This window comes from Hymenobacter saemangeumensis (genome assembly GCF_039541835.1).
GTDB classification, from domain to species: Bacteria; Bacteroidota; Bacteroidia; order Cytophagales; family Hymenobacteraceae; genus Hymenobacter; species Hymenobacter saemangeumensis.
The window spans coordinates 1-106,592 of the sequence record NZ_BAABGZ010000075.1 but is presented as its reverse complement, the minus strand read 5'-3'; the positions used below and the strand labels follow the sequence as shown (position 1 = coordinate 106,592).

Sequence of the window (106,592 nt, the reverse complement as noted above, 5' to 3'; positions counted from 1 at the left end):
CTGGCACCTGCACCGTTTCAAGCCCTGGGGCAAGGAGTACGGGATTCCCTATGCCGGCGGCAGCTATTTCGCCGACGATGCCCTTTTGCAGGAAGACCTTGAACCCTACTGCCCCACACTTCTTGATGCTCTCCCACAGTTGGCCTCGGTTAAAAGTTTGGTACAAATGTTACATGGCTTATGCCACGCCGTTAGCAGTATTTCAGTCCTTCACAGAGATTCTAAGAGCGTGTTTGGGAATTGGATAGCCAAAAAGAAAACGAGTCAGTAAGGGGTTGATAGCCGTCAACCATGGTGCGAACCGGAGCCTAGGAACTCCCGACGCAACTTACTGGCTCGTTTCTTATTGCCCAACCTAATTCCCAAACACGTTCTCAGAGTGAGGTTGTGGTTATCGATGACAATTTTAATTCGGGCGGAGTGCATGGCCATGGACTTACTAAAGGAGCAGGTTTTGCGCACGAGCACGGCACAGCGTTGGCCTAAGGAGCAGTTGAGGGCCTCCACGATGCAGGTGTGGCCCTCGCCCTTGGGACACGGCCGGTGCGGGCCGCGGGGCAGCGCCTCGGCATAGGCCGGAAACAAGTCGGTGAAGTACCAGCAGTGCCGCCGGTAGCGTTTCGGTAGGGCCTGCCACAGGCGCCGGGCCGTGGCCGCGTCGCGGCGGCCCAGCACCCAGGGCACCACGCGCCGGCTGGCGCGCTCGACGGCCAGCCAGAGCCAGACCTTGCGCCGTTTGCAGCCCACAAACGTCCACATTTTGTCCAGTTCAAGCGCCTCCCACTGCCGGCGTTGCGCCTTTTTCGGGCGCAGCCGGGGCAACGGCGGGCTCGCCTGCTGCGCTTTTTTTTGCCAGCTTGGCCACGGTCATGCGCGAGACGCCCGTCAGGCGCACGATGCTGCGCTGCGAGTTGCGCTCGGCCAGGAGCTTTTCCACCTGCGCATACCGCGCCGCCCGCGCCGGGCCGGCCGGGTAGCGGGTGCCTTGGAAGCCGCATGCTTTGCACTGGTACTTGGCCCGCCCGCCGGTGCTGCCGTTCTTGCGCACCTGCTCGCTGCCGCAGCGTGCGCATAGTTGAGTCGTTACTATCATCAGCCCTATACGGCAATCACTCGCCTATAGACCACCGCCAACGCTTTAGGCTACCTCTTAGACCAGCTTAACAAGCTCTTATTAATAAAAGTCATGATAGCCTTTGGATTCAACAGTATAAGTTACCTAGGTTTGGTGCTATCAAACACTTAAATGATTTACTACATGAAAACACACAATCCAAAAGCAAGGCTAATACCATTGTTGCTTGTGAGTCTGCTCACTATGCACAGCGCTTTTTCTCAAGCGCCAAATAAAATTAACTCAAACACAGACGCTTACAAACCAGAAAGGACAGGAATGCCACTCTACTTTGGTAAGACAATTACTATCGTGAAGTTGGACCCTTTGGCTGGCATCCCCATTGGAGACATCCCATTCGACCGCAACTTTTATATTAGAATGTACTATGAAGGCGCTGCTCCAACAAGAGTGTATCTGGTGGAAGGGAGCCTCGATCCAGGTGATGTTAACCAAATACAATTAGGTTTTGCCGAGATTAACAAGGATCTGTATCCCGATGACACCTTCCTGAAAGGCTCTTTTAAAGCGATTGATATTTTAATTCCCCCATTAAAACCAAATGCGAAGGTGATTTTGGTGACGAGTACAAGCTTTCTCGACACCCCTCAAGGAGCTCTCCTTTTGAATGACTACCTGAAGCTGTTTGAAGCCATCCATGAAGGAGACAAGCAAAAAATAGATGATGCTTTTCTTATAACTGATGACAAACGAAAAGCTTTAAACGATTTATCGAGGCCTATCTTAGCGGACTGGGTCACGTATTATCAAGACAATCTCAAGAAGCTATACGATAATAACAATAGCTCCAAAGTTCAGGAAACCATTACGAGGGTACCATTTATTATTGAGGAGGTTATTGAGGGAGGTAAAAAGGCAAAAAAGCGAAAAATGCTTTTTAACTTTATTAATGCTTCAAACGCTATTCAGCAACAAGTAATCGGCTTAACCACCAGCGCACCTCTTAATTTAGTTGCCGATGCGGGGGTAGTAGTTGCTGGTATGCAAAAGGACTTCACGGTCGTTGTGCCCTATGTGGGCTTGACGTATTCAGTACGCGCTTTGGATCCCGATATCCCCTTTAAATTGCTCACAGGACGCGTCAAGTGCTATGAGCGTTTGTCCATCAACGCGGGCTTAACCCTCTCTTCCTTTGCTAAATCGCCTTATCGTGCAGATTTATTTGGGGGCAGGAATGTATTAGTAGGACTGGGTTATAAATTTAGCCATGCTGTGAGCCTGAATTCGGGCATAGCGTTCTATCAACAACTCGACCCCAATCCGTTAACTGATGAACAGTCAGTTGGCGTAGCTCCTTATGCTGGCATTTCCATAAATCTCAAGCTTGAAGCCATACTTGGACAAGTCGGAAAAATATTCCAAATCAAATAGACGAGTTAAGCTCATGAATCTACCTGCAAAAACCCGGATACTTTTCTTACTGCCATTGGCCTTGGCAGCCTGCACTTATTCTGAAAACGATGTTTCTCCTGATGCAGTCATTATAGGGCTAACGGCTGCACCTGCCAAGGTTCTAGCAGATGGCAGCAGCAAATCGTTGATTGCTGTCGAGTTGCCAAAATCAACAGAAGATGGGAAACGTAGTGTAATGCTTTCGACTGACAATGGCGTGTTCGAGGGTGAAAAAAAACCAACTGTGACGGTAACAGCACAGAATGTCTTTCAGAATCAAGAAAACAAAATAATTGCCTACGCGAACCTCATTAGCCCACTTTCAAGTGGCAATGCTACTATTACGGCAAGAACAAGCAATTTTACCAAGCCCGTTACTGTCACTTTCGAACGAGCCCATCCAGAACGCATTAGGGTTTTGCTTAATAAGCTGTATTACAAACCGGAGCCTGCGGGGGAAGTCACGATTACGGTTCAATTGGCTAGGTCTACGGGGAAACCTTCTCTTGGCCATTCTATCAATTTAAGTGTCGTTGACTCGGTCAACCGGCCAAGGGGTAACTTTCGAAATTTTGCCACCCAAAGTGATTCCAATGGCCAAATCGTGAATTATTACTCCATCTTGACAGGATTCAAAGGAACCTTGAAGGTAAGAGCATCCACCCAGACAGCGAGCGGCGCAGTTATAGCAGATTCTGCAATTTTTTACGTAAAACCATAACACACCATGGCAAAGAAGAAAAATAAACCGCGCCGGTATTTCAAAGGAGCTGGACACAGTCTCTCATCCGCAAATGCAGCAGAATTTGTTTCTGATTTAAGGACTTTGCTCGAAAAGTATGACCCAGCAGCAAGTGATAAAAAGATCACCTTGTCAACCTCTAATTTGAAAGTGGTTATTGAAGGGGGCGTGAGGGGCTGCAATCCTGGTTGTGAGCGAACTATAGAGTACTGCGATATCAACGGTTTGAACTGCGTCCTGAGAACTGTGTGTGTGTGCTAAAACACAACTCTTCAAAAGAAAAAGGCCATCCTGATACAGGAGGCCTTTTTCTGGCGGTGGTCCAAGCTCTGGTGATGCCACGACTTTAAGTCGTGGTACCACTAGTTGTTAGAACGGTGACGTTCGACAAGTAGTGGTGTCAGGATGCCCTGCGGGCAACGAGCTACGCTGACCACCTGCGGTTCGTGGCACCACCACGAAATAGACCATCGCCCGAAACTGACTACCTGGAATGGCTGGAAGGGCTGCCAGCCCGGCCACAAGGGGTTCTTCTTCCAACAGGATACTGTTGGCGAATTGGTTTTAAGCCATTGCTGGCGGAGTCAATCGGTTGAAGGCGGCCTGACGGGTCTGGGCTAACGGCACGTCGTTTAACCAGTTCACGATACGCGACAGGTTCATCGCCGCAGCGATAAAGACGTGCTGCAAATGGGTTTTGGCCAGGCCCACATAGCGCGAACGGCGCATGCCAAAGCCGCGAACCCCTTGCGAGAGCGTGCCTTCAATGCCCGCTCGCTGATTATAGAGCAGGGGCCAGTCTGCCTGGCTGTCGCGTGCTCGGGCAGCTTGCAAGGCGTGATACGGGGCATCGGCGCGCAGCTTAATGGCCCGGCGTTTCATGCGCGTACACTGCGCACGAACGGGACAGGGCCCGCAGTGCTTCCGGGAGAATTTGATAAACACGCGGGGCTGGCCTTTTTCCAGGGTTTTAATCCAGGATTGCGACGGATGCCCCTGGGGACACGTGGCTTGCTGGGCGTCCCAATCCACGTGGAAATCCGCTGCCGCATACCCTCGTCCTGCTAGCGCCTGCCGTTTCTGGTCTTTCCGCGCGGGCCCTACTAAGTCCACCTGATGGCGTTGCTGACTCTGGACGAGCAGCTCGGCGCTCACGTAAGCGGTGTCGACCAACTGCTACGATGGTAGCAACGACTGGTCTGCCAATCCCTGCTGAATTTGCGGCAAGGTAGCCAAATCCGCCTCGGTGCTGACGGTGGTCGCTACCTGCGTAATCAGATGCGGTTGGTCGTCTTCGCAGGTTGGCCTTCTTATAGCAGCGGGGGATAAAATTACTCTAAGCGCCCAACGGGGCTGCTTCCGATGGGTTTCGCAGGCTGCGCAGCCCGTTGGGTTGTACTTCCACCTGGCGGGAAGGTGTACTTGCCCAGGCGGTTGATGTGCTCGTAGCGGGCGGGCGAGAGCCGGGCCAGGTCTTCGTCGCGTACCGCCACGCCTTCAGCTCGGAGCGTTTGCACCACCTGCTGCAGGTAGACCGTGTTCCAGAGCACCACCAGATTGGTGAATAGGTTCAGGGCGCCGACGACTTCCTGCTGGGCTTCTTCCTGCTTGCGGCGGATGAGCCCGTCGCCGCCAAACCAGAGGAACACGCGCAGCGCGTGCAGCCGCTCGCCCTTGTTGAGCTGGACGTGAATCTTGCGTCGCAAGGGTTTGCTGAGCAGGTAGCGCAGGATTGTAAGCTCCCCCATTTGGTGGGCCAGTGAAAAGTAGAGGTCAGGCGGCTTGACGGAATTCGGTTGGGGTCACGAAGTTGAGCGCCTGGTGGGGGCGCAAGTGGTTGTAGTCGTACTGCCACAAACGGCAGTGTTCGCGCACCTGCTGCAAGGTAGCGAAGAGGAAACCGTTGAGCAGTTCGCGGCGAAACGAGCCGTTGAAGCGTTCGACGTACGCATTTTGGGTGGGGCTGGCGGGCTGAATCCACTGCAGGACCACGTCCTGGCTGCTGCACCAGTCCTGCAGGGCCTGGCTGATGAGCTCCGGGCCGTTGTCCACGCGCAGGCGCTGCGGCGTGCCGTGGCGCTCGACCAGTTGTGTGAGCAAGCGCACGACGCGGGCGGCGGGCAGCGAGAAGTCGACCTCGATGCCGAGCAGCTCGCGGTTCCAGTCTTCCACCACGTTCAAGGTGCGGAAGCGCCGCCCGTCGGTCAAGGCGTCGCTCATGAAGTCCAGCGACCAGCACTGGTTGGGCCCGGCAGGAACGGCCAGCGGCTGCTGAACACGCGCGGGCAAGCGGCGTTTGTTGCGCCGCTTGCCCACTTGCAGGTGCTGGGCCTGGTACAGGCGCCACAAGCGCTTGTGGTTGACCACCACGCCGTCCTTGCTCAAGCGGTAGTAGTACTTCCAAAAGCCCTAGCCGGGGTGGCGCTCGACCAGCGCCCGCAGCCCCGCCAGCACCGGCGCGTCGGCGGCCGGGCGCCGGCTGGCAGGACGGGCCGTGTAGCAGCGGCGGGCGAGCCCGACCAGTGCGCAGGCCCGGCGCTGGCTCAGCCCCGCGGCCACGGCCTGCTCGGCCACGGCGCGCCGCTCGGCTGGGGCGACTACTTTTTTCGCAGCACCTCCTTGACCACGTGGTTCTCCAGGCTCAGGTCGGCCACCAACTGCTTGAGGCGGCGGTTTTCCTCCTCCAGGTGCTTGAGGCGCTGCAACTCGGTGAGCTCCAGCCCACCGTAATTGCTTTTCCACTGGTAAAACGTAGGTTCGCTGATGCCGTGCTCACGGCATAGCTGGGCGACGGTCTGGCCCTGGCCTTGCTGGCGCAGGATGCCAATAATTTGGGCTTCGCTGAAACGGCTCTTTTTCATGGGCAGTAGGGAAGAAATGAAAAGATACCACCTTCCTCTACTTTTCACTGGCTCACCTAACGGGGAAGCCTACAGCCCATCAGGAGATAAGCTACATTGAGTTTAGTCCATAAGTGGCCTTGGTTAAAAGTTTGGTACAAAGGTTAAACGAGCGGGGCAACTGGGGGCTCCCACTGGAAGGCAAAAAGCGCCTCTACATCGAAACGGAGCGAGTCTTTTAGGGCTTCGTCGGAAAAGTCAAACTCGCCGTGCAGGTTGAGGTGCTGCCAGCTCACGGGCGAACTGGCGGCGATGGCATCGGCCACGGCCTGGCGCTCGGCCGCCGGGGCCTGGAGTAAGTACTGGTTCAGGTATAGGCAATTCCAGCACACAATCACGTTTTGGACCAGCCGTTTGCAGGCATCGGCCAGCTGCTGCTCTTCCTTGCCGGCGTAAGGAATCTGCCCGTTTTGGCCGTAAAAGACAGCCCGAGCGAACGAATGGGTGCTTTCGAGCTTGTCGAGTTGGTCGTCGATGCGCTTGCGCAGGTCCTGGTCGTCCATGTAACGGAGCAGAAACTCGGTGCGCACAGCCCGGCCCAGCTCGCGCAGGGCCAAGTACACGGGGTGGTGCTGGGAGTAGGAATTGAGGCGCCGCAGCACGGTGGAGGCTGTCACGTGCTTTTGTTTGAGGCTCACGATGAGCCGCAGAATGGTTTCCACTGTGCCTCGATGAGGCCCCGGTCCACGCGCTTGACCGGGGCCAGGGCGTACGCCGTCAGGTCCGGCACGTCCATGCCGGCAAAGGCGTAGAGTTGCTGGTCCTGAAACGACTGGATGCGCGGAGCAAAGGCCACTTGAATCAGGTAGGTGACGGCAAAGTTGACTTCCGTAAAGCCGTGGGTGTCGGTAGAATGAATGGTCGACTCGACCACGTCGTTATGCAACAGGCCGTCCACCAGGTAGGCTGCCTCGCGCTCCGAGGCGCTGATGGTAACCGAATGGAACAGCCGGTGCCGGTCATCGAGGAAGCCGTAGGACACAATCCCTTTTTCCTGCCCGAAATACTTGTAGGAGTACGTGGCATGAATCGAATCGACGGCCACGTAGTACTTCTGGCCATCCGACGAGGTATGGGTCTGGTTGGGGTCGCGCTGGAACAAGCGGCTGACGGGCAGCTTGCCGGTGAGGGCCACCACCGCGTCGTTGGCCCGGCGCAGGTTCTCGAGCGAGAAGTACCAGTTGACCGTGTTTTCCAGCGCGGACTGGGCCACGTGCTTGGTGGCGTGGGCCATGCGCGTCAGGCCCAGGTTGCAGCCGTAGGCCATGATGCCGGCAAAGAACACCCGCTCGGCCGGCCGAGGCGGGCGGTTACGGGGGCTCCAGTGCTGCAGGCACTCCGTGAAGCGGCACGCCTGGTTGACCGTGTGCAGCGCCTCGTGCAGCGAAATCAGCCCCGGTCCAGGAAACAGGGGGCGCGGCGGCGGGGCCTCTTCGTCCACGGGCTGGGCCGGGGTGAGGAAGCGGGGCCGGCCATCGGCCCGCGTCTTCACCCCGGGGTTGGTGCCGGCCGCCAGGCGGTCGAAGGTGCGGGCAAACGCGGCCGCCAGCTTGGTGTGCAAGGCGTCGAGAAAGGAGCCCGGTTCTCGCCAGTCCGTCAGGTTCGTTTGCAGCAGCAGTTGCTCCCGCTGCGTGGCCCAGGTGGTGGCATCCAGCAAGTAGGTATCAAAAGGGCGGTAGCGCAGTGAGTGCGCCAGGTTGAGTTTGCCCGCTTTCAGGTGGTCGGCCACGTGACCCGCCAACAGGGCTTTGTAGAGCGACACGGGGCTGGCCGCTTCGGCCAACGCGGTCCGTTCGGCCGGTTTCAAAAAGCATGTCGGCGGGTGGCTGCCCACTTGTCCGTCGCGCGCCCGGTACTGGGCCAGCGCCAGGGCCAGGGGACTATCGGCCGCGCCCTCGTAGGCCACGCGGCGCAGAATCTCGCCCAAGCGGCGCTGCAGGGTGCGGGAACGCTCTTCCACTACTTGGTAGTATGGGCCGGTAGGGCTACCGCCCCCGCCTTTGCGTAGTTGCTGGGCCGTCTGGCGCAGCTGCGCAAAAGCTGCCACGTCCGGGGTTTGGAGCCAGGCCAGCAGGGCGGCCACTTTCTCCTCGTTGGTACGGGCAAAGGAAAAGGCCACGTCTTCCAGCTGCGCCAGGGCCGCGCCGTGGCTCACCACCCCGTCAAGCAGCTCCCGCAGCTGAGCGGCCGTGTCCTGCTGCTGGCGGTAAACGCGCTCCTGGGTTTCGCGCTGGGCCGCGTTGCGGTGCGTCTGCACGGCCTGTAGCAGCGTTTCCGTCAACAGGTCGCCGACCTGGTAGTACTGGTAGACGACGAAGCAGAGCACCATCAGGTATTTCTTGTCGGCTTGTTGCCGCACCTGAAAGACCTGCGCCCGCTCCACGTAGCGGGCGTAGTAGCGCACCACCTCTTCCGACAAGTCCAGGGCCTGCACGACGGGGTGGACCTGGGCAAACAGGGCCTGCAGCACCGTGTAGTCCTGCACGTTGGCGCGGATGGCCGCCGGCCGCATCAGCTCCAGGCTGCGCTTGAGCGTGGTGAGCCGGTACGGCCGGTGGGCGTGCGCGGGCTCGTCGGCTTCCGTGGTGAATAGGGCATCGAGTTGCTGGCGCACGGCCGGCGTCAGGTGCAGCGCCAACTGGGTGGTGAGGCGCTCCTCGACAGTACGGAAGGCCTCGGTCACGACGCCGGCCAGGCCCGCGTAGGTCGGCAGTTCCCAGCGGCGGGCCCGCAGGTAATCGGCCGCCGAATGAAACACGGCCACGGGATTCATCTGCTGGCGGGCAAAATGGGTCACCTGGGCGCGCACGACGGTTTCGACCTGCTCGAAGGGGGCCACGCCGAACTGCTGCAGAATCAGCTGGCGGTGGTGGAAGCGGGTGGCCTTGTCGTAGCGCGCCCACTCGACCTCGCCCAAGCGGTAGCGCTGCTGCACGTACGCGCCGTCGGCGGCCCGAAACCGGTCGGTGGAGAAGAAACGCCCCGTCGGCTGGAAGTAGCCCACCTGCAGCACGAAGCCGCCCCGGCTGTGGGGCGTCACCAAGCTGTTGAGCACCTGGGTGGCCCAGTCCGGTAAGCTGCAGTAGAGCTTGCGCTGGGCCGCGGTCCACTTGGGTGGGTGGTCGAAGGCCCGCCGCTGGGCGTCGTCGAGCAGGGGCAGGTAGCGGGCCACGGGCTTACGGTGCCAGCTGGCGCCGGTAGCGCTTGACGCTCGACTCGCTGACGCCCGTGGCGGCCACGGTCTGGTGCACCGACATGCCGGCGGCCAGACAGGCCTGCACCTTGGCCAGCTTCGCGGCGTCCACCCCCGCACGGCGGCCGAGGTGCTTGCCCTGGGCTTTAGCCAGGGCGATGCCCGCCGTGGCCCGTTCGCGGATGCTCTCGCGGTCGTACTCGGCCAGCGCGGCGAAGATGCCCAGCACCAGCCGGCCAGCCGGGGTGGCGGTGTCGATGCCCAGGTCCAGGGCGACGAAGCGCACCTGGCGGGCGTGCAGGTCGGCCACCACCTGCATAATGTGGGCGCTGTTGCGGCCCAGCCGGTTGAGCCGTGCCACGGTCACCGTGTCGCCGGTGCGCAAGGTGGCAAGCAACTCCGTGAGCACCGGCCGCTGGGTGGTGGCACCGCTGATTTTTTCCTGAAACAGGCGGTCGACGCCGGCGGCCTTGAGCTGTTCGAGTTGGGTGTCGAGGTGTTGGTCTTTGGCCGAGACGCGGGCGTAACCGAAATGCATAGAAAAGAAGCTTAATTGGACTTAGAAGAGGTGAGGAGGGAATTCCTCATCGGCTTCTTCGGGAGGGAGTTCAAAGGCAATAAGGCCATACTCCGTGTTAAACTCCGCTTTCAATCGCTGCAACATGTGCTCGGCTTCCGCATCGTTCGATGCCCCTTCCGGAGTGGATGCTTCCACCGAGAGGCCTAGCAGCAGTCGCCCGTGCGGACTGAAGTAAAGCATCGGCCGGTAGTTCGGGGGCTGGCCGTGAAAGTAGAGGGTAAAGGCACGGTCTGCTTGGGCCAGCCCGTACGCTAACGTAGTGGCCAGCGTGCCGGAGATAAACCCCTCTGGTGAGCCGGTGGGCCGCACTTCAAAATCGTCCCGCACGGCGTCCTCGGTAAGATCGGCGTAGGCCGACAAGAAGCGGTGGATACAAGTCAGGGTGCGCTCGCGGGTAGCGATGTAAATGTCCAAGCAGGGCGGCATGACGTCGAGGATGAGAGTACGGTCCTCCTTGCTCACGCAAACGGTCAACAAGGTGGGGCCACCAAGGTACGGCTTTGGCCCCACTTTCTGGCCCCTATTTCACCTATACCAACACGTCCTGTTAGATGGGGCCGGTAAGGTGCACCTTTCTGGCCCCGCCACTGGGGCAACACTAGCTGGCGGTTCGCCCACCGAGTGGCCGCTCGTTTAACTTTTGTACCAAACTTTTAACCAAGGCCAGCATTCGGTTCAAAAATTACTTGGGAGCGAATAACTACAGACTCTCGCAAAACCATAATGCCTGCTCTCCTTGCGCCCTCTGATTTCTACAAAACGTTTGGCCAGCGCACCTCTCACCTGCCTGCCGATACGGATTATTATCTGCGTGTGTACCAATCAACGGCGGTCTTTAAGCAGGACTTGCCCTCCTATTTAGACCCCTATGGATTTCGACTGAAAACGCACGACGCAAGGCTGACGACGTGGTTGCAGCAACGCGCTCGTCAAAAACACACCGCGTCGACTTTCGCGGCCGAGCTAAACGCCGCGCTGCGCTGGAACAAGCTAATCGCGATACTAGACTCTTAGGCAAGCCCCAGCCTAGCGGCGAGGGGGGATTTTTACTTCGTGCGCAAGCTTCTTATAAGGGTTAGCTCGCGTTTGAACGCACCCTTCCGTTATAGAATCAACCTGCGAATGCAGGTCGGTGCCAGCACTGCGGATACCAAGGGCGAAATAGATTATTTCCTGAGCCTTATTGCGTACGGCCTGCTCCTGGTCGGCGTAGTTGTTATGCTTCGGCTTACTACCGGGGAGCTTTTGCTGTAAACGAGCTAATTCATTGTACAGCTCGTTCAGCTCAATTACCTGATTGTAGGTGGCGTCGTCTGCAGCGTGGGGCATGGTATCACGTTAGAAGAGGTTACAAAGTAAGCGGACCGCAACTCGTGAAAAGCCGCGTGGTGGATGCGGGGCCTCTTTACTCTTAAGTTACTCCTGTTGTGCGGTATTCTTTCGGGCCCGCTGCTGAAATTTATAGTACGTGTTAATAAGGTTCAGCAACCCATAAAATACATACTCAAACTGTTCAGGAAATTCAAGGCGCTTGGTTTGCTCCTTGTTGTGCCGGATTTCGAATTGGTTGACAAGGCCAAAAAACGCTTCGACGTCTTTTGAAAACTGCGGGAAGGGCACCTGCTTGGCATCCGTCCGCAGGGGTTCCAGCACGTTGCAAAGCGTCACACAGGCCGAGCGCATTTCCTCCAGCGTGGCGTTCTCTTTAAAGAAAAGCACCTTGGCGTGTTGAATCTTCACGCTGACTTGTACGTCGAAGGAAGGGGGCACTTGGCGCACCAACTCCGGCAACACCGTCTGTTGACCGCGCTGCTCAATCCGGCGCCGTCCCAACGCGGTCGGCAGTACCCCAAAATAGCGGGTTCGGATGCCGTCAATCCACTCGTTGGGCTGGTCGTCGGGTTTATCGAACGTAAGCAGGCCATCGCTCACCAACCGTTCCAACAACCGTTGGAACTCCGCGTGGCCTGGCGCGTAGGCCAGCGGAAAATCGCGGTGAATTTCAAGGTCCCGTGGTTTATGTTCCCGGCCCCCGGCGTCGTAGAGCACCTGCAACAAGCGGTCCGCTCGTTCCTCAAATGTGTAGGGCAGGTCGGTTGGCGGTTGGCGCAGCAGGTCCGCGGTCAGTGTGGGCGCCGCCTGGCCACGCTCAGCCGCTTCCCGGCACAGACCGGCCAACGCGAAATGCGGCTTGCCATTCCCGTGTAGTACGCCGTCGGTTAATCCAACCCACGTGGGCAGACTAATGTGTGCTTCCCCAATGGGCGCAAACCGGTATTGGATGAGCAATGGGTTACTGGGCAAGTGGTCCACAAAACAGTCCCCATAGCCTGCATTGTACGAAAGGTGAGTAAGAGGGCAGATTCGGGGAATCGTGATGAATGACATACGGACGAGCGGTTGAGAGTAGTGGTAGGTCTGATAGCTGAACTTCTTTCATGCTTTCCTGGGGAGCCGGATGCATCCCTCGAAGGTAACGCTATGGATTCGTGCGACTTTTTGGACCCTAATTTTTCATCCCGCAGGGCCCCGAATAGTTTTGTTTACTCATTCTGCTCCACCTCATGTCAACGCTCTTTACTCCTCTGCGGGACCTACGCCGCCGGGCGCGCAAATCGCAAGCTCAGCTCGCCGCAGGGCTTTGCATCACGCGGTCCGCCTACAGCAAGTTGGAGCGGGAACAAACCGAGCTCACAGTCAAGCGGGCGGCTCAGATTGCGCAAATTCTTAAAATTTCCATCACCGAATTATTGCCCATGCCGACCCCTAATCCCGAGCAGATTGGCACACCAGCGGCGGAATTGCTGTACCTGCGGGCAGCGGCGGAAGGCAGCGTGCTGGATGCCTACATCCGGGCCAACATGAACTATCAGGAGCCCATCCCTTTCGATGAACTGGATGAACACTGCTGGGAATACCTGAACATTTGCGAAATTAAGACCCGCGAGGAATACGAGGCCGCCGGCGTCCTCATTACCCGGACGGCGCCGGGTGGTGACCAAGCGGCCTTCGAGCGAATCCTGCGCGACCCTGGCATTTACTCGCTTTTTCAGCACGGCACCATCAGCAACGAGTTTCTACTGGGCTTCTGGCGGGCGTTTCAAGCCAAAGGTACCCCCTACTTCGAGTACGAAGACAAACCATTTGGCACGTTAACCAAGCGGCTCCTGTCCAGCGAGCACGAAGCTCCCGAGCCCGCCGCCATGCTTAGCTCCTGGCCCGAGCCCCTGCTTTTTGATGCCGAAGAGGGACCGGAAGCAGTGGAGGTTCCGAGCCGCCCGGTGTACCAGCCCGGGGATTCCCTGGAAGAATACATGGAAGAGCTTCGGGCCTATAACAGCGCCGCTCGCGCAGAATTCGATGCGCAACACACCCCGGAGGAAATCCAGGAATACATCAACAAGCTTCCCTCCGTCAATTGGACAGACGTTGTTCAGACCTCAGAGGCCCGGGATATCGCGTGGGAATTAGAGCAGGTGGTGTTTCACGAGCCAGACCCGGCGTTTGCTCATCTGCGGGAGGACCCCGCCGAATATGCCCGCACCTTGACCCGGCTGGTTGGTCTGGCCTGGGTACTGGATAGCCTAACCGAGGAGCAAAGCAGCTTCGATGTGTTGCGGGAAGAAGCCGCCCGGCTGAATGGCCAGGAATACTCCCGGGAGTTTCAGGCAGCTTGTGAGCAGTTCGTGGCTAAACAACGCGAAGCATTCCAGTAGAAGCATGTGAAACCTAGCCTTTGCCGGCTACCCGCTGGAGGCCTTCAGCGGTGCGCCAGGCTTTCGGAGCGCCGTAATCATCTCTATCAAATCAGCCGCTCCACTAAATAGCGCAAGGTGCAGCAGCGTCGGGGCAGGGCCATAAAGCTCCTGCATTTCCTTGAGCAACTTGGCCGCTTTCCGGGGCGTGGCCTTCATCTGCTGGGCCACATCATGCACCGTTGCGGCTTGGCTGGCAAGGATGAGTTGCATGGCTTCGCTGAACTGCGTTGGCTCGGCGGGGACCAATGGCGTAGCTGATGCCGGCTTCGTGGCCGTCTGGGGGGATGGCTGCGCTGGCGCGGCCGCGGTGTGGGCCTCGCTCATGGGGTGGTGCCCATGGTGGGCCTCGGCGTTGAAATAGTGCCACACCGTTTTGCCGTAGTTTCTACGGTCTTTGTACAAGGCAATGCCGCTCACGGAATTTGGCGCGTGCCCGTTGTAAAACGTCACCAGCTGACCGATGGCAAACAGGGGCGCAGCTCGCTCCTGGCGGGTGCTCACATAGGCTAGCTGGCCGACGATGCTGCCCACCGCTTCCCCGCGCCAACGCAGTTCGTTTACCGGGCCTGCGGCGGCACGCTGCGTCAGGTAATCAACCCATTGCTGCGGATTCTTTAGCCCGATGGCGGCAGCAAGCAGGGCAACGGCTTGGTGGGCATCATCGGCAAAATAGATGCGGTCGCCCTCACCGGGCAACAGGACCTCAAAGGTGCCGCTGGTGACCCGCTGGCTGAACGGGTTGACGAAGTTAAAACCTTGGGGGGTGGGCGGGGAAAGCAACTCGTAATGAGCCGCATCGTCGCTGTGGCGGTTGTCGACCTGAATAGCGTAAAAGTAACCAGCCCACACAATGGCGGTTACAAGGCCTTGCACGGGGTAGCGCGTGCTCTTCACTTTGGCTCCGAGGGCTATGCGACCGGCGCGGGTTTCAATGGCTGCGAGGTTGGGCAACATGGGATATTGGCTAAAGGTGGATAAGGGAGCGGACTGGTCAGGCACCACCAGCAAGCTTAGTCCTCGAACTGACTCTGGTAGAGGTCGCCCAATGCTTCCCGCTCCTCGTCCTGCGGGTCGTCGCTAGGGTAATCGCGCTGCTCGTCCCCGGGATATTCCGGGTACTCCGCGCCGTCTTGGTTGTCCTCCGGATAATCCGGAATCCAGTCGTCGGCCTGTTGAAGGCCTGGGTCGTTGCCACAGGCCGCGTGCGCGTCGTCTGGCCGGTCCGACACGCGGGCCAACTCGCTCGGCGGCACCGCTAGAGCTGCGGTTACGGCCGCTGCTGCAGGGGCCGGCGTACGCTGGCGTGGCTCTAACTCGCGGCCAAAGAAGTGACCGAGCGTAACGCCTGGAGCTTGTTTCTGGTACCAATCCGGCATTTCATCCGGCTGGCAGATTACCCCCAGGTACCCGTCGGCATGGAAATAAGCCTTCACCTCGGCCGCGCCAAAGCCATTCATGTAGATATGAACGCGGGAGCCAATGGGCGGCACTGCCGTAGTACCCGACCACTCCAGGTCTATTGGCAAGCTCAAGTGGGTTGGGTAACCTACCCACTGCGGGCACGGAGTTAGGGAGTTGAGCCACTGGGAAGAGCAGATTTTAGGCTGCTCCGGGACGGGGACGGGAGAAATCATCATAGCGCAGGAATGAAGTGAGAATAACTGGGAGCTAAGCCGCTTGGACTAATTGGCTGCCGAACACGCAGCGGGCGCGGGGATGCATCTTGCGGGCCCGGCTACTGCCGGGATGGTACGGCTCGGTCACAAGGCCTAGAAAGCCGGCCGCGTGGCAATATCCTAGGACCTTCACCACGTCGCGCCGGCCACTCTGGTACACGTCCACTTGGGTTCCCACCGCTGGCACCGGCTGCTGGGCTGACCAATGCAACCCACCGGGAAGCATGGTCAGGCGGGGCGCTGCGGCAAATTCCTCAACCGGGGCAAGGGATTGCTGGTAGGCGTCTTCGCGGGCCTGGGCGATGGCGGCGGATTTGGCGCGCATCACGGCCAATCGGTCGGCGGGAATGCGGCGGGCAGGGCGGAAGGTCTTCATATAAGGGGGCTGTAGGGAGGAAATGAGGCTGCGAAAAGCTTGACTAAAACCAGGGGTTAACCTCCCACTCGGCCAAGTCGTCGGTTGCGGGCGCGGGGCTTGGCTGCTGGTCCTCATCAGCCGGGTCATACCGGTCAGCAGGAACTTCTCCCGGGGCGAGTTCAAAAGCGTCGTAGAACATGGCTGAGGGCTGTTTTACTGTTCGTTTCTTATACTTGCTAAACGCAGACGGCCCTGAAATAGTTGCATTATTTACAATTTTTAATTGCATAAAGCGCAATAAATTGTCCGCCATACGCCCTGCTCCAGAAGGCCTAGCGCCAGTCGAATGCGCCCCAAGTGCGTAGTTTTTCCCAACTGCCCCTTTTCAACTAGCCCAGCGGCCCACGTCCGAATGGGAGTTGCTCGGCCACAAGAGCCAAGGTGACCCCTTAGTAATATGATTCATTGATGCCCCTATCAGTGGAGGCACCTCACTTTTGCTAACTGAATAAGCAAGAACCTCATGTTCAAAGTGGCTCGTTGTCAAGCACTACCCTTATCACAGAGCTTTAGCAGTAAATTTATTCCAAAAGAAGCTGAACCATTTTTAGCAAAGTCGAATTGCTAAACAGACTCGCCGGATATTGCATTTTGAAAAGGAATTATTCGGTCTGTTCAGGGTAATGAATTTCTTCTTCGGCCCCCGCTTGGTGCGGCGGCCTTACTTACTGCTCATGGCATAACTACTACTTAAATGGAGGCAAGCGAAAAGACGTTTAAAGTCTTGTGCATTGACGGCGGCGGCATCAAAGGGCTCTATTCAGCCACCATCTTGCAGCACCTGGAAGAGCAATACAATTGCAAGATTTCTGACCACTTCGATATGCTATGTGGCACATCCACCGGTGGCATAATCGCATTAGCTTTATCGCTTAAAATCTCGGCGGCTGACATCTGCCGATTTTATCGCGAAGAAGGACCCAAAATCTTTCCACGAGCTGGATGGGGCAAAAGGAGCCACCGGTTAATCAGTGGCTTCAGGCAAATCCTCTGGGGTGGCAAGTTCAGTGATGAGCCATTGAAGCATGCTTTGAATCAGGTATTCGGAGACCAGGTGCTTGGCGAAAGTCATAATCTGCTGTGCATTCCTTCTTATACCGTCACCGAAGCTCGTCCTTACATATTCAAGTTTGACCACAAAGAAGGGCAGTTGAGCCGGGACAATAAAGCGAGGTATGTAGATGTAGCATTGGCTACCAGTGCAGCCCCGACCTACTTCCCTGTTGCCGAAAATGCCAACTACGATAATAAGCAATTTATAGATGGGGGCGTCTGGGCTAATAATCCAACATTGGTTGGCTTTGTAGAGGCCCTGAGATACTTCGTGGGTAACGGTAAGCAATTTCAAAAACTCAGCATTTTGTCCGTAAGCAGCCTCACTTTAACCGGTGGTGAGAAGGCTGGCAAAGACCGCTTCCGTTCGTTTTTCGGTTGGCGTGACTCACTCTTTGAAACCTCTATGACGGGCCAGAGCCTATTCACCGACTACTTCATGTCACGCATGAATGAGGTGAACGATGTAAATGTGAAATACCTACGCATCCCGTGCCCAGATGTATCGCATGAACAAGCCAGCCAAGTGCAGCTTGATGTAGCTACGCCCGCAGCGTTGAATTTACTGTCTGGTAAGGGAAATGACCAAGGCTACTTATTCCGGAATAATCCCGACGTCGCTCACTTCTTTACCTACCCCAAGCACTACAAAACCCACTGATTTATGGCCAACTGCGACTCCATTTTCAAAGTCTTTGATGAGGAAATTATCCTCCACGATTCCCGGCGCAAAAGCCTAAAAAAGTCCCGTAAAGCGCTGCGTCGGCGCATCAAGACATATTTCAAGGAAGAAAAGCCGGGCGAGATTAAGCCCAAGTTCCATGGGCAAGGCTCGTTCATGATGGGCATCGCCATCAATCCCATTCCCAAGGTTGTCATCGAGGACGAGGAAGAAGTGACGAAGTACAAGTACGACGTGGACGACGGCGTGTACTTCATTGGCAAGGAGTCCGACCGAAAATCGGTTCAGACGTACCACAACTGGATTTGGGATGCGGTGGACGGCCATACCGATACCCCGCCGGTGGACAAAAACACCTGCATTCGGGTGATTTACCACGATGGGCACAACATCGACTTGCCCATCTACTTTTTGGTGAAAGGCGACGAAGACGCCGTGCCACAGCTCGCCCACAAAGCCAAGAGCTGGCTCGACAGCGACCCGCGCGAATTCGTGACGTGGTTCACCGACCAAGCCGATGCCCACGAGCAGCTGCGCAGCTTGGTGCGGTACCTCAAAGCCTGGGCCGACTACCAAAACGACCAGTCTGGCACCCGCAAGATGCCCATCGGCATGGTAATGACTATCTGGGCCGCGGAAAATGCCCGCTACAACGAGCGCGACGACATTGCCTTGCGCGACACACTGCAAGCCATCCGCGACACGCTTACCATCGCCTTTGAATGCAAGCGGCCCACGGTGCCGGCGGGAGAAAACTTGCTCGATGACTACAAACACAAGGACTACTTCCTCGGGCGGCTCGACGCCTTTCTGGAAGCCGCCAAGCAGGCGGTGAACGAGACGAACCAGAAAACAGCCTGCGGAAAATGGCAAACCCACTTGGGCCCGCGTTTTCCCTGCCGCCTCGCCGAGGACAAAGACACCGGTGCCCGGGCCTTCGGCGCCCCGGCCATCATTACGGAGAATGCGAAAAGCGCCTAGATGATAGACTTTGCACAGGCCCGGCAGCAGGCGTTCACGCAGTTGCAGCAGTTCAGTTGCTGCCGGGTTCTGAGTCCAGGAGAAATCAGCTTACGCAAGCTTAAAGAGTTTGCGGAAGTCTGGGTGCTGGACTCAGAAGTATTCGGTCCCGACGGACAGGTGCGGCCGCTGCAATTGCTGGTGGGGCTGCCGGCGGACTTTCCGTTGGTGCTGCCCACCATCTATCTGGAACGGGCGTATTACGAGCGGCTGCGCTACTTGCCCCACGTGGACACTGCGGGTTTAGTATGCACCTACGACCCCGAAACCGTCAGCGTCAACCCGGCGGACCCGGGCGGCATCGTGCGCGCCTGCGTGGCCCAGGCCCGGCGCCTGATTGAGGAAGGCCTGGCGGGCACCAACGCGGCCGATTTCCAGCAGGAATTTATTGCCTATTGGGAAAACCGGTACTCGAAAAAGGACGAAGTCGCAAGCGGCCTTTCGTTAGCGGCCACGGCGTTGCCCCCCGGGCCCTGTTCGCTGCTGCAGTTAGCAAAGCCATTTGGCGGCTTTACACTGGTGTTGCCGGCCGCAGATGCGGCCACAACATTGTTTCAGGAAATGCTGCAGCGCCACGGCATTGCCACGGAACCCCGGCCGGCCTTTCATTTAGGCGAACTAGGAGACGTTGAGCCGCCGTTTGAACTGGGCAACGGCACGGCGTTGGCGCTGGTTCAGCAGCACTTTTCAAATCAATGTGCAGCCCTGCAGCAGTACTTGAAAGGGGCTACAACGGCACCCCTGGTCGTATTTCATAAACTGCTGGCGGGCCAGGTGCGCTACTTTGGCTGGCAGCACGCACTACCCCAATTGAACCGGAAGGGGTTCCGGTCCGGCACGCTTTCCGTGGTCGAGGTGCTGACCAGCTTCGACCGCCCCCGGCCGGTGCTGCGCCTCAGCTTCGATACGCTAACCACGCAGCGGCTTACCCAACGCACGGCTGGGGAGGCCCCAGCCAAGGAATACACCCTCCTGCTGGCGGGGCTGGGCAGTATCGGGTCCAACCTGCTGCACTACTTAGCATCTTTTCCGCTGCAGGAAATGCGGTTGGTGGACCCCGAAAGACTGGCTTTGGAAAACATTCCCCGCCACCTGCTCGGCATGGATTACGTGAATTCCGGCAAAGCGGCAGGGCTGCAGCGCTACCTGGAACTGCAACAGCCGTTGCGCCGCGTCACCATTCGCGAAGATTCCATCTCGCAAGTGGCCCATCAGGACCCGGCCTACCTCAACGAGTGTGACGCCATTATACTTGCCATTGGCCGTAGCGCCGTCGAGCAGCATCTGGTCGAGTTGCAGGCCCAAGGCATACTAACCCGGCCCATATTCATCTTGTGGGTTGAACCGTACCTGGCCGGCGGCCATTTTCTTTACTTTCCTCCCGGCCACACGGTCAATTACAGCGCATTATTCGAGGAAGGATATTACACTTATAACGTGGTGGCCACCAGCGAGTATCGCAAACCCAGTAACCGAATGCTGTTGAAAGAAGCCGGCTGCCAGACCAGCTACGTGCCTTACTCGCAGGAATATGTAACGCTGTTTCTAAGCCGTATTCTTCCAGAATTGTGGCGTTTATTACGGGCCCCTTCCTCGGACGCCTGGGCTTTCACCTGGTTGGGCAACGAGGAAGCCATGCTCCAGCAGGGCCTTACCAAGTCGGCTTTTGCTAGCGGCATGACCGAAGGTGATTTGTTCAAAACGAAACTTTAGCTCCGCCATGCGCTACCAAATTGGTAAGCACACCATTGCCTTTCATGTGGGAGCCCTGGGCATCCTGGACCGCTTCACCCAACGGGGCAAAAAACAGCCCGAGGCCGGTGGGGTAATTATGGGCAAACTTATTGGGGACGAAATCCAGATAATGCGGCTGTCAGTACCTACCCCACTCGACAAAGCATCCCGCTATAACTTCGAGCGACACGTCTATTCGGCCCAAATTGTCATAGACTACGAGTTTTACAACAGCGGCGGGGAAATGGTATACCTGGGCGAATGGCATACGCACCCGGAACCTCATCCTACTCCCTCGGGCACTGACCGAGAAATGATTCGGCGCCAGTATCAGAACAAGGGCCGCACTACCGACTTTCTACTATTGGTTATTCAAGGTACAGCGTCGCGCTACGTGGCTATTATGGAAAACGGGCAACTCACCGCCTATTCAGAACCCAATGCGAACAACCCGTCCTGAACTGAATAGGAAAGGCCGTGTTGGCTTGCAAGCGCATGATGCAGGATCACTCTTTTTTCTTACAGCCCTTAATCATTGAGTTAGCTTCAGTTTCCAACAGTCAGAAAGCGCCCACCACCTCACTTTTTCCCACGCTTCGGAACGGACGTGTTGGGAGAGGAATGCCTTTTTTCAGCCGGTTCAACTAGTGGCTCCGGCTTTTCTCCATCGGGCGGCGTGGGACGGCTGCGGTACTCGTCGCGGATAAGTTCAACAAGCTGTTGCTCTGGCACTCTCAGCAAGGCAGCCAAAGCCAGCAGTTCCTTGATGGTAAGGGTTTCCGGCTCCTTGATGCGGCGCTGCGCCGTGCGGTGGTTGATATCCAATCCATCCCTGAACTGCATAATCTTGGTGCCGGTTTGCTGCAGCAGTTCCGCGAGGGTACTAGCCGTAACCGTAGCTGCCTGAGCTTGAATAGAAATTTGATGGCGGGTCATGGGCAAGGTTAGTTTCTGCCGCAATGGGGAAGCACTGCATTCTCAATGGCACCCAATCCAAATCCTGGCAGTTTCGACGCAACGGCCCTGCGGTTAGCTGGGTGAGTTGCCAAAGCGCAGTTTGCCGGCTGCTCGCCGACGTCGACACAAGGAAACGACTGGGTTTGTTGTAGCCTGGGAATGCTAAGTAACGTTTCCAATAAAGCGGAAGGCATGAAGTGTGAAATCAGATTGAATGTGGCGTTTACGCACAGCGAGGAGAGTTAGTAGGGATAAGCTGGAAAAGCCGGCGGTCCGGACTGTGACTCTTCTTTGGCCAAGACGTCGTCTTCCCAACGCTCACTCTCCAACAGGGCCAGCATTACCCAACGGCAAACCTGCTGCCCGTCCGAAGCGGCAGTTAGCAGTTGCGCGGCCTTCTGCCGGCGCTCAGCCGAAAAAGCCGGATGCTTGAGCACCGCTGCCAGGGTGGCTTTGGCAGTTTCTAGCGCCGGCAGGTCAGCAGCAAAGGGGGCAGTAGGGAAGCAACCAGCCATGCCCATACGATGCACAATATACAAAATGGTGTTGCACTTACTACAAGCAGCAGTTGAAAAGACCCATTGCTAAACATCCCGGCCGGCCACTGGCCAACCGGGATGCTGCGGGTATTACCTCATCATGTCGGCCTTCATCAGTAGCACCGGGCCGGCAACTACGTCGACGGGCGAATAGTAGTCAAGCGGATAGGTTTCGTACCACAAAGCCGTCGCTAGGGGGTTTATGGGCCGCTCCTTGAATTTGCCTTCGTCGTCGAACACCAGAATCCAGTCCCGATACGCTCCGTGCTGGGGGCGATGCACGTCGATGTAGTCACAGCGAAGGGCCGCGTACATCTGCTGCAGTTGGAACGTCTTGCCTTTTGTGGGCCGAATTTCCTGAATGCTCCCGTCTACGCCTAGCAGCATGGCTGCTCCCTCAGTTGGAAACATGGCCTGGTGCTGGCTGGCAAAGTACTCACCAAGGGCGCTTACAGTAGGCAGTCGCTGCCCATTTTCCAACTGAAAAGGACCGTGCTCGTAGGCATGGGTAAGAAAACGCTTGCCCGTGGTCCCGCACAAGGCCACGATACAAGTCCGCTCGGATTGCCCAGGTTGTACCTGCACAAACAAACGCGGTGGCAGAGGCTTCCAAAAGGGTTGTCCCTGCTCGTCGCCGGCCAGTATCTGGCTACTGTGCAGACTAAATAAGAGCGGTTCAGCCGGAAGGGTAGCGGCAGCGGGTGAGATGGTATTTTTCATAATACTAAGCCTGTAGAGTGAGTTTCTGCTTCTTATTAGGAAACGATTGCCGGCTTTGCTTAGTTGCAATTTATACAACAAATATTCGCATAATATACAATAGTATAAACACTAAAAAGCCCCGCTTGGCATCACGGGGCTTTCTGAGCGTGTACTGCCTACAGCAAGCCAAGTTCCTGCAATATTCTGCGTAGCTCTGTTACTGGCACTGCCCGGTTATTTACCATAAAATTCCCTCCAAAATGGATTCCTGCCACATGTCCAGTCCGAATATCCAACAAAGGGGAGCCAGAGTTTCCCCCTGTTGTTGTGCAGTCGTGTTGGACCTGAGTGGAACTCACGGCCGTGGTATATCCTGGCTGTAGTCGTTTCACGCCTATTTGCCCTTGGAAAAAAGCTTGGAGCAGCTGAGGGTCTGGATTGCGGTCTGATATTTCGGCTGGATAACCTACAACAGCTATTGGCTGCTGTGCAGTGATTGGTGTAGTTGCCAAAGTAAGCGACCTAGGTAAGGAGGCACCTGTACCGCTGCGAGAATGCACGGTTAGAATTGCTAAGTCGGCCGCTGTCTCATCGGGCAGATAGACAGGTTCCTTCAACTCAAATCGTCTCGATTCACTTTCGCTGCTACCTGCCTCACCCCCAAAATCAATGTAGGCCTTGAGTGGAGCAATAACGGGGGTACCGTTGGTCTCGCGGCGGCCAGAATCTCGATATTTTGGCACATACTTACCCGCTCGAACCGGGCTAGGTTGAAAGAACTCCGCCGCCACATGCCGGTTGGTAATAATGTGGTTGTTATATACCCAACCCGTACCGATTGACCAGACATTATTTCCAACCTCCATCTCAATACGTCCAACTGAAGCAAAGCTGGGAATCAGTATGGGTGATACTGCTGCTAATTCTGGCCAAGAAGCGCTTGGCTGAAAGCTACCATTCTGAATGAGTAAGCCCGGCCGGCCGCTGCGCACAATTATAGCTTCAGTTAGCAGTTCAGCTTGCTGAAAGGTTAAAGTCCCTTCCAACAAGATGCCTTGAGAAGGCTGCGTCTCGTAGTGGTTTATATAGGCTTGCACATCGCCACGACCACCTAACAATGTAGTTAACTGGTCGGCTACAAGCTTTCTGTTCGCTTCGTCCATTTCTTGAGGCTCTAGTAAAAGTCTGGTTGATACGAGGATGGGGACTCGCTGAACTCATTAGCTCAGCCATTGCAAGGTATAAGCCAGGCTAATGGTTAGGGTATCCTCACGCGTGATAGGACTAGCTGCCTTGGCAATCAACTGGCTTAATTGCTTTGCTCCTGTCGCGTGGGTGGCGTCCAGTCCATCCACTTCCGTTCGGTTTGGCAGCGGGTGCAGTGCATCAGGAGTTCCGTTCCCACGGGGTAAACTTCCAGCACCTCCAAATGGGCGTGCAAGGTATCCTCCCCGCACGCCACGCAAGCTAGTAGCTCGGTGCCGGCCAGTTGCTCTTCGAGAAAGCGTAGTTCGTCGTCCTGCATAGCAGCAAGGTACGAGGCTTACCGTTCGATACCACCGCTGATGCGGCCGATACCGGAGCTGCCGCGCTCCTGAACCGGAGCAGTGGCCATCACCTGGGCTGCGCTACGCAGGTCCTCCAGATGCTTGCTGCTGCCAAGCCCCGGCACCTTTTCGGCCGCGTCGAGGGACCTGCGAAAACTCTCCGCGTTAGGCCCAAAAATCACCGGATTGCGCGCTACGTCTTTCGCCACCTCGCGCAGGCTGGCCCCGGCAGCGGCCTGGCCGTGGGCCTCTAGGACCTGGGCCACCTCCCGGGCGGCAGTGGCAAATACGGGCTGGGCCTCGGCGTGCGTGCTGAGGGCATGGGGAGCGGACTGGGCAAGGCCCGCTGCCACCGAAGACGCGGGCAGCCGCTGTACTCGCGGGGCCACCAGCTCCTTGCCTTCCGCCAGCTGCAGCACCTGCACCGAAGCGGCTTTCAGGCGCTGGGCGTCGGCCAGGTCGAGCGGAGTATCCTTCATGGCTGGGTGCTTCAGCACCTTGTCCGCCGCCTGCTGAAACTCCGTGATGCTTTTACCCTGAATGGCCTTGGGGTCTAGGTTCACGGCTTCCACCTGCAGCCCCAGCCGGATGCCTTGCTCCCGGTTACCGGGTCCGGGCATATTGGCTACCACGCTGGCCACGCGGTACCCGGTCACTTCCAGCTCCCGCCGGGCATCCATTGCCTTCATGGCCGGGCTTAGCTCCGGGGTGGGCGTTACCGCCTGGCGCGGGTCGCGCAGCCCCTCCCCTATCGCCCCGGCCGTGGGCGTAATGATTTGCTGAAACATCTCTTTCAGCGGCTGCAGGTTCTTCGCCGCCTCGGCGGGCGGGTACTGCCGCACAATGGCCAGGTCCCGGCTGCGGTTTAGAATCTCGGGGCTGGCCCGGTTAAAGTCCACATCGTAGCCGGCTTCCTTGCCCAGTTGGGTGAATGTGGCCTGGATGGTCCGGCCGTTGCCGTCCCGGAAGGCGTGGGCATGGTTGTACTGGTCGAGGTAGTAGGCCGCCCGTTCGGCAAATTGCTCGGCCGACAAGCCTTTCAGGTTGTTCTCGCGGTTGAGCTGGGCCCCGATAGCATCCAGCCGCTCAGGGATTTCTTTGTGGGGGGCGTACGTCATGGTTTCGCGGAAGCCCGTCACGCGGGTATCCTTGTGCCCCTGAAACCCCCGGTCGGCCCGGGTTTCACCGGCCCACTGGTACACGCCGCTGAACAGCCGCTCGTGCACCTGCTTCAGGTGCGCGTGGTCGTACTGCCCGCCTTGGATGCCGCCCTGATTGTTGAGCAGCTTTAAACGAGGTATGGAAGAGTCTGATTCAGCCTGCGCCAAGTCTTCCGGGTTCGTAATCCCAAGCTTGTTCAGCCGCACGCCGTGCTCGTCGCTGAACCCGTCGTTGAACACCGCCATTACTGCGCATCGCTGGTGGGCGTGCCGGCTCCCGATTTAGCCGCGTAGCGGGCCTTCAGCATCTCGTCGGTTAGCTCGATGACCTGCTCTATCGTCAGCTCACCGTCGACGTGGCGCTGCATTAGGGCCAGGGCCTCCGGGCTCGGCGCGGGGCCATTGCTCATCATCGTGGCAATGGCGTTGTTGCTGTCGTGCTCCCGCTGCTGGCGGGCGGCTAGCTCTTCGGCAGTAAGGCCAGCAGGAGCGGGCGCAAAGAAGGTCTTGTTCATGGCTTTTCAGAAATGAGAAGTGGTACTACTACAACACTAAATCGGCCTTATTTGTCGCTTCTGGGCGTTTTTAGGCCTCCGTTTTTGTCCCTGCGGCTAAGGTGTTTACATGCTTGGCCAAGGTTTCTTTTACTTCCTGGCGCACCCGCAGAAAGTTCTCCTGCACCGTGCGCGAGAGGGCGCTGGCCGGGTCCTCATCGGGGCCGCCGAAACTCACCATCTGGTGCAGCGGGAACCGCTCCGGTGTAGCGTCGGCCCGCGCAATGGTGCCCTGGAAAAAGGTGCTGCCGGTTTCCACGGTCTGGCCGATGAACTCGCCCTGCTGCAGGCCGATGGTGTCCTGCACCCGCACCAGGCTGCGCTCCTGGTAGCTGGTGCTCTGGTTGGTGGAATTGTTGCGGGTGCCGGTGCCACCCTGGCTCGTGCCCGTACTCGTGCTTACCATCTGCTTGTCCTCCCGGCCCACCAGCTCGGAAATGAACTTGGCCGTTTCCAGTGAGTTCACCTTGCCGAAAAACTGGTTGTTGAGGTTGCTCACCATCACCTGCATTTTCTCCTTGCCGTAGGCGTCCGTCATCTGGCTCAGGTCCTGGGTCATGTACACCATGGCCACTTTGTTACTGCGGGCCGTGGCCGGAATCACCTCCAGACCGGGCACGTAAAGGGTCGCGGCCTCATCGAGAAACACGTAGCTGCGGTGCTTATGCTGCTGGTTCATCAGCTTCAGGGCCACCGTAATCACGCAGCTGACGACCGGCGAAAAGGTATCCTTTAGCGTCGGGTCGTTGCCGATGCACAACAGCTTAGGGCTCTGTTTATCGTTCAGGTCCAACGAAAAGCCTTCCCCGTTTCCTTCGTCCGGAGTCAGCACCCACACCACCTCGGGGCTGTTTATCTTGGTCAGATTCACCTGCAGGGTGCCCAGTACCGCGCCTACCTGCTTGTCAGCCCGGGTCTGCACGGCCGAGATAAGGCTCCGAGCCTGGTCGCCGCACTCCAAATCGGTTTCCAGCATGCTCAGGACGTGGGTGTAGTCCTTGTACATGGCCGTGGCCACCACGTGGGGAATGGTGCAGTACTGTGGGTAGTGCTTTTTGTAAAACCAGATGATGCCGGTCAGGTAAGCCACCGAGCTGGTATCGAAGAACTCCATCTTGCGAATGCTCGACGGGTTGAGGTTGTTGATGATGGCCTTGCTGTACTCCTCGGCGAAGGCCACCACCGGCATATCGGCCGGCCGCAGCGGGTTCACTCGCTCGCTGCGCGTCAGGTCCCGGAAGTTGATGATGTGCAGCCGCACGGGCGGCTCCGCGGCCGGCTGGGGCTCGGGCTTGTTGAACAGGGCCGTTAGCCGGGCCTGCAGCTTACCCTGAAGGCTGGCCGCGTAGCTGGCGGCCTGGTGCTGCTCGCGCTCCTTGCGGCGCTCGGCCAGCACCAGGGCTTTCTGCATCGCCTCGGCCAGCACCGGAAACTTGAAGTCGTACACCAGCCCGGCGAAGTTCTTGTAGGCAAACTGCTCAATCAGCGGCTCGCCTATCGAGTAGGTTTTGCCCGCGCCCGCCCCGCCCAGCACCAGGGTGCCCCGGTAGGGATTGACGACGGTAATCCATCCCCCGTCCGCCGTGGGGAAATACACGGCATCCGGGCTTTCCACCTTCCGGCGCTCGGTGCTCAGGCCGAAGGCCGGCTTTTTAGTCATGGCCCACAGCAGGCCCACTACTCCCCCACAGCCCAGCACGGCAACGGCCGCTCCCGGATAGCCGAATTCAACAAAGCCCGGCGAGTAGTGGTGCATATTCAGCAGAACATAGCCAGCCACCAGAAACAAGGCCCCGCACAGGCCCGCCACGACGCGCAGAGCCTGCCGGTTGGTGCCACTGCGCCTGGCATTCCCAGGCCTCGGCTGAGGGGCTTTCTGCACGAATACGAGCAGCAGCCCGGCCAGCAGCAGGAGTGCCCGCAAATACATGCCGACAGTCCCGTAGAATCGGGCAGCCTTTGCCAGCAGCTTGCCCCCCATACCACTGCCGGCTTTTGCCAGCGCATCGGTTCCGGCATTGGTCTTGAAAAGCGCTTGGTCAGTAGAGTACGTCAGGGCCACCGCGCCGCTCGCCGCCTTCTCCCCTATCACCGGGCGGGCGGCAGCTTCGGCCTTAGCAATGCGTGCCCGGCGCTGCCGCTCGGCAATGCGCGCCGTGGTAGCCGCCAGCCGCTCCCGGGGTGTCAAGCTGTCCACGGGTATGCCCGCGGCTTGGATGAGTTGCGCCCGGCGGGCCTCGGCAATCTCGGGGCCGTGCAGGAGCACGTAGTAGTCGCCGCCGATAATGGCCAGCAGCAGCAGGACAAGGATGAGGCCCGCGCCTTGGGTACCGGCCGCCGGCCGGGGTACTTGACTGGTCATAGGTTAAAAGCGGATTAGTGGGGGTAAGATTATGGTGACTGCGGGAGCGGGCAGCTACATTTCAATGTCCAGCTCAGCGCTGTCGCGGCCTCTCTTCGCACGGAGGTGCTCGGTCTTTTCCTCGCGTCCCGTGTTCGAGCGCACGGCCTGCTGCACGGCGTGAAGCAAGGTGCTTGCCGCGTGTTGGGGCTCCGGCCGCTCGCGGCCCGTGCTCAACAGGTGGTAAGCGTTATCAATGGGCTGTCCCAACTGTGCCCGCCGCTCGACGGTGGCCAGGGAGCGGTAAAACGTTTTGTCGTACTCGCGGCCCTGGGCAATCTGCTGGACCCGCTGCGGGTCCAGCCGCTCTTCCTTCATCACGCGCAGGTTGAGGGTGGCCACCCGCTCCCCAATCCTGGCTACCCGGCCGGCATCATGGCTGACGTCGCGCTGCTTGGGCCGGAGCTTTTCATGGGCTTGGGCCGTGTAGCCAAACTGCTTTTCAAACTGGGCGCCCGCAGCTGCCTGCCACTTCATCAGGTCGAAGCGGTTGCGGCGTCCGCCGGGATTGAGTGTTATTTTCTGCTCCGCATCGCGGGCACTCACAATCACGTGAATGTGGGTCTGCAAGCCGGGTCGCTGCTCTCCTATCTTGGCCTGGCCGGTGCTCACTTCCGGGTCCGTGCCTCGGTAGCTGCGCTCCTGGTGAATGGTAGCTCCCCACACCAAGTCCTGGCTGCCGAGCTGCCGCCCGTCCTTCAGTTGAAAATTGGCGACGTACTGCTCCATCGCCTTCCGGGCGTAGTCCCTCAGCTTCACTTCATCATTGTCGATATGCCGCAGTTCTGACTCGCTTGGGCTTATCACCAGGGAGTAGAATTTGGCATCATCAGCCCGCAATCCTTTAACATTGGAATCAATTTCTTGCCGCAGTTCAGCAGCGCTGAGGCCGTCCCGTTCAGCACTAAAAAACGAGGCTTCCTCACCATCCCGACCAGCTTCCTGCTTCAAATAATTGAGGGTTTGTGCGCTGCTTCCGCTGTTATTGTAGGCAGCTTTTCCGTGGGTAGCAGGATTAATTAGTTTGACGTACATGAGCGTTTAATGGCTGAGAGTTGCGGCAGATGTATCCGATTTCTCTTCGGCATTTAGCTTCCCTGGGTCTTGCTTTTGGACAGTAGCTACGGCTTCGTTTACTTGCCGCTCTATCATGTCTTCGTTCTGCGCCCGGAGCTTTTTAAGCCCTTCCCGCTGCTCATCTAGCTGGCCTTCGCTCAGGCTGCTGAGCTGTTGCGTCAGGTTGTTTACCAGGATTTCATTCATGCGAAGCACCCGCTCCAAGGTCACGCGGCTGCGCAGCATTTCCGCTAGCATTGGCAGCAGTAAGCTCCGCTCCTCCTCCTGCAAGTAGCCGAACACGCGGTCTCCAAGCTTTTTTACCTGCTGCATTATCAGTTGCCCCTCACGGGCTACATCATCTACCGGGTGCAGTCCTCGCTCGGCGAAGTAGCGCACGGCGGCACCCGTGTAATCAGCTTGGCTTATCTGTAGCCGTTTAGCCTCTTTGCTTAGCAAGTGGTGGGTATCGGCAGGGAGGTTGACACTCTTCGTTCCGGGGTTGGTGGGCATCGGCTGGATATCAAGCTTTGGCCAGTCCTTGTAGGTTATTCTATCATTGCTAATCAGAGAGTTAGAGAGTAAAACCTACAAGATTCAGCTATGCTGAATCATAAGTTGCACGAATACAATGGCTTAGCCGAGTATTTGTGCTACTCTTCTTGCTAAGCAAATTACATGCACTCTTTAAGAAGCATTTTAGAATCTTTTCAGAACTGTTTCAGAACCCTAGGTACGTAGGGACTGGGCGGTTTGGTTAGATTATATATTCGGCCTCGCTTCATACTGGGCTCTTTTGCTACTACCCAGCATGTCGACTAACTATCCTCCTCGCTTCATTCCCCGAATGGACTCCCTGCTATTTCCTGTAAAAAGCGTTATCTCAGACCTAATAACGGTCTTAGTTTAGCATCCCTACAACTTTACTACATTACGACTTTACGACATCAACACCTCTACCAAGCCTGACTCAAGTAGAGTAACCCGTTCATTAGACAGCTTACTACTTTACATCATTACTACTTTACGACTTTACTACTGTTATTGATTAAACGGAGTCAAAGCCTGCATTAAACTTGCTACTTTACGACAATACGACTTTACTACTTATCTGAGCAGGCAGCCATTTTTAGAGATTTTATAATTTTACAACTTTGCAACTTTGCAACTTTGCGACATTAATACTTGTGCACAAGTAATATTTACTACTTGTTGCGTTTAACACATTACAACTTTACGCTCTTGCAACTTATTAACTTTACGACAAGGCTACTTTACGACATTCCACCTACATTTGCTTTGGCTCCAGCCTTAGCTGCTGAAGTAACCGCACCAACACTCCTAAAACAGTTACCCTATGTCGAAAGTCATCAGCTTCGCCACCCAGAAGGGCGGCTCCGGCAAGTCTACTCTGGCGCTTGTCCTTGCGGCTCCTTTGGCCACCGAGTACGGATTGAAAATCGCAATCCTGGATTGTGACTACCAGCAAAGCATCGTGAAGACCCGTAAGCAGCTGGACGAGCCTAGCCTAGCCATCCTGCAGGAAACTGACCCGGATGCTACTTATCCTTACGACGTGTTCCCCATGGCGCTGAAGAGCATCTTCGACTTCATCGACAACCCAGAGAATGATTACGACCTCATCATTATCGACATTCCAGGCCGAGCCGACGGAGAAGACGTTTTCAATGCGCTCACGGGATGCGACGCGGTGATAGTGCCGCTGGTATCGGATTACCTGGACCGGGCCTCTACGGCTGAATTCATGGGTATCCTGGAGGCATTGAAAAAAGCCGCTGATAAGGCGGATGTGGATTTCCAATACTTCGGCCTGGCAACGAAGCGGATTGCCGGGCGGCGAGAGGAAAAAGAGATGGACGACTACATTGACGAGTTGGGCTTATCGCGCTTTCAATCATATTTGAGCCACCGCCTGGCCTATACCCGGGCTTCGACGCTGCATAGCCTCCTGACCCCAGCCTTCCGCAACTTTGCCGGCGGCACCAAGGACAGCTCAGAGGAAATCCGGCGGGTGTGCGATGAATTGATAGAAAAGCTGGACCTGCCCAGGCGCAAAGCCGATGAGGTAGCGGCCGAACTGGAAGAATCAAGCGACACCATCACCTCAAGCGACACCATCACCTCAAGCGAAACCAAGTAATGGCAAAGTCCCCATTTGTCAAGCCGAAAATCGAAGGTCCCCGTAAGCGCATCCCGGTTGATGAGACATTGCGCGCCGAAGCGCGGGCCGGGATGGGAGGGGAGCAAACCCGGCTGGAGGCAGAAGAGAAAGCTAGTGCAGCTCCTGCGCCCACTCCACCTGAGGCCGTAACCGCACCCGCTGCGGTCGTAGCTCCTGAACCCTCGCCTCTTCCCGAGCCTGCGCCTGCGGTTCACGTGACGCCAGAGCCAACGCCACCCACTCCCCTTGAACAGCCCGCCGCGGCGACAACGCCGACGGCTCCCGCTGCTTCGCAGGCGGCGCCAGCCCCGGTCGAGCGCCGTCCTCGCGGCCGCAAGCCGGCCGCGGCAGACGCAGAGCCCTCTGGAGAGCTGAAAGGGGTAAGAATTTCCGAAGCAGTTTGGTCCGAGATTCGCAAGATTATCGTGCAGCTTCCCAAAGGACCGGACATGCCGACCAACATCATCGGCTACATCCACGCCGCGCACCGACACTACGAGGCGCACCTTCGCAAGCAGGGCAAGTTACCCGGGGCCAACTAACTGAGTTTATAAGCTGGTCCGAAGAAGGATGTTGAGTTTTAATGAACAAACAAGGGCAGTCCTGATATGGGCTGCCCTTGGTGTTTGGGGCAGTAGGGAAAAAGTAAAGCAGGTTATAAGCAGCAATGGAATAGGGGGCTCACAATCCGTAAATTTCCCCATTGCCATTCCTTAGCGCGTTCATAATATCCCTTTCGGTATCAGTAGCATCCATTTCAGCTCTATTTTCTCTAGCGCGCTGCTTTCGGTCAACAAGGACTTGAATCTCTTTATGCAAATCCTGTAAAATGGGCGCACTGTGACCAGAACGGATAGGTTCAAAATAGAAGTACTCTACATCATCAGGAAAGGCTCTTAAAGAACTCAGGTACTTCATTTTAGCTAAGGGAATATTCAAAATGAATTTCAGAGCCCCGCTATTCCATCCATTGCTTTCACGGGTACGCTTTACGTCTAGAACAAACTTGAGAACTCCAGCTTGGAAGAAATAGTCTCCCGTAACATGGCCATATGCAACAACATCCAGCAGGCCCTCATCACGCTTAATGACCATCAGGTTATCTAGGTCATCAATGTAGACTTGTTTGTCTGGGAAAGGGCTCCACAGTAAATCTTTAAGAGCTTGCCAGTTTTTTTCAAGATTAATCATACTTGCAGGAATCGTAAACAGGCTGATTTGCTAGCCCTAAGTTATCCATTAGCCTTCACCGAATGGGTCCTGCCGCGTCTTTTCATAATGCTTGTTTGCAATGAGAGGAAACATACTGCACAGCTTGGCCTTGTATTCAGCAGACATTCGGGAGCTGGTGATAGAGATTAGAGGAAGATGGAAAACTGCCCTCTTTGGTCCTCGCAGGTGCGGCGTAAGCTTTCGCAGGCAATTTGCCGGGTAGCTTTTACAAGCTTCAGCAGCACTTAATAAGCGTCCGGTGTGTCAATCTCGATTCCGAGTCTTTCAGCTACCTCTTCAGTCAGTACCTCGCTGTTAATCCCTTTGTCAAGCTGCTGCATCAAGACCTCGACGTCGGTAATTGCGGCAATTACTTGGCTGCGGTACTGGTTCCACGTCGGGCTTTGGATAGTTGGGGCTTCGCTGGCTTTCATAGCATGGGCATTGGAATGGGGAAGGAGGAGCTACCACTGCTTAAGTCCGTTGCCCTCATTGAAGGCTTCATCTAGGTAAATCCGCTCGTAAAAGCCTTCCGGGGCCGCAATGCCCAACGCCTCCAGCTTATCGGCTACGGCGTCCACGTCAGGCAAACCGCCGCCACGCTCTATCAAACTAGTGTAAATGATGCCCTCAGGCAGCAGGCCAGCCTCGCATACGGTGAGAAAATGATGCTGCAAGGTCCGGTCCCAACCGCAGTGTACATCGACTGGCCGGCTTTCGGTAGCGTTGGCTGAAAAAGCGTGCTTCATGGCTTATAAAAAGTGAGAGTTAAAGCTAGAGCTAGGCGCGGGGGTAGCAGCAAGGGGCTGCTACCCCCGCCGGGCCGGTCATACCGGTTGCAGCCAGCTCAGCTCAGCCGCTAAATATTCGCGGTCGATGGCGTCAAGGATTGCAGCGGGCTCACCCGTCCCGGTTACGGCAACCGCCCTGGCTTCTGCGGCCGGCGTGGGCTGCAGCTCCTCGCCTTCGGGTTCCTCCGTGGTCTCTAGAATCAGCCGGGCCGCGGCTTGCGCCTTGCTGGCCGCTTTTACCACGAGCTGCTTGTCATTCTTTAGACGCTCCAACCAGCTTTGGATGTAGGCGACCGCATTTTCTTCGGTTTGCTCGGTGGCAATGCCGGCGGCGGCACTCAGGAAGGAGGCCCCCATTTCGGCGGTCAACTCCTCGCGGGCGTAGCTGGTGCTCTGCTTGCCCTCGCCGGCGGTCAGGTCTGCCCGGTCAAGGCGGGATTTGTGGCCGGTGCTGTGGGTCAGCTCGTGGAAAAGGGTTTGATAGTAGCCCTCCGAAGTAGTGAAGGTCTCCGGCTTGGGCATGTTCACAAAGTCAAGCGAAGGGGAGTAGTAAGCGCGCTGGTGCAGGTGCTGAATAGCAGGCTTGCCGTCCCACGCCTCGACAATGCCTTCGGCTACCTCGCTGGGGGTAAACTCCTGCTTGGGAACTTTGGGGAGGTCAAATTCGATGCCCTCGATATCTTCCACCGAAAACACGGTGTAATACTTCAAAAAGGGTATTTTCTCCTCTTTGCCGGTTTCTTTGTTCTCGCGCTTGCTGATGTTGTAGTAAACAACCTGGTGGCCCTTGGACCCTTTACGCACGTTGCCGCCCAATGCCAGGGCCTGCTTGAAAGTCATGAAAAAGGGCAAGGAACCGCTGAAATGCAGCAGAAACAGATTAATGCCGCTGTAAACCCGCCCAGTGGCGTAGTTGCGCGGGAGGCCGTAAACCGCATTCCACGGCTTGCGCCAGGGGATGATGCCCCCTTCCAGCGCCGAAATAATCCGGTCCGTTACAATTTGGTACACGTCGGGGCGGGTGGTGGCACCTTTGGTGGCTTTCTTGGCGGCTGGCTTGCTGGTCTTTTTCATAGCTAAATAGCTGTTAATCCGTTTGTTTGTTATACTTATTAAACGAAAAGAGCCACCCATTAGTTGCACTTTATACAACTTTTATTCGTATTAAATACAAGTAAATTAGGTGCCCATTTTATGGCATTCCGCCTTTTTTCCCCAACTGCCCCTGTCGTTGCTGCGTCCGTTTTTTGGCACGATGAGCCCTGGCGTAATATCGTGGCTCAACTACCTGCCGCGCCTTCGTCGCTGCCTGCTCCAGGGTTCAGGCCAGCCTAGCCGATAGCCACCAGATGCGCTGTGAAAAGGGTAGGGGAGTTAGTAGGAGCGAATGAATGCCTAGGCCCGACAGGAATAAGCAAAACCTGTCCAATTGCCGCTTTTTGACTTATAAAATCTATTGTTAGAGGTGGGCTTATTTAGGCGGTTAATGCCGATATTGTCCCTCTATTCACTCCACTTATGACTTACACCGGCATTGTCGTTAATCGTCACCTTCCCCAACTTGCCAAGCTGAGCAAAGCCCAGTTTTTGGACAGGGTTGCCAATATTCAGGCTATCCGCAGGAAGAAATCAGAGATTAGCCTGTTCATCACCGATGCCCGGCGTATGGCTCAGCTCGAAGCGCTGCACGCGGCTGTTCACTCCGAGAAATTCTTTGCCAATCCGACCGACTTTGAGTTGTCGCCGAACTGGGTGCCCTTTGTGCTGAAAATGCCTGAACCGTTGCACGCATGGCTGGCAGCTTATACCCTTGCCGAAGTAAAAGCTCAGGTAGTAAACTGGATGGCCGCGCTCTATGCGGCCCATTGTCGTCGGGATGGTATGTGGCGCAAGCTTCTGCCCGAAATCAAGCACGCTGCCATGGCGTACTACTCTCCGTACACGCCAAAACAAGCGGACGAGCTTATCGAGGTATGGAGCCGCCAGTACGAGCAAACCCGCCGGTTTGCAGGCGGCAAGGCCTGTGGAGTCCTGGATAACCCCTTCACCAATAACGAGCGGCCCTTCCTGGAAAGTGAGGAAGTAGACAAGAGCTACCGCTTTACCGTGCGGACGGGCTATTTCCGAGAAGACGACTGGCTATTTGTCGTTGAGCGCAACCGGCAAAAGCTCCTCAACTACTATAAATCCAACTTGGACGATGGCATCTGGACGGCGCGCACCATTGACGAGCAGATGCGCACCATCGACTCCGAAACAATGCACCGCAGTGAAGCCAGGCCCGAGATATGGCAGGCCTGGCACTACCATTTCAGCCTCACCGGCGACAAAGTGGGAGCGGACCTGGAGTAGGGGTGCTTCATTCTCTTCCCGCTCCGGCAGCAGCGGCCATCACCGCTGAAATAGCCACGCACGGTTTTAAGCTCAAGAACGTCCGTTCTCTGGAACCACTTTTATCGCAATGACCCCTACGGCTGAGCAGTCTGCCATCTTGGCCTCCCGGGGCCATTTAAAAATAAATGCCGTTGCTGGAAGCGGCAAAACCACAACGATGGTTGAATACGCCCGCGCCCAACCGGCAACGGCCCGCATTCTCTACCTGGCCTTTAACAAAACGGTGCGGCAGGAAGCCATTCGCAAGTTTCAGGCGGCCGGCCTGCCAAACGTTATGGTAGAAACGGCCCATTCGCTGGCCTACCGGTACGTGGTGCGCGGCAGCCGCTACCAGCTTAACCACAAGGGCTACCGGGCGCACGAGTTGGTTGAAATGCTCAAGCTGCCCCGGGGTACCGGCCAGGAGCGCCACCAGGAATACGTGCTGGCCAACCACATTACCAAGTTCGTGACCTATTTCTGCAACAGCGACCAGGCGCAGGTGCAGCGGCTCGATTATTTGGCCACAATAGCCGACCCCAAGGCCCGCGAATTTGTGGGCAAGCACTACGCCACCATTGAGCGCAGCTGCCGGGAGTTGCTGGCTCGCATGGACCGTGGCGAAATTGCCATTACGCACGATTTCTACCTGAAGAAATTTCAACTCAGCCACACGGTGCTGCCGGCCGACGTCATCCTCTTTGACGAAGGCCAAGATGCCTCCGGGGCCATGCTGGACATTTTCTTTCGGCAGCCGGCCACCAAAGTGATTGTCGGGGATACGCACCAGCAGATTTACGGCTGGCGGCACGCGGTCAATTCACTGGAACGAACCGACTACCCCAGCCTTCAACTCAGCACCAGCTTCCGGTTTGGGCCGCCCATCGCCGACTTGGCCACGTACGTGCTGGGCTGGAAAACGCAACTTGGCGCGGGGCCACAACTCGTGGTGACGGGTGCCGCATCGGAATCCCTGGTCGAGGGGGCCACACGGGCCGTCATCGGGCGCACAAACTTGGGGCTGCTGCTCAAGGCCATAGAATACGTCAAGGAGCACCGGCAGCAGCTGCGCCGGGTGTACTTCGAGGGCAACATCAATTCCTACACCTACGCGGGGGAGGGAGCGAGCTTAACGGATGTACTGGCGCTCTATAACGGAAGGAGTGAAGCCATCAAGGACCCGTTGATTCGCAAAATGGCCAATCTGGAGGAGTTGGCTGACTACGCGGAGCAGACCGAAGACGGCCAGCTGCAGATGCTCATCACTATTGTGGAAGACTACGGCAACGACGTCATCGACCTCATCAAGGAGCTGAAGCGCCTGCACGTGGCCGACGGTGCCCGCGACCAAGCGCAGCTCTACTTCTCCACGGTGCACCGCTGCAAAGGTTTGGAATACAACCAAGTGCAATTAACCCCGGATTTTATCACGCAGGCCACCGTTGACAAGCTGGAAGAGGAATTCGCGGCCAAGCCCCCGGAGCCGGGGGTTAGAGCCCGCGTCTTTGAGGAAATCAACCTGCTCTACGTTGCCTTAACCCGGGCCAAGAACCGGGTGTATGTGCCCGCCGAGTGCCTGCCCGGCAGCTTTGAGCCCCGAGCGGCCGTGCACAGCCTGCAGGGAACGGGCGGTACGGTCCTCCTGGCGCCCGTTGTCGTCGCCCCTCCGGAGCGAACGCAATGGGCGCCGTATGCCCCGAAGGCAACATACACTCCTACTCCGGCCGCGCTCGACCCGCGTTTTGCTTCCCTGCAGCAAAAGCTAGACGCAAGCAATAAAGCTGCTCCGGGAAAGTAGGCTGGCACGCTGTTTTGCAGCCGCGCCGCTCAAAGAACCAGGCTATTTACACTTAACGGGTAACGCATGGATAGTAGTCCCTTGCTATGCTGTGCCAGATAGCTGGTGAAGCCGATTTTATTCAGAAAACGAGAAATTTGATTGTTACTTAAGGTCAAACCAGGTCGACGGATAATTTCTTCGGCGAGTCTTTCCGTGGCTCTCCATACATCCGGCTGCATCAGGTAGTTAAATACCCAACGTACCCCGCTGTTAAGGATTACATCTTTCGGAGCATTGATGTAGCCCTGGGTTCTGGTGCTCTGCAAGGACGCAATAGACCAGTCCTCGTGGGCGCCGGTCCTGTCCATGGCATCCCGGTTTACATAGAAGGTCATGTTGGTGATGCCGTCATACACCGCCTCCTGGCCCCGCGTGTACAACGTCCGGGAGCAGGTGCCGGCCAAGGCAATCAACGTTAAGTGGTCGCCTGCTTCAAAGTCGGTATCCAAGGGCTTTGTGAAAAAAGAAACATGAAGAGCACCGTTGTACGCCCGGTTTTCACGTTTGAGGGCCTTCCTATTGACGGTCAGCTTTACAAGCTCAAGCTCTTGAGCGAATAAGGCGGCGACAATCCCATGGCCTGCTTCGTGATAAGCCGTACTCAGCACCTCCGGCTTGTACCGTTTGTAATAGGCGAGTCTTAGAAATCCAAGCATTTGCTCGTCGAGGGTTAAGGCAAAAGTGATACTGCTGAAAAGAGCGCAAAGCTGCACTATTTCCGGCGACGTGGCGGGCGGTGGGGAAAGGAAGTCGGAACAGGGGGGGCCACCACCTCCCGACTGACGGTGAAACTGAAAGTTGTCACCTGTTTGCCGGGTTGCGAGAGGGCCGTAGCCGAGGTAGCCGTTGGCACTTGGGGACGCGTCCACTCATGATACAGCTGCACGCCGCGGTAGGTCATGTAGAACCCACCGGCCAGGAGGGTGAAAACGGTGGTTAGGAGAAAAAGCATCTTCTTGCTCATCAGGGTGGGGGAGGAGGGGGTTTGCGGTAAAGCCGCGGTTGTAACTGGGGTAACCGACGCGGGGGAGTGCTCCGTTAAGGTTCGCGCTGGCAGGGGGAACTCACCCGCCTTTTTTGCGGGCTGATTAGGGGGTAAGGAGCGTACTTTCTGTTTCATCAAAGGGAGGGGCTTTTACTATTGTAGTAGCGTGCACTGTCATGGTTTGGAAAAATCTACCATCTGCCAGCTCGGAGGAGTAGGACGAAAGTGGCAAATCATCGCCCCTAGCTATGCGAAGGGTTTTTTTTTGAGAGAAACCCTTTTTTGCAAGGCTCCACGTCTGGAGCATTCAGAGCGTCTTTCTGGAAGTAAAGTTGGGAAAGCCTGCTGGACCGTTTCTTTGATGTTAAAAAACACTAACTACTCACATTCAACAACATATGCTTTTTACCTACTCGAACACCGTTGAAAACCTGTCTTGAAAGGGGTAAAAAGGGCACATGGGAATGGGGACTCGATACAACCCGGTCACGCTTTCCGGTAAAATCAAGGATTTGGCCAGCTTCTTTTGCCATGCTTACTGCACTTTCCGTCCCTGATGAAGCGGGGAGCAAACGAAAAAGCCGCTCCCTCAAGGGAACGGCTTTTTCAACGACTAGCTCAGTGGCTACTTACCGCGTAATCTCTTCGGAGCGGGTCGCCAGAGACTGTTGGTAATTCAGGCCCAACTCACGCCGCTCGGCGCGGTCGCTGCTATGCTCGAGAACCTGGTTACCGGCTTGCCCTTCCACGGCATCTAACGTGTGGCTGACACGGCCGATTTCCGGCTGGTCGGTGCGGTAGGAAACTCTCATCTCCGAATGCCGGGTACCATCGGCGTCGGTGGTGCTTTGAATGTCGCCGGCTTGGGCCCCGCTGCCAATGATGGCGGCTTGCACTGCCTCGGCTTGCCCCCGCTCACCCGGGGTGATTGCGGGCTCATCCACTTTGATGATAACCTGCTTTTCGCTGCCCTGGAAGCCGGTGCTGGACTCGGCGCTGGGCTTGTCAGCAACATCTAGGCTACGGTCCCGATTATGGGGCTGAATGGGAGCTGCTTCGGCCGCAGCCTGACGAGCAGCACGGTCGGGCTCGCCCTCTACAACCCGCACCCCGGCATACTTTTCATTGCCCGCCTCGGCGCGGGCGTTGGTGTTGGTGACGATGGCGTGAATGATGGCAATATCCGGCTGGTCGTTCCGGTAGGTCATATCGAATTCAGCCCGACGGATACCCTGTTCATCGACGGTGCTCCGCACTTCGCTCGTGCGCATGGAATAGCCGGAGTTATCCAGGATTTCCTTCCACGCCTCGGCGCGGCCGGTCGTATTGGGAGCAACTTCGTCAATCTTCCAGGTCGCGGTTTTCTCTTCTGCGGGCTGGCCGGTGGACACGTTGCTAGCGGCCACGGACGCTTCGTAGCGGGACCGCCCGCGAAGCTCTTCCTGCTCGGCTTCGTCAACTTTGCGGCCAGTAAGAGGGGGATTGTCGTTGATGTACTCCTTGAGCAACACCAAGCCGGCATCCTTGGCGTGCACAAACTGCGCGGTGTGTTCAGCGGCCTCCTGCTCGTTGCGGTAAGAGCGAAAAGGACGCCCGTCGTCGGGGCTGCTCGTATCAGCTGCCGCCGCACCCACCACGGCCTGGGTAATCCGATTGTCCTCCCCCTGGCGCACTTGCTGCGTCTCCGGGGTGCTGTCCCGCCCGCGCTGCTTTTGATTCGCGTCGTATTGGCGGCGGGTTTCCTGCTCGTCGCGTTCCATCGCGGCAGAGCGGGCGTACTCGGCCTGGCGCTGCTGCTCCTGCTGGCTCTCCTGCCGGCGCTGCTCCCGCTCGGCGGCGCGCTGCTGCTCATCGAGTAGGGATTGGGCGCGGATTTGGTCTGCGCTCATGCCCTGGGCTGTTAGCTCCAGGTCCCGGTTCCAGTCCTTGGCCTGCGGATAGTCGACGCGAATGAAGGTCTCCTGGCCGCGCTCCTGCTCGGGCCGCAGCTGCTCCCGCTGGCGGTAAAGCTCCTGGCTGATTACTTCGAGCTGGGCGGTGTCGGCCTTTGCCACCGACAAGCGAAGAACGGTTTCCCGCTCGGTGCTGCGCTGTACCTCCAGCTCAATGGTAGGGCCGGCTTCCCCAGTGCCATTTATTCGGGCTACCCGCTCGGTGAGCTGCTGCACCTGGGCGGCGCCGGTTTCGGCGCTGTCGTGGTGGTAGCTCACTTTCAACGCCGTGTGGTACTTATCCGACGTCGCATGCCACTCCACCGGCCGGCTGGCTTCTTTGTAGGCTTCCTGCTCGGCTACGGGAATTAAAGGCCGGGCCGGGTGCAGCTCGTTCATGTAGTTCATGTTGAACTGTCGCCCACCCGCGTCGCGGTCGTTGGCCAGCACGATTTCCCGCGGCTCCTGCTTGTCAATCACCCGCTGAATCAAGGCTATCTGGGCCTCGGTGGGGGTGCCGCTGGTCGCAATGTAAAGGGTGTTTTTCGCGTCCTGCTCGTGCTTGAGCTGGTAATGCGATAGGGAGTCAATGGCCGACTCGGAGACGACTACCCGCTCAACTGGGGTATCCTTACCCAGCGTGGGGTGCGATACCCAAATACCGTTTTTAGGCAGCGGCAGCAGGTTTTTATAGTGCTCGTTTTTCTGCTCGACACTGGCCAAGCCTTGCTCGTTATAGAGCGGGAAGGCGGTATTCCGGTGCTCGTTTTGCTGCGACGTGAAGATGCGGCCCTGAAAGGCCGGGCTGTCAATCGTGCTATCGGTAATACCCCGGCTGTGCAGGTACGTGCGGTCGGTTAATTCCTTGTTGACGCCCAGCACCTCGGCAATCAGCCGCGTTTTGCGTTCTTCCTGCTGCTGGCGCTCATGCTCGGGGTCGCCCACGGGCAGGGCGTTGAGCCGGCTCACGTCGACCGGAGCCGCATAAATGCGAGTTGGGGCAGGCCCGTCATTCAGGTACTCGCGTAGCTGCTGCCGGACCTGCCCCAAATTCAGGCCGTGGCCAGCGCCGCCCCGGGTTTTTGCAAAATCAATGACGCTGCCCTTGTCGCGGTCGTCGCCGGTGTTCAGGTATACCTGGTGGTCCTCTTTACGGGTGACGATGAGCACTTCCCCGTCCTTTTCGAGTTGGTGCCAATCGCCGCGCTTGCCTTCCTTCTTTACCTGGTAGCCTTGGCGCTGGGCGTAGTCCACTAAGTCAATATCGCGCTTGAACCGGTCAAGCTCGGTAGGGTCATTTTCTCGGGTACGGTCATTCATCGCAGGGAGCTTACGGCTGGTCGTTGATGACCAGTAGCTCCGGGCGAGAAAGGGAAGCGGTGGGTGAACCGCTTCGCTACCTAGAAATCTATCCGGTCGTGGTTATGGGGTGGGGGCTGCCGCATGGCCGGCGGCGTTCTCGGCGCCGGGCAGGGGAGGGGTGCCACTGTCAAAGCACTTTAACTGTTTTTGGAAAGTGGTCAGGGCCTCCTGGCTGGGAAACAGAAAGCGTGGGCTCACGCTATTGGGAGGAATCCTGATTAGCTCGGTGGCCACGTCAAGGTGGCGGAGCAGGCGTTGGAGCAGGCGGGGTTCCTCGCGTTTGAGGGAGCTGTTTTTAAGCCCTACGATGCTGGTGTAGGGAAGCTCGTGCTGCTCGCAGAAGGATTTAAGCTCCCCTTTGGGCAGCATTAATAAGCGAAACTGGGCATAGCGTAAAACGTCGGCATAAGGAACGGAAAGGGTTAGGTCGGGGAAGCCCAGGGGGGCCGAGATGTGGGGGGATGGTACCATGTGGGTGGTGGCTTTGTGAGGGGTGAAGAAGTGCGTGAGTGGATTGAAACGGAGAATAATCCACAAAGACACGAATTGCAGCCAACCGCTGCAAATAGCTGAACACAAAACCCACAATGATACCCCCCGCTCTGGCGGTAACTCCGTGGAGATAACCAGCCAGAATGGCGTGGACCAATGCTAACGCAGAAACCATTCAGAAGTTTTACAGAATTTAATAAGAATCGTTTTAGAAATATTTCAGAACTCTTTCAGAACACCAATCGTAAGCAGGGCTCATATGAAAATGGCCCTTTTCGTTGCGCTTGCCCTCATTTTACTGGGAATAGTCTCCGGTTTAGTCTGGTGGCAATTCAAGGGCAAGGCGCGGAGTGCCGTTATCGTGGCCCCTCGCAATCATAAGTCAGTGTGGTCTTTTCATTATGGCCCAGCAACAGTTCTTCCCCAGCGGGAGCCTTTTTCCACGACACCCCCGCAAGCGGCTGCCAACCCGCTGTCAAAGTTGATGCCCGCCGAGGATTCGCGGATAGAAGCAGAGAGAGCAAATACGGAACTGGCTGCTCAAGCGGAAGCAGCTGGTACGAGCGAAAAAGCACCGCTCGTACATGACTCCGCGCTGGTCGAGAAGCCGGATGCCGCGCCACAAGCAGATGCTGTCCCGGCTCCTCTGATGTCCTCCCGGCATGCTCCTGGCGCAAGAGTCAATGTGCTGGACCTGCTCGGCGCAGATACGGCGGCAGTGGGGAAGAAGCTGGCCACGACTGAAGCAGCGCCCACGGCACAAGCGCCAGCTGCCGCGGCGGAAGTCGATACGGTGCCCCAAGCACTTTACACGAACCCTTTGACGGAAGCTACGGGCACCAAAAATGACGAAGCAAACCGCAAGGCTGAAGTAGAACTAAAAAAGCGCGCCCGGGCGGCTTTACGCACCGGCACCGAGGGGCAGAAAGCGGCCCTGGCAGCCCTCATAACCGAAGCCACGGCGCCTGGCTAACCGCAATTTCAAGCTTTTTCTATGCGCATTATTCACCCTGCTTTTTGAGGAGATAAGCGCCCCATTTCCATTCCCCTTTCCCTCATTCTTATGTTTAAAAAACCCCTGAATCTGGCCACTGGCCTGGCGATAGCCGGCCAAGCTTACCAACCTTCGAAGCTGGAGCAGCGCGGCTATGCGCTGCTCACGGTGCTGGCTCTTTCCACCGGCGCGGCCCGGGCTCAAAGCGCCGAAGCAGCCCTCACCCAGGTCAAGGAAAAGGTGATTGGCATTGTGCAGGTCATCTTCGCCATCATCCTGATTATTGGCCTGATTCGCGTGGTCATGAAGTTTGTGCAGGGTTCACCCGATGCCTTGGGCTCCCTCGGCTGGCTAGTGGGCGGCGTATTGCTCTGGTTTGGCTTCCAGCTCTTCAAAGATGACCTGGTAAGCGCCGTAGGAGGCAGCGAAGGCGGAGGCTTGACCAACTAAGCGGGTCCCATGCGCTCCTATAAATCCATCGAGCGGCCCGCGCAGGTGCTGGGCATGAACCTGCAGGACCTGGGCCTACTGGTGGGCTTGTTCATCGGCTCGGTGCTGCTGCTCGGCTTTCTGGGCATGGCGGTCAAGATTCCGCGCATGGTCTATCTGGTGGTCATTCTCCTGGAAATCGGGCTCCTCCTAGGCTTGCGCTACCTGACCCGGACGCAAGCACCCGGCTTCCTGATGGGATGGCTCTCCTACACCTTCATTCAGCCCCGCCGCCTGGCGGTGGGGCCCATTCCCCTTCCTGCTCATGGCAAAAACTCCAAAAACAACCGCGTTTAACGCCGTGATGCCTGTGCACTCCTTTGAAGAAGACAAGGTGGTCTTCAAGGACGGCCGCGTTGCCGTGGGCTTTGTGATTGAACCAGCTGAAATGGAAAGCTGGACGGTCGAAGACTACGAGGCCTTCCAGACCGCGCTGGTGGGCGTGCTGCGGCCGCTGCCGGTGGGCACCATCGTGCAGAAAACCGACGTCTACTACGACCGCCCCTACCGCGAGGACAAAACCCAACAGACCTACTTCGAGGGCAAAATGAACAAGCACTTCTTCGAGCGGCTGGTGCTGTTCCAGAAGTCGTACCTGTTCCTCTCCTTCGCCGCGGTTGATGCGAAAACGACGCGGACCAACGCCGTGAATGCCCTGGTAGCCCGTGCCGGCGAGGCCATTATCAAAAATCCGTTCGCGCAGCTCGTGCACACGCTGGAAGTGGCCGAAGCCAGCGCAGTGGAATTTACCCAAGGCATCAAGAACCTGGGTGGCGTGGCGTTTGAGCGCCTTAGCAGCCGCGAGATTCACCAGCTCTACCTGCAGTACTTCAACCTCAACTTCGACGGGCAGCCCACCCGGCAGGAGCGCGAGATTGGCAATGACCTGGGCACCCTTAGTGTCGGCGAGCACAAGGTCAACATCCTCTCGATGGTAGGCCAGGGCAGCGAGGCCCACGCTGCAGTTAAGAACAGCTACGGGGTGACGGCGCCGATGCTCTACCCGCTCACCCACGTCCTGCAGTGCCCGCACGTGCTCACCCAGGCCCTGCTCATTCAGAATACTCGCGCTGAGCTAAGCAGCCTGGATACGGACCGCAAGCTCAACGCTTCCCTCTCGTTTCTCTCCACGCAAGACAATGCGCTGCGTGCGGCCGAAGTCGAGGAGTTCACGGCTGAGGTGCGGGCCGAAAACAAGCAGATTGTGGGCCTGCACCTGTCGCTGCTGCTCTGGGACACGAATGACAACAGCCGCCGGGAGAACGTCGAAAAAGCCACGGCGGCTTTCCGCTACATGTTCGGCACGGAAAGCGTGGTCGAGAGCTACCTGGCCCTGCCCGTGTTCTTCGGCCTGCTGCCCGGCAACGCCTGGCAGGTGCCGGACCGCTGGCTGACGAGCACCGCCGACCGCGGCACCTGCTACACCCACTGGACGGCCACCTACAAAACCGACCCGGTAGGGGAGTACCTCACCGACCGGTTCCGCAACCTGGTGCAGGTGAACCTGTTCAACACGGCCCTGGACAACCAGAACGCCATTGTCATCGGCCCCTCCGGCTCGGGCAAGAGCTACACCTTCGGCAACCTGATTGTGCAGCGCTTCGAGAAGGGTGCCCGCCAGATTATCATGGACGTGGGCGGCACCTACCGCAACGTGCTGCAGTCGCTTAACGGCGAAGGCTTCGACAACACCTACTTCGAGTACGACCCGCAGCGGCCCATCGAGTTCAACCCCTTCGTCGTGCCGCGCGACGCTTCGGGCAAGTGGCTCTACAACGACGAGAAAACCAACTTTCACCTGGCCCTGCTCGCGGCCCTGTGGAAGGGCGGCAAGGATACGGGGCTCGATAAATCCGAGCGCACCATCCTGAGCCGGTTTCTTATCGAATACTACGCCTGCCTGAACGAGAGCCCGCGCCTGAACCAGAAGGACGAGGAGTTTCCCGGCATGGAAAGCTTCTACCGCTTCGTGGAAGGCTACGACCAGGAAATGCAGAAGCCCGTGGCCCAGGCCGGTGACGGGGTGGAGCCCGACCCGCTGGACGGGGCCCGCCGCCAGTACCAGAAGAACCTGAAGTACATCGACATGCACCAGTTCTTCCTGGTGCTGGGCCAGTACATCACCGGCGGCCGCTACGAGCGGGTACTCAACGCCAAGCGCGACGTGGACTTGTCGGAGTACCGGCTCATCTGCTTTGACCTGGCCAAGGTGCAGGCCGACCCCGACCTCTATCCGGTGGTGGCCATGCTCATCACCGAGCTGAGCTTGGACCTGTTCCGCAAGTTTCCCGACGACATCAAGTACATCGCCCTGGACGAGGCCTGGACCATGCTCTCGGGCGTGCTCTCGGAATTTATCGAGTCCATGTACCGCACCATCCGCAAAACCAACGGCTCGGTCACCATCATCACCCAGGGCATCACCGAGATTACCAGCAGCAAAATCGGGCCGGCCATCATCAACAACTCGGCCACCAAGATTATCCTGCGCCACGTCAACCCCGACTCCCTGGCCCAGCTGCAGGCCCCGCTCGGCCTGACGGGCCACGAGATGGATTTGATTAAGTCGGTGCGCTCGACGGAAGCGCTGCGCGAGTTCTTCATCAAGCAGGGCGCCAAGGGCAAGGTCTTCGCCCTGGAGGCCTCCCCGCAGCTCGATGCCATCCTGACGTCGAAGCCGGTGGAGCGCAACCACCTCAACAAGCTGGTTAAGTTCTACCAACAGACCAACCTGAAGCCGGTGCTCGACAAAAGCGGCCGGCTGAAGCTGGATGCCGACGGCACCCCGCAGTACGAGCCCGTCAAGGTGCAGCGCCTGGACTACGCCGTCGACCAGTTTGTGGAAGATAAACAGGCGCGCACGAGCGCGCTGGCCAAATGAGCGGCTTTTACCTAATGGTCGCCTACGGGGCCGACCCGGGGTTTCTGAGCGCCTGTGACCAGACCCTGCAAATTGTGCTGCGCGCCTGCCGCTACATCACCCCCACGTTCATGCTCATTGCCTTGCTCTACACCATCGGGCGCGGCTTTATCTCGGGCCACGGGCTGTCGATGGACTGGGGGCCTATCCTGAAGGCGGTGTGGATATTCTTTCTGCTTTTCTTCTACAAGGAGCTGATTGATACGCTCAGCATGGGCATTGCCGGCTTCACCCGCCTGTTCGCGACGCCTGATGGCTCCACGGCTGCATCGGCGCTAGGCGCCACCATCAGCACCTCGGAAACGCTGTCTCAGAAAACGGTGGTCGAGCAAGGAGTTCAGGAAATAACAAACCTGCTGAAAACCATCACCTCCTTCAGCCTGACCAATATCCTGCTGCAGCTCATCACTGGAGAGGTGGTCTTGCTGATTCGGCAAATCATGCAGTTTATCCAGCAATTCATTCTTGGATTCCTGTTCGTCTGCGGCCCCATCTCCTTGTGCTTGTCCGTGGTACCTGCCTTCGGTCAGCTCGCAATAAAGTGGCTGCAAAACTTCATCGCAGTGCAGCTCTGGGGCCTCTCGTTTGCACTGCTCGACCTGCTCTACACCTTCTACACGGCGTCCAATACCACTTTCGGTGGGGTCTTCACCGCGCCGGTAGCGGCCGAGTCGGATACCCGTCAGCTGATAGTGTCGGTGGCCTTCATCATGCTCTACCTCATGGTGCCTTACCTGACGAGCCTCTTCATCGGCTCGTCAGCCGCTCAGGGATTTGTAGGCTCGGTGGTCGGCATGGCCGCTTCGGCAGCGGCGGCAGGAGCCGGCGTGTCGGCTGGCATGGCCGGTGGGGGCCACGGCGTCTCCGGCGCCATTGGCCGTGCCATGGGCAGCGGCCGCAGCAGCTCGGGCAGTGGCGGCTCCGGCAACGATAACGGCGGTAGCGGCTCAGGTGCTGCCGCGCCGGCTTCCAGTGGGGGCAGTTCGGCATCGGCGGGTCTGCCCTCCATTACGATGTCAGATGCGCTGAATCCTTCTTACCGCCAGCGGCCCTCTGGGCTGTGGACATCCTAATCATCCCTTTCTATATGAACTACTCTCCCTGCTACCTCGCCCTGCTCACTCTGGGCCTGGCTGCTTCCTGTCAATCCAAAGAGGAAAAAGCCAACGCGGCTCTGGCCGACACCTTGGAAGCGCACGCCGAAAGCCCCGCCGAGCAGGCCCGCATGGCGGCTCAAAAAGCGGCGTATGCCCTGCCCCCGGCGAGGTCGGCAACGGCAGTCGATGTGCGCGCCGGCGTGCAGCAGCTGTTGCCCGAAGAAGGCTACCTGGAACTGGTTTCCGTGAAAGGACGGGGAATGCAACCCATCACCATCGGCCTACCGCCGATGTGGCGTATTGGCATCAAGCCTGGTTACCCCAAAGTGGGACCCGGCTACAAGATTCCTTTCGAGGCGGTGCTGCGCTGGAAACCCACAGGCTACGTGGAAACCAAGCCCAAATCAGCCTTGCTGGTCCTGCAGACGCCGAAAGACTCACTGATGCGCTTCCACATCTCGGAAATGAGTGTGGGCAGCAAGGTTGTGCCGGTCCGACCGGGTGAGCCAGTCACGGTGCAAGGGGTGCTCTATACCTACCTCGACCGGGACAATGCGCAACGGCTGCTGGTGTACCCTTACCAGAACAAGCAAGTGTATTTGAGCCTGTCCAACTAGGGGCTGTGGGGAAGAAAATCCCATCCTCTTAACCCTTCTGTTGACTTAAAAGCAATTCCCATGGATTCTGCCAAAAACCTAAGTACCTCTTTCTCCACCATGCGCAACCTCGCGATGGGGAGTGTGCTGGCCCTGCTGCTCGTTGCCCTGGCTGCGGGCTTCCTGGTGTACCGCGCCTATGAAAACAGCGGCCGCCGCGTGTACGTGGTCGGCCAGACCGGTTCGGTGGCCGCGCTCTCCGCGCCCACTACCGAAACGCATACGGCCTACGAAGCCCGCAACCTGGTGCGCAACTTCATGCAGACCATGTTCGGCCACGACCAGTACACTTACAAGGCCAACCTGGACGCGGCCCTGCCCTTAATTGAGGGGCGCGGCGGCCGGCGCATCTATGACGGCTTCACCCGCGGGCAGGTGCTGCAGAACTACGAGCGCTACGCCGCCCGCAACGTCGTGACCGTGGACAGCGTGAGCATTGACATGAACCACCGACCCTGGTCGGGCCGGGTATATATCAAGCAGCGCATTTTCATCGGGGGCGAACAAAAGGAGCCACTGCCGCTGGCGGCCAAGTTCAACCTGACGGAAACCAACCGCTCGGATGCCAACCCCTACGGGCTGCTCATCACCAACTTCGACTACATCCCCTACAACCCCCAAGTATCCCGGGAAGAACTGCAGGCCCTGAAAGAGCAAGAAGCGGACCGGCAGCGGGCACTGCTCGAAGCGCAGCGCAGCGCGGGTGCCGTGGCGCCCGACGGCGATGCGCCAACTACTCAACCGGCCCCGGCCTTGCCGGCAGCGCCGGGCAAATAAGTCTTTTCCCTCCCAAAGCGTATTCCTATGTTAACTAAACTTCTGCTGGCCCTGAGCCTGCCGGTGCTGCTGGCCTCGGCCGCGTCTGCTCAACCGTCTGCGGCCCTGCTGCGGCCGGCTTCTTCGGCAATGCACGCCGCGCCGGCATTGCTGGATGTGGCCGTCTCGGATAGCTCCACCACCTACCTGGTTTTTAGCGGTCCCGTCTCGCTGGTGGACGTGGGCATGGCGAACAACTACCTCGTTAAAATTGAAGCCAACGCCGTGTTTGTGCGGGCCAGGCGCAAGTCCGCGCCGCCCACGCCTATGCTTATTCGCTTTGGTAGCAAGTACTGGATGGGCAGGCTCGTGTACGTGAACCGGCCTGTGCTGCAGCTCTACGACTTCCAAAAAGACGGGGCTCTGGGCGTAAGCGGCAGTCCCGGTGCAACTGCGGGCTCGGCTCCGGATAATGAGCTTGCCCTAGACAAGGAACGGGAAAAGAAAGCTGCTGTCGAAGGCAAGCTGAGCAAGCTGCGCAAGACCAAAGAAGAGCATCAGGCCGTGGCCGTGGTCGACAACGACTTGGTGCTGTCACTGGCCAACGTGCGCAACGACAAAGACTTCACTTACCTGCGCTTCAAGGTCATCAACCACTCGGCCATTGACTACAACGTCGATTTTACCGACTTCCAGTTGGTCGAAAACGCCCAAAAGAAGTTTCTGGCCAAGAAAAAGAATGAAGCGCGCCGCCCACTAGCTCCCTCGGGGGGCTTGGCCAATCAAGTGGTTTCGGGCCGCACCACCGGTTACCTGACCTACGCCATTCCGCTGTACGCGGCGACCGACCGGGGCTACCTGGAGGTAACGCTGCGGGAGCTGAACGGGGCACGGGTGCTGGTGCTGCCGGTGCCTTCGCGGGTCATCAATCGGGCCTCCACCATTTAACGCTGCACTTATGGAACCTGCAAACCCACACAACCAACCCCCAGCCATGGGGTCTTCCGAACACGACGACCAGGAGCGGTTTGGTCCGGAACGGCCCGATGCTGCCAAGGCGAAAGCGACCCCGGCGGAGGTACTGCGCAACAATTGGATGCTGTTGACCGGCCTGCTGGTATTGCTGGTCGGCGCCGGACTCTTTCTCTGGCTGCGCTCGGCTACCCAGGCGGCGCAGCAGCGCAAAGAAGTCGTGGCGGCCGCTTCGGAAAACATCGAGCCCGAAATCAAGGCCGCGCCCGTGGCGCCGGCGCCGGCCGTTTCGCCCTCGGCCCAAATCGAGCAGCAGCGGCGGCTGGAACAAGAAGCTCAGAGTGCCCCGACCCGACCCAACACCGATGAGGTCGTAGAAGCTTTTGTGGCCGATACCATGGGCCAAGCTTTGCGCCGGAAGCGGCGCGCTGCCGCGGCAACCCAGGCTGCACGGCGTCGGCAAGAGGAGGCGCGGCTCGCCGCGGCCGATGTAGACACTATCGAAACAACGCTCCAGGACCCGACCACGGGTTCTTACCACTCGGAAACGCTGGTGGTCCCCCGGCGGCGGCCCGGCCAGGTGGTGGGCAGTACGGCCCGACAGGCCGGTTCCCGTGTCGGCAGAGGGATTCGGGCGGCCCTGTTACCGGCGAGAGATACCGACGGCACCCCCTTTGAAACGGACCCGGACGTACTGGCTATGTTGGGCAGCTCGCCTCCCGAAACCCGCGCCGCCTACGAGCGCATGACGGGCAAGCGCTTTCGCGACCCCAAAGCCGCCGCGCAGGCCTTGGCTTCCCGGACCGGGGCCGCCGGCGCGGATGGTTTCAATACCGTCAAGGTGGGCAACTCTGCCCGGATGATGGCCCAGGGCAACCAGACGGAACTAACGCCCGACGTCTTTTTTAAGTGCGTCATCAACGGGGAGCAAAAGGTGCGGACCGGCTCCGTCGTGCTGCTGCGCCTGCAGGAAGACGCCGTGGTGTCCGGGGTGACGTTCCCCAAGAACTCCGTCTTCGCCGGCATTGCCAGTGTAGGCACCAACAACGTGATGCTGGAAGTCAACCGCCTCGGTCCAACCCGGGTCGCGGCCAGCATCTACGATTACAACTACATGCCGGGCATCATGATTGACCCGGTAAAGCGGGTTGCCAAGGATGCCAGCCTGGCTGGCCAGGACCTGCAGCAGCAATCCATGCAGGAAGTGAGCACGGCCATTGACCGCTCCGCCTCGGCCGCGAATTCTGTGGTGGGCGTGGGCGGACGCGTGGCCATGGGCGTGCTGAGCCGCCCGAAAACCCGGACCAAGCTCCGGGATGTGCTGCTGCCCGATGGCTACCCCATCCTGATTACTACAGCGGCTGCTGGCCAGATGGGGCCGGCCACGGCCTCGGGGCGCTAATCTTTTCCTTTCACCAACACTACGACAATGAAAAAGACTCTTTTTCCGGCCCTGGTGGCCGTCGCGTTGCTAGTAGCCCCGGCCCAAAAAGCCTCGGCTCAAATGGTGGTCAATGACCCGCTGCACATGGGCGTTCAGATTGGCGAGTTTGCCAAGCGCCTGCAGCAGTGGTCCACCACGGTCCAGAACTATCAGGTTGTGAAGGACGCCCGCCAGATTGCGGGGGTTACGAAGGACATCACCAGCAAGGTGCGTAGCCTGACGCAGGAAGGACTGGACCTACAGAAGCAGGTGCAGGCGGACCTGCGGAAGGTGCAAAGCATTCAGGACCTGCGCCTGTCCAATCCGCAGGAGCTGTTTGCTCGCGCCCTGGCCATGTCCGGCCGCAGCCAGACCAACCAGATGATGCCGGTTTATGCCAAGGCCCAGCGCCTGCGGCAGGCCTTACAGTTAAACAACCCAGCGCAAGACGTTAACACCATGTACGATGTGTTCTCGCGCTTCGGAGCCAGCTCGACGGACCCCAACGGCAACCTGACCAGCGACCAGTACCAAGCCAAACGCGAGGAGTCGACCGTTTCCTTATTTGCCGCAGAAGAGATGATGGCCAAGCGCAAGCTGGCCATGGCCGTGAACTACTACAAGATTGCCGATGAAATGACCGCGCAGAGCGTGGAAATGCAAGCCACCTTGAAAAACCCCGGCCGGTACGCCATGACGGAGGGGGAGCGAATGGCGGCCCTCAACTCGTCAAATGACAACATGATTAAGGCCATGCAGCTGCGCGAACAGGGCGACCGCTTGTTCATGGAGGCCTCCCAGGCAGGGCCCGCGCACCAGGCCGCCGAAGCGGTGTACGCCTCGACGCTCAGCCGTAATGCGCTCATTAAAATGGACCGTAACCGGCCCCGCTAGGTGTTTATGAAAAAGCTCTTGTTACTGGCGCTCCTGCTAGCGGGGGTCGGCCTCTCGCCAGCCTTCGCCCAGCGCCACGTGAAACACCTTGCCTCCTGGGGAGTGCATCTTGGTCGCTCCGAAACCGGCGACTACTACGAGCTGAGCTATACGCCCATGCTCACGAACCGCTTGGCTCTGCGCCTGAGCGGAGGCTACGAGCACGGTACGCTGGCCGCTCGCGGCGAGTACTCAGTTTATCAGGGCCGGGTGTTGCTCGCGCCTCAACTGTTTCGTCTTGGGGAAGTGGCCTACGTCCACCTACTAGTAGGCGCAGGAGCCGGTTACGAATGGACCAACCAGAACGGCACGGGTGAGATGACTACCGGGGCGAACGAACCGCAACGCTTCACTTACGGACCCCAGGCCGGTGCTGAAGTGGATGTATTCCTGGGTAACAGGCTCTCGCTCGTGGCTACGGGCACCAAAGGCTACCTGTTTAATAACCCGCTTATCGACCACTGGCCAGGTCTGGCCAGCATTGGCGTGCGGTATCACTTCCGCTAACTGCATTTTCTGACCTATGAAACGACTTGCTTATCTACTTCTGAGCTGTGCGGCCTTCGTGACAGCTTCGGGCTGTTCCAAAGACAATGATGCTGCACCAACTGGTCCGAAAGAGTACCAGGTTGAATACCGCATCACCTCCAATGCCCCGGTTTCGGACTACCTGAGCTATACCAACGAGAGCGGTGGCAATACCACGCTCAGCAACACGCCGCTGCCGGCCAGCTACCGGTTTAAGCGCACCATGAAACAGGGCGATAACCTGACGATTCTGGCCAGCATCGACGGGGGCACGGGGGCTTCAGAAATCACGTGCGCCATCCTGTTGGACGGCAAAGAGGTGAAGAAAGAAACCGGGCGCGGAGTCGATGCGCAGGCTGTGCCGGTTTACGTCATTGGTCAGTAGTGTAAAAGGCCCAGTAGCAAGGTGCTACTGGGCCTTTTGCCAGTGATAAATAAAATGTGGCGCTATGCACGCGCAAAGCGACCTTCTTTGATTGCCGCCTTGTGGGCTTCTACGGCTTTCGCCAACTCCGCCGTACTGCCCTCGAATACTCCCTTCCGCAACAATAGCCAGGCCGCGCCTTCTTTCGCAATGGCATTGTCTACCTGCTGAACAGCGGGGTTATCATTCATTCGAGCACCCCGCCAGTAGAACCGGCCATAGCGAACATACCCTTTTTGCTTGCCCGGGCTACCGTAGCCGGTAAAGGAAATTAAGTATTCCAGCCGGTCGAAAAGCGTATTGTAATCAGCATCTTCCGGTACCAGCTCGCGCAATGCGGGACGCAATACTTCGTGCACGCGGTCGCTTACGGGGGTTAGCTTTTTGTGGGGCAAGTTCAGAAACCGGACGGCATACTCGTCAAACAGGGTATCGAATGCGGCCACGGGCGTTTTTATCTCCTGCCGGGCTTTGTCACGCAACCGGGGTGTCAGTAACAAGTCGATTAAGGCTTCTTCGTTATCGGCTGCCAGGGCCCCTAAGCCGCCGGCATACAACGCCAACATGGCGGGGTACTGCAACAGGTCGTACCACATCATGTACCCGCCGTTCACATCGGCTACGCTTGTGCTCCCTAATCGCTCAATGGCCCGCAACCACAAGGGCAGTTGCTGGCTGGTTCCCCAAAACAAACCCGTGGCCATCAGCGCCACCATCGTTTCGCTCAACGCCTCCAGCCTGGTGACCGCCTGCAGGTAGACTTGTCCTTGGTCGCCCACGTGGGTGTTCATGGCCGGCACTGTCTGGGCAATGTGGGCCCGCAGTAGTTCCACCTCTTGCATCACCAAGTCGTGCAAACGGATGCGTTGCTCCTCGTGGGGTAGATACCGTTTCAAGGCCGCTACCGCTACGGCGGCCGAGGCCGGGTGGGGCCGCGACATCTCTTCCAACGAGGCTACCTTTTCGGCGATGCCTTGAAAGAACTCGTCCGCTCCTTTTATCGGGATTACGGTTGCTTTCCGGTGGTTGGCCAACTTTTGAGCGGCCTCCGCCAACGGGCCCATCGAAGCCCAAAAGGTAGAAAACCGGCGGGAAGGGCAGCGAAACAGCGCATCCCGCAACGCGGCATCCCACACCCCCGACCAGCCGCAGATAATCAATCCGTACTCGTCCAGCACCCGGTCTAGGAGGTTGGCCAGGGCCGGCTCGTACACCGCCAGCTCTTCCGGGGTGTTGCGCAGCCGCGTATCGCTGTAGTGCCCGTGCAGCTTGATGATGGTGACGGCCCCGTGCTGCAGGGGCATCATGCCGGCAATAGCGCCCGGGTCGCTGACAACGGCGGGAATAACGCCTACCGCTTCCAAGGCCAGTTCCAATAAGGGGTCAAAGTTGGTCGTCAGAATAACGCGGATGAATCCTTGCGCGACCAATTGCGCAATGGCGTGATGCGCTTTGGTGGGTTGCTTCTTGTTTTCTTGACGTTCCTCGTCGGAAGCTGTGAAGTAGGGCAACAACAAGCGCTGCCGCTCCGTGGGCGTGGGCGCCAGTAGCTCAAGTAGCTTCGCGTAGTCCGGCTCTCCACCAAAGCGCTTCCTATACCATTCTTCTGGGGAAGGGCCTGCATCTTCACCTTCGACCGCCGCTACTTTTCTGACCAAATCAAGGGTAATGCCCCAGCCCGTTAGGATGCCTGCTGCAGACGAGAGGCCTGACCCCAGCAGCAGTGCCGTAGCACCTTTGGTATTATATAAGGTAAAGGAGAGGGCGAGCGATTGGTCCATTCAGTTGTTTGTGGGGTGGTGAGGTTGCCGGCAAGTGGCTTGTACTGTCGGGATTGGGCACTTGTAGAAAAGTAGCGGTATAGGCCTTTTGCCAGGGCGTTACTTCCCTCATTGCTTCGGCGCAAGAAACAACTAACCCAGTTACCGGCCGGGCAGTTTGCATTTGAGAAAGTTGGCTGGGAACTCCAGTTAAGCAATTAGCTGTATTTTTCCGCTTCCCTACTTCTTCTTTATGAAGCTTTCGCTCCTCTTCACGGTGTTGCTTTTTCTCGGAAGCCACTTGTCATTCAGCCAGTGCATCAGCGTAAAAGGCCTGCGTAGCCTCTTTTTCAAAGACATGGCCGCCCAAGATGCTTATATGGCAGCAAAGGGCTACAAAGTGCAAGAGAAGTTCAGGGGACGCGGGACCATCTGGGCCAATAAAGCCTACGAAACGGCTGCCGTAAGCCTTAACGAAGACGGCAAGGTTATCATCGTATCCTACGACCCGCCTACTCAGCCTTGTTTTGCGGCCATCAAATCGGAGGTGGTCTCCATGGGCATGAAGAAGGACAAAGTCATTTCCGGCGAAAATTTCATTTATACCTACTTTTCAAACAGCAGCTTTGGCGTAGAGATATACAAGTTTTCGGGTCCGACGGAAGACACCTACCATGTAACCCTGCTGAGCAAAACGGAATACTTGGAGCAAATGGACCTGGTGGCCAGAAAGCGACAACAAGAGTAGCGCCCATCTTGCCACGTTGCCCGCTTGCTTTGCCTTATAACAGATTTGACTATGGCCTCTGTACAGCGCATTTATGCCCGCGACATCCCAGCTACTCGCCGGTGGTACTCAGCCCTCCTTGGCTTTGAGCCTAACGAGGACCTTCACGGGCTTTGTTATGATTTTGGCACCCATTCCCTGGTGCTAAGCCCAAGCGGAGACAAAGGCCTTTTTGGGTTGATGGTCTCGTCCATGAAAGACGCTCGGCAACGATTCAAACAGCAGGGAATCCAGCTTGACGAAGTCTTAGGAACTATAGGAAACCACGATGAGGGAGAAACCGCCTCCTTTCGGGACCCTGCTGGAAACCAAGTGATGGTTCTCGACCAGAGCAACATCACCGCCAGCTGACCCTATCGCCGGGAGGGCAATCATAGTTGCTTTACCAAATCCCGGGCAGTGGACAAGCTGTCCAATAATTTTGCCCACTGCCACTGTTTTCGGCGCCATGGGTAATCCAGGAACCGGGGCACGCCGGTGGAATCATACTCGCCACCACGTACATAAACTTCAACCTGCTGCCGGCCTGTTCGGAGGTGCAGGAAGCTGGCCTTGGTTAAAAGTTTGGTCCAAAAGTTAATCGGACGGATCCGGGGTCTGCTCCCAGTTAAAAGCGTAGAGGGCTTCGAGGTCAAAGCGGAGGGAGTCTTTGAGGGCCTCGTCCGAGAAGTCGAAATCGCCGTGCAGGTTGATGTGCTGCCAGCTCACGGGCGAGCTGGCAGCACATCAACCTGCACAGCAAATCTGATTTCTCCGATGATACGATTCGATACGGTTTTGCTCCTATGTCCCCCTGAGCAAGTGCTCAGAGAATAAACGTAGGTAGGGCAGGCCTTCATAGCCATGGAAATGGATGCAAGCTCATTATGCCTGCATGCTCTACGTACATAAGGCAGGCAAGAATGGTCACGCGTGGATCCAAAAGCCAAAGCGACGGAACTGCGCTCCGGTCCACCACACCCGCCCGCCGTAGCGGAAATTCGTTGCGCCCGCCTGGCTCTGCAGGGGGACCGTCACCACGTCGCCCTTGCGTGTGGCCTTGTGGGAGGGAGTTTCAGGCACTACCGCCACGATGTGACCCGGGGCGTTGAGGTTGGTCCGTTGCGCCGCAATCACACACACTTGGCCCAGGTTAGCAGCTTGCTGCAGTTCCGTTACACTGGCGGTGCGCCGCCAGCCAAAATCCGGTCCGAACTCCTCCAACCAGTTAAACAGCGCGTTGACGTTGTACTCCTCGACTGTGGTGCCGTAACGCGCCGCCACCAGCTGCCCCTGCAGCAACTGGGTCAGCGCTTTGGCCCGCCACCAGACCCGGGGCAGGTAAGCCCCGGCCAAGAGACAGTAGTCGTGGGCGTAGATGTTGCAGAACGTGGCCGACGGCGTCCGCTGGTAGCGCTTCGCCCGCTCAACCTTCAGGTAGTCGACAATGCCGCCAAGTTCCTGCGCTTTGGCCTCGGGGGCGGCACCGGCGCGGCCGGGCTGCTTGGGGTCGTTGAGGGGGAAGGCCCGCAGGTCGGGGTTGTCAATGCGCACGGGATGCAAAGGCGTCAGGTGCGCTTCGGGAATGGACGGTAAGACCGGCGGGGGCGGCGGGACCGGTTGTTGCGTTGCTTCCTTTAGCAAGTAGGCCTTAACGTACCCCTCCACCGGCGTGCCTTGCAAATCGGCGCGCACGCGGGCCCACTCCTTGGGCTGATCTTCGAGCACAGGGAGCGCCTCCACGTGCTGGCCCTGTTTGAGTTGAGCCAAAATGTTCTTGGGATCCAACCGCGGCTGGCTCCGCAAATTGGCCTCTAAGGGCAAGACTTCATAAACCGTTGCGGCCATAAATTATCAGGAAAAGTATTACTTGGCTGGGAAACACTTCTTGTCAGTCAGATGGAAGTTAGCAATGCATGCGCGCCCTAAGTGGATTTGCACCCGGTAACCGCTACGTTAACCCGGTGGCCGGGCGCATGGCGTCCGTCATTTGGTAGGCCTTGATCATTTCCTGGCGCAAGGTGCGGTAACCAGGCCAGTCAAAATCGGCTACGAATTTAGCCGCCGCGGCCGCGCCCTTGGCAAACAGCTCCAGCTTAGTCGCGTCGGACAAACCAAAATCCAACCAGTTGAACTGGTCGGTTTCCGCGTAGCTGACCAAGAGCCGAAAGTCCGGGTTGCGCTTGATGAAATCGTAGTCGTGCACGTGCCGGGCCGCGTCGAACATGGCCCCGATGAGCTTGGTAAACTTAGTCAGCTGGTTGGGACGGCTCCGGTTCAAGCCGAGCTTGATGCCGAGCGTCGGGCAGTTGGGCACGCGGTAGTGCTGGTGAAACAAGTCGATGGGGAAATTGCTCATGATGCCCCCGTCCAGGAAATGCACCGTTTCGGGAACAAGACCGCAGTAGCCGGTGGCGTCCTGCCACAGCGCCCCGCCCGGCTGGCCTGCGCCGGGCAATGGACCGACGGTGTGGGGCCAGAAGAAGAAGGGGATGGACATGGAAGCCCGAACAAAGTCGGCCGGGTGCACCTGCTCGGGCTGGGCATAGTACAGGTGCGCCATCTCGGGAAACACCGCTTTGGATTCCGTGGTCACATCGGCCGCCACCACGGCCACCCGCACCGGCTGGCCCGGCGCGTAGGGCGTGCCGTTGCGCAACCGCAGGCCGTCGACGGGCGCGAGCGTGCGCAGCCGGTTCAGGTCGGCCACGCGGCGGATGCCCCGTTCGTCCAGCAGCCCGCGCACCCAGGCGTGGAAGACGTGCCCGGGGTTGAGGCCCAGGTCCTCGGTGAAATTGTCGACCACCTGCGCGCCTTTCCAGAAGTACTTGAGCAGGCGGCCGTTTTCGAGTACCACTTCCGCGAAGTCGCGGGCGTCGTCGTCGCCGTCCACGAAGGCGTAGAGGTCTTGCGCGGCAAGTTGGGTCAGCAGCCACTCCGTTTTGGCATCCCACACCGGCCCAGCCGCGGCCATCAGCATGGCGTTGATGGATCCGGCCGAGGTGCCGCCCAACTGCAGGAAGCGTACGTTGAGTTGCTCGAGCACGTACACGTAGCCCACCAAGGCGATGCCCAGTACCCCGCCGCCTTCCATCACCAAGTCCACGTACTGGTAGCCGCGGTGGTCGATGATATCGCTGACCTGCCACGCTTGCCCCCCGACCCGGGGCTGTTGGACGGCAGCACGCGCCCAGTCAAGGGCCGGTTGGGCAGCGCGGTAAAAGTCAGCCGGCGTTAACGATTGAGCGGGACGACGGGCAGGCATAAGGCAATACGCGATAAGGGTGGGTAACTGGAATGGAAAAAGTACTTCGACCAAGTGCGACGGAAGCAGAAGGGGGCCGTTCGGTCGAATCGGGCGCTTTGGCGCGTACTCCTGCTCAACTCACTAAGTAATGTGAATCGCATTGGCGGCTTCCAACTCGGACAAGGTGCAGGTCTCGCCTTGCCAGCAGCCGGTGGCTTGCAGCGGCGCGCCGGCCACGTGCAGGAACAGGCGGTGGGTGAGCGGAACGTAATGCACGTCTAATGCAAGATGAATTAAGTACAGGCGCTGCAGCGCGTTGGCCTGCTGCGGCAAGGGCACGTGCGAACCGGGACCGGAAACGAAGTAGACACCATAGTGCTTAACCACAGAAACGCGCACTTGTACGCGCCGCGGAGTTCTGCCTGGCTCCCCGCGGTTAGTTAAAAGTCAGGAACGCGTGGACGGGCGGGGCCGTAGGTCGCGCACCCGGATGTCCGCAATGCGGGCCGAAAAATGGTTGAGCAGCATTTGCGTAAAGCGGCCGTTGTACACGCCGTACGTGTGCGGGTGGGGCTGGGTGCCCGCCTCCAAGTGATAGTAAAAGACCAAACGGTCGGCGGTGCTCTCCCCGGGATTGTAAGCCAGGTAGGCCCCCGCGTTCCATTGTCCGGATTCGGCCGTGTGCACGAACCGTTCGTCAATCAATTCCCACGTTTCCAGCCGCTGGCGGGCAGCGGCCTGGATAGCCGCCAGCAGGGCAGGGGCATCGCCCGAGCGGGCGGCAGTGACGAATACGGCCATGATTGAGGGTAAGAATACGCGGTGGAAGCCGCCGCACGTAAGAAAGGTCGAACATACGCAGCCCGGACCAGAGATGCAACCCGCACATGGCGGCACGCGATCCAAGGCCTTGAGTCCCTATTTCTGTGCGCTTGCACAGCTCACTTACCCCAACCGTTAGTTCGGGGTAAACGCTTCTTAATAAGTCTACCTGGCTTTGGCTTACTTCAGACCAGGCGTTACATTCTTAGGGCTGCAGGACTACCTGGCGACCTATCACCGCCTTGGGCAAAGTCACCTGCAGGTAATAAAGTCCAGGGGCTAGACTTCGGCAGTCAACCGATTGGGCAGCATTTGTTAACCTGAGGCCTTGCGTCAGGACAACCTGGCCGACGCCATTCACGAGTTGCACCACAGCTTGTTCTGCCGGACCCTGCCAGGCCACGTTGATTATTCCTGTGGCGGGGTTCGGATAAATGGCCAACAACGCTGCCTCCCCGGGTGCGCGCGCAGCCAGCGGCTGGGTGACCGTGATGGTTGTCGTGGCCGAGGCTTCGCAGCCATTGGCATCCCGGTACTCGTACGCCAGCGTGTGGGTTCCAACCCCGGCCAGTTGCGGCGCAAAGGTATTAGCGCTCACCCCCGGGCCGCTGTAACTGCCCCCTGCAGGTGCCCCGCCGGTCAACGGGAAAGGAGCTTGGTTCACGGGTACCGCTGCCTGCGGGGACAGCGTGACCACGGGCCGGGGGTGCACGGTATACGTAACCGGGGCCGACGTCACCGTCCCGCAATTGCCCACGGCCTGCAGCGCGTAGTTCCCGCTTTGGCTCGGAGAAAAGGCAGGGCCCGTCGCGCCGGCGACGGGCTGCCCGTTCCGTAACCATTGCAGCGCCGCGCCGGCATTTGCAAAACCAGCCAAGGGGGCCACCGGCGATCCAAGGCAACTGCTCACCGCGCCGGTGGGGACCACTTGGGCCCGGGGCGCAGCTTGTACCCACAGGGCCACGCCGTCGCCGGCCGACACGATGCGGCGGGGGGCGGAGGCCACGACCCGGAGGCGGTAGCCCGGGCCATCGGCTAACCCCATCGGCAAGGTAACAGCCACGGAGCCACTGCCCGGGCCCGCGGCCGAGCCCACTACCACCGGGCTCGCAAACGAGCCGGCGGCATCGGAAAGCTCGGCCGTGAAGGTGTTGTTGCTGCCGCTGCCCGGGCTGACCGAAAAAGGGACTTGCACGGTACTGCCCGGGCACACCCACAGCGGCCCGGCACCCGGCGTTCCCACCCGCAGCGGCGGGGCCGCTTTCCAACTCCACTGGTAGCGGCCGTACGGCCACGTGCCCAGCCGCGACGCCACCGTATCGGCCCCGAAGACCACGCGGCCGTCGCCCTGGCCAAACGCGTACACGTAACCGTCGGGCGTCACGGTGATGCGTTGGTTCGGAACCGCCCCGGTAGGAAACGCGGGGTGGCGCGGCACGGCGGTGTCGGTGGCCTGCAACGCCCACTGGCAGAGCCCGTCCTCGGCCCCGTACGCCGCCACAAAAGGGGCCCCGTTGCCCGTTGCCGACCCGGGCAGGGTTACGCCGTTGTTCAAAGTGCGGTGGTGGGGAACGTGCGACCCCAGGTATAAGGTCCCGGCGCGGTCCACCCCAGCGGCCGTGAAGACCGCCGCTAGGGGTTGTGCCCACCGCGCGGCACCGGTAGCCCCGTTGAGGCGCAGCAGCCACGGTCCGTCGGTAAGCGCCACTCCAAACGCGGAATTGGCTTGGGCGCCGGTGACGATAAAGACATCCCCGGAAGGATGGGCTTCGGTGACGTAGACGTACTCCGACTGTACCCCACCGGCGGCCCGAGCCCAGGTGACCCCGCCGCTTGCATCCACCCGCGCTACACAGATGTCCGTCGCGCGCGAAGTCGGGAATTGATACGAAAATGTCCCAATGGTGATGTTGCGGGTGTAGCTGATGCCCAAAAAGGCGTTGCCGGCCGGGTCCACCGACATGGCATCGAGTTTGTCGGGGTTGAATCCGCCCGCGGTACGCGCCCACACGGGCTGCCCCAGCGGAGTAAACTTAGCGAGCAGCACATCGGTCCCCCCCCGCGACACCGCCTGCGTGGCCCCGATGAAAATGGCGCCAGTGAAATACCCTCCCACGTAGATGTTGCCGCGGCGGTCCAATACGATGTGCTGAAGCGAAAGACCCTCGCCAAAAGCGTTGTTGGTCAAATCCACGGCCCCGATGCGCCGGGCCCAGACCACGGCACCGGCTGGATCCAGTTTGAAAAGAAACGCATCCAATCCCCCCGGGCCGTTTGCCGAGCGGAGCGTGTCGCGCCCCACCACCAGAAAACCGGAGAAAAACCCGGTGGCGTACACATTCCCGACGGAATCGGCCACGGCGGCCTGGCAACCTGCCCCGCCGTGGCTGGTGCGAAACAGGCGCTGGACCGCCCCGTTGGGCGTGTAAGTAACTAGCGCGAATTCCCGGCGCCAAAATAAAGGGGCCGTGGCCGTTCTGGGACCGGGGACGAGTAGCGTTGACCCGACTTGCATGGAATCCCGCGTGTGCACGGGGACCGTGGCCGTCCCGTCGGGAGCCACCGCCACGTCCGCGGCAAACGGGCCTAGGTTCGTAAACGAGATGCCGCGGCCAAAAAGGGAGGTTTGGGCATGCCCCACGGCAATTGTTTGCCAAAGGGCGGCAACCAGCAGTACGTATTTGATCATAGCAGCGCGCGTAGAAAAGAATAGTGGGCGGCGGACCACAAGATTGCCGCCGCCCCTGTTGTATAAAATTACGCGTCTGGCTGGCAACTACGGCACGACCGGCAGGGTTCCCAGCGAATCCTGGGCGGGAGGGTTCGCCGGAACCGGCGCAACTTGGATGAACTGCAGGCCGGAGGGCAGGGTAACCAGCTCGACACTGGCCCCGGTGCTGCCCCCGGTGCCCAGCACGACGAACTCGTCTTGCCCGATTAGCATGTCCAGCAGTTGCGCTCGGTTCTTTTCCTGCACGGGTTCAATAGGCACGCCTTGCGCCGTAAGTTGCGAAAGTCGCACGCGTTCAATGCGCGTACCGGCGGCATTGAAGGTAGCGGCCGTGATGCCAAAGCAGGCGGGCTCGGTGCGCGGGGTGCGGGGCAAGAGTTGATCGTATGCTAGGCCGCTGCTGCCATTGCCCCGGCCCGGCGACCGGTCCCGGGCGTACCACACCACGGTGCGCCCGTCAAACCACCGGGCCCGGCGGTAGTTGCCGTCAACACGAATTCCAGCGGGGGGGACCCGGTGTTCGCGCACGATGTAGTTGTCGGTGGGTGCCCCCAGGTTCAACAACGAAGTCCGCGGTTGTACCACGCTGTCTGCTGCCGGCAGATTAACGCCCTCCACGTAGCGCAGCATGGCGCCTTGTTCCAACTGCACCACCCCTTGTCCGGTTTGGGTTAAGACAAAGGGGATCCAGTTCTCGGCCACGGAGGTGGCCAATTGGTACGCGTACGGCGAGGTGGTGGCCGCCGTGGCCGCTGCTGGCGCGTGGCGCCGCAGGTATTCGGTTACCCGGGCAGCCACCGCGTTCCCGTCAGTTCCCCGTCCCAACCCGTCGGAGACCAGTTGCTCCACGCCCCAGACCATGTTCGTAGCCTCTTCCCGCAACAACAAAACCTGCTCCAGGTCCGGGCCTTCCTGCAGCGCCAAAGAGGTGGGTGGAATAAACAAACGGGGCTCGGACATGGCTCGGTTGCTTTCCTCGCTCAAGGCATACATGCTCCACCGGCCCCAATCCGTGTCGATCGCCGTGCCGTCCTCTTCGGTTTGTTCGGAGCGGCCAGCCGCGCGAATGTCGTAGCGTTGCCCAAAGACATCGGTTACCACCAGGCTTTTTACCGTGCACATGCTGCCCACTGGAACCGTGTAAGGCAGGGCAAACCAATCGTTCTGGTAAAGAAACATGAATTCCTGCAGCAACATCCGGCCAAAATCGGAAGGGTCGGCGGTTACTTTGCCAAAGTCAACTTTGCCGTCCTCAAACTCCCACCACCGCGCACTGGGGGCCCCGGCAAATTCGATTTCCGAAGGTACAAACCGCTGGGTGACGGGCTGTACCACGTTGGCGGTGTTTTGAAACCCGCCCGCGGAGGCAGCTACGTCCACGGAATACCAGTGCATGTCCTGCCCATCGTGCTCGGGGGCTGTCAGCACCAGGGGGCTGGTGCCGGAGGTGGGTGCGGCCGCCGCAAAACGGTAGCTTACGTCCGGTATTGACCAGGCCGAGGCATTGGCTCCGGTCGGTTGCGTGTACAGGCGCCGAAACCAAGCCACAAAGGCCGACGCGGCCTCGCGCAACTGCTGTTGCTCAGCAGGGGGAGCGTTTTGTGCGCCGGCAGCCGCGAGGACCGCGTTGGCGTCCGGCAACACCTCCTCGAACACCCGGTACCCGTCTACGGCCTTCCCGCTGAGGGTGCGCAGCATCAAGTGGGCTTCTGAGAGAACGTACTCCGATCCGTACTCGGCTAAGTGCCCAGGCGTCTGATCGTTTTGGGCTTCCAAAGCGTACGTCCCGGTTTGGAAAGGGGCCACGTAGCTGGTCAGCCCGGCTTGGCGCAGCAGTTGCACCCAGTAGTACCCCATTTGAAGCCGCAGGCCCGGGTCCACCACGGGGGCTTGGCCTTGCACGAGGGCATCCAGCGGCAGCGGCAAGCGCTCTTGGGTGAAGGCAACCGGCGTGCTGGTGTTGAGTCGCACTTGGTTTACCCGCGACACTTCCAGTACTATTTCGGCCTCCACGGGCATTCCGCGGTCTTCGGCCCGGAACTCTTTAAGCTGCCATTGGCGGGTGAGCAGCCACGCCGCATCGCGTACCTCGGCCCGCAGGCTTCGGTTGAACTCGCGGCTGCGGGGCCGGGGCTCCAGGCGATTTCCCCCCACAATGGAGGACACCTCGTTGACTAAGCGCTTGGGATTGGGCGGCGTGTACGGCATTGCTGGTTAAAAAAGGCGGGATAGGGGTTACTTCGAAGGCAGCAGCAGCTCCTCGACGAATTGCGACGTACCGTTCAAGCGGCGGAAATCATTGGATAGGGTGACCCCTTCTTTGGACACGGGGGCTGTCAAGCCCGGCAGCAACATGCCCAGGTGGGTAAATGCCAGGGCATCGGGTTCCACGGCCCGCTTCTTGGCCAGGTCCAGCGCTTCGTTTACCGAGCCCAGCAAATCCGACCAGGTCCACGGATCCTCCTTTTCGGAGGCGGGCGAAACAGCCAGCAGCACGCATTGCGGGGCTTCCGTATTGGGTTGGTCGTAGTGAAAAACCAAGGAAGTCGTCTGCTCCTTTTGCGGGATGGTTTCCATCCATTCGTCGAGCCACAACGCCTGCTGCACGCCGCCGGTCGGGACAGTGTAGGGCTCCGGCAGGATTTGAACCAGCGAAAGCGTATCGTTGGCCGGGACATAGTCGCCGGTGTAGGCCATGCCCATCCACTGGTCTGCTGCCCGCACCCCTTGCGAGGTGAGTTGTGCGGGGGCCAGGCGCACCACCTGGTTGGTAGCGGAGGCGTCGGCCAACAGGTCGTTGAGCATCATCACTTTTTCCAAGTGATCCATGGGCTCCCGAACCCGGGCAATTCCTTGGAGCCATTCAAGCACGGATAAGTGCCGGTTGGGCAGTTGGGTGATCAGGGTTCCGCTGGCCGCCACGGCGCTGCGATACTCGTTTTCCACGCTGGGCGTCAGCTGGCTCTGCACCGAGAGGTGAAAGTCGTTGCCCAACAAAGCTTGTGCTGCTTCCACAAATTTCTGCACGGAGTTGCCGCCCTCGCTTAGCAGCGCGGTGGCCCGGCTCACGCGGCGTTCCAGTTGGCCGAGCACGGCCTGGGCCGTTGCTCGGTCGTCCACCAAAGCGGGCGCGGTGGCCGTGGCTGCTTCGGGAACCCCGTACAGCACGATGCGGTGCAGCAGGGCCCGCAGCTGTTGCGGGGTGGTGGTGGTGGAGGCTGGCGCCAGCGCGGCAGCCAGGCTTTGGCGTTCCTGCTCCAGGTTTGTCAGCAGGGTTTGGACGCGCGGCGCCACTTCTCCAAAGGTGATGGATCCCAACTGCGCTTCCGTCTCCCCGGGCGCCAGCCGCCCGGCTGCGGCAAAGTCTTGCGGGACGGCCGGCCGGCAGGTACCCAGCAGTTGCCGCAGCCGGCGCGTGAGGGGTACTAGGCGGGCCAGGCCCGAGTTCACGCTGTTGGAGAACGTAACCGTCACCAGGGCCTCGCTGACGCTGTGCACCTGCCGGATGACGTGGGCCAAATGCAACGCAAAAGCCGACCCGGGCTGCAGGGCTTGCTCGTCTAGCATGAATAGCACGTCAATGGGCTGGAGCCTGGCGGCGCTTAACAGCAAGGTATCGTTTACTGCAGGCTGGCTGCCAACCTGGTAGGCATACGCGATGGAAATCAGCGCGGGGTTGCCCAGCAGCCCTGCCAGCCAACGATTCAACGCAGGTTCGGCCGCGGCCCGGGGAGTAACAGTCGTTCCCCAGTTTGAAAGGGCCGGCGTTGCGGTGGGCAGGTGAAGCAGTACCCGGTGCGTAAGCTTGTGCCCGGCCCGGGGCGGGTGAACAATTTCCGGGGCAGCCGGGAAACGGCCCTTGGCCACGTTCTCCAGGATCGCCGCAGCTTGCTCTACATTGCCCGTGACGGCCTGATAAATGCTCTCGCCGGTGGTCAAATCCCCCAGTGCATCTACCGTGTTGGCCAGCGCGTCCAGTTCGCGGCGAACCGCGGCGACAAAGCCTGGGTTCGAGGCCGCTGCCGGCAAGTCGGAGGCGTTGATGCCGTACGGATACGCGCCTTGGGTTCCTTTGAGCAGCGCCAAGCCGTCCACCGTTTGACGTGCGGCTTGCTCCGGTGCAGAATCACCCGTGAGCGCCGGCTGCCCTAACAAGGTTTTTTCTTGTGAATAAGGGAATTTTGCCCGGAAACGGGGCAGGTAAAAGGCATAGGGCTTGCCATCGCTGGTTGTGGCGGTGTATTGGCTCAAGCCTTGTTCAAAATCCTGCCCCAGCAGCGCGCCCAACGATTGTCCGGTCCGGATGCCTTCGAGGATGGTCAGGGCCTTGCGCACCCGTTGCGAGGACAGATTAACCGCCATGCGGTTTGCTGCCGGATTCTCTGGGTCGGTTTCAAACTGACGGGACTTATAGCCTTGCCGCAACACGGCCGCGGCCACTCCGTGGTTGATGGATGGGGCGTGGATGTACCCCAGATTGTCAGGGTCCTGCCGGGGTTTGCCGCTCGTTGTGCTTTCGAACGCTAGTGCCTTCTCATCAGCGCTGGCCGCGTCTCCCGCGCTTTTTTCCGTGCTAACGGATTGCTCAAAACTTCCGGAGCGGTCCTGTGGCTTGACATCCTCGAGCCAGCCGAAGGCACCTACATAACTGCCGATTCTGTAGTCCTGCCGCAACTCGGTCAGGCGGTACAACACTTGGCCCAGCTTCCATGCATCAATCCGGTGGTTTCCCAAGTCCAGGTGTTCGGCGAGCAGGCGCTCCAAGCGCGCTGTCGGGAGCTTGCCCAATGCTGCGATCTGGGCAATGTACTGGTTTAGCTGGTCTCCGTAAAAATTGCGTCCCTCGCGTAGAAACGCGTGCAAGGGCATGCCAAAATCTTGGTTGTAGAGCCAGTCCCACCGGGCAGTATCCTGTCGGGTAATGTTGAAGAACTCTACCTCCTCGCGCGCTTCGTACGGCATCATGCCTTTCTCAGCCAAGGTACGCGTTCCGGCATCCCAGTACTGCAGCAGAATGGCTTGCCGTAACAATCGGTATAACAGGCTGTCGGGCACGGTAAAATCACCGGGCACCTCTCCTCCATAAAAAACCCCGAAGTTTTCCGTACGGATTTGATCAAAATCCACCTGGGTCAGCCATTCGATGTAATTAACTTGGCGCTCCTCGGGCTGGTCAGCTACGCCCATGGGCTTTATAGGATTGGTCTCCGAGAAAGGCAATCCATCAATCATCGCCCCGGGCGCGTCGTCGTAGACGGCCCGCGGACGTGGCTCGTCGGCGAAGGTGTGCACCACTTTGCGGTAGCCACTCTCGAAGGCATGATTGAAGATTTTCGGCCATTCGTACTGCGGCAGCCCCAACGTGCCGCTGGGATCAAAGAATAGACGGAAGGATTCGTAAATGGGGTTGACCTGCGGGGTGGGTTTGTCAAATCGCCCCGGCAAAGCATTCCGTTGCCGCGGGTTTTCCGGGGTGTTGGGATCGTCGTGGTAGGCCGTGTCCACCACCGGCCAAATGTTGGTGCGGTGAGCCAGCGTGTCCAGCACCGAAGGCCCAAGCATGTAGCGCTGGTAAAACTCGACCGACGACGCATCCTGTCCGAGGACCGTCAGGAAGTTCTGTTGGCTGGGAGGCTCCGGCCGGAACGGTACCTCCGTGGACAGTTCTTGATAATCCGCCACTTGATTCAGGCGTTCGGTCCACGTGGCATCAAGCCGGCGAATCAGATCCCACAGGGTCCCTCCCCAGGTGCCCAAGCTGGTGGGCACCTGCCACTGGGAATAAGGCGTGGCCAGAAGCATTCCGTAGGGCTCGTTGCCGACCCGGATAGCCGGCAAGCCGCCACGGGCAATCACATTATCTTCGAAAAAGCGGCGCGTCCAATCAATCACTTTTAAAGAATCGGCAGCCGATCCCAACACCGGACGCAGCATCTCTTCCAGAAAATACCCATATGTCGCAGGCCACAGGGCCCGATTCATCAGTTGAGCTTCTTTCACGTCCGTGGCAGTGGCAGGGTCCACCTGGGCTACTTCCCCGAATTCCATCCCGAGCCCGTCGAACAAACGCGGCGCGTCCGCTTGCCCCAATTGGTTCTCCGGGTCGACGGCTGGTTGCCTGGCCGGAGCTAAGAATGTGGCAAACGAGGCCTCGGCGTTGTACTGGTCGGCCGAATTAAAGCCCGAATCCTGTCCGCTGGTGTTGTTGGTCGGCGTTCCTTGGGGCACCAAGGCCAAGCCTTCGGTGTACAGGTGCCCCCGGAGCAGTTCTGCCAGCAGGTGCTGTTGCTCCTCGGGCCCTTCGCCTTGGTCCCGGACCCCGAGCACGACCAAGCGCTTAAAGCCAGTGCTTAGTTCTTTATCGTCCAGCTTATCCAACGGCACCGCCACTGCCATGCCTTGCTCCAGGGCCTGCTCGAAATCCGCCATCCACGCCAACGCTCCTCCCAGCCCGGCATCGTCTGTTAAGTCACTGTCGGAAGTGGGGTCAATGCCCACAGCAATGGAGCCTTCTTTGATGTCGCGGCCCGCCACTTCCATCCAGGGCTCTGTGTAGAGAAACTCCGTCGTAGTGTCGCGAATGCTGTCGGGGTAAACGAAATGATCTTTTAAGGGGCGCTGGAGAAAATGCTCTTGCACGTAAGGGTCCGCCACCAGCGTCACGTCCGGAATTTGACGAAACAAGGTGACTACGAAGCGGCTGGGCAAGCAAACGGCACGAGCAGGGGCATTCCACGCGGCGTCGTTTGGCGGGAAATCGCGAAACGTAGGCTCGGGTGCCGGGGCGCCATTGGACAACGAAAAGATGATGCTGCCCAGGTTCGTGGGTGCAGTTTGCTGCACCACCCAGGCGGAACGGCTGGCGCCGTATTTGGCCACCAGCACCCGCCAAGCACCCAGGTCGTGTACCGTGGAAAAGCGCTCGGCCAGGTCCGGGCGTCCCAGGGCCTGCCGCCAATACGTTTGCCCTGCCAACGCCTCGGAGTCGGTAAGGTCCGGTTCGTGGGTCGTTACACTGATCCGGTCCGGGTAGATCCGGACGAGCAGCTCCCGCCGGGCGCGCTCGGGGTGTTTCTCAAGAAAAGCAGCGTCGTGCTCGACGTATTTTACCTGCACCTGTACCGGCAGCAGCACCACGGGAAACTGCGCTTTCAGGGATGTTCTGAATTCGGCCATAAAACCTTACGAATAGCTTCTGGAAAGCAACTAATTACATCAATTCACTTGCGTGGACAGCTACCATGACCGGCTGCTGAAACAAGGCGTACGCCAAATGGGCACTGGTTTGAATATTAGGCACCACCGTGTCTCCAAGAGCTGTCGGCCGGGTGCCGGGCACAATGCCCAGATTAGCCCCGGGCTGCGTTCCCAGGTGCTGCCAAGCCAGTGCGTTCCAGGTGGTGGGTTGTTGCTGGATGTCGGCACCTTGGTCGTCGTCCAAACCAAACAGCGGCTCGCCGGGCCTCTCCATCAAGATGAAAAAATAACCCTCGGGTGCCAAGGGGTCTGCTCCCGGGCCCGTGCCCGTCGCTTTTCCTTCGGACATGGCAAAATTGAATACCGCGATGTCCTCCCCAACGGTAAGGCGTTGCACGGGGTACTCGTACGGTTTGCTGGCGTCCGGCTCCAATTCTCCACCGCCAGCTGGCCTTATCGCGGGTTGGGCGCAGACCACCGTGTTGGGGAAGCGTTGCAGTACCTCAGCCCGGATGGCCAGCAGTAGGCGGCCTGCCGGCACGGGTAGGGGGACTTCGTTATCGCCCAACGCATTGCCGTTCCACAAGTCCAGCGGCAGCACATCCCGGTGCTGCTCCTCTTTGGCTGCCAGCGCCTCCGGGCTTAAATGGGAGGTGGTGGTCATGTTGAGAAACTCGCTAGGATCCCAAAACTGGCGGAAGTAACTGCCCCGGGCATCGGTTGGGAATCCGCGCCACAACAACTCCGACCCCATGGCGTGGTTAAGGCCCAACATGTAGGCCTCGATGAGCTCCTGGTGGGGCTCGAGCAGGGTAATGGTGTTGGCGGGAAAATCTTCCACGCCGGGCAAAAATAAGTTGGGGTATTTGCTTCGCAACACCTCGCCCATGGCGTCTTTGAAGACGGGATAGGCCATCACCTGCTTGATGGCGCTGAGCTGGGGCTCGGGCCGCGCTGTCCCGGCGACCGCCCGAAACTGCGCACCGCCAGCCGGGGCGGCAGCCGAGTATGCTCCATAATGGGGCACCGAGCGCAACGCGCGGTTGGCCCGTGCCAGAAACACCGGCTCAGGCTGGGTTCCGGCAATGATGGCTTGCTTGACCTCCTCCAGGTCCAGGTCCGGGCGCGGCGTATCTTCCCCGGTAAAATCTATCTGGCTAAAGGTCTCCCACGCATTGGCGAAATTCTGGTAATAGGTGCCTTCGTTGAACTCTTGGTAGGTGCCATGCTCATCGACGGTCCAAAAGCTGGACGGAGTTTCCCGGATGATTTCCGAGACAACCTCATTGGAGAACTGATGCGCCCGGATGATGCCCTCTTTCACCGGCGCTGCGGCAATAAGACCTTGTTGGAGCAAAGTGAGCAAGGAATCCCGTTGCCGCAGGGAGGTACCACGCTCGCGCAAGGTCTGGGGATCGGCGGCCTGGGGCTGCTGCGTGGGGCGCAGGGGAGGGCCGGCCATGACCGTTTGATAACGCCCAAACGGTTTGGCAATACGCCGAAACGTTGGGCTGAAGGCTGCCAAGGGCATGTTGCTCTGGCGAATGGCCTCTTGAATGGTGGCCCCTCCCCCGGGCATGCGCACCCTGGTGAACGCCAAGCCTGTCAGGTGCAGGCCATAGTTTTCAAGGGTTGTGCCCGACGTTGTGGCAGTACTTGTCGTTGTTCCAGCAGCGGTGCGCGCCGCTAAACCATTCGTAAGGGAACCCGTGCCGGTGCCAACCACGGGCAAGTGTTGGTTGCGCAGCGCAGAGGTCGTCTCCAGGCCGGATTGCATGCCCCGCAAATTGGCGTTGGCTTCGAGAATGTCCCGGACTTGCTCCCAGGCGCGCTGCACGTATTCCTCCTGTTTCTCTTGAATAACCTGGGCGCCGATGCTGGCTGCGGCCCGGTAGCGCGGGTCCAGGTTTACTTGGTGGCGCCAGTCGGGCGTTGCGATTTCACCACTGCTGGTGAGGGGATCGAGCGTAGGGGGGGCGAAGTACCTTCCGTAGATGGGCGGCGCCACCACCGGCCGGCGGCCGGGTTGGCTCTGCGGCGGCGCAAATCCCGGCGCCAATTGGTCGTACAAATCGCGGGTAATGGCCGCGGGCACGGCTTGTACCGGCCCTGCGGGCTTGAGAATACCCGCCATTTCCACGGTTCGGCGCACGCGTGTGCCCGTGCCCGCAGAGCCCAGCGGCGTCGTCACGTCCAGGGGCAGCGTGGCGAAACTGTCGGCGTCGGCGGGCCGAAGCAAGCGTGCAAGCGACTCAAAATCGCCCGCGGGTCCGGTCCTGAATTCCCATTGGTGGTAGATGGGCAAGTCCAGATACGCGTGGGTGTGGCCTTGCCAGGCATAGTTGTTCCCCACGGCAGTGGGGACTTCCAGGCCCAAGCCGGCGAGGCGACCGGCCTCATACGTGGGGAGCAGGAAAGCCCGGTACGCCGTGGCAGGACTGAGCCGGCGGGGGCTAAAGAGTCGGGAAAATGCCGCGTCGGGGTTTTGCGCGAGATTCGTATTGAGAAAAGTGTCAACTGTCCCAACAGGCGCATTGGCCTGCACGTGGGCCCACAGCCACAGCGTCGCGCCGTCGGGGAAGGCAAAGGTGGCCGGGGTAGTGGGGGGCGTCGCTGCAGCTGCCGCCGGATTGGGCACCCGCACCCGGGGCAAGGATTCACCTACGGGCTCCAGAAGTTCGTACTGCCCTTCTTCCAGTACCAACAAGAAACACCACGGAGTCGCGCGGTTATCAGCCGCCACCGGCGTAGGGGAATAGCGCCAGGGAAAATCTTCCTCGTAAAACTCAATGGATGGCAGCAGCAGGGGTGAAAACTGCTGCTCTCCCGGTAACGGCGTGGTTTTAAGCACCGCCTCGGGTGTTAAGCCCGCTACATCAGCTGGGCCATACACGGCAACCGGGCGCGTTACCGTCAGGTCACTTCCTTCGTTGACATCGACCGTCAACGTGACGGGCACTAACGGGCGCAACGACGGGGGATTTTGAACTGTTGCAGCGCCTGCTGAGCGGCTCAACCGGTGCTTTACCCAAGGCAAAAATGAAAACTGGCTCATGACAATGCTCGGGGATTAGATAGCTGGCACGTTGAGTTGATAGGCGGGCACGACTTGCAGTTCACCGGCCCAGGACGGGTCGCTTTGCAGCAGCTGGTTAAGATGGGCGGTTGCCTGCGCCTCGTTGGGGAAGGAAGCGGTGCCATCCAGTGGGCTTAAGTCTCGGGTGCTTACAATGAGGTAGTCGTCCTCATCCCAAAAAATTTGATCAGGGGCCTTGCGGGAAGGGCGGCGGCGCTCAAAGGAACGAGTAGACCGCCCCACGGCGCTGTTCTTTGTTAGCTGTTGATACTGTTGTGCCGGTACAACCACAGAAGCGGAAGGCGCGGGGGGTAGTGGCGTCGAACCAGCGCTGCCCGTTAGATCGCGGAGGATAATTTGCTCGTAGGCCACCGCCTTAGCCGAGGCCGGTCCTCCTGCGTAGCCGGCCAACCCCGCGAGCCGCACGCCGTTGCGCATTTGCTGGAAGGAAGGAGCCGAGAGCTTTTCCGCATTGGACATGCGCCGGAACTGCCCAGGGGAAAAGTAATCCTTGACTTCTTGCAACCCGCTGCCGGACAAGTCGATGGGGTTCGCCCCATCTACGCCAATGATAGCACGCGTGATGTCAAAGCGGTTGCCGTTGACTGGACGGGCGTCACCAAAACGCTCCATCGGGTATGCCAGCGGTACGACTTTTTGGCGCACCACCAGCGCTCCACTCGGGTCCACCAACAATTGGTTGGTTACCTCTTGAACCCGCAGGACTACAGTATTACTGGTGCGGTTAACCGGCTGCTCGACCTCCCAGTTGACGCGGTCCTCGAGCGCCTGCTGCAGCAACGGACGCACGTTGGTATCGGGCAACGGCTGCGGGGCAGCACCGCCTCCAAAGGTGCGCTCGACCCGGAATTTGATTTTAATGAATAGAATCTTGAAGCTTCCTTCGCCGTTAGCGTGCCATGGGGCTGGACCGGAAAGGGCCAGGTTCAGGTTAAGCGTGAGCTTGGTGCTGTTGCCTTTTTTGATAGCTACCCCGGCCGCAACTTGCACCTGGATGCGGAACGGATTGAACTGGAACAGGGCGTCGAAACTGAGAAACCCGACCAGCGAAAAGGAGGCAGGCAGCCGAACAAACAAGTCTAGGCGGCTGCCAAACTGTACCGTATTACTGGTAACCGCAAGATAGGTACTTAGCGTGAGGCTGAAGTCCCCTCCTTGAGCCAGAGCCAGCGTTAAGCGGCGCAAGGTGGGTAAATCCGCGTTGGCAGGGGGACGGAATGCCGGGTGGAAACCACCGGATGTGAGCAGAAAAACGGGATTTGCTCCTTGGTATAGTCGGAAGGCGGCGTCGCCGGTAAGGGTAAACTGCAAGATTCGCGAGCCAACCAGTGAGGCATCGAACGAGATGCGCTTGGCTCCGAAGTCTACTGTACCCAGGAAATTCGCCCGCAGTACGAGGATGGCATTCCGCTCGTCCGGTAAAGTCGCCTTAAGCACGCCTAACAAAATAAGCTGTACTGGCGCTGGTAATTCGATAATTAAGGCTAAGTCAAGTGTAAGTAAAGTTGTAGGGGACCCCCAGCCAATTTTTGCTAGAATACCAAACACATAGCGTCCCTCTGCGGCTGGAAAAGCATTGTCCGCAGTTGCCAAAACTTGTTGAGCATTGTTAACACTATTTCCTGGGAAAAGCAGCTCTGAGAGATTACCTGATTGCACCTGACTACGCAAGTAAGGTATGTTTGAGGTTCTGTTAACCCCTACCAAGCCCCCCAAGCCATTTAATGTGAATCCAAATCCAATTTGAATAGGATTAAATTCAGCAGTAACTATTAAAAGCAAGGAGAATCCAGGCAAATTCCCCGGTAAGCGGGTTTGCAGTAAGCCAATCGCACTTACCTTTATATTTGGTTTTATAGTAAGATAAGCGACACCTCCGTACTTACCAGAGTCTTGGTCAGCATATAAGTAACCGGAACCATTTACTGCATCAGATTGAATTTTAATTCCTATACCAGTTGGAAATTTAAAACTCCATGCAACGTCAAGGTCATTAAAAAGTCCGCGCCCTTCACTAACGTTAACCTTCTTTAAGCTTAATCCTACTCCAACTTGATCTACGGCTAACGCAACCGGTGCCAGTTGGACAGCAAAACTGGTCGTTAGGTCAATTCTTGTTGCATTATTACCAGATCCAGTTCTGATGCCTATGCTTTTGAATGTGAGAGGACCTACTTTAAAATTGACTGTTTTATCAAAAGTAAAGTTCGCTGAGCCCGTAAAACTCACACCTGACAAACTTGACCATTGCAAAGCATTGCTTAAATACCACTCTTGCTTACTGCCTCCAAAAATCTTGTTAATAAATCCGTCTCCGTCCGCTGAATTAAAAACAACCTTTAATCCTGGATCAGCTTCGGTGCCTAAGCCGATCCCAATCATGAATTCAGGCTCTGATATTGTCCCCGTTACTTGGGCTAAAAAGGAAGCCTTTTTTAATTCGACATATGAGCCGTCTAATGTTCCCAATAGTACAACTTGCTCTTGGGGTAAATAATCTAAAGATACTTTACCACCAATCTGGGTATTTCCAAGATTGGACGATATCCTAGTTCCGTTTGGATTTATGAGAAGTTCGAGTGAATCATTTGAGAGCAGTGCACCTGAAAAATTGAGAGACAAATCGGATGACAGCTTTAAACTTTGTTGCACTGATCCAGCTATAGTTGGGCTCAGTATAATTCCAGTAATAGGTCCTGAAGGCGTATTGCTTGCTTGGTTTGCAGCTTGAGTCGGAACAGGTGTGATAATAAATCCAAACTCGTAGAAGCCACTATCATCACTTTTAACACCTGAATGAAGGAGAATTGACAACGATTTGTGCTGACCTGTCAAGATCTGTTCAGGTAAAAAATACCTGTTAATCAATGATGACGGCGGAAATGAAACGCGCTGTGCAACATTGAACCCTTCTAGAGATTGAATGATTGTATTTAGTGCGGCTGTGTGCTTAAACCCATTTGCTCCTCCCCAATCAAAGCGCTCTTTGAGGCCTACTGTTGGATTTCCAAGAAACTCGAACAAGTTCGACCAGTTAATCGTAGTTTTAATGTAACTGAATCGTCCAGCAGAAGTTACAGTTACTCTTTCTTGAATTATTGTTCCAGTAATTACAAGGAAAGCATAAATTATTGGATTATTTTTAACTAAATAAGAACTGAGTAAATAACTTGGTCCTTCAAGTGCGAATTGTGCTCGAAATGCTGGATTATCAAGAAATTGCGGCGCATTAGAGGGATTTGATGTGCCGCTACTTGAGATATTCGAGAAAGAGTTATATATATCTGTTATCAAAGAATAAATTTCCTCTATTTTACCGTTGCTGTAATCTTTTCTTTGTATAGCATCAGTTACAACACTGATTAGTTGCTCGACGGCAGTGCTTATATTGAAAGCTTCGCGCACAACAACCATCTGATTCGGTGCAATTGACTCACTCCAGCCAAGCTCCGATAGAAACAGCTCCAATGAATCTGAGTCGCTTAGAATATCTTCAAGCTGAAGAAGGGTCTTTTTTGCTACATCAATGAATGGCAGGAGCGCTTGCATGGCATTTAAAATGATTTAGTTTTAAATAGGAAAAGGTTAAAACACAAAGTCAAACCGGTCCAAAACGCTACATAAAGTATATTTATCAAAACACCAATTAAGCCCTTACAATGAAGACTAAGCATTGTGTAAATATGCGACCACTGATTACATTGTTGAATAAGAATCATATCAATTAAAAATGCCGGCATGAATGCCCACATCAATTGATGAGGCCGGATACTCAGGCCAAAAGCATTGCATATCCATGATATTATGAAAGATGCAAAAAAAAAGTAAAAACCTAAGATGTGTATGTAAACAAAATTTATATCCATAGATATCCTATTTGACAAGCTTCTTGTTTGAGTAAATTTTTAATATTGCAATCAGGGGCACATTGGCAATTAGCTGAATAATAATGCTTAACAGAAACCATTCCCAACGCACGAATGAATTTGGCGGGCCAGATGAATACATTACTATCAGAAGACAACCCCACGATACCAAGTATTGGAACAGTATAAAGGGGGCAAATAAGGCACTTCTTACTCCGAATTTGGCAAGAAAATGGAATATAACTATTGATACAATTATCGATATAGAAAACCTTTCATATATTATACCTGAACCATGTAATAGCACGGGCGGTTCGCATAATGTGAGATTCCTCTCTGATCCAGATATTTTTGAGACATCAGCTGTTTCGCTTCTCCCATTGATTTGCTCCTTCATATGGTGTCGATTCGTTGTGAATCTCCAACAATAAAAAAATCTCTATCAGTAATATATGCCGTGATAGGTGGTGAAGATGTGAGCAGATTACCATCTGGAATCTGCTGCACTAAAGGGGTTATAGGTGAAGCCAATAAAGGCGGTGGGGTGTTAGTATGCAAGTATCTTATACGGTCATAAATTGCATTGAAGTATGTGTAATTATTATTAGTCACTGTGGGATTCAACTGAGGATCTATAAGAGAGCCTTGCCATGCATTGCTAATATCAAACATAAATGCTTTTTTCGTGTTCTTTAAGTCTTCATTATCATTCGGCTCCAATTCGAGCGCCCAAGCGGATCCAAACTCATAAAAGACTTGACTTTCATTCATTACGGGCGAATGTACCTTAAACGAAAAAGTCAACAACTTAGGCGCTAAGACAGTTATTAACGCAGTGTCACTGTAAGGGGCGGTTCCGTTTCTTACAGAAACACTCAAGGACTGGTTAGGTGGAATAAGTGGAGCGCCTATGGTACTATGTGCTTGAGCAGACAGAGGGTTGTGACTCCATCCGCGAAAACGCTGAGCTTTTTCAGGACCAGCACCGCTGATAGCTTTAGCCATACAAGACCGTTCTGTTAGAATTGCCCAGCGCCAATGGGTATGTACACAATCCATGCCGCAGAAAGGAGCCGAAACGCGTGCCACTCGCTGAGATAATGGCACTTCATTAGGAGTCCACGTATTAGCAGACTGCTCAAAATGATTACCAAGAACACCGTGAACGTGTATGTTGTCATACTGGCCCTGTCTCCTGTATTTTTTTATGTTGACGTATGTAACGTCTACAGAGGACGGGTTTGAAGACCAAGATTTATATCCAATACGGTCTGTTTCATGGTTGGTATGTCCAGGACCATAGACGCATGTGATAGCCCCGCTTCCCGACGAGTTGTTAACTATCGGTGCTTGTATATTTGGCAGCACATAGTCAAAAAGCGCCGCCCAACTGGGGGATACAGGGGGAATGTCAAGGTGTTGAGCAGAACTGCCTACAAAAGGCAGAAACGTATCCAATCCTGGACGAGAGTCAGAGGCAAGTACATTGCTGTCAGTGAAAAAACTTACCAGCGAGCCTGGAGGCATGGTCATGCCTTGCATATAGTGTCGTGGGACTGCGTTAAGTGCTATATCACAACTGAAGTTGTTAACAGTTGCTGTATTGCCTGCAACTTTATTATTCCACTTGAAGCTGACTTCCGGAAAAATTTTCATGAATTTTCCTACACCTCCAGGTTCAAAGTCAGCAACTGGTGCTCTGAATACACAGGTTATACAAATTTCTATTTCCACATCACGCTTTAAAGCGCTAAAATGGAATGACATAGCCCTTTGAAAGTTAGGATCTGCATAATATTCCCCACCTTCATATTCGTATGCTACAGGATTTGCATTAGCAAACAGGTCGGCAAAAGAAAGTGTTTCATATGTGATTATACTTGGGGAAGCTAAATCAGACCAACCAATGCTTAGGTTGCCATAAGAAATAGATTCAAGAACATCCCGAACATTACCTCTTCTGTCGTTAACCTTAATATCCTTGAATTTAATACCGTCATTGACTGATACCTCAACAACATATTGGTAATAAGCGCTTGCCGTAGGCCCTTGGCTTAAGGGCGAGAAAGGAGCCGCACTAAATGTCGCCGTTTTGACTGAGCTCGTGCTTGGTATCAAATCAATTCGTTTAACCTTAGTGTTCCAAGCTATTTTTTTTGTTCGCAACTGCTGACTACTTAACGTAGTACGGGGCACAGTTTTCTCTATATTTAATGTTCCGGCAGAAGCTTGCTCTAATATGTTGGTACATACTGGACAAAAATCCACACTGTTTTTGGCTGGTAAAATAACAGAACCTGTTTTGCGCCGCATGATGCAGTCGTTTGACGACCGAAACACATCCTTCTTGAACCCAGCTCCTCCTTCCCAAAGCTCAATTCTTCTCGAATTTGATAGCATAGAGAATTGCCAATCAATGAAATTCATTTCGAGGCTGGGCGGGTTATTTGCAGCTTGCAAATGAACTGGCAACGGTGTATTTCTAGATGTTGAATCTAAGAGATCATGCCATTTGCTTGGATAGTTAGCTTGTGTCCCGGTTGTACCTGGCAAATACACAAGATTTGGATGTAAGATGTCAATCAATAATCCTTCGGCTCCAGTTGGAGTTCCTGGGGTAGCATTAATGTCGACAAAGTCGTACTCATTACCCAAACCTATTGATAATCCTATACCTCTAGCTAAAACCTGCCAATAATTCCCGTTTAATGAAGTCGCACAGTAATAATGGCTTTCCGCATCCGTTGGCAGATGCTCCATCTCAACATATATCTCTTCACCTATTCTATTACCACTGAAGCTCTGCTCTGGGATCAGGAAAATTATTACCCCCAACCAACCGCCTTTTTTATCTCTAAAGCGAAAGTGATTATCCAAGAGATTAGTTTCTCCGGTTTTTCTGGACAGAGCAAGTCTTGATGTATAATTCAAAAATTGATCATATGGTATATACAACTTTTTCTGCGACATAGAATAATGAGACCGTAATGCATTATTTACGGGTTGTGGAGCATTCTCAGCAATTGTGAAAGTTGCATCAGAATGATGATATAATATATATGAATTTATTCCTTTATTATTCCACCAAGGATAGTTCTCTTTCAACTTGGATATTAACACTCTAGCATCTCCAAAAAATTGTGACTTATCAGTGTATCCAAGTGATACAATGTGGATATTAAACTGTTGCTCTAACAAAGCACTATCAAAGCGATTTGCTGAAAAAAGGCGTCCCACAATCGAAGTCATAGTCGAGTTCGTTAATTTTTAAGAAAAAACTGCATACAGTCGTTTGCAGACGCGAAAATGTTAGAAGGTGTAAAACGGCTGACTAAATTAATCAAATGACAAACCTTGCACTTAAGCTCTAATACAGACAAATGCGCGTAATGTAGGTTAATTTAGCCCTCGACGGGTGTTCCCTGCACATCGGCCCGGACCCGCAACCAGCATATGGTCGGCGCTGGCGTCGGGGACAAGGCAAGAACCCGCTAGCCCTGCTTGAGTCGCGTCAGGATGGCCTTGACTTTCAAGGGGATGAATTCGTAAAGTCCCTAGTCCATAAGTTGTGCAGCTGGAACTGTTCAGGAGAAGAAGGGCGGCTGTATGACCTACGCTGCCCATTTACTTAACGATTTTGCCCTGGCCACTTATTGTATGATCACTAACAAAATAAGGGCCATGTTATGCAATCGTATTACTGGGCTTAACCGCGTCGGTAACCTGGCAGGCATTGATGAGTTGGTTCCGCACATCTTTGTGGCAGTTCCAATCTAAACCCCGCACGAACTTGGCGCCTTCCGCGCTCCTTCTGCAAACAGGCCCCCTTTCGTTTCCGGGGTCAGCTGGAAGTCCAACCAGCTGAACTGGTCGGTTTCCGCGTAGCTGACCAGAAGGCGAAAGTCCGGATTGCGCTTGATGAAATCGTAGTTCATCAGTAGAAGTATGATACAGAAACAGCGATACTCCCGAAGTGGTTGACACCTATTGCCCGGCGTTGGTCTGCCTTGAAGATGCCGGAACCAATAACCAACCGACGAAGGGCGACGCCAGAAATGCGGGTAGCCTGTCCCAAATCCTTCACGGACTGGGCTTTGCTAAAACACAACACTCAGCGCAATCAGAAACCGGGAGGGTGCAAGGGCTCTCGAAAGCCGGCGATACCTAATAAGTACGCCGGGCCATCATTAAGCCGTTAGGACCAGAAAAACACCAACCAATCGGGAAGACCGCCAGGGAGGAAGAAAGGGCGGGAAAGCAAGGAAGCGTATGGGTAACTAACGGGACACCCCGTGGAGGAAAGGGCGCGATAAAGTGGTTCAAATGTAATGTGCACGCTCAACATTCCTAGCGCCAGCCATTTTATTTTGAGAATATTTTTTTCGATGGTTCCACTACAAGGGTCACCTTATTCACATTAATATTTTTTTTAGGATATTAGCATTATACAGAAAAGGATTTTCAGGAGCCACTACGCGCCCTGCATTCAGAGCCTTATTAGCTCTCCATCGTATCCTTAGGCCGTGCTCAAAGCCGCATCCCTCGCGAATGCTGCCATTTGGAGGTTTCCTACGGAGGCGTACATTAGGCCGCGCAGCGGCTGAGTCCCCCCTGAACAAGATGCTGCGGCGGCAGTACCTGCTGGAAGATGCCGGGGTGCCCACGGCCGCGGCGCGGAACTGGTGCGCCCGCTCAGAACAGCTCAAAAAGGCGACGAACTGGGATGCCTTGCAGGACGTGCTGAACGCTGTGGGCCCGCCGAGCTGCTATACCTGCCACTCCAGCCAGCTGGCTCCCTGGTTGCTGCGGCAGCCGTGGCCTACCCAAAGATACAGGTCCTGCTTGCGGGTCCGTATCCCGGGCCAGCTAACGCCGATGGGTTGGACGGCGCGTCCATCAACTACCGGCACTGGTACGGTTCGTCTGCCAGCAGTGCAGTACAGCTTGGGTGATGCCCGAACAACTCCCCGAGTCTGACCGATGATTACGAGGAACCGGGAGAAGGCGAAGAAACTTCGCTCAGTGAGGAAGCCTCACCAACTGAACTTTATGTCCCCCGCGACGACATCCGGGAGCAGTTGGTCGAAGTTCGTCAACAAATCGACCGGCTACTGGCGCGGCTGTAACGTCGCACCCACTATAGCTCCGGTTGTACTGTTGGGTTCATGTCCGCACTATTGGCCAGCAACCTGGAGCTACACTTGCACATGCCGTACCTGACCGGCCCAACCGGCTCCTCCCCTTTTGTGTAGATTTAGTTTTAAGTTATGATAAGACCCACTTATCATAACTTATCTTTGGTCACCAGAAAAGCTGGATTCGGGCCGGTTCTTATACCTTATATATAAGGTGTGCGCCCGCGGCCTCGCTTGTTCCCATTTTCGCCGGCCCGCCTCTTTAACCCATCCCATGAGCGAAGAGCTATCCCTCGTTCCGTCCGCCCCAACTCCGCAATCCATCAGCGCGCAGCTGGCCCGGGCTTCCGCCAAGGTCGCGGGCTTTCTGGAGACCGGCCTGCAGGGCGCTGCCAACACGGAACGTGCCTACACCTCGGACCTGAAAAGCTATACCGCGTTTTGCGCCGCGCACGGCTACACGGCCGTGCCGGCCGACGAGACCACGCTCACGGAATACGTTGCCTACCTGGCGTCGGAAAAGCCGTTGGCGCAGGAACGGGGCCGTGGGGAGAAACAAAAGGGCCAGCAACCGCTGACCGGACCACACGCGCTGGCCACCATCCGCCGGCACCTGGCCGCCATTCGCAAAGCCCACCAGCTCAGCGGGCACGCGCTGCCGGCCAACCTGGACGGGCTCAACGTGGTGATGGAAGGCATCGCCCGCACCCTGGGCAAACGGCAAGAACAGGCCTTGGCCTTCTCCGTGGCAGAGTTGAAACAAGTCATCCGCGGCCTGGACCTGGACACCGCGGCCGGCCTTCGGGACCGGGCCCTGTTGCTACTGGGATTTGCCGGCGCCTTCCGCCGCTCGGAGCTGGTCGACCTCAACCTCGAGCACCTGGAATTCACCCCCCGGGCCCTGCTGATTCACCTGCCCAAAAGCAAAACCAACCAGTACGGCGCCGCCGAGGACAAAGCCGTGTTCCAGGTCCCCAACGAGGACTTTTGCCCCGTGCACGCGCTGCAGGCCTGGCTCGCGTTGCTGGGCCGAACCACCGGGCCGGTGTTCGTCAAGATTCCACGCACCGTACCGGGCAAAGTAGCCCAGCCCTCCGCCAAGCGCCTCTCGGCCATTTCCATCAACAAGCTCGTGCAAAAGCGGCTCGGCCCGCAGTATTCGGCCCACTCACTGCGTGTTTCCTTTATCACCGTGTCGGTGCTCAACGGGCAATCCAACAAGTTTATCAAGAACCAAACCAAGCAGAAAACCGACGCCATGATTGACCGCTACACCCAACTCAACGACGTGGTGAAGCACAACGCCGCGCAGTATTTGGGTTTGTAACATTATGTAGTGTCTATTTAAGTACAGTTTACCCATTTTGCTGTAGATTGCCTGGTATGGCCAATTAAGATATAAGCCGCACTTGTAGATGAGCACAAAGTTTTTTACTAATTCTGAGGGGAATACCCTCTTAGCCAAGTTTGCAGGGATTTTTGAGCATACTAGGGGTTCTTCTTCCAAAAGGGCGGATTTACACGTTAAGCCATAGAGTACCCAGACTGGCAGAATACGTGATAGTATAACAACCAATACAATCACGTTTCATATCTGACATCCCCTTTATTTTGCCTGGACTCTCATCCTCAGCACCAGGGCGGAGCGCTTTTTTTACACGGTAAGTGCATATTATATTGGGATTAAAGCGCTCATTAGCAGAAAAACAGTACATTTAGTACAACTCTTAGTATAGTTAAGCCCAACAGGGCAAATTCTGCAACTGTACTACTCCCCAAAAACTGGACAGTCTAGATGGGGGTGGTTAAGCAAATGATTTCGGGTTTGAAGGTAGGGGTTTGCGTGTAAATCGCGGCCGGCGTTTGGCCCTTGAGCGCTTGGTGGGGGCGGTGGTGGTTGTAATAGTTGAAGTAAGCCTGCAGTTGCTGGTAGAGATGCTGCCCGTCTTCGGCCGGGTTGAGGTAGACGCACTCCCATTTGACCGAGCGCCACAGGCGCTCGACGAACGCGTTGTCCGTCGCACGACCTCGCCCGTCGCGGCTGATGCGGCACCCGGCTCGTAGCAGCGCCTGCTCGAAGGCGGTGCTGGTGAACTGGCTGCCTTGGTCCGAGTTGAAGATGTGCGGGGCGGGCTGCTGGCGCAAGGCGGTGGCCAGGGCGGCGAGGCAAAAGCTCGCGTCCAGCGTGTTGGAGAGCTCCCAGCTGAGCACGCAGCGCGAGTGCCAGTCGAGCACGGCGACCAGGTAGAGGAAGCCGCGGGCCATGGGCACGTAGGTGATGTCTGTGCTCCACACCTCGTTTGGAGCCGTAATCACCCGTTCGCGCAACAGGTACGGGTAGCGCGCTGCCCCTTCGCCTGGCGCCGACAGGCGCGGCTTGGGATAAACTGCTTCCAGGCCCATCAGGCGCAGCAAGCGGCGCACGCGCTTTTCGTTGACGGCGTAGCCCTGCAAACGCAAGTAGTCGCGCATGCCCAGCACCCCCTTGAAGCAGTGCCGGGTGTACTCCTCGTCCAGCAAGCGCATGAGCTGCAGGTTCAGCGCCGTTTCGCCTTGCGGGCGGTAATAGTAGCTGCTGCGCGCCAGGCCTACGGCCTGGCAGCGCGCCACCACGCTCCCCTCGGCGCCGGCTTGCACCAACGCCCGCTGCTGGGCCACGCTCACGGCCGCTGCATTTTTTTTAGCAGCTGGTTCTCCATTTGCAACTTGCCGATGGCCGCATACAGCGGCTCGACGTCGGGCGTAGCGGGCGGCGCAGCAGCCGGCTCGGCAAAGACTTGCGCTGCCTGCTCACGCAGTTGCAGCTTCCAGCGCGTAATCTGGCTGACGGAAAGCTGATAACGGGCGGCCAGCTCGGCCAGTGGCTGGCGCTCAGTCAAGGCCGCCAAAGCGACTTCAGCCTTGAAATCGGCTGTGAAGCGGCGACGGGTACGTTTCGGGTTCATAGATGGGCTAAGCTAGCCCATCTAAACTGTCCAACTTTTGGGGAGTACTACAAACCCTATGATAGGGAAACCCGGAAGCATTTGACGAAGAAGCCCTGCAAAGCAACATGACTATCTGCCTGCCCGCTTAAGGAACTCTTTAACAGATCATTTTATCAAGAATTCTACCTTCACCTGATTATCATGAAGCTAGTCATTTTTTTCTTCGCCACTTTATTTGGTTTGATGGGCACAGGATGCAATAAATGTGCTGATGTAGATCCACCAAGCAATGCCCTCTCGTTTTTTCTGGTCTCGTTGAATGGCCAGAATCTTATTGGGCGCTCGCCCTCTCAGTATCATCCAGATTCCTTAAGAGTAACCTTGAGGTGGTCTAGGGAAGGCGGACAGAAGAAGGACGTATATTTCTTCTGTCATGGCAACCAAAACCAGCGGGGCGTCGCCCGATAAACGGCGCAAGTACGACGAGGCGTTTAAGGCCGAGGCCCTGCGCCTGGCCAGCGAGAGCCGCAGCACCCAGGCGGCGGCGCGGCAGCTGGGCATCAGCCCCAAGCTGCTCTACCGCTGGCAGCAGGCGCAGCTCGTGGCCGAAGTGGGCAGTGAGGAAGTGGCCCGTGACCCGGAGGTCCGCGCCCTGCGCGCCCGGCTGAAGCGGGCGGAGCAGGAGCTCGACATTTTAAAAAAAGCCTTGGTCATCTTCGGCCAGCCGACCCGGTGAGCACCTACGAGCACATCGCCCAGCGTGCCGCCCACGTGCCCGTGCGCCAGCTCTGCCAGGTGCTGCACGTGGCCCCGGCCGCCTATTACGCCTGGCAGCGCCGCCGGCAGCAGCCAGTGGTCGAGCCGGCCTGGCAAGTGGCCGTGTGTGAAGCGTTTGCCTACCACAGCCAGCGCTACGGCACGCGTCGGCTGCGCGCCGAAGTGCAGGCCCAGGGCCATGCCGTCGGCCGCTGGCGCATCCGCCGCGTGCTCCACGCCCACGGCCTGCGGGCCCAGCAGCCGCGCTCGTTCGTGCCGCGCACCACCGACTCGGACCCGGCCGTGCGGGCCGCCCCCAACCGCTTGCTCGGCCAGCCAGCCCCCACGGCCCCGAATCGGGTCTGGGTGGGCGACATCACGTATTTGCCCCGCCAGGGCGGGGGCTGGCTCTACCTGGCCGTGTGGCTCGACCGCTGCTCGCGCAAAATCGTCGGCTGGGACGTGCGCGACACCATGCCCGAAGACCTGGTCAGCGAAGCCCTGCGCCGGGCCCTGGTGGTGCGCCGCCCCCCGGCCGGGCTTATCGTGCACTCGGACCAGGGCAGCCAGTACACAGCCACCCGCTTCAAAAGCCTGGTCGCCAAACACGGCGCCCAGCAAAGCATGAGCCGGCGGGGCAACTGCTACGATAACGCCCACGCCGAATCGTTTTGGAGCCGCTTCAAGGCCGAACTGCTCGACGGCGGCAGCTTCCCCGGTCTGGCCGAAGCCAAGCTCGAAATCAGCCACCACATCGCCTATTACAATGCCGAACGACGACATTCCGCCCTCGGCTACCTCTCGCCCAACCACTTCGAAACCTATCTTCAAACAACGTCCCAATTGTGTCCGGCTTAGCTAGACCACCTCACTTACCTCCTCCTCCACCAATTAGTCGGCGGCTGGCAGCAACAGTATTGCGGGGGGCGCCTTGTGTTGGAACCAGAGTGAAGCCCCAACATAGCAGCGTTAGGGCTGGAACTAACCGTAGAAGAAAGTAGGAGTTTTTCATACAAGGGTAAGGATGAGGTTGCAAAAAAGAGCTAAAGCTTAGAGCTATGGTCAGGTGTGGGTACTAGAAAACTCTTTTCCAGGCAAGAGCAGGGGTAAGGTAATAGACGACAAACTATTCCAACAGGCTTTGAACACAATGCCCCGCCTGAATACTCAGACGGGGCATTGTGTTCATTCTATGCGTTGCTTTCCGCTAAAGCCGCAACGTGAATCTGTTTTACTTGCGCCCGTAGCGAGGCGGGCGCCAACACCCGTACCTGGTCCCCGAGCGAGAGCAGTTCCATAAGCAGGTCGTGCGTGTTATACACGGTCAGCTGCACCAGTACTTCTTCGTCCGTGTCGACCAGCACCCGCTGCGACGGGTGCAAGGGAAACGACTTGAGATACTGGCCCTGGGTGGGTTCCAGGGCCAGTACAATCTCCGCTGGCGGCTCGTCGTCCGGGCGGATGATGCCAAAGCAGTGCGCGTAGTAGGTATCCGCGCTGAACCCGGCCGGGGGCTCAAAGCGCTGGGCCGTGGTTTCCACGGCCCGCATCCGGTCGAGCCCGTAGCAGCGCAGCCCTTGCCGAGCCGGGTCGTAGGCCAGCAGGTACCAGCGGCCCTTGAACTCCTTCAGCAGCAACGGCCCCACGGTGCGGGACGCGGGGGCTTCGTCCCAGAACTTGTGGTACTGGAACTGCACCTGGCGCCGCTGCTGCACGGCCCGCAGCAACGGCTGCAGCCACTCCGTGCCCTGGGGTCGGCGTTGTTCCCACTGCACGAACGGGCTCAACGCCGCCGGCAGTCGCAGGAATTCCTGCAGCTCGAACGCATCCAGCAGGCGCTGGTAGCCCGCGGGTAGCGGGTCGGCGGTGGTGATGCGGTAGCCCCCGGCGCGGCGGTCGTGGGCAATGGTCACCCCGAAGCGCTCCGCGATGTGGGGCAAGTCGCGCTGAAACGTGCGCTGCGAGTAATTCGCCGCCAAATCCCGCAGCGCGGTTTGCTCCAGCAAATAGTCCCGCAGCTCCGCAAACGGCACGGCACGGCCCAACTGCTGCAAGCGCAGCACGAGCAGCAGTTGGCGCAAAAAATGGGCGTGGGTCGTCATCAGCAGCGCAGCACCGTCCGGCTTAGTTCTCTCCCAGCCAGTGCGCTTCGGCAAAGGCCACGATGCGCCGGGCCCGTTCCGTAATCTGTTCTTCGCCCCACCCGTCGCCGGCTTTCATGAGCGCGCCGACTTCCTGGTCGGCCAGGTTGGTGGAGACCTGGTAGGCTTCCGCTTCTTCGGCCGGGGTATCCTTTTTGCGCGAGTTAGGACCCTGTGGCATCAAGGCCAGGTTGCCCAGGTTGTGCAGGAACTTCTCCTCAAACTCCGGCGAATAGCTCCCGCCCTGGGGGGCGATGTGGTCCAGCGTCTGCTGCCAGCCGGAGTGCCCCCACGAGTTGAGCAACTCCGCGCCCGACATGCCCGGCCGCTTCACGGCCTGCCGCAAGTGGTTTTCGTAGTGCCAGAGCAAGTAGCGGGTGGTCCGCTCGTAGTGATTGTGGCTCTGCAGGCGGCGCTTGAAGTCGCCGGTAAACGACCAATACCATTGAAAGCCGTTTTCGGCCCGCCACGTCAAATCGGCGATTAACTGGTCTAGCCCGTCGCCCCCTTTGTAATTCCGAGCAAGAGTATGGAAATCGTTGGTCCGGTAGCTGCCCACCGAGTAGGCCTTTTTGAACAGGATGGTTTCCATCAACCGGTACAGCCGCTCGCGCAGGTCCTTATCCTCCGCCTGGTGGTGGAAGTAATTAATCTTCAGCAGCAGGGGCCAGCTGTTGCCCGCATCCAGGTGCAGCACGCCCGTCACCGCGCTGTAGCCGCGGGCCAACTCTTCCAGGGTCTTCACCGTGATAAACGAATCGCGGAGCTTGCTGGTGAAGTCGCGAATCCACTGGGGCCGCTCGTCCGGCAGCACGTCCTTGAGGGCTTTTTTCACCCCTTCAAACGGCTCATCGCCCCGGCCGAACGCCACGTTGTGGTAGGAAAAGACGGCGTTTTCGTTGACGTGGATTTCTTCGCTGAGCTTGTACATCTCGCCAAAACGGTCTTCCACGTGCCGGATGGTGCGGTCCACGTCGTCGGTCCCCGCGTCGAGGTAGGCCCGGTGCATGAGGTAGGCCTTCAGCTTCTCCAGGCTCGTCAGGCTAATGCCCCGGTCGTTCTGAAACGCGAAAATTTGGGTGGCCTGCACCTTGTCCGTCACCTCGTACTTGGTGATGCGGGCGCCTTCCACCAGTTGGTGCCAGTGCAACAGGGTGGCCGTGTCCTCGTCTTGAAAGCGCTTTTGAAACAGGGTGGCCGCCTCGTGCAGCCGCTTTTGGGCCTGCCGCTGCGGGTGCGGTTTGGCATCGGCCTGGTGATGCAGAATGGCCTGCTCAAAATAGCCGTGGTCGTCGGGCACCGTGCTCAAACGGGCACGATTACGAAACGTTAGGTAACGCTCCCGTATCCGCCGTGGCTCCACCGGGTCGCCCTCGCTGTTGAGCAGGGCTTCGCCGCGGTCCTCCCGGGCCTGCAGCTCCTGTGCCAGGGCACTAAAGAAAATGACCGCCGTGGTCATGCGCTGCTGGCCGTCGATGACGTTAAAGTGCGGCTTGGTGGCATGGTGCCGTTCGAGTAGGAAGTGCCCCAAATAATAATCCTTGCCCGCCGGTTGTTCTTCCAGGTCGGTCAGGAATTGTTTGAGCTGCTCGTCTTTGCGCCAAGCGTAGGCACGTTGGTAGCTCGGGACTTGGTACGCAAAATCTTCGCTTTCAAAAAGGGATTTAAATGTTTCGGCAGCCATAAAAAGAGGGTAAGGGAAGGTGCAAGATAAGGATTGAAACCGGCGGGCAAAGCCCTTTTAGGAGGGGGGCGGGTTTTCGCCCAGACGAGCCCCTAGCACCTGCAGAATGCGCTCCCGCGCCCACCGGGTCCCCCACCGCGCAAGCCCCGCAGTATCGGCGCCGTAGTGTCGCTGCGCGGCGAGCCAGCCCGCTTCGCCGATGACCGCTAATTGCACCAGACTAAGCCCCCGGTCCGGGTATTGCCGCGCCACCGCGAGCACAAAGGGCGGAACGGTGGCCAGCCGGGGGTGCTGCGCGACGCAGGCTGTGGGCTCGGAGGCAGCGGCAACAATTCGCAAACGACGCAACATGGGGGCAATAGGGGAAAGAATTAGCGCCGGCTGAGCAGCAGCAGTACTTGTATGCTCGCGCCCGACCCGGCCACCAGGCTGTGCCCAAAAATGACCTCTGCCTGATTATCTACCTGGCTTCCCAGGTATTCCACGAGGTGGGTCAGTTCGTCCATCTCCAGCTCGGTTTCGGTGCCGCTGCGAATCACCAGCAACATGCGGTGGGCCGGCATTGCGTCATCGCCTAGTCGAGTGGCCTCCCGCCACACCCGGTGCCTGGCGTCTTCCGCTCGATTGGCGCCACTGGCCGTGACCATTCCAACGCGGAGGGCCGCTGCGCCGGCCAACACCTCCCACACGTTATGGTAATCCACATTCACGTCGCCGGTTTCAGCCAGCATGAGTTGTACGACCGCCCGCAACTGCTGGTCGGCGGCCGAAGTCATTTGCTGAACCGCCGGGGTGGCAGCGGCCGTCTGCCGCCAGGCCGTAAGCAGCAGGTCCGCCTGGTCTGCTCCGCTGGCAAGGGCAGAAATCAGGGGGCATGGTAGGGTCTCTTTCATACGTCTTGCACGAAGGTGGCCGCCGAGGACGCCAAAACTTGTCGCGCTGGATAAAGCAGATGTAAATGGGGCTCCCACACCTGTCCGGGCCGGGCCATTGTAGGAGAAATACACGCCCGCGCAGTGACCGTTAGTCGGTGTGTGCTAGACCGGGATTATGCGTAGTTTCGCTGGCTTATCCTGCGCCCATTACCTGCCGGGCCGCAACATTTACATCCTCGTTCGCCCGAACGCCATTTCTTCCTGATGGACCATTTCAACACGGCCAATGCGTTGGCCTTTCTGGTATTTACCCTCTTTGCCCATAACCTCCAGCTCTACGCAAAGGACTTTCGGGGCGCTAGCCAAGCGGCGGGGGCAGTCGTCTCCATTGCGGGCCTGGCCAGCATGGTGGCCGAGTATGGCTTCCTACTTTATTATGGCTACAAAGTGGTCTGGTGGGCTCCGCTCGTGCTCTTCGCGGCCAGCCTGGCCCTCATGTTTGTGACCGGTCGCCTGCAAAACCGGGTGGGGGCGCCCATCTTGGGCTTGCTGGGCCTGCTGGTTGCCCCCATCTGCGGGTACCTGATGTTCACGACCCTGCCTGTTCACTAAGCTGTTAACGGACCTATTTACGCGGCTATGAACACCGGGCTCTCACCTGAAGCAACCCAAACCATCATCAACCTGGGCCATGCGTTCAATTGGTATGCCTACGCCCAAAAAAAGTGGCCGGGACTGGATGATGCCGGCCTTCATGCGGAGATGGGCCAGATGTTGCAGCACCTGAAGACCTCAGCAAAGCTCTACCTGCGGGCCGACGATAACTTCGCCGTCAACAGCTACCTGCACCGGACCTTTCACCACTGGGGGTCCCCTCCCGAAGCCCACACCGATTACTGGTATGACATGGCGTTTTTATACCTGCACCTGTACCGCATACCGGTTTCCCCGGACTACCGGCACTTGCTCTACACCGGGTGGGTGAGCCGTCCCAAAGGCGCGGCCGAAGCGGCCGCGGCGGAGCTGCGCCAGGTCCTCCGGCGTCCCCCAGCTGCCGGCTAAGCTTGCCAGCCCAAGAAGCCCCGCCGGGGCCCATGATTTCTTCGCCCCTACCATGACCTACCTCCTCGCGCTCCTACTTGTCTCGACGCCACCGCGGCCTGCGCCGGTGTACATCTGCTAAGGCTCGGCATCGTATCCCTAACGTTCGTCGAGTCTATGCGAAGGCTTGGCCCGAGGCCCCAATCAGTAAAAAAGCTCTCGAAACCTGCGGCCGCTAACTAGGCCCTGCTTATTGATTACCTCTTCGTCCCTTATAAATTCTGCATGCTACGGCTTATCAGCGACCCGAAACAAGTCAAAAAGCTCTACGCAGACTTCCGGCAGCTCCTGGAGAGCAAAACCCTTTTTTCCGTCCATCTCCCAGATTTTCACATTGGGCACCGGGGCGGTACCGCCGCGACGGATGCAGATTATTCTCCCCAATTAGATGTTTGGACGAGTCCGGGAAACCTGCAGTGGAATGCCTTCGGGGTAGGCAAAAGCCCGTCCATGGTCGTGCAAATCAATTTTCAGGAATACGACCGCAAGCCCCGTCGCGTCGGCGCGGCCTTTGCGCTGGATGCGGCCAATAACCCTGTGGTCATCCACCGGGGCCACCTCGGCGGAGGCAAAAGGGGCGTGGGGCTCAGCCTGATGCTCAACGAATGTCGGGCCGAGCATATGTGGCTCCGCGAAGAGAACGGTCAGGAAACGGAGTGTTTTGTAGTTGGCCAACTGCGGTCCCGCTTCTTTGCCCAGCAGTTGGCCACCTTTGTGTGGGAGGTACACCGGGTAAAAACCTTGGGAAGCGTTTCGGAGCTGAGCGGCATTGCCGCGTCCTTGCTGACCCTCGATAACCAAGGGTTTACTACCGAAAAGACGGGCACTGGCACGCGCACCACGAGTGGGCCAACTGAGCTAACGCACGGGCTCGTGGTCAACGAACTGGCCAAGCGCTTGGGCAAAACCGCCGCCCGCCACGGCTGGCAGGTTCGAAACGACCGCCACCGGGACCTGATGCTCACCGAGGGCAACACGCTACGGCTGTTGTTTGAAGTAAAAACCGGGGTAAGCACCCAAAGCATTTGCACCGGCTTGGGCCAGTTGCTCCTATACAGTGCGGGTGAAGCAGGCGCCAGCCTGGTGCTGGTGTTGCCGGAGAAGCTGCCGGCTGACGTGGCAGATCAGTTGCATCGGTGGAAGGTCCAGGTGCTCTACTACAGCTGGGCCGATACAACCCCTCGGTTTCGCGACCTGAGCAAACTGCTGGCCCGGCTATAGCCAGCAGCGCGTGCATTGAAGGGGCCTCCGTGCCCTCATACCCCGGCAAAGTCCCACTCCACCAGCAGGAAGTTTTCAGACTGCAGGCCTACTTGCAGGCCGGCCTCTGCCCAACGCGGTTGCGTGGCGCGGATTCGGTCTTTCTTAAGGCGTTTGAGTTCGGCAAACACCACGGAACCACCGTTCCAGCCGACCACATCCCAACACCCCGCGTAGCTGTTGCCGTTGGCCTGCGCCATTTGGTGCAGCAGGTCCTGCACCGCCGGGTCCGGGATGGGGTCGTGCTGCTGGCCGGCAAGGCCGGCCTCCGCCCACGCCGTAAAGTGGTGAGGGGTCATGGCCCCGGCACCGTAGGTTTCCACCCACCGGGCCTGCCAGCCGGCGAGCCGGAACAGCTCGTATACGCAGAGTTCGGCAAACACAGGGCGGCCGCCGAAGTCAATCAGGGGTTTATTGCCGAACGTGTTGTGGATGGGGTCACCAAGCCACGGGCGGAGCTGTAATTCGACTTTTGGAACCGTCAGCACCTGACCGCTGCCGGTCAATGATTCCGTGGTTGTAGGCCTCAACAGGGATGGATAGGCGACAGGCATAAGGCTGGGTGACCAGATGTAGGATGAGGGCTATTTGAAGGCAGATTGCTGGTATGCCGTCAGCGTATAACCGCCGCTGTAATAAGCCGATAGGGTAAACATGACATCGCCTTTGGTGTACGACCGGATATTAAACTCTCCGTTTTCACTTTCCCGGTCCTCCCATTTCATATATCCTGCGTTCAGCAGGGCCGTGGCCAACGCTTTTATCTCACCCTCCTTGGGACGCTTGGTGCCGAATTGAAAGGCGACGCAAGCACCGGATTTGTTAAAGACATCCATGATGGCATAATTGCCCGGGTGCACGTAGCCCTTCCTCAAGAGCTTTTTGTTGGTTAGCTTAGAGAGATCCTATGTTTGCCTCGGGCTTACATTCAGGTGCTGACAGTGACAGGGGGGAATAAGGTGGATTAGAGTGAAGGGCGTATGTAGAGCCCGTCTGAAATGAGCATCCCCTCCCTGTTCTTGGGTGACGTTGGACAGTTCCATAAGGCCTGAGAGCCTGTATCAGGATTGAAAATAGCTCCCTGGAAATCACTGTTTGGTCAGATTTTAGCCACTTAATTTCTTTTCTCAATGGATGTTACCTTACCCGTCGTAGGTATCGATGTGAGCAAAGCCACGCTGGCCGTGTGCTATGCGGTGGAAACCCGGCTCCAGCATACGGAAGTGAGCAATTCGAAAGCCGGCTTTGAGCAGCTCGTGCGCCGCTGTGGGGCAGAGTGCTTGTACGTGATGGAAGCCACCGGCTCCTACTACCTGGCCCTGGCCTATCACCTGGTCGAACAGGGGGCGCGAGTGGCCGTTGTCAATCCGCTGGTGGTGAGGCGCTTCATTCAGATGCACCTGGGCAAGGGCAAGAGCGACCGCAAAGACGCCCAGTGGTTGTTGCGCTACGGCCAACAGCAGGCACCGAAGCAGTGGCAGCCAGACGAGGCCGTACTGGTCGAGTGCCGGCAGTTGGAACAAGTGAGCGAACAACTGATTCGGCAAAAGACGATGACACTTAACTCGCTGGAAGCCTTGCAGCAGCACCCGGTGGTGAGTGCCAAAGCCGAGCAGCACCTGCGCCAGGCCCTGAGTCGGTTGGAGGAGCAAATCCAGGCGCTGGAAACGGAACTGGTCGGCTTGTTGGAACGCCACTACGCCCGGGAGATGCCTTTGTTGTGCTCTATTCCCGGCATTGGCCGCAAAACGGCCGCCCTGTTGCTGCTTTTTGCCAAAGGCTTTGCACAAGTGGAGGCGTACCGACAACTCACGGCCAAAGCGGGGCTATGCCCCCGCGAGTACAGTTCGGGAACGAGTGTGCGGGGCAAGTCGCGCATCACGCGCATGGGCGGCGGGCTGATTCGCAGCAAGCTGTTTATGTGCAGCTTTTCCGCTAAAAAGGCGAATGTGTCCTGCAAAGCCCTGTATGACCGGCTCGTAGCAAAAGGCAAAAACGGTAAGCTGGCCTTGATTGCCGTGTGTAACAAACTCCTCAAGCAGGCCTGTGCCATCGTCAAATCTGGAATTCCCCATCAGCCCGATTTTACTAGAATTTCTGCTTGAAACCTTGCTTTTGAACACAGTTCATTTTGGGCAAATTCCTGGGCAATGCTTTCTGTCCCCTCGCTTGGCTTGATGCATTTGGTGGTAAGGACCGCCTCAATTGAGCTTTGACTCTTTGCCAGAAAACTTCTGGCTTCTGCTATGGTCAGGATGCTTTGGGCAAAGGCTTCAGAATTTGCGCACACGGTCAGTAATAGGACAAACAAGTAGCGCATCGGGCAAATGTAATTGTACCAGGTAAAGTCTTGAACTTTTATTCAAGCTACTTCGCTGCGGTCGGTCAATGGCGGGCGCGATGCGGTTTTGCGACCCATACACCATGCGCTTGCTGCAGGTACTGCAGGGCACCCTGGTCAAATACCAAATCAAAGTAGGGGTCAAACTTCAGTAGCCGGCCAAGCAATACGGGCTGCTCACCGGGAGCATCCTGCCGGTCAATGATGAGTGCTTCCAGCGTTCGTGGTTCCAGGGTCCTGTGCAGGCCCAGTGCAACAACCGCTTGCCCTTCCTTTGTTTTAAGGCGTTGTAAACCAATCGTTCTCCTCCGAGCGCGACCTGGTATACTTGGGGTATGGCTCATCAAAGCTGGTCACGGGGGGCTCTTTTTAAGAACTTGGCATATCCCGAGTCGGCGGGCTCCGTAAATTTACAGCGCTCGTAGGAGCGCTTCAAAAGCCCGACGCACTGTAATAGTGAGGCGGGCTTTCTTCCTCTAATCACCACCCTGCCCCTGCTGTATGAAGTTTGATGACGACTCCGCGGAACGATTTGAAGCTGATTTTCCCGCGTTTGATGCGTCTCTGGGCGTGATGTACGAGGAAGCGCTACGACTGGTACGCGGCCACCTGCGCTCGTACCCGCCGGCGGAGTTGCCCGGGCTGCTGGAGAGTTGCAGCGATTTAAATCTGCCGGTCACCCGTGAGCAGCTGGACCGCGTGTATTACGGCCCGCTCACGCCGCAGGAGCCGAAGTTGATTGGCAACCTGCTGCGCGTGTTTGGCTACCAGTCACGGCAGTTGGGTTTTGATGTTGGGCCCGTGCGGGGCAAGATGCGCTACATGTTCTTCTTGGCCACCAAGGTCGGTTTAGAGCGTTTTCGAGCAGAATTGGCCAGCTTCGATGCTGACTCGCTTACTCACTAAACATCCAATATTGAATGTGCTTAGCTGCTTAAACGACACTCTGGGCTGACAATGTATGGTTGACGGTGTTGGCCATCTGGTTTTTTGAGAGTATTTTTATGAACAGTCCGAGTGGACTGTCCCGCTGATGAATGATGTAAGAAGTTGGGGATAGCCTTACGGCCATCCCACCATGAGAATGAAACCGGGTCTCGGAATCGCTGAGCCCAATGCCATGCTGTAAGCTGAATGCTGTATGTGTGGCGGGAGATTGGTAACGCCTAACGCACTTCGTGATGGCTCTTCTCCAAAAATTCCCTTCCCGCAGGAAGGGCACAGCCTCCCGGTGGAAAACCATCGGCACCACCCTTCAGGCCTACGCGCCCCTGTTCATGCTTTTGAACACCAGCGTTAGGTTTGCGGACAATCATTTCGACACGCTACGGGCGTGTTGTGAGTGGGTGGCGACTCTCCTGGGACTTTATTAGAAGCCTCGGCAAGAAGCCGGCCCTTGAGGGCCGGCTTTTTTGTTCTTCGTCAACGTTGGCTCGCCTCGTGCACGTAGAGAAGCTCTACTGCTGCGGCCGGCAACCATAAGTTCCTGGTTCTGAAAAGAGTATATAATATACTGGGGGCTTCTCGAAGTGCAACATGAGTCTGCTCCTCTGATAATCACCAAATGGGGCCATTTAGCACGCCTGCGCTTTGGCACACTTTCAATCAATTCTGGCCCTATGACGGTGGCAGCGCCATAGCGAAGGGTGAACTTGCCTGCATGCCTGAACGTGGCACCTGGAGCCCCCATTGGGGCTTATTCTGCACTTACAGTCCGAAGAACGGGGTCCGGCTTAACATGAGACAGTTTTTGCCCGTCGAAGTGGGACCGCAAGGGCACAAGCATTATAAAATAATAGCATAAAATAGTAAAAAAGTGCAATCCCGGAATTCGCGGTTTGTGCTTTTTTAGACTGTTTTGTTTTGTCCCATTCCCCGTTTTTATACCCTAAATGCTTTTTCGTTCCGACAGACTAAATAGTCGTTTTTTTACTGATTAGTTAAAAACCTACAAGATAGTTTTACTATAAGGAGTAAACAGCCAAAAGGTAAGTTCTGGACAGGTGAAAGGTAAGATACAGACAGGTGCCATTGCTCCTAAGGGTAAGTTTTGGACAGGTTACCCGACTTGAAAAGCAAGTTCTGGACAGGCAAAAGGTAAGCTTTGGACAGGTACTTATCCACAGTGGTTGATGGCAAAAAGGCAAGCTTTGGACAGGTACCAGCTAGGGTAAGGAACTGGGTTGATATTCCTTCAATTGGCAAAAAGGTAAGTTCTGGACAGGTACTATAGGCTTCCTTCTGCAGCCGTAGCTCTGGCTTATGAGCTGCTTGCAGAAACTTCGTCAGGCAAAAAAGTAAGTTCTGGATAGGTCATATTGCCCCTCAAGTATGAAAAGGGTAAGTTTTTGGTAGGTAGCCGGGCTCCTTAGAAAGGTAAGTTTGACACCTGATTTGACTTGCTACTTTCTTTTTTGCCGTTATCTTGCATTACCCGTTAACACTACCACCAACGATACCTTTTTATGGCTGACAAACGTGTAGCGCGTTCCTCCTCCGTTCCCATGCTGGAGCTGGACCTCAAATACGAGCCGGAGTACCGCGGTGAGGTCAAGCAACACTGGAACGTCACGTTTGCTCACCAGAAGAAAATTTCGGTGTACAGCAAGCGCATCCTGGCCAGGGTCATCGACCAGATTCGGGACAATGACTACCAGCTGCGTGAATTCTACCAGATTCACGTTTCTTCGATTCTGGAGGGCACGGATATCGAAATAGACACGGCTTACTCAAAAATTAAGGGGGCCCTGTACGAGTTGGCCGATGTGAAGTGGGAATTCGAGAGCATCGACCGCTCGGAATGGTACTTCCGCCACCTTTTGGACACGACTAAGGAACGGCGGGTTGGTTACAAGGACGGGGTTATCACCATCCTGCTGAATCCGCAGCTGGCCCCCTACCTAGTAAAGGCTGCGCACTACAGTAAGTTTCCGCTGCACGGTTACATGAACTTGAAGAGCTGGTACAGCATGCGGTTCTTCGAGATTCTGTCCGCCTTTCAGGACAAAGGATTTTGGGAGGTCCCCGTGGATGAGTACCGGCAATACATGGATTGCTGGTATGAATACGACAAGCGCGGGCAAGTCAAAAAAGACAAGGAGGGCAACCCCCTACTGAAGTATCCTAAAACCAAGCTCCTGATTGACTACACCATGAAGGAGCCGCTGAAAGAGTTAGCGGGCACCGATTACGAATTCACCTTTACCCCCATCTACGAAATCACGCGGGCGGTAAAAGGCCGAAAAAAGATTATCCGCCTGCGCTTCGACTTGAAAAAAGGGCCGGCGCTCAAAGACATCCCGGAGTCTTGGCTGCAACACACCGAAACCGGGAGCATCGTCCAGCGCCTGCGCGAGTGGAAGGTAACGGACCGCAACATTGTGCAGTATGCCCCCATTCTTAAACAGGCCGGGGTGTTGGAGCTGCTGCGCGCCTGGGAGCTGAAGAACCGCTCGAACCGGCACATAGACGATAAACTCCGCTACTGCAACGCGGCGTTCGTTCGTGCTGGCAAGCAAGCGCTGGAGGATGCCAAGCAGGCCAAGGCCGAGGAGAAGAAGGAAGCAACTGAGGCAAAGAAGCTGGTGCAGCAGGCGCTCAATCTGTAGTCACTGACAAAAGCAGTTTTGCTTGCTCTGGCACTGCTCAATTCATCGGCAAAGCGTGCCCTCTTTCAGGGACGAGCACGCTGCCGGCTGCACGAACCCTTTCAGCAACCGGAAATTGCAGCACGCCAAGCTGTACTCCCTGTCGTTCGCACACGCAAGCCTTTTGGCGCAGAAGCGCCTCTGTAGCTTTGGGCCGAATCTGTCTGTTTGTTCGCATTTCTATCCGGTACCGCATGAAGAATCTCTACTCGTTGCTCTTTATCACCCTCTGCCTTGTTTTTAGTGCGATACCCGGCCACGCCCAATGGGCAAAGGCGTTGTCCGGGGTTGATGGCACGCTCCCCACGGCCGTAGTACTCGATGGCAGCGGCAACAGCTATGTGACCGGAAATTTCACCGGAGCCATGACCATCAACGGTGCCACTGTGCTCGCCAATAGTAGCCCTGGCATCGCCATTGAAACGCTTTTTGTGGCCAAGTTCTCTCCTCAGGGCGCACTGCTCTGGATTCAACGAGCCACGGGCTCGGGCCGGTCCTTTGGGGAGGCCGTGGCCGTGGATGGCACGGGCAACGTGACGGTTGCCGGCAGTTTCCAGGGAACGTTTACCGTCGGCAGCTTCACGTTGACGAGCACCACTGGGGCCGCAAAGGAAGGCTACGTGGTTCGGTACAGCCCCCTCGGGGTGCCACTAGCTGCCTGGAAGGTCAACTCTCCCAGCGGGGACTTTGCCTGCACTGACGTTGTCGTAGACGCTTCGACCAACAGCTACGTGACCGGTACCCGGGAAGTGGTATCAAGTGGGGTGCGTACCAAAACCAGCTTCGTGCGCAAGTACTCCATTCAGGGTCAGCAGCTATGGGCCAAGGAAGGAACCGGCACCAATGTATCCGGCGGCCATTTAGTCCTCTCGGGCACGACCCTAATTGGCACTGGGTTGTTTGCGGGCACCGCCACATTTAGTACCCAATCCGTTCTCACCTCTCCCACGGGGCAATATGCCGTGGGCTATGATAGCCAAACAGGAGCCCTGCAGTGGGCGTATTTATTGGGCCTATCCTCGTGGGTGACGGCCCCAGCGGTACAAGCCGATGCATCAGGATTCTACGTGGCCAACAGCTTCAGCGGCACCTTGGTCTTGGGGGGCACTACCCCGCTTGTGGGTCGCAGTACCTATTTGGATGGGTTTGTGGCGAAGTTCAGTATGCAAGGCGCGGTGCAATGGGCGCAGAGCATGCGCGGGAGCGGGACGGCCAGCAACGCAGCCACTTGCCTGTCGCTCACCCCGGCGACGGGGCAGCTAGTGGTCGGCGGCTCATTTCAGGGCACCTGCACCTTTGGTTCTACCACCCAGGTGACCAGTGCCGGCGATTCCGACTTATTTGCTGCTGTTTATACCACCCAAGGCATGTTTCGGGGTGTACGGCGGGACGGCGGGCCTGCATCTGAACAGGCGCTGGGGATTGCGGCGGATGCGGCCGGCAGCGCCGCTCCCGTGGTCGTCGGGCTGTTGCGCATTCCGCAAGCGACGGGGGCCACCACCACGACCCTGGCCGGCACCAGCTTTACGGTTAACGCCACCTACAACGATGGCTTTATCGTGCGCGTCGTAGCTGTGCCGTTGTCCACCCGCGCCCGAAGCCACCAGCCCTCTTTCGCGATGTATCCCAATCCGAGTGCACCTGGCCCGTTTCTGATTGCGTTGCCCGCTACTTCAACGGGCCCATCCCAGCTGTCGATGCTCAACTCTCTGGGCCAGGAGGTACACCACCAGGTAATCCTGGAGCACAGCAGTAACGCGCTTGTCAGCGTAGGGAAGCTGGCTCCCGGTCAGTACGTGGTGCGCCTCGAAAACCAAGGGGATGTCATTACCCAGATGATTGTAATTGAGTAATTGTCTTAATCTTTCTTCTCTTTTATGATTGTGACGCCAGCGCAACAGAGAGTCATCCATGACATCCTGGCCCAAATGCTGGTTGGCATCAACGGGAATACCGGCATTATTTTCCTCTATGATGGCAACAACGAACTTGGCATTTCGAAAGAGGACGGCCGGTTTCTACGAGAAGTCATGCAGGCGGAAGGCTTGGTCCGAAATGCGGATGGCCCAAACCAGAACCGCCTTTCCGAACTGACCACAAAAGGGCAAAGCATCGCCCAGAGCCCGGGCGGCTACTGGGCTTATGTCCAGCAACAAGCGGCCCAACAGCAGCAGCAACGCCAGCGGGAAGATGAACAGCTTGAGCTGAACCGGCAAGGCGTTGCCGCCACCGTAGGCAGCACCCGAATCGCAAAGATTAGTGCATGGGTCGCGGGCTTCAGCTTGGCCGTTACGATGATAGCCACCTACATCGCCTACCAAGCGAATGCCGGCTCTGATGAGGTAAATGCCCGCCTGCGGAAGCTCGAGGCGCAAATGCAGCAGCTCCAGCCCAAGCAAGTTGAGCCGATACCCAGCCATAAATAAATCCCAGCATGAACAGGCACAAGCCTGCTCCCGTGTCTGGTGTCGCGCTCAGCGCGTGGACTTAGGTGGAGCTATGCGAGAAGCCCGTCACCCCTTCCTGCCATTCCAGCTCGGCCACAATTAGCCTTACCAGGACCGTATTATCAGCCGAGTACCCTGCTATTCGCTTTTTGACGGCATAGACTCCGGCCCACCTTCTATCCTCTTCCGCATCAGCCGTGACAATAAACTCGTCGCTTGGCAGCGGGAGGTGCCCGCTCACCGCATAATAGCGTTGGACCAAGGCCTCCAGCTTCTCCGTCAGATAACTCCTCATGCTATTGAGTGCCCATCTCATCCGCGTGCGCTCGTCCGGGCTGGCGCCGGTGCTGTGGGGATAGGGACGGGCCGGGCTTGCCCGCTGAAACAGGTCTGCTGCCTCGTGTGGCCAGCTTTCGACCTCTACCACCAATCTAAAGGGTAGCGTCGGTCCTGGCTCTGGGTGCAGCCCGGTAAGGTAATCTTCCCAATCTTCTAGGATGAGCGGGGTTGGTAGTTGCATTGGGCGTACCGGAAGAAGTAAACGTCGAGGGAGCCTTTAAAGCGTCGGGTAAAATTACTTCCGGCACCGGCATCTACAGCCACCTTGCCTCATCCGTTCATTAACGTGCCTTCGATTCCTCAACCAAGATGCAATCCCCAGCAATCCACTCGCAATTTTCATTTGCAGCCAGACGTTTACGGGGATAAACGCAAAGTTTTTAATCAAAAAAACTTTGCGTTTCGGGTGATGATGTATCTTCACTTTTCGTTTACTACCCATGAGCCGTTCCCGCACCTCTCCTACCCAGCAGCGCCTGCTGCGGCGTCTGCAACAGCTGACGCCGGGCCAGATTGTGCGCTTCGCGGATTTCGAGCAGCTGGGGTTGAGCGCGCCGGCCGTGGCCTCGGCCTTGAACCGGCTGACGCGTACGGGGCAGGTGCAGCGCGTGGCCAAGGGCCGCTACCGGGTCGCGCCCACTGGCCGCTTTGGGCCGGTGCCGCCCAGCGAGCAGCAGGTGCTGGAAACCTTGCTGCAGCCGGCGGCGACGGGGGGGCTGGAATACCCCACCGGCGCGGCCATCTTTAACCGGCTCGGGCTCACGACCCAGGTGCCGCGGGAAATTGAAATTGCTACACCCCGGCCCAAACCGGCCAAGCAAATCGGCACGGTGCGGGTGCGCTACGTGCGCAACGCCGGCGCCACGCGCCCGGAAGAGGTGGAATTGCGGCAACTGCTCGATGCGCTGCGCCGCATCAAGCGCGTGCCCGACGCCAGGCCGGCTAAATTGATTATCCAGCTACGGGAAAAGGTGCGGCGCTTGCCGGCGGCCGACAAGCGCCACCTGGCCACCCTGGCCCTCTCCTACAACCCCGCGACCCGCGCCTTGCTCGGGGCCCTGCTGGAAGACCTCGGCGAAAAGGCCCTCACTCCCGCGCTGCGCGCCAGCCTAAATCCCTTAACCGTTTACCGCCTCGGCTTGTCCGCGGCCGATTTACCCAACCGCGACCTGTGGCGAATCCAATGACCCTGCACCGCCAGCCCGACGTGTTCCGGGAGGCCATACTTCTGACGGCCACCGAAACCGGGCTGAGCCAGGCCCTGGTGGAAAAAGACTACTGGGTGACCTGGGTGCTGCGCAACCTGGCCGAGTCGCCCGTGGCCGGGGAGGTCGTGTTCAAGGGCGGCACGTCCCTGTCGAAAGCGTACCGCCTCATCGACCGCTTCTCGGAAGACGTGGACCTGGCCGTGCTGCTGGGCGGCCGCACCGGGGCCGCCGTGAAGGCCCTCATTAGGCAGGTGCACCACGCGGCGGTGGGGGCGGGAACCCCCGAAGAATTGCCCGAGGTGCCGGGCAACAACAAGCTGGGGCAGATACGGCGGGTGTACCACCGCTACCCCCGCACGTTCCCGCACGTCTCCACAGTGGCCGGGGAAGATATTCTGCTGGAAATAACGGCCTTCGGCGAGCCGCATCCGGTGGTGCAGCTACCCCTCAGCTCCTATATCGCCGACGTGTTTGCGGCGCGGGGCCTGGAAGCGGAGCTGGACGAGTTCGGGCTGCGGCCCTTTGCTTTCCAGGTGCTCAGCCTGGGGCGCACCTTCGCCGAGAAAATCATGGCCCTGGTGCGGGCCTCGTACGAGCCGGACCCGGCCGCGGACGTAAGCAGCAAAGTGCGCCACCTGTACGACCTGCACCAGCTCGCCGGCCACCCCGACGTGCAGGCGCTGCTGCCGGGCGAAGACCTGTTTGTACTGCTGCGCGCCGTGCAGGCCGACGACGTGACGGCCGGCGTGAAGGGCCCCACCCACGAGTGGAAAGGCCGGCCGCTGAGCGCGTGCTGGGCCTACGAGCAGGACGCAGCGAACCTGCAATTGGCCCGCCGCGCCTACGAGCGCGAGTTGCCGGAGCTGCTGCACCGGCCCGCGCCCGACTTCGAGGAGGTGATGCACACCATACGCGGCATTGCGGCGCGCCTCGTGGTATTTGACCAGGGGTAAGTAGTATAACGAGTTGGCACAGCTAACTCGCGTCTTTTTGCTCCCGTTGGCTTACCCGTTTCGGATGCTGATTAGCTCGCCAGTAGCCTTAGGTAAGCATTGGAGAGCATCAAAAAGTGTGGGGCAATGTGGTTAGGCGGCCATCTGCATTGGTTCTGCTGGCACTGACCGGAAGCCGGGATACTGCTGCCGAAAACAGTCTTCCCATTCCTCGTTGAGCACCTTCGTGCGGGCCTGCACAAGCAGGTGCGCGCCTTTCTTGGTCCACTGCATTTGTTGCCGCTTCACCATCCGCTTGGCCAAGACTTGGTTGACCGCTGATTCAACAAAGCCGGTGGAGACGCGTTCGCCGTAGCGCTGGCGCTCGGAGTAGTCCACGATGAAGCCGCTGTTTTGCTCCACGTAGGTGTGAAAATCAGCCAGTAGCCGGGCCAGCGGCTTGCACTTGCTGTATTTCCGGGCCACGAGCGGGTCGTCCTGGTGCGTGGCCAGCGTGTCGTCCAGGTCCAGTATCTTCTCCAGGGCCCGCTCGGCGTTGCCGTGCCAGAGGTGCCATTTGATGCTGGTCAAGCCGTCTTGCAGCGCTTTTCCCCCGGCCGCGTCGGCCTGGGCGAAGCCCAGCGCGTACTGCTGCAGCACCGTCAGGCGCATGGTCAGGTGAAACCAGTCCAGGAGGTGCGTGGATTCCGCACTCAGGTAGCTGGTCAGCGACCGCAGCACCGCGGCGCCATCGGTAAAGAATTCCACGGCCTGATTGGCCTGCAGTCCCTGCGAACGCTGGACCTCCAACACGCGCCGACGCGGCTTGGCATCGACTTCCTGCACGAAGCCGAAGCATTTGGCGCCCCCTTCGGCGGGAATGCTTTTGCCGGCAATCACCTCGAAACAGCCTTTTTTATGCCAGTGCCGGACGTAGCCGCCGTCGAGGCCGACCACCAGCGGGCGGGGCGGGCACGGCAAGGCCTCGCGGTCGCGCTGGCAAACGCCGTGAAAAGGGGCCACTTCCTGCGGCAGTTGCTGCTCCTGCGCCTCGACCACGGCGTGCAGGTGCTGCTGAATGGTCGTGCCCGATAGTTTCGCACTCAGGGGCAGCACGTCGTGGAGCAAATCGGCCGTTTTCTGGTAGGGAATCAGGCTGGCCCACTTGGTTTCCAGATACAACCGCTCCGGTGTTACATGTTGGGGAAAGAGGTGCTGCAGGGGGCTGTAGGTTTTCGGCCCCGCCTCGGTGGGCGGCAGATAGTAGCGCGGGCTATCGACCGTGACGTTCCCGAACAAGGTTTTCAGTTGGAGCGGATAGCTGCCCTTCTTCCGTAAGCCGACGGGCTGTTGCCCCTGCAGGTGCGTCGCTATCTGCTGCCCAATCATCTGTTGCTGAAGGCGCTGCAGCAGCTCCTTCGATTCGGCCAGCGTCAGGCCCACGCTGGCCAAGCTCAGGTCTTCCCGGCTCCAGGTGAACACGTCTTCGAGCAGGGGCTCGTCGCCTTCCGACAGGCAAGCCACCAGTTGTAGTTTGAAGTTCATGGCATCAAGGGATTTAAGGATTACAGCAAGGCTTTCACTTTGCGAACCGTGTTGATGGCCACGTCGCACAGCTTTGCGGTGTTACGTACGCTCAGGCCCGCACGCAGCTGCCGGGCGACGGCCGCGTACTTTTTCAGAAAGACGGCTTTGTCTTCCGTCGCCCCTACCGGGCGGCCAATCGTGACGCCTTGCCGCCGCGCTTCGTCCATGCCCGAGAGAATACGTTCGCGCAGGGTCTCGCGCTCCAGGCGCGCAAATTCGGCCAGCAGCGTGAACAGGAACTGGGCCACCGGATTCCGCTTGCCGTTTTTCAGCGTTTCAATCCCAAAGTTTTGGACGTAGATGCTGACGCCCAACTGGGTCAGCTCCTCGACGATTTGCAGCACTTCGACCGTGGAGCGACCCAGGCGCGAGACTTCGCTCACCAATACTTTCTGGATGGCGCCCCGGCGGCTCAGCGCCAATAACTGCTGAATCCCTTCCCGGTCCTGATTCCTTTTCGCCCCGCTAATCTTCTCCGCAATCTCGGCCACGACCTGGACGGCCTGGTTTTGGGCCACGGCGCGCAGGTCTTCCACCTGCCGCTGGTAGTCTTGCTCCTTTTTGGAGACGCGCACGAAAATGACGGCCTGTTGCATGGCGCAAAGCTATATCCACTGTATCAAGAAAACCACTTGGTTTTTCTGATATAGTTTTCAGGATTCTAAATCCGCGAAAAAGTAGTCGTAGCCGCCCTGCGAATACAGAAAATCGGGATTACCCTTATGTTGATACAGTTTGGCCAGTTTTCGATTGACTTGGCCTTTGTCGAAGTGCTCCGGCCGATAGGTCCAGAACCAGGTCGGTACGTCGTCCTCCCGGATGTCCTCACCGGCCAGCAGCCGGTCCGCGGCTTCGTAGGCCCAGCTGAACTGGTCCAGCGTGCGCTGGTCGTAGCCGCGGGGGCCGCCGACTTCTTCCGGGGGGCAAGCCCGGCGGCCACTCACGCACACCGGGTGGACCGGCAAGGCGGTCGGCGGGAGCACCTGTTCCACCCGCACCTGGTGGAGCCAGTAATCGCCGAAGTCGTAGGTGTAGATGAATTTGTCGTTGACCTGCCACGGGAAATCACCCAGGTGGACCCGCCGGGCATCGTCGGCGAAATAGCTGCCGCCGGCATAGGGAATCCCGTACTCCTTGCCCCAGGGCTTGAAACGGTGCAGGTGCCAG

96 protein-coding genes and 2 pseudogenes are annotated in these 106,592 nt (G+C 57.8%); 40 read left to right on the top strand and 58 right to left on the bottom strand.

Translation table 11 applies throughout. The annotated features are described in order from the left end of the window. Positions 1–271: hypothetical protein (locus ABD919_RS19020; RefSeq protein WP_345237645.1), on the top strand; the 271-nt coding region annotated here is incomplete at its 5' end. A 14-nt stretch (positions 272–285) separates the two neighbouring features. Here the strand turns inward: ABD919_RS19020 and ABD919_RS19015 are convergent. Then, entirely contained in the window at positions 286–759 is a 474-nt protein-coding gene (locus ABD919_RS19015; RefSeq protein WP_345237644.1) for an IS1 family transposase, read from the bottom strand. A gap of 10 nt (positions 760–769) precedes the next feature. Continuing rightward, positions 770–1,093 carry a transposase-like zinc-binding domain-containing protein gene (locus ABD919_RS19010; protein ID WP_345237643.1) on the bottom strand — a complete coding sequence of 108 codons (324 nt, stop codon included), beginning with the start codon at positions 1,091–1,093 and terminating at the stop codon, positions 770–772. Between the two features lie 165 nt (positions 1,094–1,258). On the opposite strand from ABD919_RS19010, the gene ABD919_RS19005 reads away from it, so the two are divergent. The 3 genes from ABD919_RS19005 to ABD919_RS18995 are packed head-to-tail and all read left to right on the top strand — an operon-like array spanning position 1,259 to position 3,530. Continuing rightward, the gene (locus ABD919_RS19005) at positions 1,259–2,506 is read left to right on the top strand and encodes a hypothetical protein (RefSeq protein ID WP_345237642.1); all 1,248 of its coding nucleotides are present in this window, start codon (positions 1,259–1,261) and stop codon (positions 2,504–2,506) included. A gap of 13 nt (positions 2,507–2,519) precedes the next feature. Beyond that, positions 2,520–3,248 carry a hypothetical protein gene (locus ABD919_RS19000; protein ID WP_345237641.1) on the top strand — a complete coding sequence of 243 codons (729 nt, stop codon included), beginning with the start codon at positions 2,520–2,522 and terminating at the stop codon, positions 3,246–3,248. 6 nt (positions 3,249–3,254) lie between these two features. Then, the gene (locus ABD919_RS18995; RefSeq protein WP_345237640.1) at positions 3,255–3,530 is read left to right on the top strand and encodes a hypothetical protein; all 276 of its coding nucleotides are present in this window, start codon (positions 3,255–3,257) and stop codon (positions 3,528–3,530) included. Between the two features lie 303 nt (positions 3,531–3,833). Here ABD919_RS18995 and ABD919_RS18990 read toward each other — a convergent pair whose 3' ends face one another. The 6 genes and pseudogenes from ABD919_RS18990 to ABD919_RS18960 all read right to left on the bottom strand — a co-directional run bounded on the left by ABD919_RS18990 (position 3,834) and on the right by ABD919_RS18960 (position 10,356). After that, positions 3,834–4,442, bottom strand: a complete 609-nt coding sequence (locus ABD919_RS18990; RefSeq protein ID WP_345237639.1) for a transposase — start codon at positions 4,440–4,442, stop codon at positions 3,834–3,836. Positions 4,443–4,600: 158 nt separating this feature from the next. Continuing rightward, positions 4,601–5,017 (bottom strand): Tn3 family transposase, encoded by a 417-nt coding sequence (locus ABD919_RS18985; protein WP_345237638.1) that lies wholly within the window; start codon positions 5,015–5,017, stop codon positions 4,601–4,603. A 25-nt stretch (positions 5,018–5,042) separates the two neighbouring features. Further along, a pseudogene (locus tag ABD919_RS18980) lies at positions 5,043–6,130 on the bottom strand (IS3 family transposase). A 143-nt stretch (positions 6,131–6,273) separates the two neighbouring features. After that, positions 6,274–9,341, bottom strand: a pseudogene (locus tag ABD919_RS18970) (Tn3 family transposase). 4 nt (positions 9,342–9,345) lie between these two features. Beyond that, positions 9,346–9,900 (bottom strand): recombinase family protein, encoded by a 555-nt coding sequence (locus ABD919_RS18965; protein ID WP_345237635.1) that lies wholly within the window; start codon positions 9,898–9,900, stop codon positions 9,346–9,348. Positions 9,901–9,921: 21 nt separating this feature from the next. After that, positions 9,922–10,356, bottom strand: coding sequence for a hypothetical protein (locus ABD919_RS18960; RefSeq protein WP_345237634.1), 435 nt, complete (start codon positions 10,354–10,356; stop codon positions 9,922–9,924). A 309-nt stretch (positions 10,357–10,665) separates the two neighbouring features. On the opposite strand from ABD919_RS18960, the gene ABD919_RS18955 reads away from it, so the two are divergent. Beyond that, positions 10,666–10,956 carry a hypothetical protein gene (locus ABD919_RS18955; RefSeq protein WP_345237633.1) on the top strand — a complete coding sequence of 97 codons (291 nt, stop codon included), beginning with the start codon at positions 10,666–10,668 and terminating at the stop codon, positions 10,954–10,956. A gap of 12 nt (positions 10,957–10,968) precedes the next feature. Here ABD919_RS18955 and ABD919_RS18950 read toward each other — a convergent pair whose 3' ends face one another. Together ABD919_RS18950 and ABD919_RS18945 are read right to left on the bottom strand one after the other, a co-directional pair. Next, the gene (locus tag ABD919_RS18950) at positions 10,969–11,271 is read right to left on the bottom strand and encodes a hypothetical protein (protein ID WP_345237632.1); all 303 of its coding nucleotides are present in this window, start codon (positions 11,269–11,271) and stop codon (positions 10,969–10,971) included. An 87-nt stretch (positions 11,272–11,358) separates the two neighbouring features. Beyond that, positions 11,359–12,330: a hypothetical protein gene (locus tag ABD919_RS18945; protein ID WP_345237631.1), complete on the bottom strand. Its 972-nt coding sequence runs from the start codon at positions 12,328–12,330 to the stop codon at positions 11,359–11,361. A 176-nt stretch (positions 12,331–12,506) separates the two neighbouring features. Here ABD919_RS18945 and ABD919_RS18940 point away from each other — a divergent pair, with 176 nt between their 5' ends. Then, positions 12,507–13,658 carry a helix-turn-helix domain-containing protein gene (locus ABD919_RS18940; protein WP_345237630.1) on the top strand — a complete coding sequence of 384 codons (1,152 nt, stop codon included), beginning with the start codon at positions 12,507–12,509 and terminating at the stop codon, positions 13,656–13,658. Positions 13,659–13,685: 27 nt separating this feature from the next. On the opposite strand, the gene ABD919_RS18935 is transcribed toward ABD919_RS18940, so the two are convergent. From ABD919_RS18935 to ABD919_RS18920, 4 genes are all read right to left on the bottom strand, one after another. After that, positions 13,686–14,654 (bottom strand): hypothetical protein, encoded by a 969-nt coding sequence (locus ABD919_RS18935; RefSeq protein ID WP_345237629.1) that lies wholly within the window; start codon positions 14,652–14,654, stop codon positions 13,686–13,688. Positions 14,655–14,710: 56 nt separating this feature from the next. Continuing rightward, positions 14,711–15,232, bottom strand: a complete 522-nt coding sequence (locus ABD919_RS18930) for a hypothetical protein (protein WP_345237628.1) — start codon at positions 15,230–15,232, stop codon at positions 14,711–14,713. 136 nt (positions 15,233–15,368) lie between these two features. Beyond that, entirely contained in the window at positions 15,369–15,752 is a 384-nt protein-coding gene (locus ABD919_RS18925) for a hypothetical protein (protein ID WP_345237627.1), read from the bottom strand. A 43-nt stretch (positions 15,753–15,795) separates the two neighbouring features. Continuing rightward, a complete protein-coding gene (locus ABD919_RS18920) occupies positions 15,796–15,933 on the bottom strand; it encodes a hypothetical protein (protein ID WP_345237626.1) in 138 nt (45 codons plus the stop codon). Between the two features lie 555 nt (positions 15,934–16,488). Here ABD919_RS18920 and ABD919_RS18915 point away from each other — a divergent pair. Genes ABD919_RS18915 through ABD919_RS18900 form a run of 4 tightly spaced genes read left to right on the top strand, consistent with a single transcriptional unit; the run spans position 16,489 to position 20,743 of the window. Then, the gene (locus ABD919_RS18915) at positions 16,489–17,508 is read left to right on the top strand and encodes a CBASS cGAMP-activated phospholipase (protein WP_345237625.1); all 1,020 of its coding nucleotides are present in this window, start codon (positions 16,489–16,491) and stop codon (positions 17,506–17,508) included. A 3-nt stretch (positions 17,509–17,511) separates the two neighbouring features. Next, positions 17,512–18,510, top strand: a complete 999-nt coding sequence (locus ABD919_RS18910; protein ID WP_345237624.1) for a CBASS cGAMP synthase — start codon at positions 17,512–17,514, stop codon at positions 18,508–18,510. Further along, positions 18,511–20,262, top strand: a complete 1,752-nt coding sequence (locus tag ABD919_RS18905; protein WP_345237623.1) for an E2/UBC family protein — start codon at positions 18,511–18,513, stop codon at positions 20,260–20,262. Between the two features lie 7 nt (positions 20,263–20,269). Next, complete coding sequence (locus ABD919_RS18900; RefSeq protein ID WP_345237622.1) at positions 20,270–20,743, top strand: Mov34/MPN/PAD-1 family protein; 474 nt, start codon at positions 20,270–20,272, stop codon at positions 20,741–20,743. A gap of 119 nt (positions 20,744–20,862) precedes the next feature. Here ABD919_RS18900 and ABD919_RS18895 read toward each other — a convergent pair whose 3' ends face one another. The 10 genes from ABD919_RS18895 to ABD919_RS18850 form a co-directional block, all read right to left on the bottom strand. Beyond that, positions 20,863–21,219, bottom strand: a complete 357-nt coding sequence (locus ABD919_RS18895; protein WP_345237621.1) for a hypothetical protein — start codon at positions 21,217–21,219, stop codon at positions 20,863–20,865. Between the two features lie 263 nt (positions 21,220–21,482). Further along, a complete protein-coding gene (locus tag ABD919_RS18890) occupies positions 21,483–21,779 on the bottom strand; it encodes a hypothetical protein (protein ID WP_345237620.1) in 297 nt (98 codons plus the stop codon). Between the two features lie 90 nt (positions 21,780–21,869). After that, a complete protein-coding gene (locus tag ABD919_RS18885; RefSeq protein WP_345237619.1) occupies positions 21,870–22,499 on the bottom strand; it encodes a DUF3846 domain-containing protein in 630 nt (209 codons plus the stop codon). Positions 22,500–22,657: 158 nt separating this feature from the next. Continuing rightward, on the bottom strand, positions 22,658–23,644 hold the full coding sequence (locus ABD919_RS18880) for a trypsin-like serine peptidase (RefSeq protein WP_345237618.1): 987 nt from the start codon (positions 23,642–23,644) through the stop codon (positions 22,658–22,660). A 146-nt stretch (positions 23,645–23,790) separates the two neighbouring features. Beyond that, complete coding sequence (locus ABD919_RS18875) at positions 23,791–24,006, bottom strand: hypothetical protein (RefSeq protein ID WP_345237617.1); 216 nt, start codon at positions 24,004–24,006, stop codon at positions 23,791–23,793. A gap of 18 nt (positions 24,007–24,024) precedes the next feature. Then, a complete protein-coding gene (locus ABD919_RS18870; protein WP_345237616.1) occupies positions 24,025–25,434 on the bottom strand; it encodes a Fic/DOC family protein in 1,410 nt (469 codons plus the stop codon). Beyond that, positions 25,434–25,703: an antitoxin VbhA family protein gene (locus ABD919_RS18865; RefSeq protein WP_345237615.1), complete on the bottom strand. Its 270-nt coding sequence runs from the start codon at positions 25,701–25,703 to the stop codon at positions 25,434–25,436. The genes ABD919_RS18870 and ABD919_RS18865 overlap by 1 nt, the downstream gene beginning before the upstream one ends. Before the next feature lie 70 nt (positions 25,704–25,773). Next, positions 25,774–28,104 carry a TraM recognition domain-containing protein gene (locus ABD919_RS18860; protein ID WP_345237614.1) on the bottom strand — a complete coding sequence of 777 codons (2,331 nt, stop codon included), beginning with the start codon at positions 28,102–28,104 and terminating at the stop codon, positions 25,774–25,776. 54 nt (positions 28,105–28,158) lie between these two features. Continuing rightward, complete coding sequence (locus tag ABD919_RS18855; RefSeq protein WP_345237613.1) at positions 28,159–29,178, bottom strand: DUF5712 family protein; 1,020 nt, start codon at positions 29,176–29,178, stop codon at positions 28,159–28,161. A gap of 6 nt (positions 29,179–29,184) precedes the next feature. Beyond that, complete coding sequence (locus ABD919_RS18850; protein WP_345237611.1) at positions 29,185–29,712, bottom strand: BfmA/BtgA family mobilization protein; 528 nt, start codon at positions 29,710–29,712, stop codon at positions 29,185–29,187. Positions 29,713–30,556: 844 nt separating this feature from the next. Between ABD919_RS18850 and ABD919_RS18845 the strand changes: the two genes are divergently transcribed. After that, entirely contained in the window at positions 30,557–31,360 is an 804-nt protein-coding gene (locus ABD919_RS18845; protein WP_345237610.1) for a ParA family protein, read from the top strand. A gap of 702 nt (positions 31,361–32,062) precedes the next feature. Here ABD919_RS18845 and ABD919_RS18840 read toward each other — a convergent pair. From ABD919_RS18840 to ABD919_RS18825, 4 genes are all read right to left on the bottom strand, one after another. Beyond that, positions 32,063–32,572 (bottom strand): hypothetical protein, encoded by a 510-nt coding sequence (locus ABD919_RS18840; protein WP_345237609.1) that lies wholly within the window; start codon positions 32,570–32,572, stop codon positions 32,063–32,065. 266 nt (positions 32,573–32,838) lie between these two features. Further along, the gene (locus ABD919_RS18835) at positions 32,839–33,027 is read right to left on the bottom strand and encodes a hypothetical protein (RefSeq protein ID WP_345237608.1); all 189 of its coding nucleotides are present in this window, start codon (positions 33,025–33,027) and stop codon (positions 32,839–32,841) included. Positions 33,028–33,057: 30 nt separating this feature from the next. After that, positions 33,058–33,342, bottom strand: a complete 285-nt coding sequence (locus ABD919_RS18830) for a hypothetical protein (RefSeq protein ID WP_345237607.1) — start codon at positions 33,340–33,342, stop codon at positions 33,058–33,060. 78 nt (positions 33,343–33,420) lie between these two features. Continuing rightward, positions 33,421–34,458 (bottom strand): ArdC family protein, encoded by a 1,038-nt coding sequence (locus ABD919_RS18825; RefSeq protein ID WP_345237606.1) that lies wholly within the window; start codon positions 34,456–34,458, stop codon positions 33,421–33,423. Between the two features lie 444 nt (positions 34,459–34,902). Here ABD919_RS18825 and ABD919_RS18820 point away from each other — a divergent pair, with 444 nt between their 5' ends. Next, positions 34,903–35,736: a hypothetical protein gene (locus tag ABD919_RS18820; protein ID WP_345237604.1), complete on the top strand. Its 834-nt coding sequence runs from the start codon at positions 34,903–34,905 to the stop codon at positions 35,734–35,736. 109 nt (positions 35,737–35,845) lie between these two features. Next, positions 35,846–37,555, top strand: coding sequence for a UvrD-helicase domain-containing protein (locus tag ABD919_RS18815; RefSeq protein ID WP_345237603.1), 1,710 nt, complete (start codon positions 35,846–35,848; stop codon positions 37,553–37,555). Between the two features lie 29 nt (positions 37,556–37,584). Here ABD919_RS18815 and ABD919_RS18810 read toward each other — a convergent pair whose 3' ends face one another. The 4 genes from ABD919_RS18810 to ABD919_RS18795 form a co-directional block, all read right to left on the bottom strand. Further along, entirely contained in the window at positions 37,585–38,253 is a 669-nt protein-coding gene (locus tag ABD919_RS18810; protein WP_345237602.1) for a hypothetical protein, read from the bottom strand. A 56-nt stretch (positions 38,254–38,309) separates the two neighbouring features. Beyond that, positions 38,310–38,561, bottom strand: a complete 252-nt coding sequence (locus ABD919_RS18805) for a hypothetical protein (RefSeq protein WP_345237601.1) — start codon at positions 38,559–38,561, stop codon at positions 38,310–38,312. Positions 38,562–39,211: 650 nt separating this feature from the next. Beyond that, a complete protein-coding gene (locus ABD919_RS18800) occupies positions 39,212–41,833 on the bottom strand; it encodes a toprim domain-containing protein (protein ID WP_345237600.1) in 2,622 nt (873 codons plus the stop codon). Positions 41,834–41,935: 102 nt separating this feature from the next. Continuing rightward, positions 41,936–42,346 (bottom strand): hypothetical protein, encoded by a 411-nt coding sequence (locus ABD919_RS18795; RefSeq protein WP_345237599.1) that lies wholly within the window; start codon positions 42,344–42,346, stop codon positions 41,936–41,938. Positions 42,347–42,626: 280 nt separating this feature from the next. Between ABD919_RS18795 and ABD919_RS18790 the strand changes: the two genes are divergently transcribed. The 12 genes from ABD919_RS18790 to ABD919_RS18735 all read left to right on the top strand — a co-directional run bounded on the left by ABD919_RS18790 (position 42,627) and on the right by ABD919_RS18735 (position 53,520). Beyond that, complete coding sequence (locus ABD919_RS18790; RefSeq protein ID WP_345237598.1) at positions 42,627–43,340, top strand: hypothetical protein; 714 nt, start codon at positions 42,627–42,629, stop codon at positions 43,338–43,340. Between the two features lie 90 nt (positions 43,341–43,430). Continuing rightward, positions 43,431–43,811 (top strand): hypothetical protein, encoded by a 381-nt coding sequence (locus ABD919_RS18785; protein WP_345237597.1) that lies wholly within the window; start codon positions 43,431–43,433, stop codon positions 43,809–43,811. Positions 43,812–43,820: 9 nt separating this feature from the next. Beyond that, a complete protein-coding gene (locus tag ABD919_RS18780) occupies positions 43,821–44,147 on the top strand; it encodes a hypothetical protein (protein WP_345237596.1) in 327 nt (108 codons plus the stop codon). Next, entirely contained in the window at positions 44,116–46,731 is a 2,616-nt protein-coding gene (locus ABD919_RS18775) for a VirB4 family type IV secretion system protein (protein ID WP_345237595.1), read from the top strand. Before ABD919_RS18780 ends, ABD919_RS18775 begins: the two co-directional genes overlap by 32 nt. Continuing rightward, entirely contained in the window at positions 46,728–47,843 is a 1,116-nt protein-coding gene (locus tag ABD919_RS18770; protein ID WP_345237594.1) for a hypothetical protein, read from the top strand. Before ABD919_RS18775 ends, ABD919_RS18770 begins: the two co-directional genes overlap by 4 nt. Positions 47,844–47,857: 14 nt before the next feature. Continuing rightward, positions 47,858–48,484: a hypothetical protein gene (locus ABD919_RS18765; RefSeq protein WP_345237593.1), complete on the top strand. Its 627-nt coding sequence runs from the start codon at positions 47,858–47,860 to the stop codon at positions 48,482–48,484. Positions 48,485–48,544: 60 nt separating this feature from the next. Next, complete coding sequence (locus ABD919_RS18760) at positions 48,545–49,300, top strand: conjugal transfer protein TraK (protein WP_345237592.1); 756 nt, start codon at positions 48,545–48,547, stop codon at positions 49,298–49,300. A gap of 27 nt (positions 49,301–49,327) precedes the next feature. Further along, the gene (locus ABD919_RS18755) at positions 49,328–50,227 is read left to right on the top strand and encodes a DUF4138 domain-containing protein (RefSeq protein WP_345237591.1); all 900 of its coding nucleotides are present in this window, start codon (positions 49,328–49,330) and stop codon (positions 50,225–50,227) included. A gap of 46 nt (positions 50,228–50,273) precedes the next feature. Further along, positions 50,274–51,653: a conjugative transposon protein TraM gene (traM, locus tag ABD919_RS18750; protein WP_345237590.1), complete on the top strand. Its 1,380-nt coding sequence runs from the start codon at positions 50,274–50,276 to the stop codon at positions 51,651–51,653. A gap of 27 nt (positions 51,654–51,680) precedes the next feature. Then, on the top strand, positions 51,681–52,568 hold the full coding sequence (locus ABD919_RS18745; RefSeq protein WP_345237589.1) for a hypothetical protein: 888 nt from the start codon (positions 51,681–51,683) through the stop codon (positions 52,566–52,568). Between the two features lie 78 nt (positions 52,569–52,646). Next, on the top strand, positions 52,647–53,114 hold the full coding sequence (locus tag ABD919_RS18740; RefSeq protein ID WP_345237588.1) for a hypothetical protein: 468 nt from the start codon (positions 52,647–52,649) through the stop codon (positions 53,112–53,114). 16 nt (positions 53,115–53,130) lie between these two features. Next, positions 53,131–53,520, top strand: coding sequence for a hypothetical protein (locus ABD919_RS18735; RefSeq protein ID WP_345237587.1), 390 nt, complete (start codon positions 53,131–53,133; stop codon positions 53,518–53,520). Positions 53,521–53,582: 62 nt separating this feature from the next. Here ABD919_RS18735 and ABD919_RS18730 read toward each other — a convergent pair whose 3' ends face one another. Then, positions 53,583–55,340, bottom strand: a complete 1,758-nt coding sequence (locus tag ABD919_RS18730) for an SIR2 family protein (protein WP_345237586.1) — start codon at positions 55,338–55,340, stop codon at positions 53,583–53,585. 232 nt (positions 55,341–55,572) lie between these two features. On the opposite strand from ABD919_RS18730, the gene ABD919_RS18725 reads away from it, so the two are divergent. Then, entirely contained in the window at positions 55,573–56,067 is a 495-nt protein-coding gene (locus ABD919_RS18725) for a hypothetical protein (RefSeq protein ID WP_345237585.1), read from the top strand. Between the two features lie 51 nt (positions 56,068–56,118). Continuing rightward, entirely contained in the window at positions 56,119–56,457 is a 339-nt protein-coding gene (locus tag ABD919_RS24020; RefSeq protein WP_425556421.1) for a VOC family protein, read from the top strand. Between the two features lie 225 nt (positions 56,458–56,682). Here ABD919_RS24020 and ABD919_RS18720 read toward each other — a convergent pair whose 3' ends face one another. The 12 genes from ABD919_RS18720 to ABD919_RS18665 all read right to left on the bottom strand — a co-directional run bounded on the left by ABD919_RS18720 (position 56,683) and on the right by ABD919_RS18665 (position 80,980). Beyond that, the gene (locus ABD919_RS18720; RefSeq protein ID WP_345237584.1) at positions 56,683–56,814 is read right to left on the bottom strand and encodes a hypothetical protein; all 132 of its coding nucleotides are present in this window, start codon (positions 56,812–56,814) and stop codon (positions 56,683–56,685) included. A gap of 198 nt (positions 56,815–57,012) precedes the next feature. Then, a complete protein-coding gene (locus ABD919_RS18715; RefSeq protein WP_345237583.1) occupies positions 57,013–57,648 on the bottom strand; it encodes a hypothetical protein in 636 nt (211 codons plus the stop codon). 388 nt (positions 57,649–58,036) lie between these two features. Next, complete coding sequence (locus tag ABD919_RS18710) at positions 58,037–59,350, bottom strand: patatin-like phospholipase family protein (protein WP_345237582.1); 1,314 nt, start codon at positions 59,348–59,350, stop codon at positions 58,037–58,039. A 123-nt stretch (positions 59,351–59,473) separates the two neighbouring features. Beyond that, positions 59,474–59,719, bottom strand: coding sequence for a hypothetical protein (locus ABD919_RS18705; protein ID WP_345237581.1), 246 nt, complete (start codon positions 59,717–59,719; stop codon positions 59,474–59,476). A gap of 60 nt (positions 59,720–59,779) precedes the next feature. Beyond that, a complete protein-coding gene (locus ABD919_RS18700; RefSeq protein ID WP_345237580.1) occupies positions 59,780–60,133 on the bottom strand; it encodes a hypothetical protein in 354 nt (117 codons plus the stop codon). 226 nt (positions 60,134–60,359) lie between these two features. Next, positions 60,360–62,513, bottom strand: coding sequence for a T9SS type A sorting domain-containing protein (locus ABD919_RS18695; protein WP_345237579.1), 2,154 nt, complete (start codon positions 62,511–62,513; stop codon positions 60,360–60,362). Between the two features lie 417 nt (positions 62,514–62,930). Next, complete coding sequence (locus ABD919_RS18690; RefSeq protein ID WP_345237578.1) at positions 62,931–65,093, bottom strand: hypothetical protein; 2,163 nt, start codon at positions 65,091–65,093, stop codon at positions 62,931–62,933. Positions 65,094–65,120: 27 nt separating this feature from the next. Further along, complete coding sequence (locus ABD919_RS18685; protein ID WP_345237577.1) at positions 65,121–70,061, bottom strand: hypothetical protein; 4,941 nt, start codon at positions 70,059–70,061, stop codon at positions 65,121–65,123. A 34-nt stretch (positions 70,062–70,095) separates the two neighbouring features. Beyond that, positions 70,096–73,137 (bottom strand): hypothetical protein, encoded by a 3,042-nt coding sequence (locus ABD919_RS18680; protein ID WP_345237576.1) that lies wholly within the window; start codon positions 73,135–73,137, stop codon positions 70,096–70,098. Between the two features lie 15 nt (positions 73,138–73,152). After that, the gene (locus ABD919_RS18675) at positions 73,153–76,728 is read right to left on the bottom strand and encodes a DUF6603 domain-containing protein (protein ID WP_345237575.1); all 3,576 of its coding nucleotides are present in this window, start codon (positions 76,726–76,728) and stop codon (positions 73,153–73,155) included. A 710-nt stretch (positions 76,729–77,438) separates the two neighbouring features. Beyond that, positions 77,439–80,294 (bottom strand): M64 family metallopeptidase, encoded by a 2,856-nt coding sequence (locus tag ABD919_RS18670; protein ID WP_345237574.1) that lies wholly within the window; start codon positions 80,292–80,294, stop codon positions 77,439–77,441. 524 nt (positions 80,295–80,818) lie between these two features. Next, the gene (locus ABD919_RS18665; protein WP_345237573.1) at positions 80,819–80,980 is read right to left on the bottom strand and encodes a hypothetical protein; all 162 of its coding nucleotides are present in this window, start codon (positions 80,978–80,980) and stop codon (positions 80,819–80,821) included. A gap of 1,474 nt (positions 80,981–82,454) precedes the next feature. On the opposite strand from ABD919_RS18665, the gene ABD919_RS18660 reads away from it, so the two are divergent. Beyond that, positions 82,455–83,507 carry a tyrosine-type recombinase/integrase gene (locus ABD919_RS18660; RefSeq protein ID WP_345237572.1) on the top strand — a complete coding sequence of 351 codons (1,053 nt, stop codon included), beginning with the start codon at positions 82,455–82,457 and terminating at the stop codon, positions 83,505–83,507. 464 nt (positions 83,508–83,971) lie between these two features. Here the strand turns inward: ABD919_RS18660 and ABD919_RS18655 are convergent, their stop codons facing one another. Then, on the bottom strand, positions 83,972–84,844 hold the full coding sequence (locus ABD919_RS18655) for an IS3 family transposase (RefSeq protein WP_345237571.1): 873 nt from the start codon (positions 84,842–84,844) through the stop codon (positions 83,972–83,974). Beyond that, positions 84,841–85,125, bottom strand: a complete 285-nt coding sequence (locus tag ABD919_RS18650; RefSeq protein WP_345237570.1) for a transposase — start codon at positions 85,123–85,125, stop codon at positions 84,841–84,843. The genes ABD919_RS18655 and ABD919_RS18650 overlap by 4 nt, the downstream gene beginning before the upstream one ends. 415 nt (positions 85,126–85,540) lie before the next feature. On the opposite strand from ABD919_RS18650, the gene ABD919_RS18645 reads away from it, so the two are divergent. Then, complete coding sequence (locus ABD919_RS18645) at positions 85,541–85,843, top strand: transposase (RefSeq protein WP_345237569.1); 303 nt, start codon at positions 85,541–85,543, stop codon at positions 85,841–85,843. After that, complete coding sequence (locus ABD919_RS18640) at positions 85,840–86,721, top strand: IS3 family transposase (protein WP_345237568.1); 882 nt, start codon at positions 85,840–85,842, stop codon at positions 86,719–86,721. Before ABD919_RS18645 ends, ABD919_RS18640 begins: the two co-directional genes overlap by 4 nt. A gap of 332 nt (positions 86,722–87,053) precedes the next feature. On the opposite strand, the gene ABD919_RS18635 is transcribed toward ABD919_RS18640, so the two are convergent. From ABD919_RS18635 to ABD919_RS18620, 4 genes are read right to left on the bottom strand one after another with little or no spacing between them, the layout of a single operon-like run. Then, entirely contained in the window at positions 87,054–87,944 is an 891-nt protein-coding gene (locus ABD919_RS18635) for a helix-turn-helix transcriptional regulator (protein ID WP_345237567.1), read from the bottom strand. Positions 87,945–87,987: 43 nt separating this feature from the next. Then, on the bottom strand, positions 87,988–89,688 hold the full coding sequence (locus tag ABD919_RS18630) for a DUF262 domain-containing protein (RefSeq protein WP_345237566.1): 1,701 nt from the start codon (positions 89,686–89,688) through the stop codon (positions 87,988–87,990). Between the two features lie 57 nt (positions 89,689–89,745). Beyond that, the gene (locus ABD919_RS18625) at positions 89,746–90,039 is read right to left on the bottom strand and encodes a hypothetical protein (RefSeq protein WP_345237565.1); all 294 of its coding nucleotides are present in this window, start codon (positions 90,037–90,039) and stop codon (positions 89,746–89,748) included. A gap of 20 nt (positions 90,040–90,059) precedes the next feature. After that, positions 90,060–90,581: an FtsZ/tubulin family protein gene (locus ABD919_RS18620; protein ID WP_345237564.1), complete on the bottom strand. Its 522-nt coding sequence runs from the start codon at positions 90,579–90,581 to the stop codon at positions 90,060–90,062. A 246-nt stretch (positions 90,582–90,827) separates the two neighbouring features. Between ABD919_RS18620 and ABD919_RS18615 the strand changes: the two genes are divergently transcribed. The 3 genes from ABD919_RS18615 to ABD919_RS18605 all read left to right on the top strand — a co-directional run bounded on the left by ABD919_RS18615 (position 90,828) and on the right by ABD919_RS18605 (position 92,885). Beyond that, positions 90,828–91,175: a hypothetical protein gene (locus ABD919_RS18615; protein ID WP_345237563.1), complete on the top strand. Its 348-nt coding sequence runs from the start codon at positions 90,828–90,830 to the stop codon at positions 91,173–91,175. 27 nt (positions 91,176–91,202) lie between these two features. Next, positions 91,203–91,625 (top strand): hypothetical protein, encoded by a 423-nt coding sequence (locus ABD919_RS18610; RefSeq protein ID WP_345237562.1) that lies wholly within the window; start codon positions 91,203–91,205, stop codon positions 91,623–91,625. A 264-nt stretch (positions 91,626–91,889) separates the two neighbouring features. Next, entirely contained in the window at positions 91,890–92,885 is a 996-nt protein-coding gene (locus ABD919_RS18605) for a hypothetical protein (protein WP_345237561.1), read from the top strand. 35 nt (positions 92,886–92,920) lie between these two features. Here the strand turns inward: ABD919_RS18605 and ABD919_RS18600 are convergent, their stop codons facing one another. Both ABD919_RS18600 and ABD919_RS18595 read right to left on the bottom strand, forming a co-directional pair. Beyond that, the gene (locus tag ABD919_RS18600; protein ID WP_345237560.1) at positions 92,921–93,478 is read right to left on the bottom strand and encodes a hypothetical protein; all 558 of its coding nucleotides are present in this window, start codon (positions 93,476–93,478) and stop codon (positions 92,921–92,923) included. Between the two features lie 30 nt (positions 93,479–93,508). Next, a complete protein-coding gene (locus tag ABD919_RS18595) occupies positions 93,509–93,799 on the bottom strand; it encodes a hypothetical protein (RefSeq protein WP_345237559.1) in 291 nt (96 codons plus the stop codon). A gap of 255 nt (positions 93,800–94,054) precedes the next feature. Here ABD919_RS18595 and ABD919_RS18590 point away from each other — a divergent pair, with 255 nt between their 5' ends. Further along, entirely contained in the window at positions 94,055–95,029 is a 975-nt protein-coding gene (locus ABD919_RS18590; RefSeq protein ID WP_345237558.1) for an IS110 family RNA-guided transposase, read from the top strand. On the opposite strand, the gene ABD919_RS18585 is transcribed toward ABD919_RS18590, so the two are convergent. Continuing rightward, the gene (locus ABD919_RS18585; RefSeq protein WP_345237557.1) at positions 94,999–95,244 is read right to left on the bottom strand and encodes a hypothetical protein; all 246 of its coding nucleotides are present in this window, start codon (positions 95,242–95,244) and stop codon (positions 94,999–95,001) included. The two genes, ABD919_RS18590 and ABD919_RS18585, sit on opposite strands and share 31 nt — an antisense overlap. Positions 95,245–95,766: 522 nt before the next feature. Here ABD919_RS18585 and ABD919_RS18580 point away from each other — a divergent pair. The 4 genes from ABD919_RS18580 (at position 95,767) to ABD919_RS18565 (ending at position 101,338) form a co-directional block, all read left to right on the top strand. Beyond that, positions 95,767–96,171 (top strand): hypothetical protein, encoded by a 405-nt coding sequence (locus tag ABD919_RS18580; protein WP_345237556.1) that lies wholly within the window; start codon positions 95,767–95,769, stop codon positions 96,169–96,171. Between the two features lie 1,559 nt (positions 96,172–97,730). After that, positions 97,731–98,873 (top strand): replication initiation protein, encoded by a 1,143-nt coding sequence (locus ABD919_RS18575; protein ID WP_345237555.1) that lies wholly within the window; start codon positions 97,731–97,733, stop codon positions 98,871–98,873. A 233-nt stretch (positions 98,874–99,106) separates the two neighbouring features. Continuing rightward, positions 99,107–100,765 (top strand): T9SS type A sorting domain-containing protein, encoded by a 1,659-nt coding sequence (locus ABD919_RS18570; RefSeq protein ID WP_345237554.1) that lies wholly within the window; start codon positions 99,107–99,109, stop codon positions 100,763–100,765. A gap of 24 nt (positions 100,766–100,789) precedes the next feature. Next, on the top strand, positions 100,790–101,338 hold the full coding sequence (locus ABD919_RS18565; protein WP_345237553.1) for a hypothetical protein: 549 nt from the start codon (positions 100,790–100,792) through the stop codon (positions 101,336–101,338). 61 nt (positions 101,339–101,399) lie between these two features. On the opposite strand, the gene ABD919_RS18560 is transcribed toward ABD919_RS18565, so the two are convergent. Next, positions 101,400–101,879 carry a hypothetical protein gene (locus ABD919_RS18560; RefSeq protein WP_345237552.1) on the bottom strand — a complete coding sequence of 160 codons (480 nt, stop codon included), beginning with the start codon at positions 101,877–101,879 and terminating at the stop codon, positions 101,400–101,402. A gap of 259 nt (positions 101,880–102,138) precedes the next feature. Here ABD919_RS18560 and ABD919_RS18555 point away from each other — a divergent pair, with 259 nt between their 5' ends. Together ABD919_RS18555 and ABD919_RS18550 are read left to right on the top strand one after the other, a co-directional pair. Continuing rightward, positions 102,139–102,885, top strand: coding sequence for a type IV toxin-antitoxin system AbiEi family antitoxin domain-containing protein (locus ABD919_RS18555; protein WP_345237551.1), 747 nt, complete (start codon positions 102,139–102,141; stop codon positions 102,883–102,885). After that, a complete protein-coding gene (locus ABD919_RS18550; protein WP_345237550.1) occupies positions 102,882–103,859 on the top strand; it encodes a nucleotidyl transferase AbiEii/AbiGii toxin family protein in 978 nt (325 codons plus the stop codon). Before ABD919_RS18555 ends, ABD919_RS18550 begins: the two co-directional genes overlap by 4 nt. A 132-nt stretch (positions 103,860–103,991) precedes the next feature. On the opposite strand, the gene ABD919_RS18545 is transcribed toward ABD919_RS18550, so the two are convergent. The 3 genes from ABD919_RS18545 to ABD919_RS18535 all read right to left on the bottom strand — a co-directional run. Continuing rightward, on the bottom strand, positions 103,992–105,383 hold the full coding sequence (locus ABD919_RS18545; protein ID WP_345237549.1) for an ISKra4 family transposase: 1,392 nt from the start codon (positions 105,381–105,383) through the stop codon (positions 103,992–103,994). 20 nt (positions 105,384–105,403) lie between these two features. Continuing rightward, positions 105,404–106,021: a recombinase family protein gene (locus tag ABD919_RS18540; protein ID WP_345237548.1), complete on the bottom strand. Its 618-nt coding sequence runs from the start codon at positions 106,019–106,021 to the stop codon at positions 105,404–105,406. 57 nt (positions 106,022–106,078) lie between these two features. Then, a partial coding sequence (locus tag ABD919_RS18535; protein ID WP_345237547.1) for a plasmid pRiA4b ORF-3 family protein occupies positions 106,079–106,592 on the bottom strand: 514 nt, incomplete at its 5' end.

Bases quoted from the DNA above. Each gene is read 5' to 3' on its own strand.
- ABD919_RS18620 (WP_345237564.1), bottom strand. From the start codon at position 90,581: ATGAAAGAGACCCTACCATGCCCCCTGATTTCTGCCCTTGCCAGCGGA.
- ABD919_RS18660 (WP_345237572.1), top strand. From the start codon at position 82,455: ATGAGCGAAGAGCTATCCCTCGTTCCGTCCGCCCCAACTCCGCAATCC.
- ABD919_RS18965 (WP_345237635.1), bottom strand. From the start codon at position 9,900: ATGCATTTCGGTTACGCCCGCGTCTCGGCCAAAGACCAACACCTCGAC.
- ABD919_RS18785 (WP_345237597.1), top strand. From the start codon at position 43,431: ATGTTTAAAAAACCCCTGAATCTGGCCACTGGCCTGGCGATAGCCGGC.
- ABD919_RS18665 (WP_345237573.1), bottom strand. From the start codon at position 80,980: ATGAACTACGATTTCATCAAGCGCAATCCGGACTTTCGCCTTCTGGTC.
- ABD919_RS18575 (WP_345237555.1), top strand. From the start codon at position 97,731: ATGGCTGACAAACGTGTAGCGCGTTCCTCCTCCGTTCCCATGCTGGAG.
- ABD919_RS18625 (WP_345237565.1), bottom strand. From the start codon at position 90,039: ATGTTGCGTCGTTTGCGAATTGTTGCCGCTGCCTCCGAGCCCACAGCC.
- ABD919_RS18855 (WP_345237613.1), bottom strand. From the start codon at position 29,178: ATGTACGTCAAACTAATTAATCCTGCTACCCACGGAAAAGCTGCCTAC.
- ABD919_RS18915 (WP_345237625.1), top strand. From the start codon at position 16,489: ATGGAGGCAAGCGAAAAGACGTTTAAAGTCTTGTGCATTGACGGCGGC.
- ABD919_RS18760 (WP_345237592.1), top strand. From the start codon at position 48,545: ATGGATTCTGCCAAAAACCTAAGTACCTCTTTCTCCACCATGCGCAAC.
- ABD919_RS18875 (WP_345237617.1), bottom strand. From the start codon at position 24,006: ATGCAGGACGACGAACTACGCTTTCTCGAAGAGCAACTGGCCGGCACC.
- ABD919_RS18585 (WP_345237557.1), bottom strand. From the start codon at position 95,244: ATGCGCTACTTGTTTGTCCTATTACTGACCGTGTGCGCAAATTCTGAA.
- ABD919_RS18955 (WP_345237633.1), top strand. From the start codon at position 10,666: ATGCCTGCTCTCCTTGCGCCCTCTGATTTCTACAAAACGTTTGGCCAG.
- ABD919_RS18850 (WP_345237611.1), bottom strand. From the start codon at position 29,712: ATGCCCACCAACCCCGGAACGAAGAGTGTCAACCTCCCTGCCGATACC.
- ABD919_RS18630 (WP_345237566.1), bottom strand. From the start codon at position 89,688: ATGGCTGCCGAAACATTTAAATCCCTTTTTGAAAGCGAAGATTTTGCG.
- ABD919_RS18540 (WP_345237548.1), bottom strand. From the start codon at position 106,021: ATGCAACAGGCCGTCATTTTCGTGCGCGTCTCCAAAAAGGAGCAAGAC.
- ABD919_RS18945 (WP_345237631.1), bottom strand. From the start codon at position 12,330: ATGTCATTCATCACGATTCCCCGAATCTGCCCTCTTACTCACCTTTCG.
- ABD919_RS18755 (WP_345237591.1), top strand. From the start codon at position 49,328: ATGTTAACTAAACTTCTGCTGGCCCTGAGCCTGCCGGTGCTGCTGGCC.
- ABD919_RS18565 (WP_345237553.1), top strand. From the start codon at position 100,790: ATGATTGTGACGCCAGCGCAACAGAGAGTCATCCATGACATCCTGGCC.
- ABD919_RS18815 (WP_345237603.1), top strand. From the start codon at position 35,846: ATGACCCCTACGGCTGAGCAGTCTGCCATCTTGGCCTCCCGGGGCCAT.
- ABD919_RS18870 (WP_345237616.1), bottom strand. From the start codon at position 25,434: ATGGCGGTGTTCAACGACGGGTTCAGCGACGAGCACGGCGTGCGGCTG.
- ABD919_RS18920 (WP_345237626.1), bottom strand. From the start codon at position 15,933: ATGTTCTACGACGCTTTTGAACTCGCCCCGGGAGAAGTTCCTGCTGAC.
- ABD919_RS18590 (WP_345237558.1), top strand. From the start codon at position 94,055: ATGGATGTTACCTTACCCGTCGTAGGTATCGATGTGAGCAAAGCCACG.
- traM (WP_345237590.1), top strand. From the start codon at position 50,274: ATGGGGTCTTCCGAACACGACGACCAGGAGCGGTTTGGTCCGGAACGG.
- ABD919_RS18775 (WP_345237595.1), top strand. From the start codon at position 44,116: ATGGCAAAAACTCCAAAAACAACCGCGTTTAACGCCGTGATGCCTGTG.
- ABD919_RS18570 (WP_345237554.1), top strand. From the start codon at position 99,107: ATGAAGAATCTCTACTCGTTGCTCTTTATCACCCTCTGCCTTGTTTTT.
- ABD919_RS18995 (WP_345237640.1), top strand. From the start codon at position 3,255: ATGGCAAAGAAGAAAAATAAACCGCGCCGGTATTTCAAAGGAGCTGGA.
- ABD919_RS18600 (WP_345237560.1), bottom strand. From the start codon at position 93,478: ATGCCTGTCGCCTATCCATCCCTGTTGAGGCCTACAACCACGGAATCA.
- ABD919_RS19000 (WP_345237641.1), top strand. From the start codon at position 2,520: ATGAATCTACCTGCAAAAACCCGGATACTTTTCTTACTGCCATTGGCC.
- ABD919_RS18810 (WP_345237602.1), bottom strand. From the start codon at position 38,253: ATGCTTGGATTTCTAAGACTCGCCTATTACAAACGGTACAAGCCGGAG.
- ABD919_RS18800 (WP_345237600.1), bottom strand. From the start codon at position 41,833: ATGAATGACCGTACCCGAGAAAATGACCCTACCGAGCTTGACCGGTTC.
- ABD919_RS18950 (WP_345237632.1), bottom strand. From the start codon at position 11,271: ATGCCCCACGCTGCAGACGACGCCACCTACAATCAGGTAATTGAGCTG.
- ABD919_RS18925 (WP_345237627.1), bottom strand. From the start codon at position 15,752: ATGAAGACCTTCCGCCCTGCCCGCCGCATTCCCGCCGACCGATTGGCC.
- ABD919_RS18895 (WP_345237621.1), bottom strand. From the start codon at position 21,219: ATGACCCGCCATCAAATTTCTATTCAAGCTCAGGCAGCTACGGTTACG.
- ABD919_RS18765 (WP_345237593.1), top strand. From the start codon at position 47,858: ATGAACTACTCTCCCTGCTACCTCGCCCTGCTCACTCTGGGCCTGGCT.
- ABD919_RS18880 (WP_345237618.1), bottom strand. From the start codon at position 23,644: ATGGACGAAGCGAACAGAAAGCTTGTAGCCGACCAGTTAACTACATTG.
- ABD919_RS18710 (WP_345237582.1), bottom strand. From the start codon at position 59,350: ATGCCTGCCCGTCGTCCCGCTCAATCGTTAACGCCGGCTGACTTTTAC.
- ABD919_RS18885 (WP_345237619.1), bottom strand. From the start codon at position 22,499: ATGAAAAATACCATCTCACCCGCTGCCGCTACCCTTCCGGCTGAACCG.
- ABD919_RS18725 (WP_345237585.1), top strand. From the start codon at position 55,573: ATGAAGCTTTCGCTCCTCTTCACGGTGTTGCTTTTTCTCGGAAGCCAC.
- ABD919_RS18805 (WP_345237601.1), bottom strand. From the start codon at position 38,561: ATGAGCAAGAAGATGCTTTTTCTCCTAACCACCGTTTTCACCCTCCTG.
- ABD919_RS18900 (WP_345237622.1), top strand. From the start codon at position 20,270: ATGCGCTACCAAATTGGTAAGCACACCATTGCCTTTCATGTGGGAGCC.
- ABD919_RS18560 (WP_345237552.1), bottom strand. From the start codon at position 101,879: ATGCAACTACCAACCCCGCTCATCCTAGAAGATTGGGAAGATTACCTT.
- ABD919_RS18615 (WP_345237563.1), top strand. From the start codon at position 90,828: ATGGACCATTTCAACACGGCCAATGCGTTGGCCTTTCTGGTATTTACC.
- ABD919_RS18860 (WP_345237614.1), bottom strand. From the start codon at position 28,104: ATGACCAGTCAAGTACCCCGGCCGGCGGCCGGTACCCAAGGCGCGGGC.
- ABD919_RS18905 (WP_345237623.1), top strand. From the start codon at position 18,511: ATGATAGACTTTGCACAGGCCCGGCAGCAGGCGTTCACGCAGTTGCAG.
- ABD919_RS18770 (WP_345237594.1), top strand. From the start codon at position 46,728: ATGAGCGGCTTTTACCTAATGGTCGCCTACGGGGCCGACCCGGGGTTT.
- ABD919_RS18690 (WP_345237578.1), bottom strand. From the start codon at position 65,093: ATGCCGTACACGCCGCCCAATCCCAAGCGCTTAGTCAACGAGGTGTCC.
- ABD919_RS18865 (WP_345237615.1), bottom strand. From the start codon at position 25,703: ATGAACAAGACCTTCTTTGCGCCCGCTCCTGCTGGCCTTACTGCCGAA.
- ABD919_RS18670 (WP_345237574.1), bottom strand. From the start codon at position 80,294: ATGACTTCGATTGTGGGACGCCTTTTTTCAGCAAATCGCTTTGATAGT.
- ABD919_RS18910 (WP_345237624.1), top strand. From the start codon at position 17,512: ATGGCCAACTGCGACTCCATTTTCAAAGTCTTTGATGAGGAAATTATC.
- ABD919_RS18780 (WP_345237596.1), top strand. From the start codon at position 43,821: ATGCGCTCCTATAAATCCATCGAGCGGCCCGCGCAGGTGCTGGGCATG.
- ABD919_RS18685 (WP_345237577.1), bottom strand. From the start codon at position 70,061: ATGGCCGAATTCAGAACATCCCTGAAAGCGCAGTTTCCCGTGGTGCTG.
- ABD919_RS18650 (WP_345237570.1), bottom strand. From the start codon at position 85,125: ATGAACCCGAAACGTACCCGTCGCCGCTTCACAGCCGATTTCAAGGCT.
- ABD919_RS18835 (WP_345237608.1), bottom strand. From the start codon at position 33,027: ATGAAAGCCAGCGAAGCCCCAACTATCCAAAGCCCGACGTGGAACCAG.
- ABD919_RS18795 (WP_345237599.1), bottom strand. From the start codon at position 42,346: ATGGTACCATCCCCCCACATCTCGGCCCCCCTGGGCTTCCCCGACCTA.
- ABD919_RS18700 (WP_345237580.1), bottom strand. From the start codon at position 60,133: ATGGCCGTATTCGTCACTGCCGCCCGCTCGGGCGATGCCCCTGCCCTG.
- ABD919_RS18985 (WP_345237638.1), bottom strand. From the start codon at position 5,017: ATGGGGGAGCTTACAATCCTGCGCTACCTGCTCAGCAAACCCTTGCGA.
- ABD919_RS19010 (WP_345237643.1), bottom strand. From the start codon at position 1,093: ATGATAGTAACGACTCAACTATGCGCACGCTGCGGCAGCGAGCAGGTG.
- ABD919_RS18580 (WP_345237556.1), top strand. From the start codon at position 95,767: ATGAAGTTTGATGACGACTCCGCGGAACGATTTGAAGCTGATTTTCCC.
- ABD919_RS19015 (WP_345237644.1), bottom strand. From the start codon at position 759: ATGTGGACGTTTGTGGGCTGCAAACGGCGCAAGGTCTGGCTCTGGCTG.
- ABD919_RS18840 (WP_345237609.1), bottom strand. From the start codon at position 32,572: ATGATTAATCTTGAAAAAAACTGGCAAGCTCTTAAAGATTTACTGTGG.
- ABD919_RS18680 (WP_345237576.1), bottom strand. From the start codon at position 73,137: ATGAGCCAGTTTTCATTTTTGCCTTGGGTAAAGCACCGGTTGAGCCGC.
- ABD919_RS24020 (WP_425556421.1), top strand. From the start codon at position 56,119: ATGGCCTCTGTACAGCGCATTTATGCCCGCGACATCCCAGCTACTCGC.
- ABD919_RS18935 (WP_345237629.1), bottom strand. From the start codon at position 14,654: ATGTTGCCCAACCTCGCAGCCATTGAAACCCGCGCCGGTCGCATAGCC.
- ABD919_RS18645 (WP_345237569.1), top strand. From the start codon at position 85,541: ATGGCAACCAAAACCAGCGGGGCGTCGCCCGATAAACGGCGCAAGTAC.
- ABD919_RS18610 (WP_345237562.1), top strand. From the start codon at position 91,203: ATGAACACCGGGCTCTCACCTGAAGCAACCCAAACCATCATCAACCTG.
- ABD919_RS18675 (WP_345237575.1), bottom strand. From the start codon at position 76,728: ATGCAAGCGCTCCTGCCATTCATTGATGTAGCAAAAAAGACCCTTCTT.
- ABD919_RS18735 (WP_345237587.1), top strand. From the start codon at position 53,131: ATGAAACGACTTGCTTATCTACTTCTGAGCTGTGCGGCCTTCGTGACA.
- ABD919_RS18550 (WP_345237550.1), top strand. From the start codon at position 102,882: ATGACCCTGCACCGCCAGCCCGACGTGTTCCGGGAGGCCATACTTCTG.
- ABD919_RS18555 (WP_345237551.1), top strand. From the start codon at position 102,139: ATGAGCCGTTCCCGCACCTCTCCTACCCAGCAGCGCCTGCTGCGGCGT.
- ABD919_RS18940 (WP_345237630.1), top strand. From the start codon at position 12,507: ATGTCAACGCTCTTTACTCCTCTGCGGGACCTACGCCGCCGGGCGCGC.
- ABD919_RS18820 (WP_345237604.1), top strand. From the start codon at position 34,903: ATGACTTACACCGGCATTGTCGTTAATCGTCACCTTCCCCAACTTGCC.
- ABD919_RS18745 (WP_345237589.1), top strand. From the start codon at position 51,681: ATGAAAAAGACTCTTTTTCCGGCCCTGGTGGCCGTCGCGTTGCTAGTA.
- ABD919_RS18605 (WP_345237561.1), top strand. From the start codon at position 91,890: ATGCTACGGCTTATCAGCGACCCGAAACAAGTCAAAAAGCTCTACGCA.
- ABD919_RS19005 (WP_345237642.1), top strand. From the start codon at position 1,259: ATGAAAACACACAATCCAAAAGCAAGGCTAATACCATTGTTGCTTGTG.
- ABD919_RS18545 (WP_345237549.1), bottom strand. From the start codon at position 105,383: ATGAACTTCAAACTACAACTGGTGGCTTGCCTGTCGGAAGGCGACGAG.
- ABD919_RS18825 (WP_345237606.1), bottom strand. From the start codon at position 34,458: ATGAAAAAGACCAGCAAGCCAGCCGCCAAGAAAGCCACCAAAGGTGCC.
- ABD919_RS18830 (WP_345237607.1), bottom strand. From the start codon at position 33,342: ATGAAGCACGCTTTTTCAGCCAACGCTACCGAAAGCCGGCCAGTCGAT.
- ABD919_RS18730 (WP_345237586.1), bottom strand. From the start codon at position 55,340: ATGGACCAATCGCTCGCCCTCTCCTTTACCTTATATAATACCAAAGGT.
- ABD919_RS18790 (WP_345237598.1), top strand. From the start codon at position 42,627: ATGAAAATGGCCCTTTTCGTTGCGCTTGCCCTCATTTTACTGGGAATA.
- ABD919_RS18845 (WP_345237610.1), top strand. From the start codon at position 30,557: ATGTCGAAAGTCATCAGCTTCGCCACCCAGAAGGGCGGCTCCGGCAAG.